The organism is Streptomyces sp. NRRL F-5126 (genome assembly GCF_000721265.1).
Taxonomy (GTDB): domain Bacteria; phylum Actinomycetota; class Actinomycetes; order Streptomycetales; family Streptomycetaceae; genus Streptomyces.
This window is the reverse complement of sequence record NZ_JOFZ01000012.1, coordinates 1-112,816: the sequence shown is the minus strand read 5'-3', so window position 1 is coordinate 112,816 and position 112,816 is coordinate 1. Positions and strand designations below refer to the sequence as shown.

General features: G+C 72.9%; 107 protein-coding genes, 1 pseudogene and 1 riboswitch (1 of these 109 cut by a window edge). Of the genes and pseudogenes, 60 read left to right on the top strand and 48 right to left on the bottom strand.

Features of this window, described 5'->3' with window-relative positions:
- Positions 1-535, top strand: partial view of a glucose-6-phosphate isomerase gene (gene pgi, locus IH48_RS0125355; RefSeq protein ID WP_030909124.1) — the 3' end only. It extends 1,127 nt beyond the left edge of the window; the window shows 535 of its 1,662 coding nt (coding positions 1,128-1,662); its start codon lies off the left edge, out of view; its stop codon occupies positions 533-535.
- 64 nt (positions 536-599) lie between these two features.
- On the opposite strand, the gene IH48_RS0125350 is transcribed toward pgi, so the two are convergent.
- The 3 genes from IH48_RS0125350 to IH48_RS0125335 form a co-directional block, all read right to left on the bottom strand.
- On the bottom strand, positions 600-1,667 hold the full coding sequence (locus IH48_RS0125350) for an amidohydrolase (protein ID WP_030910583.1): 1,068 nt from the start codon (positions 1,665-1,667) through the stop codon (positions 600-602).
- 85 nt (positions 1,668-1,752) lie between these two features.
- Positions 1,753-2,076: a hypothetical protein gene (locus IH48_RS0125345; RefSeq protein ID WP_030909122.1), complete on the bottom strand. Its 324-nt coding sequence runs from the start codon at positions 2,074-2,076 to the stop codon at positions 1,753-1,755.
- Positions 2,077-2,739: 663 nt separating this feature from the next.
- Positions 2,740-3,687 (bottom strand): heme o synthase, encoded by a 948-nt coding sequence (locus IH48_RS0125335; protein WP_030909119.1) that lies wholly within the window; start codon positions 3,685-3,687, stop codon positions 2,740-2,742.
- 315 nt (positions 3,688-4,002) lie between these two features.
- Here IH48_RS0125335 and tkt point away from each other — a divergent pair, with 315 nt between their 5' ends.
- From tkt to pgl, 5 genes are read left to right on the top strand one after another with little or no spacing between them, the layout of a single operon-like run.
- Entirely contained in the window at positions 4,003-6,090 is a 2,088-nt protein-coding gene (gene tkt / locus IH48_RS0125330; protein ID WP_030909116.1) for a transketolase, read from the top strand.
- 33 nt (positions 6,091-6,123) lie between these two features.
- Positions 6,124-7,242, top strand: coding sequence for a transaldolase (gene tal / locus IH48_RS0125325; RefSeq protein WP_030909113.1), 1,119 nt, complete (start codon positions 6,124-6,126; stop codon positions 7,240-7,242).
- A gap of 5 nt (positions 7,243-7,247) precedes the next feature.
- Complete coding sequence (gene zwf, locus IH48_RS0125320) at positions 7,248-8,780, top strand: glucose-6-phosphate dehydrogenase (protein WP_030909111.1); 1,533 nt, start codon at positions 7,248-7,250, stop codon at positions 8,778-8,780.
- Positions 8,777-9,799, top strand: coding sequence for a glucose-6-phosphate dehydrogenase assembly protein OpcA (gene opcA, locus IH48_RS0125315; protein WP_030909109.1), 1,023 nt, complete (start codon positions 8,777-8,779; stop codon positions 9,797-9,799). Before zwf ends, opcA begins: the two co-directional genes overlap by 4 nt.
- Positions 9,796-10,581, top strand: a complete 786-nt coding sequence (pgl, locus tag IH48_RS0125310) for a 6-phosphogluconolactonase (RefSeq protein WP_030909106.1) — start codon at positions 9,796-9,798, stop codon at positions 10,579-10,581. Before opcA ends, pgl begins: the two co-directional genes overlap by 4 nt.
- An 80-nt stretch (positions 10,582-10,661) precedes the next feature.
- Here pgl and IH48_RS0125305 read toward each other — a convergent pair whose 3' ends face one another.
- The 3 genes from IH48_RS0125305 to IH48_RS0125295 form a co-directional block, all read right to left on the bottom strand.
- Positions 10,662-11,669: a COX15/CtaA family protein gene (locus IH48_RS0125305; RefSeq protein ID WP_051840558.1), complete on the bottom strand. Its 1,008-nt coding sequence runs from the start codon at positions 11,667-11,669 to the stop codon at positions 10,662-10,664.
- A gap of 78 nt (positions 11,670-11,747) precedes the next feature.
- On the bottom strand, positions 11,748-12,545 hold the full coding sequence (locus IH48_RS0125300) for an ABC transporter permease (RefSeq protein ID WP_030909100.1): 798 nt from the start codon (positions 12,543-12,545) through the stop codon (positions 11,748-11,750).
- Positions 12,542-13,489, bottom strand: coding sequence for an ABC transporter ATP-binding protein (locus IH48_RS0125295; RefSeq protein ID WP_030909097.1), 948 nt, complete (start codon positions 13,487-13,489; stop codon positions 12,542-12,544). Before IH48_RS0125295 ends, IH48_RS0125300 begins: the two co-directional genes overlap by 4 nt.
- A gap of 143 nt (positions 13,490-13,632) precedes the next feature.
- Here IH48_RS0125295 and IH48_RS0125290 point away from each other — a divergent pair, with 143 nt between their 5' ends.
- The 9 genes from IH48_RS0125290 to IH48_RS0125250 all read left to right on the top strand — a co-directional run bounded on the left by IH48_RS0125290 (position 13,633) and on the right by IH48_RS0125250 (position 21,802).
- Positions 13,633-14,409, top strand: a complete 777-nt coding sequence (locus IH48_RS0125290; protein ID WP_078850019.1) for a helix-turn-helix domain-containing protein — start codon at positions 13,633-13,635, stop codon at positions 14,407-14,409.
- Complete coding sequence (gene sufB, locus IH48_RS0125285) at positions 14,406-15,827, top strand: Fe-S cluster assembly protein SufB (RefSeq protein WP_030909090.1); 1,422 nt, start codon at positions 14,406-14,408, stop codon at positions 15,825-15,827. Before IH48_RS0125290 ends, sufB begins: the two co-directional genes overlap by 4 nt.
- A 61-nt stretch (positions 15,828-15,888) precedes the next feature.
- On the top strand, positions 15,889-17,109 hold the full coding sequence (sufD, locus tag IH48_RS0125280) for a Fe-S cluster assembly protein SufD (RefSeq protein ID WP_030909087.1): 1,221 nt from the start codon (positions 15,889-15,891) through the stop codon (positions 17,107-17,109).
- On the top strand, positions 17,109-17,426 hold the full coding sequence (locus IH48_RS0125275; RefSeq protein ID WP_030909084.1) for a non-heme iron oxygenase ferredoxin subunit: 318 nt from the start codon (positions 17,109-17,111) through the stop codon (positions 17,424-17,426). The genes sufD and IH48_RS0125275 overlap by 1 nt, the downstream gene beginning before the upstream one ends.
- Positions 17,427-17,433: 7 nt before the next feature.
- Positions 17,434-18,198, top strand: coding sequence for a Fe-S cluster assembly ATPase SufC (gene sufC / locus IH48_RS0125270; protein ID WP_030909082.1), 765 nt, complete (start codon positions 17,434-17,436; stop codon positions 18,196-18,198).
- Complete coding sequence (locus IH48_RS0125265; protein WP_030909079.1) at positions 18,195-19,460, top strand: cysteine desulfurase; 1,266 nt, start codon at positions 18,195-18,197, stop codon at positions 19,458-19,460. Before sufC ends, IH48_RS0125265 begins: the two co-directional genes overlap by 4 nt.
- 15 nt (positions 19,461-19,475) lie before the next feature.
- Positions 19,476-19,940, top strand: coding sequence for a Fe-S cluster assembly sulfur transfer protein SufU (gene sufU, locus IH48_RS0125260; protein WP_030909076.1), 465 nt, complete (start codon positions 19,476-19,478; stop codon positions 19,938-19,940).
- Complete coding sequence (locus IH48_RS0125255; protein WP_030909072.1) at positions 19,937-20,272, top strand: metal-sulfur cluster assembly factor; 336 nt, start codon at positions 19,937-19,939, stop codon at positions 20,270-20,272. Before sufU ends, IH48_RS0125255 begins: the two co-directional genes overlap by 4 nt.
- Before the next feature lie 138 nt (positions 20,273-20,410).
- A complete protein-coding gene (locus tag IH48_RS0125250) occupies positions 20,411-21,802 on the top strand; it encodes a uracil-xanthine permease family protein (RefSeq protein WP_030909069.1) in 1,392 nt (463 codons plus the stop codon).
- Positions 21,803-21,835: 33 nt separating this feature from the next.
- On the opposite strand, the gene IH48_RS0125245 is transcribed toward IH48_RS0125250, so the two are convergent.
- A complete protein-coding gene (locus tag IH48_RS0125245) occupies positions 21,836-22,933 on the bottom strand; it encodes a hypothetical protein (RefSeq protein ID WP_030909065.1) in 1,098 nt (365 codons plus the stop codon).
- Between the two features lie 124 nt (positions 22,934-23,057).
- On the opposite strand from IH48_RS0125245, the gene IH48_RS0125240 reads away from it, so the two are divergent.
- From IH48_RS0125240 to dapD, 4 genes are read left to right on the top strand one after another with little or no spacing between them, the layout of a single operon-like run.
- Entirely contained in the window at positions 23,058-23,381 is a 324-nt protein-coding gene (locus IH48_RS0125240) for a DMT family transporter (RefSeq protein ID WP_030909062.1), read from the top strand.
- On the top strand, positions 23,378-23,926 hold the full coding sequence (locus IH48_RS0125235; RefSeq protein ID WP_030909059.1) for a TetR/AcrR family transcriptional regulator: 549 nt from the start codon (positions 23,378-23,380) through the stop codon (positions 23,924-23,926). The genes IH48_RS0125240 and IH48_RS0125235 overlap by 4 nt, the downstream gene beginning before the upstream one ends.
- A 10-nt stretch (positions 23,927-23,936) precedes the next feature.
- Positions 23,937-24,182 carry a hypothetical protein gene (locus IH48_RS33575; protein ID WP_037843234.1) on the top strand — a complete coding sequence of 82 codons (246 nt, stop codon included), beginning with the start codon at positions 23,937-23,939 and terminating at the stop codon, positions 24,180-24,182.
- A 59-nt stretch (positions 24,183-24,241) separates the two neighbouring features.
- Positions 24,242-25,228 (top strand): 2,3,4,5-tetrahydropyridine-2,6-dicarboxylate N-succinyltransferase, encoded by a 987-nt coding sequence (gene dapD / locus IH48_RS0125225; RefSeq protein ID WP_030909056.1) that lies wholly within the window; start codon positions 24,242-24,244, stop codon positions 25,226-25,228.
- Between the two features lie 26 nt (positions 25,229-25,254).
- Here dapD and IH48_RS0125220 read toward each other — a convergent pair whose 3' ends face one another.
- Entirely contained in the window at positions 25,255-27,084 is a 1,830-nt protein-coding gene (locus tag IH48_RS0125220) for an endonuclease/exonuclease/phosphatase family protein (protein ID WP_030909054.1), read from the bottom strand.
- A 213-nt stretch (positions 27,085-27,297) separates the two neighbouring features.
- Between IH48_RS0125220 and IH48_RS0125215 the strand changes: the two genes are divergently transcribed.
- Positions 27,298-28,836 (top strand): hypothetical protein, encoded by a 1,539-nt coding sequence (locus IH48_RS0125215; RefSeq protein WP_420705541.1) that lies wholly within the window; start codon positions 27,298-27,300, stop codon positions 28,834-28,836.
- A gap of 275 nt (positions 28,837-29,111) precedes the next feature.
- Here IH48_RS0125215 and IH48_RS0125210 read toward each other — a convergent pair whose 3' ends face one another.
- On the bottom strand, positions 29,112-30,236 hold the full coding sequence (locus tag IH48_RS0125210) for a hypothetical protein (RefSeq protein WP_030909049.1): 1,125 nt from the start codon (positions 30,234-30,236) through the stop codon (positions 29,112-29,114).
- Positions 30,233-31,192 carry a 5-dehydro-4-deoxyglucarate dehydratase gene (locus IH48_RS0125205; RefSeq protein ID WP_030909046.1) on the bottom strand — a complete coding sequence of 320 codons (960 nt, stop codon included), beginning with the start codon at positions 31,190-31,192 and terminating at the stop codon, positions 30,233-30,235. Before IH48_RS0125205 ends, IH48_RS0125210 begins: the two co-directional genes overlap by 4 nt.
- A gap of 222 nt (positions 31,193-31,414) precedes the next feature.
- Between IH48_RS0125205 and IH48_RS0125200 the strand changes: the two genes are divergently transcribed.
- From IH48_RS0125200 to IH48_RS0125190, 3 genes are read left to right on the top strand one after another with little or no spacing between them, the layout of a single operon-like run.
- Positions 31,415-32,230 (top strand): NAD-dependent epimerase/dehydratase family protein, encoded by an 816-nt coding sequence (locus IH48_RS0125200; RefSeq protein ID WP_030909043.1) that lies wholly within the window; start codon positions 31,415-31,417, stop codon positions 32,228-32,230.
- 35 nt (positions 32,231-32,265) lie between these two features.
- A complete protein-coding gene (locus IH48_RS0125195) occupies positions 32,266-33,594 on the top strand; it encodes a TerD family protein (protein WP_199810000.1) in 1,329 nt (442 codons plus the stop codon).
- Entirely contained in the window at positions 33,591-34,352 is a 762-nt protein-coding gene (locus tag IH48_RS0125190; RefSeq protein WP_030909036.1) for an SDR family NAD(P)-dependent oxidoreductase, read from the top strand. The genes IH48_RS0125195 and IH48_RS0125190 overlap by 4 nt, the downstream gene beginning before the upstream one ends.
- A gap of 72 nt (positions 34,353-34,424) precedes the next feature.
- Here IH48_RS0125190 and IH48_RS0125185 read toward each other — a convergent pair whose 3' ends face one another.
- The 3 genes from IH48_RS0125185 to IH48_RS0125175 form a co-directional block, all read right to left on the bottom strand.
- Complete coding sequence (locus IH48_RS0125185; RefSeq protein WP_078850018.1) at positions 34,425-37,715, bottom strand: discoidin domain-containing protein; 3,291 nt, start codon at positions 37,713-37,715, stop codon at positions 34,425-34,427.
- A gap of 195 nt (positions 37,716-37,910) precedes the next feature.
- Positions 37,911-38,387, bottom strand: a complete 477-nt coding sequence (locus IH48_RS0125180; protein ID WP_030909030.1) for a GNAT family N-acetyltransferase — start codon at positions 38,385-38,387, stop codon at positions 37,911-37,913.
- Positions 38,384-39,163 carry an IclR family transcriptional regulator gene (locus IH48_RS0125175; protein ID WP_030909027.1) on the bottom strand — a complete coding sequence of 260 codons (780 nt, stop codon included), beginning with the start codon at positions 39,161-39,163 and terminating at the stop codon, positions 38,384-38,386. Before IH48_RS0125175 ends, IH48_RS0125180 begins: the two co-directional genes overlap by 4 nt.
- Positions 39,164-39,339: 176 nt before the next feature.
- Between IH48_RS0125175 and IH48_RS0125170 the strand changes: the two genes are divergently transcribed.
- The 4 genes from IH48_RS0125170 (at position 39,340) to IH48_RS0125155 (ending at position 45,503) form a co-directional block, all read left to right on the top strand.
- Positions 39,340-40,872 (top strand): aldehyde dehydrogenase (NADP(+)), encoded by a 1,533-nt coding sequence (locus IH48_RS0125170; RefSeq protein ID WP_030909024.1) that lies wholly within the window; start codon positions 39,340-39,342, stop codon positions 40,870-40,872.
- A 218-nt stretch (positions 40,873-41,090) separates the two neighbouring features.
- The gene (locus tag IH48_RS0125165; RefSeq protein WP_030909021.1) at positions 41,091-41,570 is read left to right on the top strand and encodes a MarR family winged helix-turn-helix transcriptional regulator; all 480 of its coding nucleotides are present in this window, start codon (positions 41,091-41,093) and stop codon (positions 41,568-41,570) included.
- Positions 41,567-44,347 carry an FUSC family protein gene (locus tag IH48_RS0125160; protein ID WP_051840556.1) on the top strand — a complete coding sequence of 927 codons (2,781 nt, stop codon included), beginning with the start codon at positions 41,567-41,569 and terminating at the stop codon, positions 44,345-44,347. The genes IH48_RS0125165 and IH48_RS0125160 overlap by 4 nt, the downstream gene beginning before the upstream one ends.
- 97 nt (positions 44,348-44,444) lie before the next feature.
- Positions 44,445-45,503, top strand: a complete 1,059-nt coding sequence (locus IH48_RS0125155; RefSeq protein WP_030909016.1) for an aminotransferase class V-fold PLP-dependent enzyme — start codon at positions 44,445-44,447, stop codon at positions 45,501-45,503.
- Positions 45,504-45,581: 78 nt separating this feature from the next.
- Here the strand turns inward: IH48_RS0125155 and thpD are convergent, their stop codons facing one another.
- From thpD to IH48_RS0125130, 5 genes are all read right to left on the bottom strand, one after another.
- Positions 45,582-46,481: an ectoine hydroxylase gene (thpD, locus tag IH48_RS0125150; RefSeq protein WP_030909013.1), complete on the bottom strand. Its 900-nt coding sequence runs from the start codon at positions 46,479-46,481 to the stop codon at positions 45,582-45,584.
- 82 nt (positions 46,482-46,563) lie between these two features.
- Positions 46,564-46,959, bottom strand: a complete 396-nt coding sequence (locus tag IH48_RS0125145; protein ID WP_030909010.1) for an ectoine synthase — start codon at positions 46,957-46,959, stop codon at positions 46,564-46,566.
- Between the two features lie 164 nt (positions 46,960-47,123).
- Positions 47,124-48,410: a diaminobutyrate--2-oxoglutarate transaminase gene (gene ectB, locus IH48_RS0125140; RefSeq protein WP_030909007.1), complete on the bottom strand. Its 1,287-nt coding sequence runs from the start codon at positions 48,408-48,410 to the stop codon at positions 47,124-47,126.
- 161 nt (positions 48,411-48,571) lie between these two features.
- Positions 48,572-49,150, bottom strand: coding sequence for a diaminobutyrate acetyltransferase (ectA, locus tag IH48_RS0125135; RefSeq protein ID WP_078850017.1), 579 nt, complete (start codon positions 49,148-49,150; stop codon positions 48,572-48,574).
- A gap of 370 nt (positions 49,151-49,520) precedes the next feature.
- Entirely contained in the window at positions 49,521-50,672 is a 1,152-nt protein-coding gene (locus tag IH48_RS0125130) for a pyridoxal-phosphate-dependent aminotransferase family protein (RefSeq protein WP_051840554.1), read from the bottom strand.
- 105 nt (positions 50,673-50,777) lie between these two features.
- Here IH48_RS0125130 and IH48_RS0125125 point away from each other — a divergent pair, with 105 nt between their 5' ends.
- Positions 50,778-51,878: an amidohydrolase family protein gene (locus IH48_RS0125125; protein WP_030908999.1), complete on the top strand. Its 1,101-nt coding sequence runs from the start codon at positions 50,778-50,780 to the stop codon at positions 51,876-51,878.
- 313 nt (positions 51,879-52,191) lie between these two features.
- Entirely contained in the window at positions 52,192-53,181 is a 990-nt protein-coding gene (locus IH48_RS0125120) for an SCO1860 family LAETG-anchored protein (RefSeq protein ID WP_030908997.1), read from the top strand.
- Between the two features lie 72 nt (positions 53,182-53,253).
- Here the strand turns inward: IH48_RS0125120 and IH48_RS0125115 are convergent, their stop codons facing one another.
- Positions 53,254-54,321 (bottom strand): GlxA family transcriptional regulator, encoded by a 1,068-nt coding sequence (locus tag IH48_RS0125115; protein ID WP_420705539.1) that lies wholly within the window; start codon positions 54,319-54,321, stop codon positions 53,254-53,256.
- Between the two features lie 69 nt (positions 54,322-54,390).
- Between IH48_RS0125115 and IH48_RS0125110 the strand changes: the two genes are divergently transcribed.
- The gene (locus IH48_RS0125110) at positions 54,391-55,344 is read left to right on the top strand and encodes an NADP-dependent oxidoreductase (RefSeq protein WP_030908992.1); all 954 of its coding nucleotides are present in this window, start codon (positions 54,391-54,393) and stop codon (positions 55,342-55,344) included.
- A gap of 344 nt (positions 55,345-55,688) precedes the next feature.
- On the opposite strand, the gene cobC is transcribed toward IH48_RS0125110, so the two are convergent.
- Entirely contained in the window at positions 55,689-57,311 is a 1,623-nt protein-coding gene (gene cobC, locus IH48_RS0125105; RefSeq protein WP_078850016.1) for an Rv2231c family pyridoxal phosphate-dependent protein CobC, read from the bottom strand.
- A 74-nt stretch (positions 57,312-57,385) separates the two neighbouring features.
- Between cobC and IH48_RS0125100 the strand changes: the two genes are divergently transcribed.
- A complete protein-coding gene (locus IH48_RS0125100; RefSeq protein WP_030908986.1) occupies positions 57,386-58,249 on the top strand; it encodes a ZIP family metal transporter in 864 nt (287 codons plus the stop codon).
- 53 nt (positions 58,250-58,302) lie between these two features.
- Here the strand turns inward: IH48_RS0125100 and IH48_RS0125095 are convergent, their stop codons facing one another.
- The 7 genes from IH48_RS0125095 to IH48_RS0125065 form a co-directional block, all read right to left on the bottom strand.
- Positions 58,303-59,700 carry a cobyrinate a,c-diamide synthase gene (locus IH48_RS0125095; RefSeq protein WP_030908983.1) on the bottom strand — a complete coding sequence of 466 codons (1,398 nt, stop codon included), beginning with the start codon at positions 59,698-59,700 and terminating at the stop codon, positions 58,303-58,305.
- Between the two features lie 73 nt (positions 59,701-59,773).
- The gene (cobO, locus tag IH48_RS0125090) at positions 59,774-60,373 is read right to left on the bottom strand and encodes a cob(I)yrinic acid a,c-diamide adenosyltransferase (RefSeq protein ID WP_030908980.1); all 600 of its coding nucleotides are present in this window, start codon (positions 60,371-60,373) and stop codon (positions 59,774-59,776) included.
- Positions 60,373-62,466: a putative cobaltochelatase gene (locus IH48_RS0125085; RefSeq protein WP_051840553.1), complete on the bottom strand. Its 2,094-nt coding sequence runs from the start codon at positions 62,464-62,466 to the stop codon at positions 60,373-60,375. The genes cobO and IH48_RS0125085 overlap by 1 nt, the downstream gene beginning before the upstream one ends.
- A gap of 418 nt (positions 62,467-62,884) precedes the next feature.
- Positions 62,885-64,426: a cobyric acid synthase gene (locus IH48_RS0125080; RefSeq protein ID WP_030908974.1), complete on the bottom strand. Its 1,542-nt coding sequence runs from the start codon at positions 64,424-64,426 to the stop codon at positions 62,885-62,887.
- Positions 64,423-65,421: a cobalamin biosynthesis protein gene (locus tag IH48_RS0125075; protein WP_037843231.1), complete on the bottom strand. Its 999-nt coding sequence runs from the start codon at positions 65,419-65,421 to the stop codon at positions 64,423-64,425. The genes IH48_RS0125080 and IH48_RS0125075 overlap by 4 nt, the downstream gene beginning before the upstream one ends.
- Before the next feature lie 56 nt (positions 65,422-65,477).
- Positions 65,478-65,560, bottom strand: a riboswitch (cobalamin riboswitch).
- Between the two features lie 125 nt (positions 65,561-65,685).
- Positions 65,686-65,883 carry a hypothetical protein gene (locus IH48_RS0125070; protein ID WP_030908967.1) on the bottom strand — a complete coding sequence of 66 codons (198 nt, stop codon included), beginning with the start codon at positions 65,881-65,883 and terminating at the stop codon, positions 65,686-65,688.
- A 112-nt stretch (positions 65,884-65,995) separates the two neighbouring features.
- Complete coding sequence (locus IH48_RS0125065) at positions 65,996-67,204, bottom strand: inorganic phosphate transporter (protein ID WP_078850015.1); 1,209 nt, start codon at positions 67,202-67,204, stop codon at positions 65,996-65,998.
- Between the two features lie 164 nt (positions 67,205-67,368).
- On the opposite strand from IH48_RS0125065, the gene IH48_RS0125060 reads away from it, so the two are divergent.
- The 3 genes from IH48_RS0125060 to IH48_RS0125050 all read left to right on the top strand — a co-directional run bounded on the left by IH48_RS0125060 (position 67,369) and on the right by IH48_RS0125050 (position 70,923).
- Positions 67,369-68,058 carry a class II aldolase/adducin family protein gene (locus IH48_RS0125060; RefSeq protein WP_051840550.1) on the top strand — a complete coding sequence of 230 codons (690 nt, stop codon included), beginning with the start codon at positions 67,369-67,371 and terminating at the stop codon, positions 68,056-68,058.
- A gap of 100 nt (positions 68,059-68,158) precedes the next feature.
- Positions 68,159-69,289, top strand: a complete 1,131-nt coding sequence (locus IH48_RS0125055; RefSeq protein WP_030908958.1) for an alpha/beta hydrolase — start codon at positions 68,159-68,161, stop codon at positions 69,287-69,289.
- 299 nt (positions 69,290-69,588) lie between these two features.
- A complete protein-coding gene (locus IH48_RS0125050; protein WP_030908954.1) occupies positions 69,589-70,923 on the top strand; it encodes a hypothetical protein in 1,335 nt (444 codons plus the stop codon).
- Between the two features lie 38 nt (positions 70,924-70,961).
- Here the strand turns inward: IH48_RS0125050 and IH48_RS0125045 are convergent, their stop codons facing one another.
- The gene (locus IH48_RS0125045; RefSeq protein WP_199810018.1) at positions 70,962-71,390 is read right to left on the bottom strand and encodes a VOC family protein; all 429 of its coding nucleotides are present in this window, start codon (positions 71,388-71,390) and stop codon (positions 70,962-70,964) included.
- A gap of 274 nt (positions 71,391-71,664) precedes the next feature.
- On the opposite strand from IH48_RS0125045, the gene IH48_RS0125040 reads away from it, so the two are divergent.
- The 3 genes from IH48_RS0125040 (at position 71,665) to IH48_RS0125030 (ending at position 74,749) form a co-directional block, all read left to right on the top strand.
- A complete protein-coding gene (locus IH48_RS0125040) occupies positions 71,665-73,263 on the top strand; it encodes an ABC-F family ATP-binding cassette domain-containing protein (protein ID WP_030908948.1) in 1,599 nt (532 codons plus the stop codon).
- A gap of 344 nt (positions 73,264-73,607) precedes the next feature.
- Positions 73,608-73,829, top strand: coding sequence for a helix-turn-helix domain-containing protein (locus IH48_RS0125035; RefSeq protein ID WP_006123601.1), 222 nt, complete (start codon positions 73,608-73,610; stop codon positions 73,827-73,829).
- Positions 73,830-73,942: 113 nt separating this feature from the next.
- Positions 73,943-74,749 (top strand): enoyl-CoA hydratase/isomerase family protein, encoded by an 807-nt coding sequence (locus IH48_RS0125030; protein WP_030908945.1) that lies wholly within the window; start codon positions 73,943-73,945, stop codon positions 74,747-74,749.
- Between the two features lie 283 nt (positions 74,750-75,032).
- Here the strand turns inward: IH48_RS0125030 and IH48_RS0125025 are convergent, their stop codons facing one another.
- The gene (locus IH48_RS0125025) at positions 75,033-75,767 is read right to left on the bottom strand and encodes a hypothetical protein (protein WP_030908943.1); all 735 of its coding nucleotides are present in this window, start codon (positions 75,765-75,767) and stop codon (positions 75,033-75,035) included.
- 94 nt (positions 75,768-75,861) lie between these two features.
- Between IH48_RS0125025 and IH48_RS0125020 the strand changes: the two genes are divergently transcribed.
- The 5 genes from IH48_RS0125020 (at position 75,862) to amaP (ending at position 78,325) form a co-directional block, all read left to right on the top strand.
- Complete coding sequence (locus tag IH48_RS0125020) at positions 75,862-76,383, top strand: Asp23/Gls24 family envelope stress response protein (protein ID WP_051840548.1); 522 nt, start codon at positions 75,862-75,864, stop codon at positions 76,381-76,383.
- Positions 76,384-76,461: 78 nt separating this feature from the next.
- The gene (locus tag IH48_RS0125015) at positions 76,462-76,671 is read left to right on the top strand and encodes a hypothetical protein (protein WP_030908939.1); all 210 of its coding nucleotides are present in this window, start codon (positions 76,462-76,464) and stop codon (positions 76,669-76,671) included.
- Between the two features lie 7 nt (positions 76,672-76,678).
- On the top strand, positions 76,679-77,050 hold the full coding sequence (locus IH48_RS0125010; RefSeq protein WP_037843228.1) for an Asp23/Gls24 family envelope stress response protein: 372 nt from the start codon (positions 76,679-76,681) through the stop codon (positions 77,048-77,050).
- Positions 77,047-77,682 carry a DUF6286 domain-containing protein gene (locus IH48_RS0125005; protein WP_078850013.1) on the top strand — a complete coding sequence of 212 codons (636 nt, stop codon included), beginning with the start codon at positions 77,047-77,049 and terminating at the stop codon, positions 77,680-77,682. The genes IH48_RS0125010 and IH48_RS0125005 overlap by 4 nt, the downstream gene beginning before the upstream one ends.
- A 52-nt stretch (positions 77,683-77,734) precedes the next feature.
- Positions 77,735-78,325, top strand: coding sequence for an alkaline shock response membrane anchor protein AmaP (gene amaP / locus IH48_RS0125000; protein ID WP_030908934.1), 591 nt, complete (start codon positions 77,735-77,737; stop codon positions 78,323-78,325).
- Between the two features lie 311 nt (positions 78,326-78,636).
- Here the strand turns inward: amaP and IH48_RS0124995 are convergent, their stop codons facing one another.
- Positions 78,637-79,392 carry an SDR family oxidoreductase gene (locus tag IH48_RS0124995; RefSeq protein WP_030908932.1) on the bottom strand — a complete coding sequence of 252 codons (756 nt, stop codon included), beginning with the start codon at positions 79,390-79,392 and terminating at the stop codon, positions 78,637-78,639.
- Positions 79,393-79,456: 64 nt separating this feature from the next.
- Entirely contained in the window at positions 79,457-80,551 is a 1,095-nt protein-coding gene (locus IH48_RS0124990; protein ID WP_051840546.1) for a DEDDh family exonuclease, read from the bottom strand.
- Positions 80,552-80,648: 97 nt separating this feature from the next.
- On the opposite strand from IH48_RS0124990, the gene IH48_RS0124985 reads away from it, so the two are divergent.
- The gene (locus IH48_RS0124985; protein WP_030908926.1) at positions 80,649-81,368 is read left to right on the top strand and encodes a VIT1/CCC1 transporter family protein; all 720 of its coding nucleotides are present in this window, start codon (positions 80,649-80,651) and stop codon (positions 81,366-81,368) included.
- A 14-nt stretch (positions 81,369-81,382) separates the two neighbouring features.
- Here IH48_RS0124985 and IH48_RS0124980 read toward each other — a convergent pair whose 3' ends face one another.
- On the bottom strand, positions 81,383-82,153 hold the full coding sequence (locus IH48_RS0124980; protein ID WP_030908923.1) for an SAM-dependent methyltransferase: 771 nt from the start codon (positions 82,151-82,153) through the stop codon (positions 81,383-81,385).
- A 281-nt stretch (positions 82,154-82,434) separates the two neighbouring features.
- Here IH48_RS0124980 and moaA point away from each other — a divergent pair, with 281 nt between their 5' ends.
- Entirely contained in the window at positions 82,435-83,424 is a 990-nt protein-coding gene (gene moaA, locus IH48_RS0124975) for a GTP 3',8-cyclase MoaA (RefSeq protein ID WP_030908920.1), read from the top strand.
- 4 nt (positions 83,425-83,428) lie between these two features.
- On the opposite strand, the gene IH48_RS0124970 is transcribed toward moaA, so the two are convergent.
- Together IH48_RS0124970 and IH48_RS0124965 are read right to left on the bottom strand one after the other, a co-directional pair.
- Positions 83,429-83,665: a hypothetical protein gene (locus IH48_RS0124970; RefSeq protein ID WP_030908916.1), complete on the bottom strand. Its 237-nt coding sequence runs from the start codon at positions 83,663-83,665 to the stop codon at positions 83,429-83,431.
- A gap of 222 nt (positions 83,666-83,887) precedes the next feature.
- Positions 83,888-84,274 (bottom strand): DUF3099 domain-containing protein, encoded by a 387-nt coding sequence (locus IH48_RS0124965; protein WP_037843337.1) that lies wholly within the window; start codon positions 84,272-84,274, stop codon positions 83,888-83,890.
- 214 nt (positions 84,275-84,488) lie between these two features.
- Here IH48_RS0124965 and IH48_RS0124960 point away from each other — a divergent pair, with 214 nt between their 5' ends.
- Complete coding sequence (locus tag IH48_RS0124960) at positions 84,489-84,767, top strand: GlsB/YeaQ/YmgE family stress response membrane protein (protein ID WP_030908910.1); 279 nt, start codon at positions 84,489-84,491, stop codon at positions 84,765-84,767.
- 34 nt (positions 84,768-84,801) lie between these two features.
- On the opposite strand, the gene tyrS is transcribed toward IH48_RS0124960, so the two are convergent.
- The 4 genes from tyrS to IH48_RS0124940 all read right to left on the bottom strand — a co-directional run bounded on the left by tyrS (position 84,802) and on the right by IH48_RS0124940 (position 90,097).
- Positions 84,802-86,067 (bottom strand): tyrosine--tRNA ligase, encoded by a 1,266-nt coding sequence (tyrS, locus tag IH48_RS0124955; protein WP_030908908.1) that lies wholly within the window; start codon positions 86,065-86,067, stop codon positions 84,802-84,804.
- 79 nt (positions 86,068-86,146) lie between these two features.
- A complete protein-coding gene (locus IH48_RS0124950) occupies positions 86,147-87,550 on the bottom strand; it encodes a metallopeptidase TldD-related protein (protein ID WP_030908905.1) in 1,404 nt (467 codons plus the stop codon).
- Positions 87,551-87,641: 91 nt separating this feature from the next.
- Positions 87,642-88,436, bottom strand: a complete 795-nt coding sequence (locus IH48_RS36355; RefSeq protein ID WP_051840542.1) for a hypothetical protein — start codon at positions 88,434-88,436, stop codon at positions 87,642-87,644.
- Between the two features lie 134 nt (positions 88,437-88,570).
- On the bottom strand, positions 88,571-90,097 hold the full coding sequence (locus IH48_RS0124940) for a TldD/PmbA family protein (protein ID WP_030908900.1): 1,527 nt from the start codon (positions 90,095-90,097) through the stop codon (positions 88,571-88,573).
- Between the two features lie 226 nt (positions 90,098-90,323).
- On the opposite strand from IH48_RS0124940, the gene fabG reads away from it, so the two are divergent.
- Both fabG and fabI read left to right on the top strand, forming a co-directional pair.
- Positions 90,324-91,043 (top strand): 3-oxoacyl-[acyl-carrier-protein] reductase, encoded by a 720-nt coding sequence (gene fabG, locus IH48_RS0124935; protein WP_030908897.1) that lies wholly within the window; start codon positions 90,324-90,326, stop codon positions 91,041-91,043.
- A 4-nt stretch (positions 91,044-91,047) separates the two neighbouring features.
- Positions 91,048-91,821, top strand: coding sequence for an enoyl-ACP reductase FabI (gene fabI, locus IH48_RS0124930; protein ID WP_030908894.1), 774 nt, complete (start codon positions 91,048-91,050; stop codon positions 91,819-91,821).
- Between the two features lie 140 nt (positions 91,822-91,961).
- Here fabI and IH48_RS0124925 read toward each other — a convergent pair whose 3' ends face one another.
- Entirely contained in the window at positions 91,962-92,663 is a 702-nt protein-coding gene (locus IH48_RS0124925) for a FadR/GntR family transcriptional regulator (protein ID WP_030908891.1), read from the bottom strand.
- A 90-nt stretch (positions 92,664-92,753) separates the two neighbouring features.
- On the opposite strand from IH48_RS0124925, the gene IH48_RS0124920 reads away from it, so the two are divergent.
- The 4 genes from IH48_RS0124920 to IH48_RS0124905 all read left to right on the top strand — a co-directional run bounded on the left by IH48_RS0124920 (position 92,754) and on the right by IH48_RS0124905 (position 95,206).
- A complete protein-coding gene (locus IH48_RS0124920; RefSeq protein ID WP_234434382.1) occupies positions 92,754-94,082 on the top strand; it encodes a CynX/NimT family MFS transporter in 1,329 nt (442 codons plus the stop codon).
- Positions 94,083-94,086: 4 nt separating this feature from the next.
- Positions 94,087-94,200, top strand: a complete 114-nt coding sequence (locus tag IH48_RS37410) for an SGM_5486 family transporter-associated protein (protein ID WP_267885330.1) — start codon at positions 94,087-94,089, stop codon at positions 94,198-94,200.
- A gap of 173 nt (positions 94,201-94,373) precedes the next feature.
- Positions 94,374-94,610: a hypothetical protein gene (locus IH48_RS0124910; protein WP_420705538.1), complete on the top strand. Its 237-nt coding sequence runs from the start codon at positions 94,374-94,376 to the stop codon at positions 94,608-94,610.
- A gap of 77 nt (positions 94,611-94,687) precedes the next feature.
- Entirely contained in the window at positions 94,688-95,206 is a 519-nt protein-coding gene (locus IH48_RS0124905) for a SixA phosphatase family protein (protein ID WP_030908882.1), read from the top strand.
- A gap of 47 nt (positions 95,207-95,253) precedes the next feature.
- Here the strand turns inward: IH48_RS0124905 and serB are convergent, their stop codons facing one another.
- On the bottom strand, positions 95,254-96,501 hold the full coding sequence (gene serB, locus IH48_RS0124900; RefSeq protein ID WP_030908880.1) for a phosphoserine phosphatase SerB: 1,248 nt from the start codon (positions 96,499-96,501) through the stop codon (positions 95,254-95,256).
- A gap of 156 nt (positions 96,502-96,657) precedes the next feature.
- Between serB and IH48_RS0124895 the strand changes: the two genes are divergently transcribed.
- A complete protein-coding gene (locus IH48_RS0124895; protein ID WP_030908877.1) occupies positions 96,658-99,141 on the top strand; it encodes an FHA domain-containing protein in 2,484 nt (827 codons plus the stop codon).
- Between the two features lie 102 nt (positions 99,142-99,243).
- On the opposite strand, the gene IH48_RS0124890 is transcribed toward IH48_RS0124895, so the two are convergent.
- The 3 genes from IH48_RS0124890 to IH48_RS0124880 form a co-directional block, all read right to left on the bottom strand.
- Positions 99,244-100,038 (bottom strand): transglycosylase SLT domain-containing protein, encoded by a 795-nt coding sequence (locus tag IH48_RS0124890; RefSeq protein ID WP_030908874.1) that lies wholly within the window; start codon positions 100,036-100,038, stop codon positions 99,244-99,246.
- A 323-nt stretch (positions 100,039-100,361) separates the two neighbouring features.
- Positions 100,362-101,429, bottom strand: a complete 1,068-nt coding sequence (locus IH48_RS0124885) for an S-adenosylmethionine:tRNA ribosyltransferase-isomerase (protein ID WP_030908870.1) — start codon at positions 101,427-101,429, stop codon at positions 100,362-100,364.
- A complete protein-coding gene (locus IH48_RS0124880; protein ID WP_030908867.1) occupies positions 101,426-102,121 on the bottom strand; it encodes an SDR family NAD(P)-dependent oxidoreductase in 696 nt (231 codons plus the stop codon). The genes IH48_RS0124885 and IH48_RS0124880 overlap by 4 nt, the downstream gene beginning before the upstream one ends.
- Positions 102,122-102,317: 196 nt before the next feature.
- On the opposite strand from IH48_RS0124880, the gene IH48_RS0124875 reads away from it, so the two are divergent.
- The 3 genes from IH48_RS0124875 (at position 102,318) to IH48_RS0124865 (ending at position 104,504) form a co-directional block, all read left to right on the top strand.
- Complete coding sequence (locus IH48_RS0124875) at positions 102,318-103,484, top strand: GAF domain-containing sensor histidine kinase (protein WP_030908864.1); 1,167 nt, start codon at positions 102,318-102,320, stop codon at positions 103,482-103,484.
- Positions 103,477-104,118 carry a response regulator gene (locus IH48_RS0124870; RefSeq protein WP_030908861.1) on the top strand — a complete coding sequence of 214 codons (642 nt, stop codon included), beginning with the start codon at positions 103,477-103,479 and terminating at the stop codon, positions 104,116-104,118. Before IH48_RS0124875 ends, IH48_RS0124870 begins: the two co-directional genes overlap by 8 nt.
- Positions 104,119-104,237: 119 nt before the next feature.
- Positions 104,238-104,504, top strand: coding sequence for a chaplin (locus tag IH48_RS0124865; protein WP_030908858.1), 267 nt, complete (start codon positions 104,238-104,240; stop codon positions 104,502-104,504).
- A 674-nt stretch (positions 104,505-105,178) separates the two neighbouring features.
- Here IH48_RS0124865 and IH48_RS0124860 read toward each other — a convergent pair.
- Entirely contained in the window at positions 105,179-105,961 is a 783-nt protein-coding gene (locus IH48_RS0124860) for a hypothetical protein (protein ID WP_030908855.1), read from the bottom strand.
- A gap of 126 nt (positions 105,962-106,087) precedes the next feature.
- Here IH48_RS0124860 and IH48_RS0124855 point away from each other — a divergent pair, with 126 nt between their 5' ends.
- The 4 genes from IH48_RS0124855 (at position 106,088) to IH48_RS0124840 (ending at position 109,316) form a co-directional block, all read left to right on the top strand.
- Positions 106,088-106,879, top strand: coding sequence for an ABC transporter ATP-binding protein (locus tag IH48_RS0124855; RefSeq protein WP_030908852.1), 792 nt, complete (start codon positions 106,088-106,090; stop codon positions 106,877-106,879).
- Positions 106,880-106,980: 101 nt separating this feature from the next.
- Positions 106,981-107,409 carry an NfeD family protein gene (locus IH48_RS0124850; RefSeq protein ID WP_030908849.1) on the top strand — a complete coding sequence of 143 codons (429 nt, stop codon included), beginning with the start codon at positions 106,981-106,983 and terminating at the stop codon, positions 107,407-107,409.
- A gap of 107 nt (positions 107,410-107,516) precedes the next feature.
- On the top strand, positions 107,517-108,494 hold the full coding sequence (locus IH48_RS0124845; RefSeq protein ID WP_051840540.1) for an SPFH domain-containing protein: 978 nt from the start codon (positions 107,517-107,519) through the stop codon (positions 108,492-108,494).
- A 51-nt stretch (positions 108,495-108,545) separates the two neighbouring features.
- Entirely contained in the window at positions 108,546-109,316 is a 771-nt protein-coding gene (locus tag IH48_RS0124840) for a sulfite exporter TauE/SafE family protein (RefSeq protein ID WP_030908843.1), read from the top strand.
- A gap of 65 nt (positions 109,317-109,381) precedes the next feature.
- On the opposite strand, the gene IH48_RS0124835 is transcribed toward IH48_RS0124840, so the two are convergent.
- From IH48_RS0124835 to IH48_RS0124825, 3 genes are all read right to left on the bottom strand, one after another.
- A complete protein-coding gene (locus tag IH48_RS0124835) occupies positions 109,382-109,894 on the bottom strand; it encodes an HNH endonuclease (RefSeq protein WP_030908840.1) in 513 nt (170 codons plus the stop codon).
- A gap of 153 nt (positions 109,895-110,047) precedes the next feature.
- Positions 110,048-110,587: a YbhB/YbcL family Raf kinase inhibitor-like protein gene (locus IH48_RS0124830; RefSeq protein WP_030908837.1), complete on the bottom strand. Its 540-nt coding sequence runs from the start codon at positions 110,585-110,587 to the stop codon at positions 110,048-110,050.
- Positions 110,588-110,655: 68 nt separating this feature from the next.
- Positions 110,656-111,441: a sporulation protein gene (locus IH48_RS0124825; RefSeq protein WP_030908834.1), complete on the bottom strand. Its 786-nt coding sequence runs from the start codon at positions 111,439-111,441 to the stop codon at positions 110,656-110,658.
- 136 nt (positions 111,442-111,577) lie between these two features.
- Here IH48_RS0124825 and IH48_RS0124820 point away from each other — a divergent pair, with 136 nt between their 5' ends.
- On the top strand, positions 111,578-112,189 hold the full coding sequence (locus tag IH48_RS0124820; RefSeq protein ID WP_030908830.1) for a DNA-3-methyladenine glycosylase: 612 nt from the start codon (positions 111,578-111,580) through the stop codon (positions 112,187-112,189).
- Here IH48_RS0124820 and IH48_RS37670 read toward each other — a convergent pair.
- Positions 112,117-112,431: pseudogene (locus tag IH48_RS37670) on the bottom strand (hypothetical protein); the annotation flags it as partial. The gene IH48_RS0124820 and the pseudogene IH48_RS37670 sit on opposite strands and share 73 nt — an antisense overlap.
- Between the last annotated feature and the right edge of the window lie 385 nt (positions 112,432-112,816).

Here is a 112,816-nt window from a genome sequence, read left to right as displayed (position 1 = left end):
GTGGCAGACGGGCCCCGTCGTGTGGGGCACGCCGGGCACCAACGGCCAGCACGCGTACTACCAGCTCATCCACCAGGGCACCAAGGTCATCCCCGCGGACTTCATCGGCTTCGCCCGGCCCTCGGGGGAGCTGCCGGCGGGCCTCGCCGCCCAGCACGACCTGCTGATGGCCAACTTCTTCGCGCAGACCCAGGCGCTCGCGTTCGGCAAGACGCCCGATGAGGTCCGTGCGGAGGGCGTGGCCGAGGAGCTCGTCCCGCACAAGACGTTCCGCGGCAACCACCCGACGTCGACGGTGCTCGCCCCGGACCTGACGCCGTCGGTGCTCGGCCAGCTCGTCGCGCTGTACGAGCACAAGGTCTTCGTCCAGGGCGCGGTGTGGAACATCGACTCGTTCGACCAGTGGGGCGTCGAGCTCGGCAAGGTGCTGGCGAAGAGCATCGAGCCCGTGCTGACCGGTGAGAAGCCGGCCGACGGGCTCGACTCGTCCACGGGCGCGCTCGTCGCCGAGTACCGGGAGATGCGCGGCCGTTGAGCCGCTGACCGGGGGGACGGGCACGTGCCCGTCCCGATGGCCCGTCCCCCTCGGTCCCCTCCCGCTACAGCTCGTACACCCGGTGGGCGTTCTCCGACGCGATCAGGGACGCCACCCGCTGGGCGTCAGCAGGCGACCAGGCGCCGTCCGCCACCCAGCCGCCCAGGACGCGCCCCAGCGCCTCCGTGAACACCCGCGCGCCCACCACGTGCAGCTCGGGCAGGCCCCTGGCGCCGCTGGAGAACAGCAGCTTGCCGAACGGCGCGATCTCCAGGACCTCCGCGAGCAGCGCCGCCGCTCGCGCGCCGGTGCGCGCGAGCGCGGGGCCGAGGTCCGCGTACACGTGCGGGAAGGCGGCCGTCAGCCGCGCGGCCTCGCGGTGGCGCGGATAGCTGCCGAGCAGCACCACGTCCACGCCGTGGCCGCAGGTCGCCTCGGCGAACCCCGCCAGGGCGTGCGGGTCCGCCCCCGCCACGTGCAGTTGCAGGGGCCGGCCCGTCGCCACGGCCGTCCACAGCAGGTGCCGCAGCAGCACCGGATCGCAGAGCGGGGCGCCCGCCGCGCGCGCCGTCAGCCACCGCGCGGCCGCCTCGTGCGCCTCGCGGGCGGTCGGTGGCCGCGCCAGGCCGGCGGCGGGCAGCGCGGCGCAGGCGAACGCCACCGCCGAGGGCGCGGCCGCGCCGACCCACTCGGCCAGGTTGGCCAGCAGCGCGCCGGCCGAGCCCGAGGTGTCCGCGACCTGCCGCGCCAGCAGATCGAGCCGCACGATCTCCCGGGCCCGCGCGCCGCCCGCGTACGCCAGCTCCTGGGGGCCCGTCAGGTCGCCCGGCAGGCCCGTGTCGACGAGGTACGTGGTGACGCCCGTGCCACGCAGCAGCAGCCGCGCGGCGGCCGATACGCCGAGCTCGCGCCGGCGCGCGAGATAGCGGGCGGGGGCGCAGTGCGGTTCGAGTCCGAGCAGCGGCGGGCACCAGCGCCGCACCGCGAAGCCCGTCTGCGTGTCGAAGAACGTCGTACCGGGAGCGGGCGGCCCCCCGGCGTCCGTGAGCTGCGCCTCGAAGGTGCCGAGGCCCAGCTCGGCGCGGAGCACGCCGTGGCAGTACTGGTCGACCAGGGACGGTGTTTCGATCATCGGGAATCCCGTCGTGGACGGTGTCGGACGTTCCTCACCGTCCTTAACGGGATTCCCGCGATCCGGTGGCGGGCGGCGGGCTTTCTCAGGCCGCGCCGCGCCCGCCGAGCTGGATGCCGGCCATGCGCTTCCACTCGTACGGCCCAGTCGCCATCTTCGCGGCGAGCTCGCCGTCGAGGGCCTCCTGGAGCTCGAGCCCCGCGCGCTCGGCGGCGCTGCGGGCGATCGCCTCCGTGGGCGCCACCAGGTCGCCCCAGCCGCCGTCCTCGCCGACGAGCACGATGCGCGTGCCCCGCTGCCCGAGGTACGCGAGCTGGCCGCGCGCGCCGCCGTGGCGTGCGCGGAACGCGCCGATCTGCTTGGCCACCCTGGCCGCGGTCCGCGCGGCCTTCGCCTCCCGCCGCCGCACCCGCGCGTCCGCCGCGGCGTCACCGGCCGCGGCCGTGTCGCCCCGCGCGGAGGTGGCCGCCCCCTCCGCCTCGGCGGGCGAAGTGTCGCGCTCGGAGCGCTTGGCGGACCCCGCGGGCCCCTTGGCCTCGTCGCCCGCTGCGGGACCGGCGGACTTGCCGGCCGGGGTGGTCGCGTCGGTGCCGGTGGCCCGGGTGGGCGCGGGCGACTCCTTCGCCGCCTCGGCGGGCGCGGGCGATGCCGCGCGTTCGGCGGACGGGCCGGGCCTGCCGGTTTCCGCCGTGGCGGGCTGCTTGGCCTCGTCCCCCTCCGGGGGCTTGCCCGCCTCGTCGGGCTTGCCGCTGGATGCCACCGCTCCGGCGGCCTCGGCGGGGCGGACGCCTCCGGCCTCCGCGGCGGACTCGGCGTCGTCGGCCTCACCGGGTTCGGTGGGCGCACCGTCCTCGCCGGCGGGCTCCTCGGGCGTGGTGGGTGCGGCGCTCGCCGCCGGTGCGGCGGACTCAGGGTGGTCGTCGCGGCGCTCCGCGCCGCCCTCGCTCTCTGCCATGTCCGCAGGCTACCCATCGGTAGCGCGAACGGCACCGTCGTGGCCGCGTGGCCTTGGCCACGCGATCACCGGGCCCGGGCGCGGCGGCGCGCGCTCTCGCGCGGCCGCCCGGGTCGCTCAGTGCAGGAAGGGGTCCACGGCCACCGCGACGAACAGCAGCGACACGTACGTGATGGACCAGTGGAACAGGCGCATCTCCTTGAGCTTCGCGCCCACGACGCCGGCCTTGGCGCGCGCCTGGAGCTTGTGCGCCTCCGCCAGCCACCACGCACCGGACAGCGCCGCGACGGCCGTGTAGAACCAGCCGGTGTAGCCGAGCGGGGTGAGGGTCAGCGACACCAGCACCATCACCCAGCTGTACACGACGATCTGCTTCGCGACGGCCTTGTTGGTGGCGACGGCGGGCAGCATCGGCACGCCCACGCGCTCGTAGTCGTTCTTCACCTTCATCATCAGCACCCACGTGTGGGGCGGCGTCCAGAAGAAGATGACGAGGAAGAGGACGACGGCGGCCCACGACACCGAGCCGGTGACGCTCGACCATCCGATCAGGACCGGCAGGCAGCCCGCGATACCGCCCCACACGACGTTCTGCGACGTACGCCGCTTGAGGCCCATCGTGTAGACGAGGACGTAGAAGAGCAGGGCCCCCAACGCCATCGCCGCGGACAGCCAGTTGATCAGCAGGCCGAACCAGAGCGTCGACACGACACCGAGCACGACGCCGAACACCAGGGCCTCGCGCGGGGAGACCATCCCCGTCACGATCGGCCGCTGCGACGTCCTGTCCATCATCGCGTCGATGTCGCGGTCGATGTACATGTTGAGCGCGTTGGCGCCGCCCGCTGAGAGGTAACCGCCGATACAGGTGGTGAGGACCAGCCACAGGTCGGGCACGCCCTGGGCCGCCAGGAACATCACCGGAACGGTGGTGATGAGCAGCAACTCGATGATCCGCGGCTTCGTCAGCGCCACGAACGCCTTGACGCGCGCTCCGAACGGCCGGCGGGCCCTCGGGCTCGAAGTCGCGGCAACCCCTGCGGGTCGGGACTCGACGGCCGTCACGTACACCCCTGACAGAGAAATCCCAGCAAGCCCCGGGCCTGGTCGAAGCCCCGGTGAAGACTTGCGCGTACCACGCCACTCTAGACGTTGCCCAGAGGCCGATCTTCGCGGGGGTGTGTCGTGTTCGCACCGGCGCGGCGCCCGTGTCCGGTCCACCGGGAGGCGTACTCCCACGCCAGGCCGCACCCTGGAAATGCGGGGGAATGCCGGGGAGCGCGGCCGCGTGCCCGCAACGGCCGTGACGGTAGGCTCGACATCGATCCGGTGTCCGCGGGACACCGGCCCGCGACATGTGGAGAGGAGCCCTGACTCAGGGTGAGCACCAAGCCGACCACCACAGACTTCGAGTGGACAGAGCTGGACCAGAGGGCGGTCGACACCGCCCGAGTCCTGGCAGCGGATGCCGTGCAGAAGGTCGGCAACGGCCATCCCGGTACGGCGATGAGCCTGGCCCCCGCCGCGTACACCCTCTTCCAGAAGGTGATGCGCCACGACCCCGCCGACGCGGACTGGACCGGCCGCGACCGGTTCGTCCTCTCCGCGGGACACACGTCCCTGACGTTGTACATCCAGCTCTACCTGGCGGGCTTCGGGCTCGAGCTGGCGGACATCGAGGCGCTGCGCACCTGGGGCTCCAAGACCCCTGGGCACCCGGAGTACGGCCACACCGTCGGCGTGGAGACCACGACGGGGCCGCTCGGGCAGGGCGTCGCCAACGCGGTCGGCATGGCGATGGCCTCGCGTTACGAGCGCGGCCTGTTCGACCCGGACGCCGCGCCGGGCCAGTCCCCGTTCGACCACTACGTCTTCGCCATCGCCGGCGACGGCTGCCTCGAAGAGGGCATCTCGGCCGAGGCGTCCTCCCTCGCGGGCCACCAGAAGCTCGGCAACCTCGTGCTGCTGTGGGACGACAACCACATCTCGATCGAGGGCGACACCGAGACGGCGATCAGCGAGGACACGCTGAAGCGGTACGAGGCGTACGGCTGGCACGTCCAGCGCGTGCAGCCGAAGGCCGACGGCGACCTGGACCCGCACGCCCTGTACGCGGCGATCCAGGAGGCCAAGGCCGTCACCGACCGGCCGTCCTTCATCGCCATGCGCTCGATCATCGGCTGGCCGGCGCCGCACGCGCAGAACACCGGCGCGGCGCACGGCTCCGCGCTCGGCGCCGACGAGGTCGCCGCGACGAAGACCGTCCTCGGCTTCGACCCGGAGAAGAACTTCTTCGTCGCGGACGAGGTCGTGGCTCACACGCGCAAGGCGCTCGACCGCGGCCGCGAGGTCAGGGCCGAGTGGGAGAAGTCGTTCGCCGCCTGGCGCACCGCGAGCCCCGAGCACGCCGCCACCTTCGACCGGGTCGCCTCCACGGTGCTTCCCGAGGGCTGGGAGGACGCGCTGCCCGTCTTCGAGACCGGCACGTCCCTCGCGACGCGCGCCGCGTCCGGCAAGGTCCTGCAGGCGCTCGGCCCGATCATCCCCGAGCTGTGGGGCGGCTCCGCGGACCTCGCGGGCTCCAACAACACGACGTTCGACAAGAACTCGTCGTTCCTGCCCGTCGGCAACCCGCTGCCCGGGGCGGACCCGTACGGCCGCACCATCCACTTCGGCATCCGCGAGCACGCGATGGCCGCGACGATGAACGGCATCACCCTGCACGGCAACACCCGTGTCTACGGCGGTACGTTCCTCATCTTCTCCGACTACATGCGCAACGCGGTGCGCCTGTCGGCGCTGATGCACCTCCCGGTCACGTACGTGTGGACGCACGACTCGATCGGCGTCGGCGAGGACGGCCCGACACACCAGCCCGTCGAGCAGCTCGCTTCGCTGCGCGCCATCCCGAACCTCGCCGTGGTGCGGCCCGCCGACCCGAACGAGACCGTCATCGCCTGGCGGGAGATCCTGCGCCGCTACACCAAGGAGTACGGCAAGGGCCACCCGCACGGCCTCGCGCTCACCCGCCAGGGCGTGCCGACGTACGCGCCGAACGAGGACACAGCGCGCGGCGGCTACGTGCTCGCCGACGCCGAGGGCGGCGCCCCGCAGGTCGTCCTCATCGGCACCGGCTCCGAGGTTCAGCTCGCCGTCGAGGCGCGCGAGCGGCTCCAGGCCGAGGGCGTCCCGACGCGTGTCGTCTCGATGCCGTGCGTCGAGTGGTTCGAGGAGCAGGACCAGGGGTACCGGGAGACGGTGCTGCCCCCGTCCGTGAAGGCGCGGGTGGCGGTCGAGGCCGGTGTGGGCCTGACCTGGTACCGGTACGTGGGCGACGCGGGCCGGGTCGTCTCGATCGAGCACTTCGGTGCCTCCGCGGACGGCAAGGTCCTCTTCCGCGAGTTCGGCTTCACCGCCGAGGCGGTCGCTGCCGCGGCGCGGGAATCCCTCGACGCCTCCGCACGCTGACGCCTGTAACGACAAGTAGGAGATGGAACTGACATGACAGACGCACTGAAGCGCCTCTCCGACGAAGGCGTGGCGATCTGGCTCGACGACCTGTCGCGCAAGCGGATCACCTCGGGCAACCTGGCCGAGCTGATCGACGAGCAGCACGTGGTGGGCGTCACGACGAACCCCTCGATCTTCCAGAAGGCGATCTCCCAGGGCGACGGCTACGACGCCCAGCTCACCGAGCTCGCCGCGCGGAAGGTCACCGTCGAGGAAGCCGTCCGCATGATCACGACGGCCGACGTCCGGGACGCCGCCGACATCCTGCGCCCGACCTTCGACGCGACGGACGGCACGGACGGGCGGGTCTCGATCGAGGTGGACCCGCGCCTGGCGCACAACACCACCGCGACGATCGCCGAGGCCAAGCAGCTCGCGTGGCTCGTGGACCGGCCGAACACGCTGATCAAGATCCCGGCGACCGAGGCGGGCCTGCCGGCGATCGCCGAGACGATCGGCCGCGGCATCAGCGTCAACGTGACCCTGATCTTCTCGCTGGAGCGCTACCGCGCGGTGATGGACGCGTACCTGAGCGGCCTGGAGAAGGCGGCCAAGGCCGGCCTCGACCTCTCCAAGATCCACTCGGTGGCGTCCTTCTTCGTCTCGCGCGTCGACACCGAGGTCGACAAGCGCCTCGACGCGCTGGGCACCGACGAGGCCAAGGCCGCACGCGGCAAGGCCGCCGTGGCCAACGCGCGCCTCGCCTACGAGGAGTACGAGAAGGTCGTCGCGAGCGACCGCTGGGCCGCGCTCGAGCGGCAGCACGCGAACAGGCAGCGCCCGCTGTGGGCGTCCACAGGCGTCAAGAACAAGGCGTACAAGGACACCCTGTACGTCGACGATCTGATCGCGCCCAACACCGTCAACACCATGCCGGAGGCGACGCTGTTCGCCGTCCAGGACCACGGTGAGGGCAAGGGCGACGCCGTGCGCGGCACCTACGAGCAGGCACGCGCGGACCTCGCCGTCCTGGAGAAGCTGGGCGTCTCCTACGACGACGTGGTCCAGCTGCTGGAGGACGAGGGCGTCGAGAAGTTCGCGGTTGCCTGGAACGACCTGCTGAAGTCGACCGAGGCGGAGCTGCAGCGCCTCGCCCCCTCGGAGGGCTGATCGCCTTGAGCGCACACCACGGAGCAAACCCGCTCCGTGACGCCGCGGACCGGAGGCTCCCGCGCATCGCGGGGCCTTCGGGCCTGGTCATCTTCGGTGTCACGGGGGACCTGTCCCGCAAGAAGCTCATGCCCGCGGTCTACGACCTCGCCAACCGGGGCCTGCTCCCGCCGGGCTTCTCGCTCGTCGGCTTCGCGCGCCGCGACTGGGAGGACGAGGACTTCGCCCAGGTCGTCCACGACGCCGTGAAGGAGCACTCGCGCACCGCGTTCCGCGAGGAGGTCTGGCAGCAGCTCAGCCAGGGCATGCGGTTCGTGCAGGGGACGTTCGACGACGACCAGGCGTTCGAGACGCTCAAGTCGACCATCCAGGACCTCGACAAGTCGCAGGGCACGGGCGGCAACTTCGCCTTCTACCTGTCGGTGCCGCCGAAGTTCTTCCCCAAGGTCGTGCAGCAGCTCAAGAAGCACGGGCTCGCCGACCAGCGCGAGGGTTCCTGGCGCCGCGCGGTCATCGAGAAGCCCTTCGGCCACGACCTCAAGTCGGCGCAGGAGCTCAACGCCGTCGTCCACGAGGTCTTCCCGCCGCACGAGGTCTTCCGCATCGACCACTACCTCGGCAAGGAGACCGTCCAGAACATCCTGGCGCTCCGTTTCGCCAACACCCTCTTCGAGCCGATCTGGAACAGGTCGTACGTCGACCACGTGCAGATCACCATGGCCGAGGACATCGGCATCGGCGGCCGCGCCGGGTACTACGACGGCATCGGCGCCGCACGCGACGTCATCCAGAACCACCTGCTCCAGCTGCTCGCGCTCACCGCGATGGAGGAGCCTGCCTCCTTCGACGCGGACGCGCTGGTCGCCGAGAAGACCAAGGTGCTCGGCGCCGTACGGCTGCCGAAGGACCTCGCGGCCCACACCGTGCGCGGCCAGTACGCCGCGGGCTGGCAGGGCGGCGAGAAGGCCGTCGGCTACCTCGAAGAGGACGGCATCGACCCCAAGTCGAAGACCGACACCTACGCGGCGCTCAAGCTGGAGATCGAGAACCGCCGCTGGGCGGGCGTCCCCTTCTACCTGCGCACCGGCAAGCGCCTCGGCCGCCGCGTCACCGAGATCGCGGTCGTCTTCCAGCGTGCGCCGCACTCGCCGTTCGACCACACCGCGACCGAGGAGCTCGGGCAGAACGCCCTGGTCATCCGCGTCCAGCCGGACGAGGGCGTGACCATGCGGTTCGGCTCCAAGGTGCCGGGCACCTCCATGGAGGTGCGGGACGTCTCGATGGACTTCCAGTACGGCGAGTCCTTCACCGAGTCGAGCCCGGAGGCCTACGAGCGGCTCATCCTCGACGTGCTGCTCGGCGACGCCAACCTCTTCCCGCGCACGGAGGAGGTCGAGCTGTCCTGGAGGATTCTCGACCCGGTCGAGACCTACTGGGACAAGCACGGCAGGCCCGCCCAGTACGAGTCCGGGACCTGGGGCCCCGCCGAGGCCGACGAAATGCTCGCACGAGACGGACGGAGCTGGCGGCGCCCATGAAGATCGACCTCACGGAAACCACGTCCAGCAAGATCAACAAGGCGCTGGTGCAGGGCCGCAGGGCCATCGGCTCGCCGGCCATCGGCATGGTCCTCACGCTGGTCGTCGTCACCGACGAGGAGAACGCGTACGACGCGCTCAGGGCCGCGAGCGACGCGTCGAGGGAACACCCCTCGCGCCTGCTCGTCGTCGTCAAGCGCCCCTCGCGCTCCCCGCGGGACCGTGCCAACGCGCGCCTCGACGCCGAGGTGCGCGTCGGCGAGGACGCCGGCATCGGCGAGACGGTCGTCCTTCGGCTGTACGGCGAGGTCATCGACCACGCCCAGTCGGTGGTGCTGCCGCTGCTGCTCGCCGACGCGCCGGTCGTCGTGTGGTGGCCGGTGAACGCGCCGGCCAACCCCGCGAAGGACCCGCTCGGCTCCCTCGCGCAGCGCCGCGTCACGGACTCGTACGCCACCGAGGGGCCGGTCGACGAGCTGAGGAAGCGCGCCAGCGTCTACACGCCGGGCGACACCGACCTGGCGTGGAGCCGCATCACCCCGTGGCGCTCGATGCTCGCGGCCGCGCTCGACCAGGTGACCTGCGACGTCACCTCGGTCGAGGTGGAGGGCGAGGAGGAGAACCCCAGCTGCGAGCTGCTGGCGATGTGGCTGGCCGAGCGGCTCGGCGTGCCGGTGCGGCGCGCCGTGTCGAAGGGCCCCGGGCTCACCGCGGTGCGGATGGAGACCACGTGCGGTCCCGTCTCCATCGACCGGGCGAACGGCTCCCTCGCCACGCTCTCCATCGAGGGCCAGCCCGACCGCGCCGTGGCGCTCAACCGCCGCGACACCTCGGAGCTGATCGCGGAGGAGCTGCGCAGGCTCGACCCGGACGAGACGTACGCGGCGACGCTGCGCTTCGGCGTGGACCGGCTGCGCGAGTCGGACGGCGGCGTGGCCGGCGGCACCGAGCAGGCCGAGCCGCCCGCGAAGAAGGCGGCGGCCAAGAAGGCGGCGGCCAAGAAGGCGGCGGCCAAGTGAGCACCGCGCCGCAGCTCGTCGTCCACCGCGACAAGGAGCTGATGGCGAGCGCGGCGGCGGCGCGGCTGATCACGAGGATCGTGGACGCCCAGGCGTCGCGCGGTACCGCCTCGATCGTCCTGACGGGCGGGCGCAACGGCAACGGGCTGCTTGCGGCCCTGGCGTCGTCGCCCGCCCGCGACGCGGTCGACTGGTCACGGCTCGAACTGTGGTGGGGCGACGAGCGGTTCCTGCCCGAGGGGGACCCCGAGCGCAACGTCACCCAGGCACGGCACGCGCTGCTTGACGCCGTGCCGCTCGACCCGCGTCGCGTCCACGCGATGCCGGCCGCGGGCGGCCCGTACGGGAGCGACATCGAGGCGGCCGCGGCCGCCTATGCGGCCGAACTGGCCGCCGCCGCGCGCCCGGAGGACCACGCACAGGTGCCGTCCTTCGACGTCCTGATGCTGGGGGTGGGGCCCGACACGCACGTGGCGTCCCTCTTCCCCGAGCTGCCGGGCGTGCGCGAGACGGAGCGCACGGTCGTGGCGGTGCACGGCGCGCCGAAGCCGCCGCCGCTGCGCGTCTCGTTCACGCTGCCCGCCATCAGGGCCGCCCACGAGGTGTGGCTGCTCGCGGCGGGTGAGGACAAGGCGGAGGCCGCGGAGATCGCACTGTCGGGGGCGGGCGAGATCCAGGCGCCCGCCGCCGGCGCCACGGGCAGGGCACGCACTCTGTGGCTGCTCGACGAGGCGGCGGCCTCGAAGCTCCCCAGGGACCTGTACCCGCCGGCGTCCGCCTGACGGCGCTCCGCGCGGCCGGAACGACGGCGGCCCGGTCCCCACGCAGGGGGGCCGGGCCGCCGTCGCGTGCTGCCGGCGGTTCAGACCGTCGCGGCGAGCGGGGGCTCCGACTGGGCGGGGAGCGCGGGCGTGTCGCGGGGGCGTTCACGCAGGCTGAGCGTGACGCGCAGGACGCCGACCCACACCGCGCAGATGCCCAGCATGTGCACGGCCACCAGCAGCTCCGGCACGCCCGTGACCGACTGGACGACGCCCACCACGCCCTGCGCGAGCAGGACGAACAGGAAGTTGCGGGCGAGCACGCGCGTGTCGTGCGGGGCGTCGACGACGTGCAGGCCGATCCACAGGGCTGCGGACATCGCGACGACGAGGCAGGCGAGGCCGCCGTGCACGTACACCGTGTCGATCCAGTCGAACGGCATGCGCGGCACGTCGCTGCTGTCGCCGGCGTGGATGCCCGAGCCGGTCGCGCCGGTGCCCGCCGCGATCAGCACGGCCGTGGTGACGACCGTCCACGCGGCCAGACGGCGCAGCGGCAGGGGCGCGCGCGGCCTGGCGGGAAGGTCGCCCTCACGAAAGCGCAGCCAGGTCAGCGTGGTGACGGTCACGAAGACCATGGCGAGCATCAGGTGCCCGGCCACCGTCCACGGGTTCAGCTTCACCAGCACGGTGATGCCGCCGAGCACCGCGTTCGCCACGACCAGCCAGAACTGCGACCAGGCCAGCCGGGTGACGCTCCTCCTGCGCGGCTTCGCGCAGCGGGCCACGACGATGGCCCAGCCGACCACGACGCACAGCAGGTCCGTCAGCATGCGGTTGCTGAACTCGATCGCCCCGTGCAGGCCGAGCGTGGGCGTCGCGGTGAGGCTCGCGTCGGAGCACTTGGGCCAGGTCGGGCAGCCGAGGCCCGAGCTGGTGAGCCGTACGGCACCGCCGGTGACGACGATGATCGCGCTCATCATGACCGCCGCCAGCAGCGAGTAGCGGACCAGGCGGTCCTGCGGCGTCCAGTGCGCGGCCAGGTAGGCCAGGGGGTTGCGGGCCGCTTCGGCCACGTCCGCCCGGGAGACGTTCGGCATGAAAGACATCGTATGCGGCCGCTTGTGCGGGTTTTCACGAGGGGGTGCGCGCCACCGCGGACGTCCGCGCGGGGCGGTGCGAAAGGTCTACTCCCAGCGGAAGAACGCGCCCGCCGCGCCCAGGCCGAGCACCGTCCACACGCCGAGGATGCCGACGTCGCCCCAGGGCATCGACGCGCCGTGCTGGAGCACGTCGCGCAGCCCGTCGGAGAGCGCGGAGATCGGCAGCAGCTGCAGCACCTCGCGCGCCCCGTCGGGGAACTTGCCGAGCGGCACGACCACCCCGCCGGCCACCAGCAGCAGGATGAACACGAGGTTCGCCGCCGCGAGCGTGACCTCCGCCTTGAGCGTGCCCGCCATCAGCAGGCCGAGCCCGGAGAAGGCCGCCGTGCCGAGGACGAGCAGCAGGATCACCGCGCCCGCGCCGCCGTGCGGCGACCAGCCCAGCAGCAGCGCGATCACGGCCAGCAGGGCGACCTGGAGGACCTCCGTGACTAGTACGCACAGCGTCTTGGCCGTCATCAGCCCCCACCGGGGCAGCGGAGACGCGCCGAGCCGCTTGAGCACGCCGTAGCGCCGGTCGAAGCCCGTCGCGATGGCCTGCCCCGTGAAGGCGGTGGACATCACCGCGAGGGCGAGGATGCCGGGCGCGAGGAAGTCGACGGAGCTGCCGCTGCCGGTGTCGACGATGTCGACCGTCGAGAACAGCACGAGCAGCAGTGAGGGGATGATCGCGGTGAGCAGCAGCTGCTCGCCGTTGCGCAGCAGCAGCTTCGTCTCGAACGCGGTCTGCGCCGCGATCATCCGGGTCAGCGGCGCCGCGCCCGGGGCGGGTGCGTACGTGCCCGTGCCGACGGTGCTCGCGGTGTCGGCCGTGGTGCTCATCGGCGCAGCTCCTTGCCGGTCAGTTCCAGGAAGACGTCCTCCAGCGTGTGCCGCTCGACGGAGATGCCGTCGGGCATCACGCCGTGCTGCGCGCACCAGGAGGTCACGGTGGCCAGCAGCTGCGGATCGACGGTGCCCGTGATGCGATACGAGCCCGACGTCACCTCGTCGGCCGACGAGCCGTCGGGCAGCGCCTTGAGCAGCGAGCCGACGTCGAGGCCCGGCCGCCCGGTGAAGCGCAGCGTGTTCTCGGCGCCGCCCCTGCACAGCTCCTCCGGGTCGCCCTGGGCGACGACGCGCCCGGCGTCCACGATGACCACGTCGTCGCTGAGGCTCTCGGCCTCGTCCATGAAGTGCGTTGTCAGGACGGTGGAGACGCCGTCGGCGCGCAGCTCGCGCACCAGGTCCCAGGTCGCGCGGCGCGCCTGCGGGTCGAGGCCCGCGGTCGGCTCGTCGAGGAAGACGAGCTCGGGGCGGCCGACGACGGCGAGCGCGAGGGCGAGGCGCTGGCGCTGGCCGCCGGACAGCCGCCGGTAGCTCGTGCGGCCGCACGAGCCGAGCCCGAGGCGCTCGATCAGGGCGTCCACGTCGAGCGGGTTCGCGTGCAGCTTCGCCATGTGCCGCAGCATCTCCTCGGCGCGCGCGCCGGAGTACACGCCACCCGACTGGAGCATCACGCCGATCCTGGGCCGCAGCCGGGCCGCGTCCGCCACCGGATCGAGGCCGAGCACGCGTACGGTGCCCGCGTCGGGCCTTCGGTAGCCCTCGCAGGTCTCGACGGTGGTCGTCTTGCCCGCGCCGTTCGGCCCGAGCACCGCGGTCACGGTGCCCGCGCGCACCAGCAGGTCCAGGCCGTCCACGGCGGTCTTGTCCCCGTAGCGCTTGACCAGGCCCTCGATCGACACGACGGGTTCGGGCCCGCCGGCCGGACAGTCGCTGTGCATGCCCGAAGTGTAGGCAGCGCGGCGGCGGCACCCGACCACGGGTCCGCACCCCTGTCGTTAGGTGACCCTAAGTGACGCAGTCCACCGGTGATCGTGGCGGAACGTGGTTGTCACTGCCGAGGGAATTACGCAACAATGTCATTGTGAAAAAAGTCGGCGAGGCTCGGGAGGAGGCCCTCATGGGAATCCCGCAGGACGACCCCGCGACCGGTGAGCACTCCACGCGAGGCCGGGTCGCGCGCTCCATCCTGGACCACGGCCCCTCGACGGTGGCCGAGCTCGCGGACCGCCTCGGCCTGACGGCCGCCGCCGTGCGCCGCCACCTGGACGCCCTGGTGGCCGACGCCGTCGTGGAGCCCCGCGACAAGCGGGTCTACGGCTCGCGCGGGCGCGGCAGGCCGGCGAAGGTCTTCGCGCTCACCGACTGCGGCAGGGACGCCTTCGACCAGTCCTACGACAAGCTCGCGGCCGACGCCCTGCACTGGATCGCCTCCGCCGCGGGCGGCGGCGAGCGCGGCGAGGCGGCGGTCGCCGCCTTCGCCCGCGCCAGGGCGGCTGCCCAGACCGACCCCTACCGCGCGCCCGTCGGCGAGGCGGACCCGGAGGGCCGCGCGGCGGCGCTCGCCGACGCGCTCAGCGCGGACGGCTACGCGGCGGCCGCGCGCTCCGCGCCCGGCGGTGCGGGCGAGCAGCTGTGCCAGCACCACTGCCCGGTCGCCCACGTCGCCGAGCAGTTCCCGCAGCTGTGCGAGGCGGAGACGGAGGCCTTCTCCCATCTCCTGGGTACTCACGTACAGCGGCTCGCGACCATCGCGCACGGCGACGGCGTGTGCACGACCTTCATCCCGCGGACGCCGCACGGCGCCGCCCCGCAGACCACCCCCACCACCCAAAGCACAGCCGGGAGGAACCCCGCATGACGCTCCCCACGGAGACCGCCCACCCCGAACTGGAGGGCCTGGGCACGTACGAGTTCGGCTGGGCCGACTCCGACGCCGCCGGCGCCGCCGCCAAGCGCGGCCTCTCCGAAGAGGTCGTCCGCGACATCTCGGCGAAGAAGAACGAGCCCGAGTGGATGCTGAAGCTGCGCCTCAAGGGCCTCAAGCTCTTCGGCAAGAAGCCCATGCCCAACTGGGGCTCGGACCTCTCCGGCATCGACTTCGACAACATCAAGTACTTCGTGCGCTCCACGGAGAAGCAGGCGGAGTCCTGGGAGGAACTGCCCGAGGACATCAAGAACACCTACGACAGGCTCGGCATCCCCGAGGCGGAGAAGCAGCGCCTCGTCGCCGGTGTCGCCGCGCAGTACGAGTCCGAGGTCGTCTACCACCAGATCCGCGAGGACCTGGAGTCGCAGGGCGTCATCTTCCAGGACACCGACACGGCGCTCAAGGAGCACCCGGAGCTGTTCAAGGAGTACTTCGGCACGGTCATCCCGGTCGGCGACAACAAGTTCGCGTCGCTGAACACGGCCGTGTGGTCCGGCGGCTCGTTCATCTACGTGCCGAAGGGTGTGCACGTCGACATCCCGCTGCAGGCCTACTTCCGCATCAACACGGAGAACATGGGCCAGTTCGAGCGGACGCTGATCATCGTCGACGAGGACGCCTACGTCCACTACGTCGAGGGCTGCACCGCGCCGATCTACTCGTCCGACTCGCTGCACAGCGCCGTCGTCGAGATCATCGTCAAGAAGGGCGGCCGCTGCCGCTACACGACGATCCAGAACTGGTCGAGCAACGTCTACAACCTGGTCACCAAGCGCGCCGTGGCCTACGAGGGCGCGACGATGGAGTGGGTCGACGGCAACATCGGCTCCAAGGTCACCATGAAGTACCCGGCCGTCTACCTGATGGGCGAGCACGCCAAGGGCGAGACGCTCTCCATCGCGTTCGCGGGCGAGGGCCAGCACCAGGACGCCGGCGCGAAGATGGTGCACATGGCGCCGAACACGTCGTCCAACATCGTCTCCAAGTCGGTGGCGCGCGGCGGTGGCCGCACGTCCTACCGCGGCCTGATCGAGATCGGCGAGGGCGCCGAGGGCTCCAAGTCCAACGTCCTGTGCGACGCGCTGCTCGTCGACACCGTCTCCCGCTCCGACACGTACCCCTACGTGGACGTCCGCGAGGACGACGTGTCCATGGGCCACGAGGCGACCGTCTCCAAGGTCTCCGAGGACCAGCTCTTCTACCTGATGAGCCGCGGCCTGTCCGAGTTCGAGGCGATGGCGATGATCGTGCGCGGCTTCGTCGAGCCCATCGCCAAGGAGCTGCCGATGGAGTACGCGCTGGAACTCAACCGGCTGATCGAGCTCCAGATGGAGGGCGCGGTCGGCTGACGCCGCGAGCCCCCGCCCCACCCCGACAGCACCCGAAGACAGAGAGAACACGACGACAGCCATGGCCGAGGCCCGAAACGCCCCCGAGGATGCCGTAAAGGCACCGACCCAGGGGGGAACCACGCCCGCTGGTTCCACCACAACCGGCGCCATCGCGGTGGCCGCGGAATCCACCGTGGCCACCCGCATGAGCGCGCCGCCCTCCTACGACGTCGGCGACTTCCCCGTGCCGCACGGCCGTGAGGAGGAATGGCGGTTCACGCCGCTCGAACGCCTGCGCGGCCTCCACGACGGCACCGCCGTCGCCGACGGCGGCATCCGCGTCGACGTGGTGGCGCCCGACGGTGTCACGCAGGAGACGGTGGGCCGCGACGACCCGCGCGTCGGCAAGGCAGGCGTGCCGGCCGACCGGGTCGCCGCGCAGGCCTACTCGTCCTTCGAGAAGGCCTCCGTGGTCAGCGTCCCCAAGGAGACCGTGCTCACGGAGCCGGTCAGGGTCGCCGTGCACGGCCAGGGCGGCACCGCCTTCGCCCACCTGGTGGTCGAGCTCGGCGCCTTCGCGGAGGCCGTCGTCGTGCTCGACCACACCGGGGACGCGGTCGTCGCGGCCAACGTCGACTTCCTCGTCGGCGACGGCGCCAAGCTGACCGTCGTCTCCGTGCAGGACTGGGACGACAAGGCCGTCCACGTCGCCCAGCACAACGCGCGCCTGGGCAGGGACGCCTCCTTCAAGTCCGTCGTCGTCACCTTCGGCGGCGACGTCGTCCGGCTGCACCCGCGCGTCGAGTACGCGGGCCCCGGCGGCGAGGCCGAGCTGTTCGGCCTGTACTTCACCGACCAGGGACAGCACCAGGAGCACCGGCTCTTCGTCGACCACACGGCGCCGCACTGCAAGTCCGACGTGGCCTACAAGGGCGCCCTGCAGGGCGACGCGGCGCACGCGGTGTGGATCGGCGACGTGCTCATCAGGGCCGTGGCCGAGGGCACGGACACCTACGAGATGAACCGCAACCTCGTCCTCACGGACGGCGCGCGGGTCGACTCGGTGCCGAATCTGGAGATCGAGACCGGCGAGATCGCGGGCGCGGGACACGCGTCGGCCACCGGCCGCTTCGACGACGAGCAGCTGTTCTACCTGATGGCGCGCGGCATCCCGGAGAGCGAGGCGCGCCGCCTCGTGGTCCGCGGGTTCTTCGCCGAGCTCGTCCAGAAGATCGGCCTGCCCGACGTCGAGGAGCGCCTGCTCGCCAAGATCGAGACAGAGCTGGAGGCCACCGTCTGATGGCCTTCGTCCGCGTCTGCGCGCTGAGCGACCTCGAAGAGGACACGCCCAAGCTCGTCGAGGTCGACGGCACCCCCGTCTCCGTCGTCCGCACCGGGGGCGAGGTGTTCGCGATCAACGACATCTGCTCGCACGCCAACGTCTCGCTCTCGGAGGGCGAGGTCGAGGACTGCCAGATCGAGTGCTGGCTGCACGGCTCCAGCTTCGACCTGCGCACCGGCAAGCCGTCGGGGCTGCCCGCGACCCGCCCCGTCCCCGTATACCCCGTACAGATCCAAGGGGACGATGTGCTCGTCTCCGTCACCCAGGAGTCCTGAGTCACCCATGGCAACGCTCGAAATCAACGACCTGCACGTCACCGTCGATGCGGAAAACGGCCCCCGCGAGATCCTCAAGGGCGTCGACCTGACCGTCAAGCAGGGCGAGACGCACGCCATCATGGGCCCCAACGGCTCCGGCAAGTCGACCCTCGCCTACTCCCTCGCGGGCCACCCCAAGTACACGATCACCGGCGGCACCGTGACGCTCGACGGCGAGGACGTCCTCGCGATGACCGTCGACGAGCGCGCCCGGGCCGGCGTCTTCCTCGCCATGCAGTACCCGGTCGAGGTGCCCGGCGTCTCCGTCTCCAACTTCCTGCGCACGTCCGCCACCGCGATCCGCGGCGAGGCCCCCAAGCTGCGGACCTGGGTGAAGGAGGTCAAGGAGACGATGGAGAACCTCCAGATCGACCCGGCCTTCGCCGAGCGCAACGTGAACGAGGGCTTCTCCGGCGGCGAGAAGAAGCGCCACGAGATCCTCCAGCTTGAACTGCTCAAGCCGCGCATCGCGATCCTCGACGAGACCGACTCCGGGCTCGACGTCGACGCCCTGCGCATCGTCTCCGAGGGCGTCAACCGCGTCCGCGAGACCGGGTCGGTCGGCACGCTGCTGATCACCCACTACACGCGGATCCTCCGCTACATCAAGCCCGACTTCGTCCACGTGTTCGCGCAGGGCCGCATCGCCGAGTCCGGCGGCGCCGAGCTCGCCGACAAGCTGGAGAACGAGGGCTACGAGGCATACGTGAAGGGAGGCGCGACGGCGTGACACAGACGCGGGAAGCGCACGGCCTGCTGGACACGGAGGCGATCCGGAAGGACTTCCCTGTCCTCGACCGGCTGGTCCACGACGACCGCAAACTCGTCTACCTCGACAACGCGGCCACGTCGCAGACGCCGCGGCAGGTGCTCGACACGATCACCGAGTACTACGAGCGGCACAACGCCAACGTGCACCGCGGCGTGCACGTGCTGGCCGAGGAGGCCACGGCGCTGTACGAGGGCGCGCGCGACAAGATCGCGTCGTTCATCAACGCGCCGAGCCGCAACGAGGTGATCTTCACGAAGAACGCCTCGGAGTCGCTCAACCTGGTCGCCAACATGCTGGGCTGGGCGGACGAGCCCTACCGCGTCGACAGCGACACCGAGATCGTCATCACGGAGATGGAGCACCACTCCAACATCGTCCCGTGGCAGCTGCTCGCGCAGCGCACGGGCGCGAAGCTGAAGTGGTTCGGCCTCACCGACGAGGGCCGCCTCGACCTGTCGAACATCGAGGAGGTCATCACCGAGAAGACGAAGATCGTCTCCTTCGTGCTGATCTCCAACATCCTCGGCACGCACAACCCCGTCGAGGAGATCGTCCGCAGGGCGCAGGAGGTCGGCGCGCTCGTCATGATCGACGCCTCGCAGGCCGCCCCGCACATGCCGCTCGACGTGCAGGCGCTCCAGGCCGACTTCGTGGCCTTCACGGGGCACAAGATGCTCGGGCCCACCGGCATCGGCGTCCTGTGGGGCAGGCAGGAGCTGCTTGAGGACCTGCCGCCGTTCCTCGGCGGCGGCGAGATGATCGAGACCGTGTCGATGAACTCGTCCACGTACGCGCCCGCGCCGCACAAGTTCGAGGCCGGCACGCCGCCGATCTCTCAGGCCGTGGGACTCGGCGCGGCGGTGGACTACCTCTCGGCCATCGGCATGGACAAGGTGCTCGCGCACGAGAAGGCGATCACCTCGTACGCGGTCGAGCGGCTGCTCCAGGTGCCCGACCTGCGCATCATCGGCCCCGCCACGGCCGAGGAGCGCGGCGCCGCGATCTCCTTCACGCTCGGCGACATCCACCCGCACGACGTGGGCCAGGTGCTGGACGAGCAGGGCATCGCCGTCCGCGTCGGCCACCACTGCGCGCGGCCGGTCTGCCTGAGGTACGGAATTCCCGCGACCACCAGGGCGTCGTTCTATCTGTACTCCACCCCGGCCGAGGTGGACGCCTTGGTCGACGGCCTGGAGCACGTCCGTGACTTCTTCGGATAGGGGACAGGGCCGACCGTGAAACTGGATTCCATGTACCAGGACGTCATCCTGGACCACTACAAGCACCCGCACGGGCGCGGTCTTCGGGACGGCGACGCCGAGGTGCATCACGTCAACCCGACGTGCGGTGACGAGATCACGCTGCGCGTGCGCTACGAGGGTTCGCGCATCGCGGACGTCAGCTACGAGGGGCAGGGCTGTTCCATCAGCCAGGCCAGTGCCTCGGTGCTCAACGACCTGCTGGTCGGCAAGGACCTCGCCGAGGCGCAGAAGATCCAGGGCACGTTCCTCGAACTGATGCAGTCGAAGGGCCAGCTCGAGCCGGACGACGCGATGGAGGAGGTGCTGGAGGACGCGGTCGCGTTCGCCGGCGTCTCGAAGTACCCCGCCCGCGTCAAGTGCGCCCTGCTGAGCTGGATGGCGTGGAAGGACGCGACGGCCCAGGCCCTGGGCGAGAGCCCGCGGAAGGAGACGGCATGAGCGAGAACGAGACCCTGATGAAGCCGGCCTCGGAGGACGAGGTCCGCGAGGCGCTGTACGACGTCGTCGACCCGGAGCTCGGCATCGACGTCGTCAACCTCGGCCTGATCTACGGGATGCACATCGACGACGACAATGTCGTCACCCTGGACATGACGCTGACGTCGGCGGCCTGCCCGCTGACCGATGTGATCGAGGACCAGGCGAAGGCCGCCACCGACGGCATCGTCAATGAGCTCAGGATCAACTGGGTCTGGATGCCGCCGTGGGGTCCCGAGAAGATCACCGACGACGGCCGCGAGCAGCTGCGCGCGCTGGGCTTCAACGTCTGACGCCCTGAGCCGGACCGGGGCGCCCGAGAGGCCCCGGAACAGGTGTGGTTCCCTGTTCCGGGGCCTTTGCCGTGCACCCGCAGGCGCGAGCGGCGCGGCCACCGTGCGGGTCGGGTCGGTGAGAAACGGGAGAGCGGCATGGCGGGCTTCGGGTGGAAGCTGCACGGCGACGGCAAACACCTCGGTCCTGGAGACCTCGTCAGGCCGGGGGAGCGGCTGACCTGGGGACGCACCATCGGCCTCGGCGCACAGCACGTCGTCTCCATGATCGGCGCGTGTTTCGTCGCGCCCGTCTTGATGGGGCTCGACCCCAGCCTGGCGCTGATGGCGTCCGGCGTCGCGACCGCGCTGTTCCTCCTCGCCACCCGCGGGCGCGTGCCCAGCTATCTCGGCTCGTCGCTGTCCTTCGTGGGCGTGTCCGCCGTCATCGCGGGCCAGGGCGGCGACAGCGGGACGCTGACCGGCGCGATGCTGGTGGTCGGCGCCTGCCTCGCCGGGTGCGGCGTGGTCGTGCAGGTGCTGGGGGCGCGCGTCATCCACGCCGTCCTGCCGCCTGCCGTGACCGGCGCCGTGGTGATGCTGATCGGCTTCAACCTCGCCCCCGTCACGGCTTCCACCTACTGGCCGCAGGACCAGTGGACGGCTCTGGCCACCATGGTCTTCACCGGTCTCGCGCTGGTGGTGCTGCGCGGCTTCTGGTCACGCATCGCCATCTTCCTCGGTCTCGTCTTCGGCTACCTGCTGTCCTGGGTGCTCGACCGCACCGCCGGGCGTATCCATTCGCCCGACGGCTCGGGCAAGACCGTCGACCACTGGCGCGTCGACTTCTCCGGCGTGGCCCACGCCGACTGGATCGGCCTCCCGCACGTCCACGCGCCGCACTTCACGGGCGCGGCCGTGCTGGTGGCGCTGCCGGTGCTGGTGGCCCTCATCGCGGAGAACACCGGGCACGTCAAGGCCGTCGGCGAGATGACCGGCGACTCGCTCGACGACGTGATGGGCACGGCGATCGTCGCCGACGGCGCCGCCACCGCCCTGTCGACCGCGTTCGGCGGCCCCGCCACCACCACCTACGCGGAGAACATCGGAGTGATGGCCGCGACGCGCGTCTACTCGACGGCCGCGTACTGGGCGGCGGCCTGCTTCGCCCTGCTGTTCGGCCTGTGCCCCAAGTTCGGCGCCGTGGTCACCGCCATCCCCGGCGGCGTGCTCGGTGGGATCACCGTCATCCTCTACGGCATGATCGGGCTACTCGGCGCGCAGATCTGGATCCGCAACAAGGTCGACTTCTCCCAGCCGCTCAACCTGGTGCCCGCCGCGGCCGGTGTGATCATCGGCGTCGGCGGCATCTCGCTGAAGATCACGGACAACTTCGTCCTCAGCGGTATCTCCCTCGGCACGCTCGTCGTGCTCACCGCCTACCACGCGCTGCGCTGGCTCTCGAAGACCGCGGGCACACCGCAGCCGCCGCTGCTCGACGGCGGGACCGCCGACTACGACGAGCACACGGCCGACGGCCCCGGGCGCTAGCGGCGGCCCGCACACGCGGACGGGCGGGGCCGCTCACACGGAGCGGATCAGCACCTCGGCCAGGTTCTCCGTGCGCATCCGCCGGTCCACGTACACCACCGCGAGCACCAGCTGCGGGTAGAGCATGATGACGCACTCGACCAGGATCAGCGCCACGGACACGGGTATGAGCACGATCGGCAGTACGACGGCCGCGCCGCTCCCGTCGGACGCCGCGAACGCGCCCGCGGCGCCGACGATGCCGAGCACTTCGAGGACCACGTTGACGAACCCCGCCGCGAACCCGGCCACGCACGCCGCGACGAGCATCGCGCCCAGCGTGCGCCACCAGGCGCCGCCGACCAGCGCCCATGAGCGGCGCAGCGCCGCGCGCGTACCGCACGACTCGACGACCGCCACCGTCGGGGCGAGGACGATGCGCAGGCCGGGCCAGAGCATGAGGGCCGAGCCGGCGAGCAGGACCAGGTAGCAGATCAGGATGGGCGCCGGGTCGGGGCGTATGTGCGAGGTGAACGCCCCGTTCGCGAGCCCGACCGCCGTGGACAGCGCGACCGGTACGAGGCCGAGCAGCCAGCTCACGGCGCTGGCGCCGAGCGCCGGGCCCAGGCGGCGCAGCGACCTGCCGAGCACGGCGCGGTATGTGGTCGCGCGGCCGAGCGCCCCGTCCTGCACCGTCACCGCGCAGGCGGCCAGCACCACGGTCTGTGCGATCACCAGCGCCATGAGGCCCAGGATGCCGAGGACGACGGCCCAGGTCACCACGGCGTGCACGTCGCTCGCTGCCGCCGGGGCACCGTCCAGTGACGTCAGCGTCTTCACGTGGCCGTGCACGGCCGCGTAGCCGATGGCGACCGCGGCCGCCCCGGCCGCCATCAGGGCGCCGTACGCCGTGACCACCACTGCGGTGAGCGGCCGCCAGTACCGCGTGAACGTCCTGAACCCGCCGCCGAGCAGCTGCCCGAAGTCGAGCGGCGCCAGCGGTATCGTCCCGGGCCGCGGCGGCGGTGGCGTCCACCCGCCGTGGCCGTACCCGCCCCAGCCGCCAGGGCCCCACGCACCCGTGCCCCAGCCCCCCTGGCCGGGCGCCGAGCCCCAGCCGCCGTGCCCGCCAGGACCGCCCTCGTGCGCCATCACGCCCCCCGATGCCCAGGCCCCCGGTGCCGGGAACCGGGAACAACCTAGCGGCAGCCTCTGACAACGCGTCGGCCCAGGGGCCAGTGTACGGTCGTACACTGCGCTGTGTACGCTCGTACGCATGGGATACCTGCTGCTCTCAGGGGCGATCGCGGCCGAGATCGGTGCCACCACCGCGATGAAGTACAGCGAGGGCTTCACCCGGCTGTGGCCCTCGCTCATCACCCTGTGCGGCTACGTCGTCTCGTACGCGCTGCTGTCACAGACCCTCAAGACGCTGACCGTGGGCACCGCCTACGCGATCTGGGCCGGGGCGGGTACGGCCGTCATCGCCGTGATCGGCATGGCGTTCCTGCACGAGTCCGCGAGCCCCGTGCGGCTCCTGGGCATCGCCCTGGTTATCGTCGGGGTCGTGGTACTCAACCTCGGCGGGACCCATACGTGACGCGCCGCTACGACCCCGACCGCAGGCAGCGGATCATCGACGCCGCCATCCGCGTCGTGGGACGCAGCGGCATCGCCGGGCTCAGCCACCGCACGGTCGCCGCCGAGGCCGATGTGCCGCTCGGCTCCACCACGTACCACTTCGTCTCGCTCGACGAGCTGCTGACCGCGGCGCTGCGCCAGGCCAACGAGGGGTTCGCCGCCCTGATCAGGGACGGCGGCACGCTCGCCGACCCGGCGTCCGACGTGGCGGACGAGCTCGCGCGGCTCACCGGCGTGTGGCTCGCGGGGGAGCGCACCGGCGTCGAGCTGGAGTACGAGCTCTACCTCGCGGCCCTGCGGCGGCCCGCGCTGCGGCCCGTCGCCGCCGAGTGGACCGACGCCGTCTGCGACATCCTGTCCGCGCACACCGACCCCACCACGGCACGCGCGCTCGTCGCGCTGCTCGACGGCATCTGCCTCCAGGTCCTGCTGACCGGTGCCGACTACGACGAGCAGTACGCACGCGAGATGCTCGCACGCGTGATGCGGCGGCCCGGCGGGTAGGTTGGGGCCCGTGAACACGCCCGTGCCGCCCACCCCCGAGCCGCCGCACGATCCCGGGTCGGCCGCCCGGAGCGGCCCCGAGATCACCTACGGAGAGTGCCGCCAGTGCGGCACTCTCATCGCCGGCCTCGACGGCCGCTACAGCTGCGGCGTGTGCGGCTGGGTCAACCCGCACTCCGAGGGCCATCGGCCCCTCCCGCGCGCCGAGGACGACCGGCACCGCATCGCGGGCCGCAACGCCAACAGGCTGGGCTGACGAGAGCCGACCGGCAGGCCGGTTCGCCCCGGACGAGCGCGTGCCGCTAGGTTTCCGGTATGACCGACACGACTTCCCGCCCCCTCGGCGCGGCCGCCGCCGGCCTCGCGACCGTGGCCGCCGACGGCACCGTACTCGACACCTGGTTCCCCGCCCCCGAGCTCGTGGCGGAGCCGGGCCCCGCGGGCACCGAGCGGCTCACCGCCGAGCGTGCCGCCGAGCTGCTTGGCGAGGCCGCCACGCGGGCCACGGGCGCCGACCCGCGCCGCGGCGTCGAGGTCGTCGCCGTCCGCACGGTCATCGCCTCGCTGGACGAGAAGCCGATCGACGCGCACGACGTCTACCTGCGCCTGCACCTGCTGAGCCACCGGCTGGTGCGTCCGCACGGCCAGAGCCTCGACGGCATCTTCGGCCTGCTCGCCAACGTCGCCTGGACCTCGCTCGGCCCGGTCGCGGTGCCCGACCTGGAGGCCGTGCGGCTGCGCGCACGCGCCGACGGCCTGCACCTCCAGGTCACGTCCGTCGACAAGTTCCCGCGCATGACGGACTACGTGGCGCCCAAGGGCGTCAGGGTCGGGGACGCCGACCGGGTCAGGCTCGGCGCGCACCTCGCCGAGGGCACCACCGTCATGCACGAGGGCTTCGTCAACTACAACGCGGGCACGCTCGGCACGTCCATGGTCGAGGGCCGCATCTCGCAGGGCGTCGTGCTCGGCGACGGCTCCGACATCGGCGGCGGCGCCTCCACGATGGGCACGCTCTCCGGCGGCGGCACGGAGCGCATCGTGATCGGCGAGCGGTGCCTGATCGGCGCCGAGGCCGGCATCGGCATCGCGCTCGGCGACGAGTGCGTGGTCGAGGCGGGCCTCTACGTCACCGCGGGCACGCGCGTGACGATGCCCGACGGGCAGGTCGTCAAGGCGCGCGAGCTGTCGGGGGCGAGCAACATCCTCTTCCGCCGCAACTCGGAGACCGGCCGGGTCGAGGCCCGTCCCAACAACGCGGTGTGGGACGGCCTCAACGACGTCCTGCACGCGCACAACTGACCGTCGGCGGCACGGCGCCCGGGTGCTCAGGGGCGGAAGCGCAGCACCTGCGGGTCGTGGTCGCTGTCCTGCTGGGCGAACTCCGCGTTGATGTGCACGCTGTCGTACTGGAAGTCCTTGATCGACGGTGTCGTCAGGATGTGGTCGAGCGTCTGCGTGTTGCCCTGGTAGACGTACGAGTAGCGCTCGGGCACCGGCAGCGAGTCGATGTCGTCGTTCAGCACGCCGCCCTTGCGCAGGGCCGCGAGCGCCGGCGAGAACTGGAAGTCGTTGAGGTCGCCGAGCACCACGACCTCCGCGTCCTTCCTGACCTTCCTGATGTCCTTGACGAACGAGTTGACGGCCTGCGCCTGCGCCAGCCGCTGGACCTCGGAGGAGCGTGTCGGCGGCTGGTGCTGCGAGGTCAGCGACTCGTCGCCGCCCTTCGAGTCGAAGTGGTCGGAGACGAGGAAGACCGTCCTGCCCCGGAAGGTGAACTCGCCGGCGAGCGGCTTGCGGCTGTCGTTCCACGCCGGGTTCGCCGGGTCGATACGGCCGGGCGAGAGGGTGAGGCCGGGCTTGCCGTGCGTGGCGACGACCTGTGTGGGCGTCGTCGCGTCCGCCGTGCCGCGGTCCACGAACGACACCCGGTCGGGGTTGTAGAGGAAGACGTTGCGGATGTTGCCGCCGGGCTGGCCGCCGTCCTTGTCGTTCTGCGGGTCGACCGAGCGCCACGCGTAGGTGGGGCCGCCGGCCGCGGCGATCGCGTCGACGAACTCGCGCACGGTCTGTGTCGCGGAGACGGTTCCGTCGTCCTTCGCGCCGTCGTTGTCCTGGATCTCCTCCAGGGAGAGGATGTCGGGCGACGACAGGTTCTGCACAACGGCGGACGCCAGGGAGTCGAACTTCGACTGCGGGTCCGTCGGCGCCAGGTTCTCCACGTTGTAGGTGGCGACGGCGAGTTGGCCCGGCTTCTGCTTCGCCGTCACCTCGCGCTTCAGGCCCTTGTCCACGACGGTGCCGAGGCGGCCCGCGACGATCGTGTAGCCGCCGTACTGGTTGAAGTCCAGCGGGCCGCGCGTGGTGCCCCTGAGGCGGTCGCCCACGTTGGCCGCGGGGAAGGGGCTGTCCGCCGTGGACGCCTGCTGCTGGATCTGCACGCGGCCGGTGTTCTGCTCGTCGTACGAGCCGTAGACGGTGCCGCCGCGCCTGTTCGCGTCCTCCGACGGCTTGACCGTCACCCACAGCTCCCCGTAGGGGTCCGTGGCGCCCACGACGCGCGTGTTCGTGACGCTGACGTTCATGCCCTCGAGCGACTCGTAGTAGTCGAGCGCGTAGGTCCTCGGCCTGAGCCTGAGCCCGTTGATCGAGTCGCCGGTGCCGGCCACCCCGTGCGGGGCGTACGCCGCGGGCACCGAGCGCGCGGTGATCCGCACGGGGGCGGGCAGCGGGTTGCCCGACGAGACGACCGTGACCTGCGGCGAGCCGAGCTCCGTCACCGACTGCTCGCCCGAGGCCGCGCCGCCGGGCACGTACTCGTCCACCGTGCCCGACACCTTGACGCTGTCGCCGACCGCGACCTTCGGGGCGGAGCCCGTGAAGACGAACAGGCCCTCGCTGGTCGCCGGGTCGGCGTCCGGGTGCGGGTCCTGGAACCAGAACCCCTTCGAGCCGCCGTACGCCCTGACCCCGGTGACGACGCCGGGCACGTCCGCGACCGGCGTGCCCACGAGCGGGGATATGCGGGTGGTGCCCTGGATGCCGTGGATGCGGACACCCGCGGCGGACGCCGGGCCGGCGGCCACGACGAGGCCGCCGGCGAGGGCGAGCGAGACGAGGGCCGAAACGGCGGCCGTTCTCGGCAGGGAAGAAGACATCACTGACTCCGAGGCGTGGGAGACGGGCGAAAGGGGGAGGGCAGGGACTTCTACGCGCGTCAATCTCCTTGCTGGGTGGGGAACATGTCAAGGGTGCGTGCGTGTACGGGGGGCGTCGGACGCGTGAAGGCGCCCACGGGGGAGGTGTGCCGCGGCCACCCCCGGGCGCGGCTACGCTGAGCCCAGCCCGTTCATGGAGGAGTGAGCCGTCAGATGTCCGTGCACGCAGACCGCTTGACCCTGCCGCCGGTGCGGCTGCCATCGGAGGCGGAGCTCGCGCGCGAGGCGCTGGCCGCGCCGCTCCTCGCCCACGCGGTACGCCTCGCCCGCTGGGCGGGGCCGAAGACGCTGGTCGACGCCGACGGCGAACTGGTCGCCGAGCAGTTGCCGGCCGCCGCGGAGGAGCTCGGCCTCGGCGACGCCGGAGGCACCTGGGCCGAGGGCGACGGCGAGGCCCTCGCGGGCGAGGCGTGGCGCATCGCCGTCGACACGGGCCTCGTCGAGGTGAACGTGGGCGAGGACGGTCGGGCGGCGGACGGCGGCGACGGCGCGGACGATGCGGATGACGCGGCCGACGGCGGCGCGGTGGCGGCCACGGTCTCGGCGGGCGCGGCGCTGAAGGCCGTGGCGTCGGGCAGCCCGAAGGACGTGCTGGCGCTCTGGCTCGACGCGCTCGACGCCGTCTTCGCCGACGCGACCGCGCCGGTGCTCGAAGACCTGACGTCCGCCGTGGGCGACGACGGTGAGATCGACTTCGACGCGCTCGACTGGGACCCGGAGGCGGAGGCCGAGTTCCTCGAAGGCGTGCTCGGGAACCTCTACCAGCTGACGGTCCGCGACGAGAGCACGAGCGGCGACGCGTCGGCGCCCGTTCCGCTGCCCGCGCTCGCCGCGTCGATGATCGTGCCCGAGGACATGGACGAGCCGACGGACGACGTGCTGGAGCAGGTCTCCGACGCGATGATCCGGCTCGACGACCAGTTCCGTGTCCTCGAACCGGTCGGCCTCGTCGCGTACACGCCGGTGGACGAGGCGCTCATGGCGGATGTCGACGACCCGGGCGAGATGCCGCTGAGCGAGGAGGACGTCGCGCGCTACGGCCTCGTCACGCTGACCCCGCTCGGCCTGTACGGCATCAGGACGCGGATGCTGGCCGCGGGCGTCGACGCGCCGCTCGTCGGCGATCTCGCGGAGCGGGACGCGCGTGGGCTGCTTGACGGGATCGCGCACTTCCCCGAGCGCGCCGGGCGCGAGGAGACGGAGCGCTGGCTCGCCGGGCGAGAGCCCGCCACGGCCGCGTCCGAACTGCTCGACGCCGCGCGCGGCACGGACCCGGAGGCGCCGCTGCGCCGCCTCAACTGCCAGCAGGCGCTGGCGCTGGTCGGCGCCCCGGCCGAGCCGTCGGTGCGTGCGGTGCTCGACGACCGCGAGCTCGGCGGCCTCGCCCGGGTCTGGCTCGCGGAACTCGGCACGGGCGCACCGGTGCCGCCGCCGTCGGCGGACATGGTCTTCTGGCTGACGGTCGACACGATCGCGGCCCAACTCGACGCGGAGGGCGAGCCGGACGAGCTCCAGGAGCTCGTCGAGGGCCTGGTCGGCAGGCACGCGGGCTTCTTCGAGGAGGCGTGGCGGGTCGACCACCCGGCGACGGCGGACGTCCTTGAGGCGGTCGGCAGGCTGCACCCGGACCGGGCGCTGGCGAAGGAAGCCAGGAAGGCCGCGTTCCGCGCGAGGTCACGCCACATGGGCTGACGCCCTCGCCCGCCCCGGCGGGCCTGCGTCCGCCCCTGGTGTGCCCCACCCGCAACCGGTGCGGACCGGCCGCGGTCCTGCCCGCCCAGCCTCCGCTTCCGGCGCCCGCCCCGCCGGTGGGCCTGGTCCCGGGCGAACCGGGCCGCCCGTCGCCCGCCGGGTCCCGCCCGCGCGGGCCTGCCGTACCCGCGGGGTGCCGGTGCGGCGGCCGCCTGGCCAGGGCCGTCGGCCGGGGGCGTGTGGCTCGGGGCGCCCTCGGCGGCAGCCCAACGGCGTCAGCGCAGCGCCCGGAGCGCCTCCCTCACCTGGGCCAGGTCGCCGTCCGACGCGAGGCCGCCGTGGTAGAGGCGCAGTTCAGTGGCGCCAAGATCCCGGGCGCGTGCCGCGTCCGCCGCCAGCGTGTCCGGGGAGCCGCCCATGCCGCCGACCACCGGGAAGTTGGCGGCCACCACCCCGGCGCCCGCGCGGGCGAACGGTTCGAGCATTCTCTCGGGGCCGCCCGCGCAGGGCACGACGACGCCGTCCGCGACCTTCGCGATGTGCGCGGGGTCCACGCCCGTGTTCGCGCCGGTGCGGTGCGGTTGCGGGTCCGCGTGCAGCAGGATCCTGAAGCCGGGGGGCGCCGCCGCGCGCACCGCGCCCACCACGCGCTCCTGGAAGGCGCGCGCCACCTTCCCGCGCCACCGCATCGTGCGGCGCGCCACGTCGGCGGCCGCGCCCGCGGGTGCGAGGTTCTCCAGCGCCGCCCTGACCTCCTCGGGCGCCACGTCGGCCCCGCCTCGTGCGTAGCCCTCGCGGCAGACCGTGCAGAAGCACACCGACATCAGGTACTGCTCGGCGTCGCCCGAGGCGAACGACGCGATCTTGTCGTGCGCGTGCAGGTGCGCGAGGCCGTACCAGCCGCAGGACTCCAGCTCCGTGCCGCCGGCGCCAGGGCGTACCGCAGCCTCCACCGCCAGGTCGGCCAGGTACTCGGCGACCTCGGGGCGCGCGATGCACGGAGCCCACGGGTAGCGGTCGCCGTACGCGTTGACCACCGAGGTCTGAGGGTGCTCGGCGCCCAGCCGGGAGTCGTGCGCGAGCACCACCCAGCTGTGCACGTCGAGCCCCGCGCCCGCCAGCGCGTCCGCGGCCTCGCCGAACGCGTCGCCCGGCGCCCACGCGCCCGCGGGGTGCGGCCGCAGCGCCCGGCCCGCCCAGCGCTCGGCCGACGGCGGGTACAGCACCGCCGCGTGCTGCGCCGTGACGATGCGGTGGCCGGGGTGACGTGGCGTCACGGCGCGCGTCGAGTGGTACGCGGACGCCAGCGTCACCTGCCGCACACCGAGGTCCGCGACGCGCGCGGCAGCCGCCTCGTCCCCCACCACGTCCCACGGGTAGAGGAACGCCGACGCCCTCACGCGTCGCCGCCGGCGGCCCCGGCGAGCAGCGCGTGGCCGCGCTCCACGATCTCGGTGAGCTCCTTGAGGTGGGCGGGCCTGGGCTCGGTCAGCGGCGCGCGTACCTCACCGACGTCCAGGCCGCGCATCCGCACGCCCGCCTTCACCAGCGACACCGCGTAGCCGCGCCCCTTGGCGCGCAGCTCGACCAGCGGCCGGTAGAAGCCGTCGATGAGCCGGTTCACGGTCGCGTCGTCGCCCGTGTTCAGCGCGCGGTGGTACGCGACGGCGATCTCGGGTGCGAAGCAGAACACGGCCGACGAGTAGAGCGAGATGCCGATGCCCCGGTAGGCGAGGCCCGTCAGCTCGGCCGTGGGCAGGCCGTTGAAGTAGAGGAAGCCGCCGCCGGGCTCCGCCTCGCGTACCGCGCTGACGATCCGCTGCATCAGGTCCAGGTCGCCGACGCCGTCCTTGAGCCCGACGATGCCCTCCGTGCGGGCCAGCCTCACGACCGTCTCGGGTGTGAAGACCGCGTTCTCCCGCTGGTAGACGATCACCGGGAGCGGGGTGGCGGCCGCGAGCGCCGCGTAGTGGCGCAGCAACCCCTCCTGGTCGGCCACGACCAGGTAGGGCGGCATGGCGAGCAGTCCGTCCGCGCCGGCGTCGAGGGCGAGGCGCGCGTACTGGATGGCGAGCGCGGTGCCGTAGCCCGCGCCCGCCACGACGGGCACGCGGCCCGCGGCCGCCTCGACCGCGGCGGCCACGTAGACGCCGAACTCCTCGGGCGTCAGGGCGTGGAACTCGCCCGTGCCGCAGCAGGCGAACACCGCGGCCGCGCCGGCCTCGACGCCGGCGGCGACGTGGCGGCGGTAGGCGGTCAGGTCGGGCGCGCCGTCGGGACCGTACGCGGTGACGGGGAAGAACAGCGGCCCTTCCCCGCGAGTGAGGCGATCGGTGAGCGGGGCGGCTGAGGTCACGTGTGCTCCCTGACTGCTGTGCACGTTTCTGATTGTTGTCTACATTCCTGAACGCTGCCACGTTAGTGGCCGCTTTCGGCCCGGGTCAAGCGCCGAACCGGGCAACTCCGCCCTTTCCGGGGCCCGAGCCGCCTACTTGACGCCCTCGCGCGCGCATCCTTAGGTTGAGCGAGCCCTGAAGATCATGCATATGAACGACGTCTACGGAGCTGAGTGATCGCCATGCCCGCACCTCGTACCGTCCTGCTCACCGGCGCGGCCGGCGGCGTCGGCACCCTGATGCGCGGGCTGCTGCCCGCGTACGGGTACGAACTCCGCCTCCTCGACGCCGTACCCGTCGAGGGCGCACCGGACGCGATCACCGCGGACCTCGCCGACAGGGACGCGCTGGACGAGGCCGTGCGAGGCGTCGACGCCGTGCTGCACCTCGCGGGCATCTCACTCGAATCCACCTTCGAGCGGATCCTGCGCTCCAACATCGAGGGAACGTACAACCTCTACGAGGCGGCGCGTGCGGCGGGGGTCGGACGGATCGTGTTCGCGTCGAGCAACCACGCCGTCGGCTGCACGCCGACGCCGGGCGCGGGCGAACCGCCGGTACCCGTCACCACCCCGCACCGCCCCGACAGCTTCTACGGCCTTTCGAAGTGCCTCGGCGAGGACCTGGCGCAGCTCTACTGGGACAAGCACGGCATGGAGACGGTGTCCGTGCGCATCGGTTCCTGCTTCCCCGAGCCCACCACCGTGCGGATGCTCTCCCTGTGGATGAGCCCGGCGGACGGCGCGCGCCTGTTCCACGCCGCGCTCACCGCCGAGGGCGTCGGCCACACCGTCGTCTACGGGTCGTCCGCCAACACCCGCCAGTGGTGGGACCTCTCCACCGCGCGGGCCCTCGGCTACGACCCGCAGGACGACTCGGAGCCGTACGCGGCGAAGCTGATCGCCGAGCAGGGCGAGCCCGACCCCGCCGAGCAGGACCACGCGCGCATCGGCGGCCACTGGATGTCGAACCCGCCGCTGTGGCCCACCGACCGGTGAGGAACGGCACAGGGACGTCGCTCGTTACGCCTGGCATGACTGCTATGACCCCGGGCTCGAACCTCCCGCTGCCCAGCGCGAACGTGACGGTGGACGTCGCCGCGCCCGTACGCCTCGACGTGTCGGCGCTGCTGCTCACGGCCGCGGGCAAGGTCCGCTCCGACGACGACTTCATCTTCTACAACCAGCCGTCGGGCCCCGGGGTCACCTATCGCTCCGGCGGTGGATCGGCACCCGACGCGATCGCGGTCGACACGGCGGCGGTCCCCGCCGGCATCGAGAAGATCGTCGTGACCGCCAGCCCGGACGCGGCGGGCGCGACCTTCCGCGGCACGGAGCCGACGGCGACCGTGCGCGGCGGCGACGGCGCCGTCGCCGCGACGTTCACGCCGTCGGGGCTCGGCGCGGAGACGGCGCTCGTGGTCGTCGAGATCTACCGGCGCGGCGGCGGTTGGAAGGTGCGCGCGGTCGGGCAGGGGTACGCGAATGGGCTCGCGGGCATCGCCACGGACTTCGGCGTCTCGGTGGACGAACCGGCGGACGCCCCTGCCGCGCCGGCGCCCGCCCAGGCGCGGCCGCCCGCCCCGGCCCCGGCCCCGTCCGCGCCCCAGGCGCCGCCGTCCGCGCCCTCGCCCTCCTCCTGGCCGACCGCGGCCCCGGCCGCCGCCACGCCGCCGTCCCCGCCGACGCCTTCGTACGCGCCGGGCGGACCGCCGGCCGGGCAGACCCCGCCGGCGCCGCCCGCTCCCGCTCCCGCAGCGCCGGCCGCAGCGCCGGCCGCCGGAGGGAAGATCAACCTCGACAAGGGGCGCGTCAGCCTGCGGAAGAACCAGACGGTCTCGCTGGTCAAGGGCGGCCGCCCGCTCCTGTCGCGCGTGCGCATGGGCCTCGGCTGGGAGCCCGCGTTCCGCGGCAAGGACATCGACCTGGACGCGTCGGTCATCGCCTACGGCCCGGACCGCAGGCACCTGGACAGCTGCTACTTCGGCAAGCTGACCATCCTCGACGGCGCCGTCAAGCACTCGGGCGACAACCTCACGGGCGAGGGCGCGGGCGACGACGAGGCCATCGTCGTCGACCTCGGCAGGCTGCCGGCCGAGGCGACGGGCCTCGTCTTCACCGTCAACTCCTTCTCGGGCCAGAAGTTCACCGAGGTGGCCAAGGCGTACTGCCGCCTGCTCGACGCCGAGACCGACGAGGAACTGGTCCGCTTCGACCTCACGAACGCCGAGCCCCAGACAGGCGTCATGATGGCCAAGTTGATCAGGCAGTTCTCGGGGGAGTGGGAGATGACGGCGATGGGTGACTTCGTGAAGTCGCGTACGGTGCGCGGCATGGTCAAGCCGGCCGCGCAGGCGCTGTGACGGCCGCGGGCCGCGGCGTCCTCGTCACGGGCGCCTCGCGCGGCCTCGGCAGGGCGCTCGCGACGGCGTTCGCGGCCAACGGCGACCGGGTGGCCGTGCACTACGGCAGCCGCGAGGAGGACGCGCGCGAGACGCTGCGCTCGCTGCCGGGCGGCGGCCATGTGCTGGTCGGGGGCGACGTGTCGGACCCGGCGGGCGCGGCGCGCGTCGCGGATGCGGCGGACGAGGGCCTCGGCGGGGTGGACGTCCTCGTCAACAACGCGGCCGTCAACGACGCGCACCCGCCGCTCGCCACGCCGTACGAGGAGTTCGCTGAGTTGTGGCAGCGCCACGTCGCGGTGAACCTGACCGCGCCAGCGCTGCTCGCGCACCGCGTGGCCGGGCGGATGGTGGAGCGCGCGGTGGGCGGCCGGATCGTCAACGTCGGCTCGCGCGGCGCTTTTCGCGGCGAGCCCGACTACCCGGCGTACGGCGCCTCGAAGGCGGGGCTGCACGCGCTCGGCCAGTCCCTCGCGGTGGCACTGGCGCCGCACGGCATCGCCGTGGCGTCGGTGGCGCCCGGCTTCATCGGGACGGAGCGGGTCGCGCACCGGCTGTCGGGCGCGGAGGGCGAGGCGATCCGGGCCCAGTCCCCGTTCGGCAGGGTCGCGACGCCCGACGAGATCGCGGCGGCGGTGCTGTGGCTGGCATCGGAGGCGGCGCAGTGGGCGTCGGGCACGGTGCTCGACATGAACGGGGCCTCGTACTTGAGGACGTGAGCGCCTGAGCGCCGGGCGTGCCCCGGCCCCGGAGGGTGGTCCTCCGGGGCCGGGGCCTTGCACGGTGCACCGTCAGGTGACCGTCCACACGAAGGCCGCCGTGGCCCGTGCGCCGGCCGGGATGGTGGCAGTGACCGTCACGGTGTACGTGCCCTTCCGCGTGGCCCTGCCCTTGATCACCCCGTCCTTCGTCAGGCGCAGCCCCTCCGGCAGGCCGGCCGCCGTGTACGAGGCGGCCGCGGCCGACGCCTGCACGGGCAGGGACACCGAGGCGTGCGCCGGACTGCTCATGCCGTGCGGGGCGGCGAGCGTGAGCTCGCCCGACGTGCCACCGACCGCGGACGGCGCCGCCTCGGCCGCCCTCGCCACCGACCCGGCCGGGACGTCGAGCGTGCCCGACAGCGGCAGGTTCCGCGACGAGTCGCCGACCCGGACGGCGAACGTCCCCGCCGGGGTCGTCCAGCCGTTCGACGACGTCGACCAGTACGCGAGGTCGTGCGGCGTCAGCGGGAACGACACCGTCGCGCTCGCGCCCGGCTGGAGGTCCACCCGCTGGAAGCCCTTGAGCTGCTTCGCGGGCTCGCCCGCCGCGGGGGAGCCGAGGTAGAGCTGCGCCACCTCGGAGCCCGCGCGCGTCCCGGTGTTCGTCACCGTCGCGGTGACCGTGCGGTCGCCCGCGCCGTCCGGGGCGCCGATCCGGAGTCCGGAGAAGCCGAACGACGTGTACGACAGGCCGTAGCCGAACGGGAAGAGCGGGGCGATGCCCTTGTCGTCGTACCAGCGGTACCCGACGTCGAGCCCCTCCGAGTACTGCACGTCCGTGCCGTCTCCCGGCCACTGCGCCGTCGTGTGCGCGGGTACGTCCGCGAGGCTCTTGGGGAACGTCACCGGCAGCTTGCCGGAGAAGTCGTCGTCCCCGTACAGCAGCCGGGCGATCGCGGTGCCGACCTCCTGGCCCGCGTACCAGTTCTCCACCACGGCCTTGACCTGGCCGAGCCAGGGCATCGTCACCGCGGACCCGGTGTTGAGCACCACGACGGTGTCCGGGTTGGCCGCGGCGACCTGCGAGATCAGCGAGTTCTGGTCGCCGGGCAGGTCGATGCCGGTCAGATCGGTGCCCTCCTGCTCGCCGTAGCTCGCGAACACGATCGCCACGTCCGACGACCTGGCGAGCGCGACCGCCGCCCCGATGTCCGTGGCGTCGTCGTACCGCACGTCCACACCGCTGCCCGCGCGCGCCGTGATCCCGTCGAGCGGTGAGACGGTGCCCGAACTGGTGGCGGTCGCGCTGCCGCCGCCCACGCTCCGCACGCCCGCGCCGCCGTCGGCGCCGAGGACCGCGATGGACTTGGTGGCGGACGTCAGCGGCAGCACGCCCCCGTCGTCCTTCAGCAGGACGGAGCCCTGCTCGGCCACCTGCCGTGCGACGTCCTGGTGGGCGGCGGTGGTGACGGTGGCGGTCGGTGAGCCGGTGTTCTTCTTGTCGAAGAGGCCGAACGCGAACATCTGCGTCAGCACCCGGCTCACCATCGTGTCCAGCGTCGACTGGCTGACCTGCCCGTCCGCCACCGCCTGCGCCAGGAAATCGGCGTAGAAGTAGCCGCCGGGCATCTCCACCGTCATGCCGTTGTCGGCGGCCTTCACGGTGGAGTGCGCACCGCCCCAGTCGCTGGTGACGAAGCCGTCGAAGCCCGCCTCCTGGTAGAGCGCGGTGTTCAGCAGCGCGCCGCTGTCGCAGTCGTAGTCGCCGTTGACGGTCGCGTACCCGCACATCACGGACGCCGCGGCGCCCTGGCCCACCACGGACTGGAAGCCGGGCAGGTAGACCTCGTTGAGGGTCCTGGGGTCGACGATGGCGTTGTCGGCAGGGCCGTTGCGGTTGGTCTCCTGGTTGTAGACCGCGACGTGCTTGGGCTCCGCCATCACGCCCTGGCTCTGCAGGCCCCGCACGTTGGCGGTCGCCATCGACGCCGTGAGGTACGGGTCCTCGCTGTAGGTCTCGAACGCGCGGCCCCAGCGGGGGTCGCGGTCGATGTTCAGCGTCGGGCCGAGCGCCACGCCCACGCCCTTGCCCGCGAACTCGGCGCCCGCGACGGCCCCGTACTGCTGTACGAGCAACGGGTTCCAGGTCGCGGCGGAGGAGACGGCCGACGGCAGTTGCGTCACGCCGCCCATGCCGTCGCCGACCCCGCTGGGACCGTCCTGGAAGCCGACGTCGGGTATGCACAGGGACGGGATGCCCGAGAGGTTGCCGATGTACGGGGACGCGTTGCCGTTGCCGTGCAGCAGCGAGATCTTCTGCGCCTGCGTCATCTCGGCGAGCACCTGGCCGACGCGGGTGGCGACCGGCGCGGTGGAACCCACCCACGGGCAGTCGCCGTTGCCGCCGGACGGCGGCGGGGTTCCCCCGGGGGTCAGCACGCTGAACTCCCACAGCGAGTAGCCGTACGCGGTGGCGCGCTGTGTCCCGTACATGCGCACGTAGCGGGCGCTGGTGGGGGAGAAGCTGATGTTCTCCGTACCTCCCTTGCCCGACGTCGTGGAGTAGACACTGGCCCAGTCGGTGCCGTTCGCCGAGACCTGGATCCGGTACGCGGTCGCGTAAGCGGTCTCCCAGGTGAGCTGGGCGCCGCAGACGGTGGTGGCGGCGCCCAGGTCGACCTGGATCCACTGCGGGTCGCTCGCCGCGCTCGACCAGCGCGTACCGGCGTTGCCGTCGAAGGCGGCGGCGGCCGTGAAGCTCGCGTCCTGCACGGACGAGGCCGTGGCCGGCTTGCCGAGCGCGGCGGTCGCGGTGCCGCAGGGCTCGTCGCCGGTGCCGCCGTCGCTGGAGCCTCCGTACACCTGGAACTCCCAGAGGGAGTAGCCGTAGGCGGTGCCGCGCTGCGTCCCGTACATCCGCACGTACCGGCCGGAGCCGGAGACGGGGAGCGTCTGGTTGCCGCCGGTGCCCGTGGTGGTCGAGTAGACGGTGGTCCAGTGGGAGTCGTCGGTCGAGGTCTGGATCTGGAAGGCCTTCGCGTACGCGGTCTCCCAGTCCAGCGTGACCTGCGACAGTGCCTGGTCCGAGCCGAGGTCGACCTCGAGCCACTGCGGGTCGCTGCCGGGGGCGCTCGACCATCGGGTGCCCGGGTCGCCGTCGACGGCGGAGGATGCGGGGAAGACGGAGTTCTCGGTGGAGGAGGCCGTGGCGGTCCTGCCCTGCGACAGCAGGACGGGCCCCGCGGCACGGGAGCTCGCCGCGCCGGCGCCGAGCAGAGTGCTGGTGGCGAGCACGAGGAAGCCGACGAGGAGGGCCAGGCGCGACCGGCGCTGCCGGGTGCCTCGGCGGGATCTCGGCGGACGGGACACGACAAGGGGCATGGGGGTGCCTCTCACTCGGAGAGCGCTCTCAGGATGAGCCGATGATGTGCCGTTGCCCGGTCCGCGTCAAGAAGGTGAACGAATATCGGGACGAGGGGAGTTGGGGGGATCAAGAAGTGAAGGGTGAAAGTGCGCGCACGTGGCGAGGGCGGTGGCGGCCCGGCGCGGGCACTCGCGCCCGGTCGCGCCCGGGGCTCAGCGCAGGGTGAGGTGCAGCTCGCGGACCGGGCCGCGCCGCGCGTTGGCGTACCCCATGGCCTCGCCCGTCGGCTCGAAGCCGCACGCGCGCAGGACGCGCAGCGAGCCTTCGTTGTCCGCCGCCGCGTGCGCGTACAGGGGGCGCTCGTCCGGCACGAGCGCCAGGAGCGAGCGCAGGGCGCGCGTCGCGACGCCGCGCCCCCACAGCGCGCGGTCGATCCAGTACGTGACCTCGCGCTCGCCCGGCTCCCCGTAGAGACCGGTCATCCCGCCGACGGCGCCGTCCACGAGGACGGTCCGCAGGACGTTCGTGCCGCCGGGCGCACGGATCCGGCTCCAGTGGGCGTCGAAGTGCGCCCGGTCGTCCGGGTCCTCGTGCGTGAACGCCGCCATCCTGACGGCCCGCGGGTCGCGCATCATCGCGAAGAACAGCGGGAGGTCCTCGTCCAGGACCTCGCGCAGGGTGACGTTCACAGGTGCCTCGTCGCCAGCGTCAGCCGGTCGCGCGCGTCGAACAGGGCGTCCCTGATCGACTGTTCGTGCGCGGGCGTGAGCCGGGCCACCGGCACCGAGCAGCTCACCGCGTCGCGCGCCGGCGTGCGGTAGGGGATGGCGATACCGAAGCAGCGCAGGCCGAGGGTGTTCTCCTCGCGGTCGACCGCGTACCCGCGCTCCCGCACCGACTTCAGCTCCTCGATGAGATCCTCACGGTCGGTGATGGTGTGCTCCGTCAGCGCGGGCAGCGTCTCCGGCAGCATCTTGCGCACCTGCTCGTCGCTGTACGTGGACAGCAGCGCCTTGCCCAGGGACGTCGAGTGCGCGGGCAGCCTGCGGCCGACGCGGGTGAACGGCCGAAGGTAGTGCTGCGACTGGCGGGTGGCCAGGTAGACGACGTTCGTGCCGTCGAGGCGCGCGAGGTGGATCGTCTCCGCCGTGTCGTCGGAGAGCCGGTCGAGCGCGGGGCGCGCGGCGGCGACGACCTCGTCGCCGTCGATGTACGAGGTGCCCACCAACAGGGCGCGCACGCCGATGCCGTAGCGTGTTCCCGTCGCGTCCGTCTCCACCCAGCCGAGCTCGACCAGCGTGCGCAGCAGCATGTAGAGGCTGGACTTGGGGTAGCCGACGGCTTCCTGGACGGCGGCGAGCGAATGCATGCCGGGGCGGCCCGCGAAGTACTCGAGCAGCTCCACCGTCCGTACCGCGGACTTGACCTGGGCCCCGCCCGCTCCACCCGTCTCGACACTCGGCATAACGTCTCGCCCGCCCCTTCTCCTGACCGTTCGCGACGGCCTTGACCACACAGAACGCCGGAAATAGAGTCCCAGAAGATTCACTATCGGGAACCGTGTTCAGAATACCGAACGAACACTACCGAATTCAGCCTTGGAACGGCCCGCAGGCCCAGGCCCTTGGGAAGGAAGCCGCGGTGGCAGCAGCACCAGTCTGGAGTGTCGACCCCCGCACGGGGAAGCAGCGCGAGCACGTCGCTGACGAGGCGACGGCCGAGGAGGTCGACCTCGCGGTCCGCAGAGCGCACGCGGCCCGCGCGTCGCTCGCCGACCGAGCCACACGCGCGGCACTGCTGCGCACCGCGGCCGACCTGCTCGACGAGGCCGGTGAACACGTGATCGAGGCCGCGGACGCCGAGACCGCGCTCGGCCCCGCCCGGCTGACCGGCGAACTCGCGCGCACCTCCGCGCAGTTCAGGGCGTTCGCGGAGGCGGTGGACGACGGCTGGTTCCTCGACGTGCGCATCGACCACGCGGACGCGACGCGCACCCCGCCCTGGCCCGACCTGCGCCGCTACAAGGTGCCGCTCGGCGTCGTCGCCGTCTACGCGGCCAGCAACTTCCCCCTCGCTTTCTCCGTCCCCGGCGGCGACACGGCGAGCGCGCTCGCGGCGGGCTGCCCGGTGATCGTCAAGGCGCACCCCGACCACCCCGCCACGTCCGAGCTGTGCGCGTCGGTGATCCGCAGGGCGGCGGCGCAGGTCGGCCTCCCCGAGGACGTGCTGATCCTGGTGCACGGCTTCGAGGCCGGCGTCGCGCTCGTGAAGCACCCGCTCGTCGCCGCGGCCGGGTTCACCGGGTCGGTACGCGGCGGCCGCGCGCTGTACGACGCGGCCGCGGCCCGGCCCGAGCCGATCCCCTTCCACGGCGAGCTCGGCTCGCTCAACCCGGTCGTGATCACCGAGGCGGCAGCGGCCGAGCGCGCGGACGAGATCGGCGCGGGGCTCGCCGCCTCGATGTCCTCGGGCGTCGGCCAGTTCTGCACCAAGCCGGGCTTCGTGCTCGCGCCCGAGGGCGAGGCGGGCGACCGGCTGCTGACGTCCCTGACGGCCGCCGTGAGCGAGACCGAGCACGGCGTGATGCTCGACCACCGGATGCGGGACGCCTTCATCGCGGGCATCGAGCGGCGGGCCCGGCTCGACGGCGTCGACGCGCCCGTCACCCCCGGCGCGGGCAGCGAGCACACCGTCAGCGCGGGCTTCCTCACCGTCGCGGCCTCCAGGCTCGCGGCCGGCGGCGACCACGACCTGCTGCTCGAGGAGTGCTTCGGACCTGTCACCGTGGTCGCGCGCTACACCTCGGCCGACGAGGTCGGCGCGGTCCTGTCGCGGCTGCCCGGCAACCTGACGGCGACGCTCCACCTGTCGCGGGGCGAGGGCGACGGCGGTGAGCCGGGCGCCGCGGAGCTGCTGGCCTCGCTGACCCCGCTCGCCGGACGCGTCCTCGTGAACGGCTGGCCCACCGGCGTCGCGGTCGCCGACGCGCAGCAGCACGGCGGCCCCTACCCGGCCACGACGTCGACGTCCACCTCCGTGGGCGCGACCGCCGTCGAGCGCTGGCTGCGCCCGGTCTCGTACCAGTCGACGCCGTCGGCGCTGCTGCCGCCCGAACTGCGCGACGAGAACGCGCTCGGGCTGCCGCGCCGGGTGGACGGTGCGCTGGAGAAGTGAGCGCGGCGGCGTACGGCGGGTGATTTCCCTCACCCGCCGCACGCCCCCGGCGTACGCCCGGTCACCGGGCGGGAGGCGCTTGGGGCAAGGCGAGCCAGGGAATGCATCACTCACGCGCCCGGCGTACGGCACCGGGCCAGAAAGTACTTGACCGCCCCTTGACCCCTCAGTGTCCGCGACGGTAATGGGGATCCATCTCCGTCTTATATAATTGCTATATGCATTCATCACCGGTCCCCGACGAGCAGCGCGTACTCGACGCCGCTCGCGGGTTGCTCCGGGACATCGGCCGGCTGTCGTACGACCTGTACCGGGCCGGTGACTTCGGCCTCTCCCGCAGCCACACCGCCGTCCTCGACGCCCTGGAGACGCGCAGCCGGCGCGTCACGGAGCTCGCGGCCTTCACCGGACTCACCCAGCCCCGCGTCACCGTCGTCCTGCAAGAGCTGGCCGAGGGCGGGCTCGCCGAGCGAGTGCGGTGCGCCACCGACCGCCGCGCGGTCGACGCGTCCATCACGCCGGCCGGCCGCCGGTACCTCGAAGACGCCCGGCGCCGCATGGCCGCCGCGATCCACGCCGGCCTCACCTCGCCCGCGGCGCCCGCAGAGGACCCCGAGCGGACCGTCGCGGCCGCACGCGACGCCGTCCGCACCCTCCTCGATGCCCTGCACGCCCCCACCGAAGCGGAGGTCAGTTGACCGCCCCCGTCCCCACGACGACCGCCGCGGACGCGGCGCGGACCACCGGCACCACCGATCACCACCACTCCTCCCACACGCTCCCCGTGGCCCCCCGCCGCGTCGGCGGCCCACGCCACTGGTGGGACTGGGTACTCGCCGCGGACCCCGGGCTCGGGCAACTCCAGGCCGGCTGGCGCTCCGCCATATCCATGGTCACCGCGCTCGCCGTCGGCTACGGCATGGCCGTCGCGCTCGGCATGCCCGCCATACTCGGCATGATGGTCGGCGGCATGATGGGCCTGATGAGCGCCTTCGCGGTCGCCGAGAACACGGCCCCGCGCCTCGCCCGCGCCATCCTCTGGATGCCGTTCCCCTTCTCCGCCGTCCTGCCGCTGAGCGCCACGCTGCGCGACGACAGGCCGCTCGAACTCGGCGTCATGGGCTTCGGCCTCGCCCTCACGTTCTTCCTCGCCCGCTTCGGCACGCTGTACCTGCTGACGGGCATGATGCTGTTCAACTCGTTCCTGGTCGGCATGATGGCCGGCATCCCGCTGAACATGTGCTTCAAGGCGTTCCTCGTCGCACTCGCCGCCTGTGCGGGCGTACTCGCCGCACGGCTGCTGCTGTGCTACCCGATGCCGCGCGAGGACCTGCTGCGCACCCAGCGTGCCTTTGTCGTGGAAGCACGCCGGGTGGCGGACGCGGCTGTCGAGGCGCTCGACCCCGACGCGGCCCACGACACCGCAGTCAAGCGGATGCGGCGCAGCCTGCGCCGCCTCAACATGACCACCGTCATCATCGACGGGCGGCTCGCGCAGCCAGAGGTCGCCGCCGACCCGGAGACCGCCGAGTCCCTGCACCGCCACCTCTTCGACGCGGAACTCGCGCTCCAGGGCATCGGCCAGGCAGTCCAGCAGCTCACGCGCCTGCGGATGACGCCCGCGCTGCGCGAGACCGTGGTCATCGGCCTCGTCATCGCGCGCGGCACGCCGCTCGGCCGCGCCGGCGCGCTGCGCCCCGCCGCCCAGCTCATCCAGCAGGAGGCCGCGGCGGTACTCGCCGCGAGCCCCGCGCCGACCACGGACGAGGCCGAGGCCGCGGCGCTCGCCGACCGGGTGGGCGGCCTCCTCGACTCGCTCGCGGAGTCGCTCGCCCGGTGGCTCGCCCTCGGCTGGGACGCGCCGTCGGCCGGTGCCCGGGTGCCCTTCAAGCCCACCGTCGCGCTGGAGCAGAACCGTCCGGCGGGCACGGGCGCGGTGGCGCGCCGGCTGTCTGCCGCCCAGAACGTCAAGGGCTGGCGGCGTGCCGTCCCCTACCTGCGGCTCCCGCTGCACGCGGGCGTGGCCGTCGCGATCGTCTGCCCGATCGCGGACGCCATCGACCCGAGCCGGTTCTACTGGGGTCCGATCGGCGTCATGATCACGCTGTTCGGCACGAACACCACGCACGACCGCGTCAGGAAGTTCGGCCACCGCATGGCCGGCACGGCCGTCGGCGCCGTCGTCGGCATCGTCCTGCTGCACCTGATCGGACCCGGCCACACCTACGCCACCCTCGCGGTCATCGTCGCCGGCCTGTCGATCGGCGCCTGGGGCATGCAGCGCGCCTACGCGATCTGGGTCGTGGGCCTCGTCACCGCGCTCGTCCAGCTGTACGGGCTGACCACGCCGTACAGCGGCATGGACCACCTGCTCTTCGAGCGCCTGATCGACAACGGCATCGGGGTCGCCGTCGCCACCCTCTGCGCCGCGCTGATCTTCCCCGTGTCCGGCGGCCGGCTCGTCCGCGAGGCCGAGCGCGGCTACGCGGCGGCGATCGAGCAGCTGATCTCCCAGGTCGCGGAGCGCTGGAAGGACCCCGGGGCGCCGGTCAGGCTGCGCGGCGCCGCGCGCGGGGTGGACGCGGCGATGTTCCAGATCCAGGGCGTCGCACGGCCCCTGGTCAAGATGCCGGTCGGCGTGCGGGGACCCGCGGGCGAGGGCCGCCTCGCCCTGCTCACCAACGCCACCGCGCACGCACGCGCGCTCGCCGCCTCCGCCGACGTGGACATCGACCTGCCGCCCCGGCTCACCGCCAGGATGGAGCAGATCACGCGGCTGTTCACCGAGTCGCTCGGCGCGCTCGACCGGCGCCTGGCCGCCGGGACCACCGGGGCCGGGGACGGGTCCGCGGAATGGGTCAGGATCGGACCGCTGGTCTGCGACCTGGAGGGAGCGCTCACCGCGCCGTCCGGGCCGCGCGCCGACCGGCTGCACGCGGCGCTGCGCGAACTGGCCGCGCTGGACGAGGCCATGGCCGGGTACGCGGAGGCGCGCGGCCTGCGGGTCACGACGACGACGGCGTACGGCCGGGGGGCCGTGCAGGCGCCCGCACCCATCAGGCACACGACGCCGTCCTGGGCGAAGGACACCGCTGACGACGACGCACACGGCACGCGCCCGCACGGCAAGGGCCGGCACGCGGCGGCGCAGCACGGTGCCGCCGCCCGGCGCGCGCCGCAGGCGCCGGACGCGTACCCCGCCTCGGGCGCGGTGGCCGTCACGGGAAGCCTGCGCTGCGCCGACCATCCGGCAGGGTGCGACGCGTGGATCACGGTGGTCAACGACCGCGGCAAGCGCCGCGCCGGGGTGCGCGCGGTCGGCGGCAGGTACCGCGTCGCGGGGCTGGAGCCCGGCCGCTACACGCTCATCGCCTCGGGCGCGGCGCACCCGCCGCGCGCCGAGTACCTGTCGGTGCAGCAGCAGGACGGCGAACTGCGCCACGACATCCAGCTGGACGCGGCACGGCACGCCTGACGCGCCGTACGCCGCCCCCCGTATAAGTCGCGCTTATCGATCAGACGCGACCCGTGGTGATTGACGCGGGTTGCCGGTTGATCCAGGCTGGCTGCCCATGGACACCTCGAACCGCCTCGGCGGCACCGAATTCGCTCCGGACACCGCGTACCTGAACACGTCGAACTGCGGCCTGCTGCCGCGCGGCGCGGTGGCCGCCGTGCAGGAGCTCGCCGCGGCCAACGCGACGGGCCGCGGCGGCCGCGGCGCGGGCAGCTTCGAGTCGGTGGACGCGGCGCGTGCCTCGTTCGGGCGGCTCGTGGGCGTGCCCGCCGAGCGTGTCGCGGTGGGCAGCGCCGTCTGCGTGCATGTGGCCGTGGTCGCGGCCTCCGTCCCCTCGGACGGCGAAGTCCTCGTGCCCGAGGGGGACTTCAGCTCACTCCTGACGCCGTTCTCGGTGCGCGGCCTGACCATCAGGCAGGTGCCGCTCGAACGGCTCGCCGCGGCGGTCGACGCGCGCACCGCGCTCGTCGCGCTGTCCGCCGTCCAGTCCGCCGACGGCCGGATCGCGGACCTGCCCGCGGTACGGGAGGCCGCCGCGGCCCACGGTGCGCGCACGCTCCTCGACGCCACGCAGGCTGCGGGGTGGCTGCCGCTTTCGGCGGGGGAGTGGGACTACACCGTCACCGGCGGCTTCAAGTTCCTGTGCAGCCCGCGCGGCACCTCGTTCCTCACGGTCACGGAGCGCGCCCAGGAGACCCTGGCGCCGCTGCACGCGGGGTGGCTCGCCGGCGCCGACCCGTGGCGCAGCACCTACGGCCCTGTCACCGAACTCGCGCCGGACGCACGCCGGTTCGACGAGCCCGCCGCCTTCCTCGCGTACCACGGCGCCGAGCGCTCGCTGGCGCTGCTCGAAGAGGTCGGCGTCGACGCCGTGCACGCCCACGCCACGGCGCTCTCGAAGCGGTTCCGCGCCGGCCTGGCCGAAGCGGGGCACGACGTCGTCGCCGCGGCGGACTCGGCCGTGGTGGGCGTGCCGGGACTCGGCGGCCGGCAGGACGCCCTGCGCGCGGCGGGCGTGGACGCGTCGGTGCGCGCGGGCAACCTCAGGCTGTCGTTCCACCTGTACAACACGGACGCGGACGTGGACAGGGCGCTTGAGGCGCTCGCCGGCTGACCCGGCCCGATCCCCTCTGGACACGGGTGTGGGGACGGAGGCAGGCCTCCGTCCCCACACCCGTTCACCTGGGCAGCGTCACCGTACCGGGGTGAAGTCCCGCGCTCCGATGAAGTCGGGGCGCCGGATCGGGGCCGCGTACGGCTCGACCGCGGCGTTCTCCACGCTGTTGAACACGACGAACACGTTGCTGCGCGCGTAGGGCGTGATGTTGTCGCCCGAGCCGTGCATGCAGTTGCAGTCGAACCAGGTCGCCGAGCCGGCCTTGCCCGTGAACAGCTTGATGCCGTGCGCGTCCGCCATCCGCGTCAGCGCCTCGTCCGACGGCGTGCCCGCGTCCTGCATCTGCAGCGACTTCTTGTAGTTGTCCTCGGGCGTCTCACCGGCGCACCCGAGGAACGACTTGTGCGAGCCGGGCATGATCATCAGCCCGCCGTTGGTGTCGAAGTTCTCCGTCAGCGCGATCGACACCGACACGGCGCGCATGTTCGGCATGCCGTCCTCGGCGTGCCAGGTCTCGAAGTCCGAGTGCCAGTAGAACCCGGAGGCGCCGAACCCCGGCTTGAGGTTGATGCGCGACTGGTGCACGTACACGTCCGAGCCCAGTATCTGCCGGGCGATGCCGACGACGCGCTCGTCCCGTACGAGGGAGGCGAAGACCTCGCTGATCTTGTGGATCTCGAAGACCGAGCGGATCTCCTGCGAGCGCGGCTCCACGATGGAGCGCTCGTCGGCGCGGATGGCCGGATCCGTGGTCAGCCGGTCGGCCTCGGCACGGAACCGTGCCACCTCGTCGGGGCCGACCAGCTGGTCGATGGCGAGGAACCCGTCGCGCTCGAAGGCGCCGAGCCCGGCGGGCTCGATCGGGCCCGGGGCGTCCGGCACGGACCACACGACCGGGTCCTGGCGCGGGGTGGTCACCTCGGTGGCGCCACGCGTCGGGTAGAGGTCCTTGGGGCGGGCTGGGGCGGTGGTCATGGTCTTCCTTCCCCGGTATTCCGTGGAATCCCGGACTTCCTCGTTGCTTTCAAGCGATCCTTCGGGTGTGCCGGGACTGTGCTCAGTCCTCGGTCAGCAGGGGGTACGCACCGTTCTCGTCGTGCTCCTCGCGGCCCGTCACCGGCGGGTTGAAGACGCAGATGACGCGGAAGTCCGACTTGGGGCGCACGGTGTGGTGCTCGTGGCCGTTGAGCAGGTACATCGTGCCGGGCGTGATGTCGTACACCTGCCCGGTCTCGTCGTCGGTGACCTGGGCCTCGCCCTCGACGCACAGCACCGCCTCGATGTGGTTGGCGTACCACATCGACGTCTCGGTGCCCGCGTACATGATGGTCTCGTGCAGGGAGAAGCCGACCTTCTCCTTGGCCAGGACGATCCGGGTGCTCTCCCACGTGCCGGACTCGGCCTTGATGTGGCGGTCGGTGCCCTTGAACTCCTGGAAAGAACGGACGATCACGGTGTGCTCTTGCCTTTCTCTTCATACGAACGTATGACGCCGGGGGGCCGGGACGCAGCCCCCGGGCGCCCCCTGGACGGCGCCAGGGTGTGTGACGGCCGGGGGACCCGGTGGGATGGCTCCCGCGGGTCCGCACGGCCGGGCACGGCTGGTTGCGCGGGCGTTCAGACCCCGGCCGGTACGCACGCGGTGTCACGCACGGCGCGGTCCAGCGTCCGCAGTCCCTCGTCGAGCTCCTCCGGCGTGGTGGTCAGGGCGGGGAGCAGCTTGACGACCTCGCTCTCCGGGCCCGAGGTCTCCAGCAGCAGCCCGAGCTCGAAGGCGCGCCTGCACACGGCGGTGGCCCTGGGCTTGTCGTGGAACTCGATGCCCCAGACCAGGCCGCGGCCGCGGAACTCGGCGCCGCCGCCCGCGCTCTCCGAGCAGATCCCCACCAGGGCCTGCTCGACCTGCTCGCCGCGGGCGAGCGTCTGCTTCTCCATCTGGCCGTCGGCCCAGTACGTGTTCAGCGCGGCGGCGGCCGTGACGAAGGCCGGGTTGTTGCCGCGGAACGTGCCGTTGTGCTCGCCCGGCTCCCAGACGTCCAGCTCGGGGCGGAACAGGCACAGCGACATCGGCAGCCCGTAGCCGCTGATGGACTTCGACACCGTGACGATGTCGGGCACGATCCCGGCCTCCTCGAAGGAGAAGAACGGGCCGGTGCGGCCGCACCCCATCTGGATGTCGTCCACGATCAGCAGCATGTCGTGGCGGTGGCACAGGTCGGACAGCGCGCGCAGCCACTCGGGGCGCGCCACGTTGATGCCGCCCTCGCCCTGGATGGTCTCCACGATCACGGCGGCGGGCTTGTTCAGGCCGGAGCCGCGGTCCTCGAGGAGCCGCTCGAACCAGAGGAAGTCCGGCACCTTGTCGTCGAAGTAGTGGTCGAACGGCATCGGCGTGCCGTGGACCAGCGGGATGCCGGCGCCCGCGCGCTTGAAGGCGTTGCCGGTGACCGCGAGGGAGCCGAGCGACATGCCGTGGAAGGCGTTGGTGAACGAGACCACGGACTCGCGGTTCTTCACCTTGCGCGCCAGCTTCAGCGCGGACTCCACGGCGTTGGTGCCCGTCGGACCCGGGAACATGACCTTGTAGGGCAGGTCGCGCGGGCGCAGGATCACGTTCTGGAAGGACTCGAGGAACGCGCGTTTCGCGGACGTGGCCATGTCGAGGCCGTGCGTGATGCCGTCCCGCTCGATGTAGTCGATCAGCGCGCGTTTCAGCACCGGGTTGTTGTGGCCGTAGTTGAGTGAGCCGGCTCCGGCGAAGAAGTCGAGGTACGTGTGGCCGTCCTCGTCGGTGATGTGGCTGCCCTGCGCGCGGTCGAAGACGGCGGGCCAGCCGCGGCAGTAGCTGCGCACCTCGGACTCGGTGGTCTCGAAGACGCTCAGGGCGGGCGGGGTGATGGTCACAGCGGTCTCCTGCGGTGCGGAGGAACGGAGGTTGTCCGGGACGAGTGGGAGGTCGGCGGGGCGAGCGGCCCGATGGGGCGCTTCGGCCCCGGTGCCGCACGCAGCGCGGCGCCTGCGCCGTGGTCGGGCCGTGCGCCGTGGCGGTGCGGGTCGTGCGGGGCTCAGCCGGAGGTCAGCGGCGTGATGCGGTAGAGGACCTCGGGGGCGTGTGCGGTGTCCCCGTCCTCCGGGAAGAGGCCGCCGGCGAAGAGGACCTCGCGGTCCAGTGCCGCGCCGCGGCGCGCCGCGTAGGCGGTGAACATGCGGTCCGAGGGAACGTTGTCAGGGGTCACGGTGGTCTCGAGGGCGGTGACGCCGAGTTCGCCGGTCACCCGCGCGGTCAGCTCGTCGAGGAGGGCGCCGGCGATCCCCTTGCCGCGGTGGGCGTCGTCGACGGCCACCTGCCAGACGACGAGCACGTCCGGGCGCTGCGGCCTGACGTAGCCGGTCACGAAGCCCATCGGCTCGCCGGCGGTGTCCCTCGCGACGACGGACGTGGCGGCGAAGTCGCGGCACCACAGCAGGTAGCTGTACGAGGAGTTGAGGTCCAGTACCTCGGAGTCACGGGCGATGCGCCAGATCGCGGCTCCGTCCTCCACTCGTGGAGTGTCGATCACGAATGATCCCTGGGATGGTGCTCCCGGGGACGCTGAGGTGAATTCGCCACTGGCGCCTGCAAGGTCTGCTTGTGCGGCGGTCATACGGATTGAATTTACCGAGCAAATTCAAAAGATGCATCCGGGAAAGGGGTTGGGAGAAACGGGGTCTTGTGTTATCACGCGGGCGCGACCTCGAACACCGAGAGCGGCGCTTGGTAGGGATTTGTCCCGGAACTATGGGACAAATCCCCGCTCGCTGTGGACTCGGTCACAAGTGGATGACGGCCGGAAACATGTCCGAATCACGCTGAACATCCTGTCGAAATCTTGGCGTTTAACCCCAGGAAAACCGGGCAGAAGCAAGACGGGAAGCTGCGTGTAAAAGAGATGCAATTCTTATTCTCAACTTAACGTATTCCTGGTCCCGCGCGGTAGTAATTCCGCGCGGGAACCACAGGAACATCATGAGTGGTCACAAAGCGTCAGACCACGCGCCGGTCGCGGCGCGCACGGCGGCCTCCGTGTCGGCGGGGCGCGGGGCGTCGCCCGCGCGCGTCCCCGCGAGCGCGTCGCCCAGGGCGCGAAGCGAGCCCGTCACCGCCTCAAAGGTGGCGTTCGCGCCGTAGTGGTTGACCCGGACCATCTCCGCGGCCAGCGCTCCGCCGCCCGCGGCGATCGGCAGCGACGCGTCCGCTGTCAAGGCCTTCGCCACCAGCGCCGACGCGTCGACCCCCGCGGGCGTGCGCAGCGTCGTCGCGACCGGCGCCGCCGCCGACGGCTCACGCACGTACGGGGCGAAACCGCCGCCGAGGGACACCACGCCGGCGCGCGTCGCCGCCGCCGCGGCCCGGTGCCGCGCCTGGACGGCCGCGAGGCCCGTCTCCTCGATCCGCGCGAGACAGGCGTCGAGCGCTGCCATCTCCAGCTGGGCGGGGGCGTGCGGAAGCGTGCGCCTGCCCGCGTCGATCCACCGCTCCTTCCAGTCGAGCAGCGACAGGTACGAGCGGCGCGGCGCGCGCGGATTGCTCTCGAGCCGCTCCCACGCGCGTCCGCTCACGGCCACCGCCGAGACGCCCGCGGGCCCGCCCATTGCCTTCTGCGCGCCGATCACGCAGAGGTCGACGCCCCACTCGTCCGTCAGCAGCGGCTCGGCGGCCACCGACGCCACCGCGTCCAGCATCAGCAGCGCGCCGTGCGCCCGCACGACCTCGCCGATCTCCGCGACGGGGTTGGTGTTGCCGGTCGCGGCCTCCGCGTGCACCAGGGAGACGAAGCCGGTCTCGGGGTGCGCCGCGAGCGCCGCTTCGACCTGCTCGGCACCGGCCGCGCCGGAGAACGGCACCTCCAGGTCGTGCACGCTCGCGCCGCACTCGCGCAGCCAGTTGCCGAACGTCTGCCCGTAGGGCCCGGTCACCACGTTCAGCGCGGTGGAACCGGGCCGCGCCGCGCCCTTCACACACCCTTCGAGCGGCAGCAGGGCCTCGCCCTGCATGATCACCACGTCGTTCTCCGTGCCGAGCAGCGCGGCCACCCGGCGCTCGACGGCGGCGAAGCCGTCGGCGGTGGGCGGCGCGAGGTCGAGAAGGGCGCTGCGCGGGGGAGCGGTGGGCGCGGGCTGTGTCACGTCCGGTCTTCTTCCGTGGTTCGTCGGCGGGGCGTGCGGGCGGCCTGTTCCGCACCGCCCCGATCTGCTCGAACGAGGGTACCCACGGTCTCGTACAGTGCAGGCATGAGCGATGGGACGGCAGCACCGGCGCTGCACGTGCGGGGCAGGGTCCTACTCGGCCCCGACGAGGTCGTGGACGAACTGTGGGTGGTCGGCGGCCGGGTGACGTACGAACGCCCCGCGCACACGGACGACATGCGCACGGTGACGGGCTGGGCGCTGCCGGGCCTCGTCGACGCGCACTGCCACGTCGGCCTCGACACGCACGGCCCGGTCGACGAGGCCACCAGCGAGAAGCAGGCGCTCGGCGACCGCGACGCGGGCGCCCTGCTGCTGCGCGACGCCGGCTCGCCTTCCGACACCCGCTGGATCGACGACCGCGACGACCTGCCGAAGATCATCAGGGCGGGCCGGCACATCGCGCGCACCCGCCGCTACATCCGCAACTTCGCGCACGAGATCGAGCCGGACGACCTCGTCGCGTACGTCGCGCGTGAGGCGCGGCGCGGCGACGGCTGGGTCAAGCTCGTCGGCGACTGGATCGACCGCGAGGAGGGCGACCTCACGGCCTGCTGGCCGCGCGGCGCGGTGGCGGCGGCGATCGCCGAGGCGCACCGGCTCGGCGCCCGTGTCACCGCCCACTGCTTCGCCGAGGTCGCGCTGCGCGACCTGGTGGAGGCGGGGATCGACTGCATCGAGCACGCCACGGGGCTGACCGAGGACACCATCCCGCTCTTCGCGGAGCGCGGCATCGCGATCGTGCCGACACTCGTGAACATCGCGACGTTCCCGCAGCTCGCGGCCGGGGGAGCGGCCAAGTTCCCGCGCTGGTCCGCCCACATGGAGCGGCTGCACGAGCGCCGCTACGACACCGTGCGCGCCGCCTGGGACGCGGGTGTGCCCGTCTACGTCGGCACGGACGCGGGCGGATCCCTGGCGCACGGCCTGGTGGGCGCGGAGGTCGCGGAGCTGGTGAAGGCCGGCATCCCGCCGGTCGACGCGCTGTCCGCGACGGCCTGGGCCGCGAGGCGCTGGCTCGGCCGCCCCGTGCTCGAAGAGGGCGCACCCGCCGACCTGGTGGTGTACGAGGAGGACCCGCGAGCGGACGTGCGCGTGCTCACGGCGCCGCGGCGGGTGGTACTGAACGGCCGCGTCGTCGGCTGACCGCGCCGCTCGTCGGGCCGCGTGGTTGACAGACCGTGACGAACGGGCTGTCCCGTTCGTTGGACATTGCACCACCGGTTGCGAAGTCGACGTATCGACTGCCCGGCAAGCGCCTCACGGGAGTGACACCAGCGAACTCCCGTGCCCAATAAATCGAATACCGACTCGGAAACCCCCCTTTCGAGTGAACTAGCCCTGCGTTTCCGCACGTTCACTCACAGTGCGTAAAGATGACCGGTGTCTCAGTCGCCGCCGCGCCCTGTCCCCAGCCGGCCGGCCGGCGACGCCATGTCTCAGTGGGGGTTCCACGATCTTGAACAGCGACACCTTTCGCCGCACATCCGCACGCCGCCTCGCCGCCGCGACGGCGGCGGCCGCGCTAGCGGCGGGCCCCGTACTCCTGGCGGCACCCGCACAGGCCACGGGCGTCGAGGAGCACGGGGGCGGCGCGGCGCACGCCGCCGTGCTGAAGGCGGGCCTGGACGTCTCGCTCCTCGACAAGACGGTCGACGTCCCGGTGAACACCTCGCTCAACGAGGTGCGTGCGCCGCAGAGCGCGGACAAGAAGGCGCTCAGCCTGACGGTCGACGGAGTGAACAAGGGCAGGCCGTTCAGCATGGTCAGCGCCGATGTCGCCGACGCCAAGGCGACCGTGGCGGGGGGAAAGGCCGAGGGCTACGTCAACATCGTGAACGCGAAGGTCCACGTGCCGGGCCTGCGCGGGCTCTCGCTCATCGCGCTGCGGCAGGTCACCGCGAAGGCCACCTGCGAGGCGGGCAAGCACCCCGTCGCGAGCGCGAACCTGCTGGGCGACGTGACCGTGCTCGGCAAGACCGTCTCGCTGTCGACCGGCGGCCCGACAAAGGTGAGCGTGCCGGACGTCGGCGACGTGAGCCTTGAACTCTCGCAGACGCACACCACCTCGCGCACGGCGGCGGCGACGGCGCTTGCCCTCGACGTCTCCGTCAACCCGCTGAAGCTGAACGTGGCGGACGTGAAGGGGTCGGTGAAGCTCGCGACGGCGGACTGCACCGCGCCGAAGCCCTCGGGCGGGCACCACGGTGGCGGCACGCCGTCGAAACCCACCGCGCCGGCGAGCGGTGAGCCGTCCGGGGCGGCGCCCTCCGCGCCCGACGTGCGGGCCCAGAGCGCGACGGAGCCGAAGCCCGCGAAGTCGTCCGCCCAGGACCTGGCGGAGACGGGCAGCAGCTCGACGACGCCGTACATCGCGGGCGGCGCGGCGATCCTCCTGCTCGCGGGCGCGGGCGCCGTCGTCCTGGCGAAGAGGCGCGCGTCGCACTGACGACACCGTCACCCGCCGGCGGCCCCGGCCCGGGGCCGCCGGCGCGGCGAGACCGTCACCGGGTGGGCCTCCTCACCGGGCCTCCGGGGCGCCGGGCCCGTCCCGGCCCGAGGCACGGAACGTGCGCCGGTACGTGGACGGGACGACCCCGGCCTCCGCCGCGAGGTGCCGCCGCAGCGACGTGGCGGTGGCGAAGCCGACCTCGTGGGCGACCCGTTCCACCGGCAGGTCGCTGGACTCCAGCAAGTGCCGCGCCCGCCGCAGCCGCTGCTGGGTGAGCCATCGGCCGGGACTCAGCCCCGTCTCCTCACGGAAGCGCCGGGCGAAGGTGCGGGTGCTCATCGCCGCGTGCGCGGCCAGCTCGTCCAGCGACAGCGGCAGTTCTAGCCGCCGCAGCGCCCAGTCGCGGGTCGGCCCCGTGCCGACCGTGCTCGCGGGCGGCAGCGGCCGCTCGATGTACTGCGCCTGCCCGCCGTCCCGGTACGGAGGCACGACGCACAGACGGGCCACCTGGTTGGCCACCTCGCTGCCGTGGTCCCGGCGCACCAGGTGCAGGCAGACGTCGACCCCGCTCGCCGCCCCGGCCGAGGTCAGCACGTCGCCGTGGTCGACGAACAGCACATCCGGATCGACCTCGACCCGGGGGAACAGCTCCCTGAAACGGCCGGCGAGCGCCCAGTGGGTGGTGGCCCTGCGCCCGTCCAGCAGCCCGGCGCCGGCCAGCAGGAACGCGCCGGTGCAGATGGACACCAGCCGCGCGCCTGGCCGTACGCGCGACAGGGCGGCGAGCGCCCGCGGGTCGGGAACGCCGGCGGAGTCCCACGGGACCGCGTACGGCGGGATGACCACCGTGTCCGCGTGGGCCAGCGCCTCGGGGCCGTGCCCGGGGGTGACGGCCAGGTCCGAGTCGGTGCGCACGGGGCGTCCGTCCGCGCTGGCCGACACCACCTCGTAGCGGCCGCCGGCGGACCCCAGCACGCGGTGCGGGATGCCGAGTTCGAACGGGTACACGCCGTCGAGCGCGAGGACGACGACCTTGTGCGCGCCGGGACGCGGAGCCGGGCTCATCCGGCACCCCGGCTCCGCGGCGGGGCCGGCGCGGGTGGCGAGGTCGGCGCGGCCGGCCTGAACGGTGGTCATGGCAGGAATGTATCGGATGATGACCTCCTTGCCATCGACCCGGCCGGGGTCATGGGCAAGGATCGGTGCATGACTTCGAACGGCACACCCGTGATGCTCGCCCTGCACCAGACGGCCCTCGGCGGTCCCGAGGTGCTGCGTCCGACCGAACTGCCACGGCCGGAGCCGGGACCGGGGGAGATCCTGGTCGCCGTGCACGCGGCCGGGCTCAACCCGACCGACTTCAAGCACCGCGCCGTGCGCGTCTTCCTGCCGCCACCGCCGTTGACCCTGGGCTGGGACGTCTCGGGCACCGTGGTGGAGACCGGTTTCGGCGTCACCCTCTTCCGGCCCGGCGACGAGGTGTTCGGCATGCTGCCCTACCCGCACGGGGCCGGCTCGCACGCCGAGTACGTGACCGGCCCGGCCCGCGCCTTCGCCGCGAAGCCCGCCGGGGTCAGCCATGTCCAGGCGGCCGCCCTGCCGCTGGCCGCGCTCACCGCATGGCAGGCCCTCGTCGACACCGCGGACCTACGGGCCGGGCAGCGGGTGCTGATCCACGCCGCCGCGGGCGGTGTGGGCCATCTCGCCGTGCAGCTCGCCAAGGAGCGCGGCGCGCACGTCACCGGTACGGCGTCCGCGCCCAAGCACGACTTCCTGCGCGAACTCGGCGCGGACGCCTGCGTCGACTACCGCTCGGAGGACTTCACCGCGGCCGCTGAGCCGTACGACGTCGTCCTCGACACCCTCGGCGGACAGACGGCCACGCGTTCCGTGAGCGCCCTGCGCCCGGGTGGCGTCCTCGTCTCCCTGCTGCCGGGCGCCGAGGACACCGCGGCCGCGGCGGAGAAGGCGGGGGTGCGCGCCGCCGTCATGCTCGTGGAGCACGACCAGTCCGGAATGCGCGCCATCGCCGAACGCGCCGCCGACGGCAGGCTGCGCGCCCACGTCTCCGGCACCTTCCCCCTCGCCGAGGGCGCCACGGCACACGCCCAGGCGGAGACGGGCCGCACCACGGGCAAGCTCGTCATCACCGTGCGCTGACGGCCCGCTCGCCGTGCCCGTGGCTCGCGGCAACACGGGACCGGCGGTCGCGTCGAGGCAGCCCGGGCCGGGTGCCATGCGGGCCGGGGCGTGCGCACGGCGAGCCCGCGCCCGCGTGAGCCGGCGCCTGCGGTGGCGTGGGCTCTACGGCCGCCGGAGTGCGGCGGGCCCGGAGCGCCGCGGGTCGGCGGGCCGCCCAGCGCGCGCGGCAGACTCGCCGAGTCCGTCCGGGCGCCGGGGCGCGTCCAGCCGCTGCGGGACGACGAAGGCGCCGCGGGGCCGGCGGGGTGCCCCCGTCCGTCCTCGGCCGGGGGCACCCCGAGTCCGGGCGCCGCGCGCGGCGCCTACGCCGCGGTGGCCGTCACCGCCAGGTCCAGCGCCTGGAGGAAACGATTCGTCGTCGCGCGGTCCCTGACCGCGAGCCGCAGCCACTCGCCGTCGAGCCCGGGAAACGTGTCCCCGCGGCGCACCGCGAACCCGTACGTGCGCAGCCTGGCCCGCACCGCGCACGCCCGTGCCGTGCGCACCAGGACGAACGGGCCCTCCGCCGCCCGCACGACCTCGACCTCGTCGAACTCCGCGAGCCCCGCCAGCAGGTGGGCGCGGTGCGCGCACATCGAGCGCGCGGCCGCGTCCGCCTCCGCGAGCGCGGCGGGCGCCATGCACGCCTCCGCCGCCGCGAGCGCGGGCGTCGACACCGGCCACAGCGGCTGCGCCCGCTCCAGCGCGGCTATCACCCGCGGCTCGCCGAGCGCGTAGCCGACGCGCAGCCCCGCGAGCCCCCACGTCTTCGTCAGGCTCCGCAGCACCACCAGCCCCGGCACGTCCACGTCACCCGCGAGCGCCTCGGGCTCGCCCGGCACCGCGTCCATGAACGCCTCGTCCACCACGAGCACCCGGCCAGGGCGTGCCAGCGCGGCCAGCGTCTCCGCCGGGTGCAGCACGGACGTCGGGTTCGTCGGGTTGCCGACCACCACGAGATCGGCGTCGTCGGGCACCGCGTCCGGGTCGAGGCGGAAGCCGTCCTCCGGGCGCAGCAGCACCCGCCGCACCTCGTGCCCGGCGTCCCGCAGCGCCGCCTCGGGCTCCGTGAACTGCGGATGCACCACCACCGGGCGCCGCACCGGCAGCGCGCGCGCCAGCAGGACGAACGCCTCGGCGGCGCCCGCGGTCAGCAGCACGCGCTCCACCGGCACGCCGTGGCGTGCCGCCACCGCCGCGCGCGCCCTGCGCCCGTCCGGATAGGCCGCGAGGCCCGTCAGGGACGCGGCGATGCGGTCCCGCAGCCAGGCGGGCGGCGTGCCGCCGCGCACGTTCACCGCGAGATCGACGAGGCCGTCCGCGAGGTCGAGGACCTCGGCGTCGCCGTGGTGGCGCAGATCGTGCGCGTCGACTGCCTGCTCGGCCGTGCGTCTCACGGCGCTCCCTCCGTACGTGCCCTGTGGGGAGGGCGCGTCAGCATCCGGTCCAGCCTGTCCGTGCTGTCTACCTCCCGCACGCACGTTCTGTCCACGGTGCGCACGCGAACAGTCACCGGACGTGCCGTCAGCCGAGGAACGCGCGACCGCACACGCGACCGCACACGTCGCCGTCCCGGCGGCCGCCCTGCGCTTGCCGACCAGCAGCACACCGCCGCCCGCCAGCGCCGCCGCCTCCGCCACCGAGCCCGTGCCCACGGCGGCCCGCACCGCCTCGGACCCGTGGGGCACCTCGACCGCGGCGAGCGCCTCCGCCGCGTACCCGCGCAGCGGCACGCCGAGCCGCGCCGCGGCCGCCACGAGCCCCGGCTCGTCCGTGCGCGCGTCGAGCGTCGCCAGCCGCGCCACGCGGGCGGGGCGCAGCCCCCCGTCGAGCAGGGCGTCCGCGACCAGCGCGATCACCTCGTCCGCCGTGACGCCGCGCCGCGCGCCGACCCCGACCGTCAGATCGGGGGGCCCGAAAGGTCCACCAAACGTGAGGTTGGTCACGACTGGCCTCCATACGGGCCCCTGGAGGGCTCCGGATGTGCGCGGGGCGGCAGTGATCGGCTATGCAGGGGCTCATGGCGGTGTTCGTCGCGCTCGGCGCGTTCCTGATGACGCTGTTCGGCGGCTGGACGGCGCAACGCGTCACCGACCGCCGCCACCTCGTGCTCGGCCTCGCGGGCGGGCTGATGCTCGGCGTCGTCGGGCTCGACCTGCTGCCCGAGGCGATCTCCGCCGCGAGCCGCGAGGTTCTGGGCGTCCCGCAGGCGCTGCTGCTGTTCGTCGGCGGCTTCCTCGTCGCCCATCTGGTCGAGCGCCTCCTCGCGACCCGGCAGACCGCGCACGGCGGCGAGGACGTGGAGCCGCCGCCGGCCGCCGGGACCGCGCCTGAGGCGGCCGCCGCGCACGCCGGCGCCTCCGGGAACGCCGGGGCACACACTCAGACGGCGCACGAGCACGGGCACGCTCATGCGCCCGCGCGCGGCCCGGGCGGCACCGCGCGCGAACCGCGCTTCGGCCTCACCGCGGCCGCCGCGATGGTCGGCCACAGCCTGATGGACGGCGTCGCGCTCGGCGCCGCCTTCCAGGTGGGCGGGGCGATAGGCACGGCGGTCGCCCTCGCGGTGATCGCCCACGACTTCGCCGACGGCTTCAACACGTACACGATCACCAGCCTGTACGGGAACGCCCGCCGCAAAGCGCTCGCCATGCTCTTCGCGGACGCCGTCGCCCCGATGGTGGGCGCCGCGACGACCCTGTTCTTCACGCTCCCCGAGGAACTGCTCGGCAGCTACCTCGGGTTCTTCGGCGGCGCTCTGCTCTACCTCGCCGCCGCCGAGATCCTCCCCGAGGCCCACCACGAGCACCCCGCACGCTCCACGCTGCTGTGCACGGTGCTCGGAGTCGCGTTCATCTGGCTGGTGGTGGGCGTGGCGGGCTGACCGCACGCCCCGGCGCGCGGCACCCGAGCCGGCCGCGCGGGCGCACCACCCGTTCACGCGCGCGCCGCCCGCGCCACGAAGCGGCGCGCCGCGTCCGGCGTGGCCGCCCAGTGCGTGTGCAGGTAGCTGGCGTGCACCCCGCGCCGCACGAAACCCTCCGTGCGGCGCTCGGGCCGCACGAAACCCCACGCCGGATACGTGCCCGCGCGCGGTTCCAGCACCGTGCGGTGGAACTCGTGCCCGCGCGCCCGCGCCCCCGCCTCGGCGATCGCGCTGTCGCCGACGGCGACGGCCTCCCGGTAGCCGAGCGTCAGCCGGTCCGTCATGCGCGCGTCCGCGTCCAGCACCCCGCACATCGGCCGGCCGTCCAGCGACCGCGCGAGGTACAGCAGCCCGGCGCACTCGGCCGCCACCGGCGCACCCGAGTGCGCCAGCGCGGCCACCGCCCTGCGCAGCTCGTCGTTGGCCGACAGCTCAGGCGCGTACACCTCGGGGAACCCGCCGCCCACCACAAGACCGGCGGTGCCTGGCGGCAGCCCGTCGTCACGCAGCGGGTCGAAGGACACGACCTCGGCGCCCGCCGCCGCCAGCAGCTCCGTCTGCTCCGCGTACGAGAACGTGAACGCCGAACCGCCCGCGACGGCGACGACCGGCCGCCCCGCCGTCGCCGGCTCGCCGCCCACCGCGGGTCCGCCGCCCACCGCCGCCACCGGGTCCCACGCCGCCGCGTCCAGCGGCGGCGCCGAGCGCGCGAGCGCCAGCAGCCCGTCGAGGTCGCACCCCGCCCTTACGTGCTCGGCGAGCGCGCGGGTCGCGGCGAGCGCGTCCGTGTGCCGCTCGGCCACGGGGACGAGCCCCAGATGGCGCGACGGCGCGCTCACCCCGTCGGACCTGCGCAGTGCCCCGAGCACCGGCACACCGCACTCCTCCAGGGCCTCGCGCAGCAGCTCCTCGTGGCGGTCCGAACCGACCTTGTTCAGGATCACGCCGCCGATCCGCACGTCCGGGTCGAACGACAGGAACCCGTGCACGAGCGCGGCGACCGACCGCGACTGCGAGGACGCGTCCACCACCAGGACGACCGGCGCGCGCAGCACCTTCGCCACCTGCGCCGTCGACGCCAGCTCGCCCTGGCCGGCCGCGCCGTCGTACAGCCCCATGACACCCTCGACCACGGCCAGGTCGCACCCCTCGGCGCCGTGCGCGAACAGCGGCGCCATCAGCTCGGGGCCGCACATGTACGCGTCCAGGTTGCGGCCGGGCCGCCGCACGGGGCCGCCGCCCGAGACGGCCAGGGTGTGGTACCCGGAGTCGATGTAGTCGGGCCCGACCTTGTGCGGCGAGACGGCCAGACCGCGCTGCGAGAACGCGGCCATCAGGCCCGTCGCCACGGTGGTCTTGCCGCTGCCCGACGAGGGCGCCGCGACGACCAGCCTGGGAACGGCGGTCACGGCGCTGCCACCGCCTCCGGCCGCGCCCCGTCCGCCGCGGCGCGCCGGTGCGGCCTCGCGGTGGCTCCCCGGGTCACCATTCGATGCCCCGCTGGCCCTTCTGACCCGCGTCCATCGGGTGCTTCACCTTCGTCATCTCCGTCACCAGGTCCGCGAAGTCCAGCAGTTCCCGCGGCGCGTTCCTGCCCGTGATCACCACGTGCTGGGTGCCCGGCCTCTCCCGCAGGACCTCGATCACCTCGGCCGTGTCCACCCAACCCCAGTGCAGCGGGTACGCGAACTCGTCAAGCACGTACAGCCGGTGCGTCTCGGCCGCGAGGTCGCGCTTGACCTGCTCCCAGCCCTCCCTCGCCGCCTCCTCGTTGGACAGCTGGCTGTCGCGCTGCACCCAGGACCAGCCCTCGCCCATCTTGTGCCAGGCCACGGTCCCGCCCTCGCCGCTCGCGCCGAGCGTCCTGAGCGCCTTCTCCTCGCCGACGCGCCACTTCGCCGACTTCACGAACTGGAACACCCCGACCGGCCATCCCTGCGTCCACGCCCGGAGCGCCAGACCGAACGCGGCGGTCGACTTGCCCTTGCCGGGGCCCGTGTGCACGAGGACCAGCGGCCGGTTGCGGCGCTGGCGCGTGGTGAGCCCGTCGTCGGGGACGGATTCCGGCTTTCCCTGCGGCATCAGGCGGCCCTCCGAGCTTGTCCTGTGATGCGGTCATGTGCGGTGCGCTCCCCGCCATGTGCGGTGCGCCCGCCGCGCACGTCCTTGACGAGCCCGGCGATCGAGTCGGCACGCAGCTCGTCGAGCGTCACCGCGGTGGCGCCGAGCGCGGTCGCGAGCGAGGCGGCGAGTCCCAGCCGCACCGGCCCCGACTCGCAGTCCACGACGACGGACGCCACGCCCTGTGCCGCGTGCAGCCGCGCCGCGCGAGCCGCCTGCCCGACCGCGTCGCCGCCGCCGGCGGCCGTCGCCCTGCCGTCCGTGACGACGACGAGCAGCGCACGCCGTGCGGGGTCGCGCAGCCGCTCGACGCGCAGCACGTCGTGCGCCTTGAGCAGCCCCGCCGCCAGCGGCGTGCGGCCCCCGGTGGGCAGGGAGTCGAGCCGGGCGGCCGCCGCGTCGACGGACGAGGTGGGCGGCAGCGCGAGCGACGCGTCGCGCCCCCGGAAGGTGATGAGGCCGACCTTGTCGCGCCGCTGGTACGCGTCGAGCAGCAACGACAGCACGGCGCCCTTCACGGCCCCCATCCGCCTGCGGGCCGCCATCGAGCCCGACGCGTCCACCACGAACAGCACGAGATTGCCCTCGCGGCCCTCGCGCGTCGCCTGCCGTAGGTCGTCGGCGCGCACCACGAGGCCGCGCCCCGCGCGCCCGCGCGCCCGCTGGTGGGGGGCGGCCGCCCGGACGGTGGCCGCCAGGTGCAGCTTGGTCAGCGCCCCGCGTGGGCGCCTGGACCCCGTGGTCCTGCCGTGTTCCGTGCGCGCCCGCGACCTGCGCCCCGCCGCTCCCTCGCCGAGCCCGGGAACGGTGAGGACCTTCGCGCGAAACGGCTCCCAGGCCCTGGCCGCGGGCCGCTCGGGGGCCTGCGGTGAGCCCTGCGCGGGGACGCCGCCCTCGGACGGCCCGGAATCGCCCGCGCCGCCGGACGCCTGGCCGCCCGGGTCCTGGGGCCCCTGGTCGTCCGGGCCGCGGCCGCCAGGCCCGCCGGAACCGGGGTCGGGGTCGTCGTCGGGGCCCTCGCCGCCCTCCCCGGCGTCCGGTTCGGCCGCGGGGCCGGCCAGGGTCTCGTCGAGCTTGTCCTCGTCGAGCCCCGGCGCGTCGAACGGGTTGCGGCGCCTGCGGTGCGGGAGGGCGAGCAGCGCGGCCTGCCGCACGTCGTCCGCGGTCACGGCGGTGCGCCCAGCCCACGCGGCGAGCGCCGTCGCGGTGCGCGCCATGACGATGTCGGCCCGCATGCCGTCCACCTCGAAAGCCGCGCAGGTGGCCGCGATCCGGTGCAGGACACCGTCGTCGAGAGTGACCTCGGGCAGCAGCGCGCGGGCCGCGGCGATGCGTTCCCGCAGGGCGCCCTCCTGCTCCTCCCAGCGCGCGGCGAACGCCTCGGGGTCGTCGTCGTACGCCAGGCGGCGACGCACCACCTCGACGCGGCTGCCGGGCTCGCGCGAGGCGGCGACCTCCACCGTCAGGCCGAACCGGTCGAGCAACTGCGGGCGCAGCTCCCCCTCTTCCGGGTTCATGGTGCCGACGAGCAGGAACCGTGACGCGTGCCGCACCGACACGCCCTCCCGCTCGACGTACGAGGCGCCCATGGCGGCCGCGTCGAGCAGCAGGTCCACCAGGTGGTCGTGGAGGAGGTTGACCTCGTCGACGTAGAGCACACCGCGGTGCGCCTCGGCGAGCAGCCCGGGCTCGAAGGCCTTCACACCCTCCGCGAGCGCGCGCTCGATGTCGAGCGCGCCGACGAGCCGGTCCTCGGAGGCGCCGACCGGCAGCTCCACCATGCGCGAGGGCCGGTGCACGGTGGGCTCGTTGCCGTGCGGCCCGTCGGGGCACAGCGGGTCGGGCGCTGCCGGGTCGCAGGAGAACCTGCACCCGGCGACGACACCGACCTGCGGCAGCAGCGCCGAAAGAGCCCGCACGGCGGTCGACTTGGCGGTGCCTTTCTCACCGCGCACGAGCACCCCGCCGACGGCGGGGCTGACGGCGTTCAGCAGCAGGGCGAGCCGGAGATCGTCCATGCCGACGACGGCGGTGAAGGGATACGGGGTGGTCATGAATCTCCTTGACGACGTGAGCCGTTCGGGACGTGCGCGTGGACGGGTGGGCCGGCGGCCGCGGCCGGGCGCACGCGCCGCGGCGCCTCCTCGTGCCGGGGGCGAGCCGCGTGACGCCCCGCCGACCGCAGCCGAAGGCCGCGTGGCGGCGCGGCACACGCAAGACCCGCCCACCCGGTGCGAATTCGGGCGCGGGCCGGAGGGCCGCAAGCCCCTGCACGGCTGCGAGCCGAGGCGGTGCCGCAGGCGCACGCGCCGCCGGGCGGGGCGCCGTCCATGTGCGCCGCGTCCGCGTTCCCGGACGTGGGTGCGGTCGGGGTCCGCGTGGCGGCGGCGCCGCGTACGTGGGGCGAGCGGCGGGACGGGTCGCCGGCATGGCCACGGGCCACCGCGCCTCCCGGCGCGAGCGCGGCGGCGCTCACGGCGCTCCCGGCGGGACGAACGGGAGTCCTGGCGGCGGGCCCGTCTCGATCAGCCGCAGCAGCGCCGCCGTGTCCGCGTGCTCCTCCACCAGGTCGGCGAGCCGGTCGAGTTGGGCCTCGCGCACCGCGCCGAACTCGGTGCCGGGCGCCACCACGAAGCGGCGGCCGCTCTCGCGGGCCACCTCCGTCAGGTACGCGCGCCTGAACGCGTCGTTCTCCAGCACCCCGTGCCAGTGCGTGCCACGGACCGCGCCGACCACGCAGCCGTCCGGGTCCTGACCGGCAGTGCCGGTGTACGTGACGAACGGCTCGCCGCCCTCCACCGACGCGACCCCGTGGTGGATCTCGTACCCTTCGACGCGCTCGCCCAGCGCCGTCCCCACCGGCCGCGCCAGCGTCTTCTCCGCGGCGAAGCGCACCCGGACGGGCAGCAGGCCGAGGCCGGGCACCGTCCCGGCCCGCGACTCGACGTCGTCCTCGATACACCCGCCCAGCACCTGGTAGCCGCCGCAGATGCCGAGCACCGGCAGCCGGCTCGCCGCCCGCCGTGCCAGTTCGGACCCGAAGCCGCGCTCCCGCAGCCAGGCCAGCGCGCGAACCGTCCCCCTGGTGCCCGGCACCACCAGGAGGTCCGCGTCGACGGCGTCGTCCGCGCGGTCCACGAACCTGACCCGCACGCCCGGTTCGGCCGACAGCGCGTCCACGTCCGTGAAGTTCGACATCAGCGGCACCGCGCACACCGCGACACGCAGCACCTCGTCGCCCACCGGCGGCAGCACGGGCCGCGCGGCGCGCGCGCCGAGGCCGCCGTCCTCCTCGTCGATGCCGAGGCCGTCGCGCCACGGCAGCACCCCGTACGTCTCACGCCCCGTCAGCCCGCGCAGCATGTCGAGACCCGGCGTCAGCAGGGACACGTCGCCCCTGAACTTGTTCACCAGGTACCCGGCGACCAGCTCCTGATCCTCCCGGGAAAGCAGCGCCGTCGTGCCGAAGAACGACGCGAAGACGCCGCCGCGGTCGATGTCGCCGACCACCACCACCGGCAGCCGGGCGGCCCGCGCGACCCCCATGTTGACGATGTCCGTGCGGCGCAGGTTGATCTCAGCCGGGCTGCCGGCCCCCTCGCAGATCACCGCGTCGTACCGGGAGCGCAGCTCGTCCAGGCAGTCGAGCACCGTGCCGAGCAGCGTCTCCTGGCGGCCGCCGTGGTAGCCGCGCGCGCTCAGCTCGCCCACGGGAGTGCCCATCAGCACCACCTGGCTGCGGCTGTCGCCACCCGGCTTCAGCAGCACGGGGTTCATCAGCGCGGTCGGCTCGATCCCGGCCGCGCTCGCCTGCATGGCCTGCGCCCGGCCGATCTCCGCGCCCTCGCGCGTCACGAACGAGTTCAGCGACATGTTCTGGCCCTTGAACGGCGCCACCTTCATGCCCTGGCGCACCAGCCAGCGCAGAATGCCCGCGGTGACCACGCTCTTGCCCGCGTCCGACGTCGTCCCCGCCACCAGCAGGCCGCCGCCCCGCGCCCGTCCGCCGCTCACCGCCGTGCCTCCCCGCCCCGCGGACCGCCCGCGGATCCCCGTATGGCTCCCCACGCGGACCGCCCCGCCACACACGCGGCGAGCGCGAGCCACGTCACTCGCCGCGACAGCCGCACCGCGCGCGAGATGTCCGCGACCTCCACCTCGGGCAGGCCACCGCCGAGCACCGGCCGATTCTCCACTCGCCCGCCGTACGCCAGCGTCCCGCCGAGCCGCACGCCGAGCGCCCCGGCGAACGACGCCTCCACGGGACCCGCGTTGGGGCTCGGGTGGCGGTGCGCGTCGGCGCGTACGACGTCCAGGGCCCTGCGCGGCGCGCCGCCGGCGAGGACGGCGAGCGCGGCCGTCAGCCGTGCGCCCGGCCACCCGGCCACGTCGTCGAGGCGTGCGGCGGCCCAGCCGAACCGCAGGTGGCGCGGCGAGCGGTGGCCCACCATCGCGTCCAGCGTGTTCACGGCGCGGAAACCGGCGAGCCCCGGCACGCCCGCCACCGCGCCCCACACCAGCGCGCCGACCACCGCGTCCGACGTGTTCTCCGCGACCGACTCCACTACCGCGCGGGCCAGTTGCCGTGCGTCGAGACCCTCCGGGTCGCGTCCGCACAGGTGCGGCAGGCGCGCCCGGGCCGCGCCGATGTCGCCCGCCGCGAGCGATGCCCCGACGAGCGAGGCCTCGCGCGCCAGGGACGTGCCGCCCACCACGGCCCACACGGAGGCGGCGGTCAGCAGGACGGACGCGCCGTCGCGGCCCCGCACCGCGCGGGCCGCCAGCGCCGCGCAGCCGACGGCCCCGCCCGCGCAGGCGGCGGCGTACAGGGCGCCACGCGCCCGGTCGTCACGCCACAGGAGGCGTTCCAGGGCGCCGGCGGCACGCCCGAAGGCGGCGACGGGGTGGCCGCGGCGCGGATCGCCGAACACGGCGTCGGCGAGAAGGCCGAGCCCGGCGGCGGCGCCGTACACGGAGGTCGCCTTGACGGCTGCGCCGCGGGCAGGCATGGGGCAGTGTCCTCACTCAGGGTCCGCGCCCCGGCTCGACGTGAACACGGCTGCGAGAGTTCCTGGCTCCCGGGGCGCCCGGGTGGGCGCGCACCGGTGACAGTGGCGGGACCGCGCCGGATTCGCACCGGCTTCCTCTGCTGCTGCCGCGGTAATGGCCTCGGCAGTCCACCACGCCCCACAACGCCCGTCAACTCCCCTTTGACCTGCGGTGGGGGACTGTGCGAATGGCCACACGGGGCCCGGACGCGGATCGGGCGGCGGTCAGGCGACGATCAGGTAGATCCCGTAGCCGACGGCCGCGGCGCACAGGGCGAAACAGGCGTACGACGCCGAACTGACGAGCGCGGAGCCCTGCTTGGCGAGGCCGACGGTGCCGAGGGCGAACAGGCCGACGAGGCCGACGGTGGCCAGGAGGCTGACGCCGAAGACGGCGCCGACGGAGGCCCAGTCGATGTTCATGCGCGAGTGTCCTTGCTCGTGCCGCTACGTGCTCCGCGGCTGTGGCTGATGTGGTCGCTGTGGCCGTCGTGGTGCGTGTGGCTGCCGTGGCGCGTGCGGGCGCCTGCCGCCGTCACGCCGCGGCCGAACGCTGCGCGGTGGCGGCCGCAGGGGGCGGCCCCGGGATGGTCGCGGCGAGGTCGCCCGCCTGCTCCTGGCCGGTCAGCGCGGTGGGGCGGGCCGCCGGGCCCGCGACGCTCTGCGCGGTGACCGGCCGGCGGCGCGCCGCCAGCCAGATCGCGCCCGACGCCGCCACCAGCACGGCGCCGACCGCCACGACACCCCACGTGCCGCGGCCGGCGACGAACTCGGCGCCCGCCGAGACAAGGGCCGCGGCCGGCAGCGTCAGGCACCAGGCGACGGCCATGCGCGTCGCGGTCGACCACCGCACCGAGCCGCCCCTGCGGCCGAGGCCTGCGCCCATCACCGCGCCCGAGCAGACCTGGGTGGTGGAGAGCGAGAACCCGAGGTGCGAGGAGGCGAGGATGGAGATCGCCGCGCTCGTCTGCGCCGCGAAGCCCTGCTGCGGACGCAGGTCGGTGAGACCCGTGCCCATCGTCTTGATGATGCGCCACCCGCCGATGTACGTGCCGAGCGCGATCGCGAGGCCCGAGCAGACGATGACCCACACGGGCGGGTTCGAACCGGGCGCGAGCACGCCGCCGGTGACCAGCGCCAGGGTGATCACGCCCATCGTCTTCTGGGCGTCGTTGGTGCCGTGCGCGAGGGAGACCAGCGCGGCGGAGGCGATCTGCCCCGCGCGGTAGCCCTTCGCGGTGGCCTCGTCGTCCGCGTGCCGGCCGAGGCGGAAGGTGATGCGCGCGGCGATCAGCGCCGCGAGCCCCGCCACCAGCGGCGCGGCGACCGCGGGCAGCAGGACCTTCGTCACGACGGTCCCGCCGTGGACGGCAGAGACCCCCGCGGACATGACGGCGGCGCCGATCAGGCCGCCGAACAGGGCGTGGGACGAGCTGGACGGCAGCCCGAGCAGCCAGGTGGCCAGATTCCAGAGGATCGCGCCGACCAGCGCCGCGAAGATGACCCGCGTATCGATGCCGTGCTCGTCGATGATCCCGCCGGAGATCGTCTTGGCGACCTCCACGGACAGGAAGGCACCGACGAGGTTCAGCGCGGCGGACATCGCCACCGCGATCTTCGGGTTGAGCGCACCGGTCGAGATGGTCGTCGCCATCGCGTTGGCGGTGTCGTGGAAGCCGTTCGTGAAATCGAACACGAGGGCTGTCGCGATCACGACCGCGAGCAGCAGCGTCACATGCTCCATGGACCCAGGCAATCGTTCGACGTGGTGTGGGCAGGATGAACGTACGGAGCGAGAGTGAACGCAAGGTGAACTGGGCCGGTATTCGCGGTGCCGCTCCGCGCGCCGTGTACGCGCCTTCCGGCCGCAGCCCGCCCTCCGCCCCGCGCCCTGGCACGATCTCCCCCATGACAGACATGGCAGACCCGCTCAGGGACGTGCTGGCCGAGCCGTGGCGCGACCTCGTCGCGACCGCGCGCAGGACCGCCGCCGAAGGACTCGTCGTGGGCACGTCGGGCAACGTGTCCGTCCGCGTGGACGACCTCGTACTCGTCACGCCGAGCGGGGTCCCCTACGACCGCCTCACCCCCGACGACGCCCTCGCCGTGCGCCTCGACGGCCGGCGCGTGCTCGGCACGTTCGAGCCCACCAGCGAACTTCCCATGCACCTCGCCGTCTACCGCACCAGCGCCGCGCGGGCCGTCGTCCACACGCACGCCGTCCACGCCACCGCCGTCTCCACCCTCGTGTCCGAGCTGCCGCTCGTGCACTACATGACCGCGGCGCTCGGCGGGCCGGTCCGCGTCGCCCCCTACGAGACGTACGGCACCGACGCGCTCGCCGAGCGGATGGTCGAGGCACTCGAAGGGCGCAGCGGCTGCCTGCTGCGCAACCACGGTGCCGTCACTCATGGCGCCACCCTTGACCAGGCGTACGACCGGATGGCGCAACTGGAGTGGATGTGCAGGGTGTGGCTCACCGCGGCCTCCGTCCCCGGCCACACGCCCTCGCTGCTGTCCGAGGACGAGATCGCCGAGGTCGGGCGGAAGCTGGCCGGGTACGGGCAGCGCCCCGCCGACGAGGAGCCGGGCGGCTGAACGACTGAGCTGCCGGACGCCCCCCGGGGGGATCCGCCGCCCGGCCCGCCGCCGGCGACGCCCACTGGCGCGGGCGGCCCGGGCTGCGGACACTTGTCAGGTGCGCCCCGCTACAGCGACGGCAGCTGCCGTCACCACAGTGATCGGAGTCGGCGCGGCCGCGGCACTGGCCGCCGGCCGCTACGCGAGCGACGCGGCCCTCAAGGCGCGTCCACGAAAACCCCTGCCGACCGACGCGAAGCTCACCGTCCACGCGGCGGGGAAGGACCGCGTCACCCTGACCCGGGGCCTCGCGTCGCTGCGGCCCGGCACCTACGGGCTCCAGGGGCCGGGCGTGCACGCGGCCTTCGGGCCCGTGCTCGAAGGCGCCGACCGCAGCGCCGACACCGTCGTGCGCCGCCTCGAACGCGTCAGCCTGGGCAGGCTCACGCCAGGCACCCGCGTGCGGCTCACCCCGGAGGTGTACGCGGGCGACCCGGCGAGCGCCCTCGGCCTCGACCACCGCGAGGTGCGCGTACCCGGAGAACTGGGCGACGCGCCTGCCTGGTTCGTGCCCGGGGCCCGCGACACATGGGCCATCTGCGTGCACGGCCTCGGCACCACGAGGAACCAGGCGATGAACGTCATGCCGTTCCTCACGCAGCGGCGCTTCCCCGTCCTCGCGCTCTCCTACCGCGGCGACGCGGGCGCGCCCCGCCCCCGGGAGGGCCTCGGCCACCTCGGCGAGAGCGAGTGGCGCGACCTCGACGAGGCCATCGGGTTCGCGCTGCGCTCGGGCGCGCGGCGCGTCATCCTCCACGGCTGGTCGACCGGCGCGACCATGGCCCTGCGCTGCGTGTCGGGCTCCTCGCGCAAACACAAGATCAGCGGGCTCATCCTCGACTCGCCCGTGCTGGACTGGCGGGCCACCCTCAGGGCGCTCGCCTCGGCACACCGCACGCCCGCGCCCGTCGTGCCCCTCGCCGTACGCGCCGCCCAGGGCAGGACGGGGCTCGACGGCGAGCGCACGCCCGGCACGCTCTTCCCCCGCGACCTCCAGGTGCCGACCCTCATCGTCCACGGGCCCGGCGACAGGATCGCGCCATGGGACGCCTCCCGGGCCGCCGCCCGGGCACGGCCGGACATCGTCAGCCTGCACACCGTTCCGGATGCGCCCCACGCGGCCATGTGGAACGCCGGACCCGACGCGTACGAGGAGGCCCTGCGCCGCTTCATCACCCCCCTGATGTGAGCCGCTGTGGGCCGTGCGGGACCTCGCGCACCCGCATGAGCCGTGCTCACGCCGCCCCTCACGCCCTCGCACCGTCCTCGTCGCACCGCGGCCCCCGAGGCGGAGCACTCCGGGCAAAGCCGCGCGAGACACCCCGGCACATCCGGCCACCGGCCCGGACGACACGTTCCGTTTGGGCTTTCCGGCGGTCAACGGGGAGACTGCCATCCGTGACGTCCCGAAAGCCTGATGAGCAATTGGCGCGCAACTCCAGACTCCGACTCGTACCGTCGCAGCCGCTGGCCTCCGCACGACGGGCCGTGACGACCGGACGAAACCGCCAGGCACCGCGGCCCCCCGAGGGCACGCCGCCCCAGGCCGAGCTGGCCCGCCAGGCGAGGGCCGTGCTCGCGGAGGCCGTGCGGATCGCCCGCTGGGCGGCCGCCGACCGTGACCCGGGAGCCGGGCCTCTCGGCCCGCGGGCGCTCGAACGCGCCGTCGCCGCACTGGAGCTGACAGCCGCGCAGGCCCGCACCGCATGGGACCGCGCCAAACTCTCCGGGCTCGTCGAACTCCACGACGGCGTCGTGCGCCCCGGCTGGCGGCTGCACGCCTGGGACAGCGACGACAGCGCCGTACTGCGCGGCTGGGTCGCCCTCTTCGACGCATGGTCGCTCATCCACCCGGCACCCCGCGGCGTCGCCGCCGGCACCGTCTCCGAGGTCATCGAGTCGGTACCCCAGGTGCTCTCCCTCCTCCAGCTCTCGGCCGGCCCCGTCACCGAGCCCGCCCTGCTCGACCTGCTGCGCCAGCGTGTCGCCGAGCTCCACGAGGAGCGCTGCGAGGTCACCTACGACCCCGCGGCGCCCGGCGACCCCGACGCCGTCGCCGTCAAACCGCCCGCGGACACCGGGCGAACCGTCGTGCCCGCCGCCTCCCTCGCCCCGCTGCTGCGCTGGGCCCTGGAGGGGCTCGCGGCGGTCGGCGCGCTCACCCTCGGCCGCGAGCAGGCCACGCTCACCCCGCTCGGCAACTGGGCCGTCTGGGTCAAGCTCGAGCAGATCTGCGTCGCCGCCCAGAGCCCGGCGGGCAACATCGAGCAGTCCGCGCAGGACATGCTGCACGGCTGCGCGCGGCTGACGCCTGGGCCCGCGCGCGCCGAGTACCGGGCCTGGCTCGCCGCCCGCACCGTATCCAGCGCGGTCGCCGAACTCCTCGCCGTCGCCCGGGGCGAGGACGCCCTGCTGCGCGGTCTCGCCTTCGAGGCGCTGCGCGTCGTCGGTGCACCCGCCGAGCCCGTCGTGCGCTCTGCCGTCGACCACCCCCAGCTGCGGCCCTACGCCCTCATCTGGCTCGCCGAGTACGAGGGCGCGGACCCCGAGGACGCCCACGACGTGCTCACGCGCGAGGAGTCCACCTGGCTGTGGATCGACACCGCGGCCGCCGTCGCCGACCACGGGGACGGCGAACTCCTCGTGCGCCACCTCGACTCGGCCGTGCAGGGCAACGTGCCCGCCCTCATCGAGGAGGTGCGCGCCGTCGGCCACCCAAGGACCGTGCAGGTGCTCGTCGCGCTGGCCGCCGCCCACCCGGACCCCGCCCTCGCCAAGGCCGTACGGCGCGCCGCCTTCCAGGTCCACACCGGCGGGGCCTGAGGCGGCCGGCGTTCAGGGCGCCGGATCCGCGCGCCGGCTCACCCCGCACCGCCCAGCGCGGGGGCGTACGTGCCGAAGCTCCACACGTTGCCCTCGGCATCCCGGGCCATGTAGTCCCGCGACCCGTAGTCCTGGTCCGTCGGCTCCATGAGGATCTCCACGCCCGCGGCCGCCGCCCGCGCGTAGTGCGCGTCGAGCGCGGCGGGCCCGCCGTCCACCACGACGTAGCAGCTCGACGGCCCAGCGTCCGCCATCACCGAGGCGAACGCGCCCGCCCGGCCCTTCGAGCCGAGCATCACGACCCCCGGGCCGAACGCCAGCTCCGCGTGCAGGACCTTGCCGTCCTCGCCCTCGTACGCCGCGATCTCGGTGAAGCCGAAGGCCTCCTTCAAGGTCCTGATCGCCGACTTCGCGTCGTCGTACAGCAGTGTGGGACAGATGCCCGGACCATCCGCCATGCCGCTCACCCCTATCTCTTCGGCCATCTCTTCGGCCGACTCGTTTGTGATCTGCGTCTCAGTCTGGCACCGGCCACTGACAACGGCCCGCCCCACGCCTCTCACCAGCACTGATGAGTGGCGCGCCGTCGCCGCACACCTCGCGCCAGGGCCGCGGAATTGCGGTACATGGGTGCCGCCACCGGCCGCTAGAATGGCGGCATGGCATTTCTCCTTGTGCATTAGCGGCGTCGAAGTCCCTCCGCCTGCCCTTCCGCCGTCCTTCCCGCCCTGGAGTCTTACCGTGATCACCGCAACCGGTGTAGAGCTGCGCGCCGGAGCCCGCATCCTCGTCGAGTCCGCCACCTTCCGCATCGCCAAGGGCGACCGCATTGGCCTCGTCGGCCGCAACGGCGCGGGCAAGACCACCCTCACGAAGTGCCTCGCGGGCGAGGGGCAGCCCGCCTCGGGCTCCATCACCAGCAGCGGCGAGGTCGGCTACCTGCCGCAGGACCCGCGCACCGGCGACCTCGACGTGCTCGCACGCGACCGCGTCCTGTCCGCGCGCGGCCTCGACACCGTCCTGAAGAAGATGCGCGAGAACGAGCAGCGGATGGCGAACGGCCAGGGCGCCACCCGCGAGAAGGCGATGAAGAAGTACGAGCGCCTGGAGACGGAGTTCCTGACCAAGGGCGGGTACGCCGCCGAGGCCGAGGCCGCCACCATCGCCGCCGCGCTCGGCCTGCCCGACCGGGTGCTCGGCCAGCCGCTGCACACCCTGTCCGGCGGTCAGCGCCGCCGCGTCGAGCTCGCCCGCATCCTGTTCTCCGACGCGGACACCCTGCTGCTCGACGAGCCGACGAACCACCTCGACGCCGACTCGATCGTGTGGCTGCGCGACTACCTCAAGACATACCGCGGCGGCTTCGTCGTGATCTCCCACGACGAAGAACTGGTCGAGACGGTCGTCAACAAGGTGTTCTACCTGGACGCCAACCGCTCCAGGATCGACATCTACAACATGGGCTGGAAGCTGTACCAGCAGCAGCGCGAGGCCGACGAGAGGCGCCGCCACCGCGAGCGCGCCAACGCCGAGAAGAAGGCCGCCGCGCTCAACGCGCAGGCCGACAAGATGCGCGCCAAGGCCACCAAGACGGTCGCCGCCCAGAACATGGCACGCCGCGCCGAGCGCCTGCTCTCCGGCCTTGAGGAGGTGCGCCAGGCCGACAAGGTCGCCAAGCTGCGCTTCCCGGATCCCGCGCCCTGCGGCAAGACGCCACTGACGGCGGAGGCCCTGTCCAAGTCGTACGGCTCGCTGGAGATCTTCACCGACGTCGACCTCGCCGTCGACAAGGGGTCGCGCGTCGTCATCCTCGGCCTCAACGGCGCGGGCAAGACCACGCTGCTGCGGCTCCTCGCGGGTGTCGAGAAGCCCGACACCGGGGCCGTCACACCGGGCCACGGCCTCAAGCTCGGCTACTACGCGCAGGAGCACGAGACCCTCGACCCGAACCGCACGGTCCTGGAGAACATGCGCTCCTCCGCGCCCGACCTCGACCTCGTCGACGTCCGCAAGACGCTGGGGTCCTTCCTGTTCTCGGGCGACGACGTCGACAAGCCGGCCGGGGTGCTCTCCGGCGGTGAGAAGACGCGCCTGGCGCTCGCGACGCTCGTCGTGTCGTCCGCCAACGTGCTGCTGCTCGACGAGCCCACCAACAACCTCGATCCGGCCAGCCGCGAGGAGATCCTCGGGGCGCTGCGCACGTACAAGGGCGCCGTCATCCTCGTCACCCACGACGAGGGTGCCGTCGACGCGCTGGAGCCCGAGCGGATCATCATGCTGCCCGACGGCGTAGAGGACTTGTGGGGAGCCGACTACAAGGACCTGGTGGCCCTCGCCTGACGGCGGCGCCCCTCCCGGGGGAGCCGCGGGATGGATCATCCGGCTCAGCGGTGATCCATCATCTGGGTGAGTCCGTCTACTACCCCGGCGTGGCTACGTGCCTGGGGCACGTATCTCGCCCGACATCCGGGACACCTCCACTCCACCCGTCGCTGACCAGGCATTTCGGGTCGGGTTATGGCGAACGCCGACCTCGATCAACTCTGGAACAGCCAATTCCGCTCGTGCTGGAATGTTGAAGTACGACAAAGTCCGTGGAGTGGACCTTGCCGAATGGGTGGCCAGGAACGCCGCTAGGGGTGATCATGAGAAGTCCAGAGCGCACTTCCCATGAGGAGGCACGGGTGGCCGAGACTCTGAAGAAGGGCAGCCGGGTGACCGGCGCCGCGCGCGACAAGCTCGCGGCAGACCTCAAGAAGAAATACGACTCCGGTGCGAGCATCCGGGCGCTGGCCGAGGAGACCGGCCGCTCCTACGGGTTCGTCCACCGGATGCTGAGCGAGTCCGGAGTGACCCTGCGGGGCCGCGGCGGAGCCACGCGCGGCAAGAAGGCCGCTTCGGCCTGACCACCCCGGTCCGGCCGGTGACCCCTGGGCGGTCGTGCGATCGCCCCGGTGGTTACTGTGCAGTCACTTAGCAGTGCTCGACGCTGTGCCGACTGCACGGACCGGAGGCCCGCATGACCGCATCGGAATCGCTCGATCCCGTTCCCGTAATCGACAAGGACGGCGTACAGCTCACCGTCGAGGAAGCCGTCGCCACGGTGACGCTGACCCTTCCGGCGAAGCGCAACGCACAGTCTCCCGCCCTCTGGCGGGCGTTGGCGGAGGCCGGGGCGTCACTGCCGGGCAGCGTCCGGGTGGTCGTGGTGCGCGGTGAGGGCATCTCCTTCTCCGCGGGGCTCGACCGCCAGGCGTTCACGCCTGAAGGGTTCGAGGGCGAGCCCTCCTTTCCCGACCTGGCACGCCTCGGTGACGCCGATCTGGACGCCACGATCGCCGGCTACCAGTCGGCTTTCACCTGGCTGCGCCAGAACGACATCCTGTCGGTCGCCGCGGTCCAGGGCCATGCGATCGGTGCGGGCTTCCAGCTCGCCCTCGCCTGCGACCTGCGGGTCGCCGCCGACGACGCGCAGTTCGCCATGCGCGAGACCAGCCTGGGCATCGTCCCCGACCTCGCGGGCACCCACCCCCTCGTGAACCTCGTGGGCTACGCGCGCGCGCTCGAAATCTGCGTGACCGGCCGCTTCGTCCATGCCGACGAGGCCGAACGCATCGGCCTCGCCAACCTCACGGTGGCACCCGCGGAACTGGACGCGGCGGTGGCCGACCTGACGTCCGCGCTGCTGTCCGCCCCGCGCGAGGCGGTCATCGAGACGAAGGCGCTGCTGAGGGGGGCGTCGACGCGTACGTACGCGGACCAGCGCGCCGCCGAACGGGCGGCCCAGGCGAGGCGCCTGCGCGACCTGGCGGGCCTCGGCGACTGACACCATCCGCGCGGCGGCGCGGCCTGGCCGGCGCGGACGACACAGGCGGGGAGGCCCGGCGCGGCGCGGAGGCTGCCGACGGCGCGGGAGGCGGACGGCCGCACAAGGCGCGTGCCGCCCCGTCGAGGAAACCAGCAGCAGCCTCCCGTGCCCCGGCAACGCGCACGCGGCTCGCGGTTGCCCGCGGCAGGGCGGGCGTCCGGTGGGGAGCCCACCTCCTGCGGCGACGGGCCATGCGGCGGTCCGACGTGGAGCGCCGAGTCGCGGACGCCCGCCGCGCGGCTCATTCCGCCGCGTCCACCCGCACCCCCACGCCCGTGACGACCACGGCCACCGAAAGCGCCTCGGGCCTCACGCGCGCCAGCGCCCCCCGCACGTGCCTGGCGACGTCGAGCGGCCTGTGTCCCTGGGCCGTCGCCAGCTCCACCCTCAGGTGCCCGTCGGAGTCCGTGACCCCGCCGCCCAGCGCCCTCGTCAACCCGGCGACCCCGTCCACGTCCGTCACCCCGGGTACGTCGTTCGGGTCAAGAGGGCTCCAGCTTCCGGCTGTCTGCCGCTGAGCGGGCCGCGCGGCCCGCTCAGCGTCGTCGTCCCGCAGCCCCGTCACCCGCAGGTCGACCCGCACCACCTGCAGCCCCAGCTCGCGCGCGTGCGCGAACAGCGCCGCGCGCAGCCGCTCCGCCACCGCGGGCAGCGGTTCGTCCCTGCCCGGCTCGAAGTCCGCGTCGATCCTCAGCGGACCGGGCGGCAGCGCGCTCGGCGGCGCGGGCGCGGGCGGTGCCGCCCCGGTCGGGGGCTGCGCCCCGGCGGTGTCCGCGAGGCCGACGCGGATCCGTCCGAGGCCGGCCTCCGCCCACACCGCCGACCGCAGCGCCCCCACGGCCGCGCTCTCCGCGAGCCATGCGCTGTCCTCGGCCGCGCCGAGCGGAAGCAGCCTGCCGAGCCCGAGCCGCCGCCTGACCCCCGCCTGCCACCCCTCGGTGCCGCTCGTGCCGCTCGTGCCGTGCGCAGTCGTCATCGGCCCAGCCTGCCGCATACGCCGCGCGCCGTGCGGAAAGCACACCTACCGTGAGGGCGAGAGTGTGAAATCGCCCGGGAAGGGACGAATCGTTATGCCTGACAACACTCCACGTGACCAGTTCGGCTCGACCGGCGCCGGCGCCGGCGCCTCCGGCTCAGCGCCGTCGTCCTCGCAGCAGTCCGGGTCGTCAGGGGCATCCGGAAAGCGCGGGCCTGGCGACCCCGCCTCCCGAGGCCGTACAAGCATCGCCGACGGCGTGGTCGAGAAGATCGCCGGGCTCGCGGCGCGCGACGTCGTCGGCGTGCATGCCATGGGCAGCGGGGCGTCGCGAGCGTTCGGCGCCATGCGCGAGCGCGTGCCGGGCGGCGGCAGCAAGTCGGTCACCAGGGGGGTCAAGGCGGAGGTCGGCGAGGTGCAGACCGCGCTCGACCTGGAGATCGTCGTCGACTACGGCGTACCGATCGCCGACGTCGCACGCGACGTACGGGAGAACGTCGTGAACGCGGTCGAGCGGATGACAGGACTCGAGGTCGTCGAGGTCAACATCGCCGTCAGCGACGTGAAGCTGCCGGACGAGGACGACGACGAGGACCAGGACTCGCGGCTGCAGTAGCGAGCGGCCCGTGAACACCCACAGCGACAGCAACCCGGTGGCCGTCAGGCCGCACGGGGCCAGGGAGCGGAGTACGTGATGAGCATGGCGGTGGCGGGCCTCGCGGCGGGCATGGCACTGGGGTTCGCCGGGTATTTCGGCGGCTTCGGCGCGTTCGTGGTGGTGGCCGTGCTCGGCGCGATCGGCTTTCTCGCCGGCCGGTTCGCCGACGGCGATCTGGAGCCCGGCGACTTCTTCCGCAGCCGTCAGGGCCGCGGCAGCAGCGACCGCGACGACCTGCGGCGGTGACGGCGCGGTGACGACGGTCCACACGACGCCGGCGCCCCTCGACGTCCCGCCGGCGGAGCGCGGCTCGGTCACGATCGCGGACCGGGTCGTCGCGAAGATCGCGGCGCAGGCGGCGCGCGAGGCGCTCTTCCACGGAGTGCCCGAGGGCGGCGACGCACCGCATGCGGTGGTCACCGTGCACAAGAACAACGCGCGCGTGCGCGTCGGTGTCGAACTCGACTACCCGTCCGACATCGGGGCGCAGTGCGGCGCGGTCCGCCGCAGCGTCTCGGAACGCGTGAACCGTCTGGCGGGGATGCGGGTCCCCGAGGTGGAGGTCCGGGTCGAGCGGCTGCACTCGCCGCACTCACGCACCACGGCGGGCGGGGGGCCGCGATGAGCGGGGAGCGCCCCACGGAGACGTTGCCGGTCGTGCGTGGCATCCACCAGGAGGACGGCGGCGCGCACCAGGGCGTCCACGAGCACCGCGGGGCGGGCCGGTTCTGGTCGTCCCGCCGCGTCCCGGCGGCGATCGTCGCCGCGGTGGTGCTCGGCGCGTCGGGCCTGCTCCTGTACGACGTGGTCTCGGTGCGTGCGGGCGGCCCGGCGATGTACTGGCGCCGGTGGTTGGCACACGCCCTGGCCGGGGAGCATCTCGACGCGATCTGGGTCATGGCGGGCTCCGCCGCGGCGATCGCCGTGGGCCTGTGGCTGATCTGGCTGGCCGCCACGCCCGGCTTGCGCGGGGTGCTGCCGATGCGGCGCCATGTCCCCGGCGTGCGCGCCGGCCTCGACAGGGACGCGGCCGCGCTGGTGCTGCGTGACAGGGCCATGGAGGTGTCCGGCGTGCAGTCCGTTCGGGTGCGGATGAAGCGTCACAAGGTCAAGGCACGTGCGCGGTCGCACTTCCGCCCGCTGGACGACGTGCGCTCCGACCTGGAGGCGGCGCTCGCCGAAGGTGTCGGCGACCTCGGCGTGGCCAAGGCCCCCTCGGTCGCCGTCCGGGTACGCAGGCCGGCGAAGAAGGACTGACGGGCGTGGGCGACGAAGGACTGGTGGGCGACGAAGGGATGGGTGACGGCGCATGTTCCGGCTGCTGCGGCTCGTGAACCGGCTGCTGCTCGGCCTGGCGGGTCTCGTGCTGCTCTGCGCGGGCGTCGTGGTGCTGGCAGTGGGCACGGAGCTGTCCGTGCCGTCCTGGTGGCCCTACAGCGGCCCGCACGACGTCCTGCTCAGCCGCGCGGACCGCTACCGCTGGCGCGGCGAGGGCTGGTGGTGGCCCGTGGTGATCGCGGTCCTCGCGGTCCTCGTCGTCCTCGCACTGTGGTGGCTGCTGGCCCAGCTGCGCCGGGCCCGGCTGTCCGAGGTGCTGGTGGACAGCGGCGACGGGGAGGGCGCCCGGGTACGCGGGCGCGCGCTGGAGGAGATGCTGGAGCGTGAGACCGAGGCGGACGACGGCGTGGCACGCGCGCGTGCCCGGCTGACCGGACGCAGGCGGCGGGCGCCCGCCGTGCGGATGCGGGTGCTGCTCGAACCGTACGCCGCGCCCGAGCGGACGATCGCGCGGGTGGCGGACGACGCGCTCGCGCACGCGCGCGATTCGGCGGGTCTCGACGCGCTGCCCGCCGAGATCCGCCTACGCGCGGCGCGGCACGGCGCGGAACGCGTCCGCTGACCCGTCCGCTGACGCGCCGTGCGTCCGGGCGGGTCCCTGTCAGGCGTCAGAGCCATCTGCGCGCCGCCGCCACGCCGTGCACGGCGTGGCCCTTGCGAACCGCCGGTCCTCGCAGGCCCGGACGCGACCACAGGCCGGTAGCCCGGTCGCTGCGGCCCTCGACGGGCCGAAGGCACGCGGCGTCCGAGGGCGGTAACCGCCGCATCGGCCCCGAACCTCGGCCGCTTGCGGGACCTCCGCCCCTTCGCGGCGGACCGGCGGCCCGGCGGCGGCCGGTGCGCCGCTTCGGCGCCGCGACGCGCGACGGGTCGTCAGAAGCCCCGCCGGGCGCCGCCGTCCACCGGGACCATCACGCCCGTCAGGTACGACGCGGCGGGCGACAGCAGGAACGCCGCCACGCGGCCGAACTCCTCCGGCGTCCCGTACCGGCCCAGCGGGATGCGCGACGCCTGCGCCGCGCGCGTCGCCTCCGCGTCGCCACTCAGCGCGTCGAGCTCGCGCACCCGGTCGGTGTCGATCCGCGAGGGCAGCAGACCCACCACCCGGATCCCGCGCGGCCCGATCTCGTTCGCCAGCGACTTGGCGAAGCCCGCGAGCCCCGGCCTGAGTCCGTTGGAGATCGTGAGGCCCGGGACGGGTTCGTGGACGGAGCTCGACAGGACGAAGCCGATCACGCCGCCCTCGCCGAGCTCCTCCGCCGCGGTGCGCGCCATGCGCACCGCCCCGAGGAAGACCGACTCGAACGACGCCTGCCACTGCTCGTCGGTGTTGTCCACGGCCGAACCGGGCGGCGGACCGCCCACACTGATGAGCACCCCGTCGAACCCGCCGAGCCGCTCCTTCGCCGCGTGCACCAGCCGCTGGGCCGTCGCGGGATCGGCGTTGTCCGCCGCCACACCCAGCGCCCCCGAGCCCAGCTCCGCCGCGGCCTCCGCGACGCCCTTGCCGTCCCGGCCGGAGACGACCACCTTCGCGCCGTCGTCAGCGAGCGCCTGCGCCGCGGCCCTGCCGAGCCCTCGCGTGCCGCCCGTGACGACGTACACGCGGTCCTTCAGTCCCAGATCCATGCCGACATCGTTACCACGCGCGCGGGCGGACCGTGACGGCGAGCCCCCGCCCAACCGCCCCGGCTCAGCCCTCCCAGAGCGTCATCTCCCGCGGCGCCGCCTCGGCGGCAGGGCCAGGCGCGGGCCGCGGCACGGCGGCGACCGGCCGCGGCGGCTCCGGCTCGGGCCCCGGAGCCGGTTCGACGGACTGCAGCAACTGGCAGAACGCGGCCTCGTCCACCACGGGCGTCCCGTGCGCAGCGGCCTTGACTACCTTCGACGTGGCCGACCCCGGGTCGTTGGTCACCAGCAGGCTCGTGAGCCGGGAGACGCTCGACGCCACGTGCAGCCCCGCCTCCACGGCCCGGTCCTCAAGCAACTCCCGGTCGACGGACGTGTCGCCGGAGAACGCCACGCGCATGCCCTGCGCCAGCGCCCCGCCCGGCTCGTACCGCCCGGGGTTGGGGAAGGGGCACGGCGGACGCTTGCGCGAGGGCCGCCAACTGCCGGGCCCGTACGCGTGCCCCGCGGCCTGGCCCGCGGGGCGGTAGCCGACGCGCGGACGTGACGGGCCCTGCGCCCACTCCGTCAGCGGGCGGCACTCGAGCAGCGGCAGGCGCACCCCGCCGCGCGCCGCCGCGTGCAGGCTCGGCCGGAACGCCTCGGCCAGCACGCGCGCGTCGTCGAGCGCGTGGTGCGCGTGGCGCTGGACGACGCCGAAGTGCGCCGCCAGCGACTCCAGTTTGTGGTTGGGCAGCGGGAGGCCCAGCTCCTTGGAGAGCGCGATGGTGCACAGCCGCTGCCGGGTGGGCGCGGTGAGCTCGGCGCGCGCGTACTCCCTGGCGATCATCGACCAGTCGAAGACCGCGTTGTGCGCGACGAGCACGCGCCCCTCGAGCCGGGCGGCGAACTCCCCGGCCACGTCGCGGAAGAGCGGCGCCGACTCCAGCACATCACTCGTCAGGCCGTGTATCCAGACGGGTCCGGGATCGCGCTCCGGGTTGACGAGCGTGTACCAGTGGTCCTCCACCTCGCCCAGCGCGTCGAGGCGGTAGACAGCGGCGGAGATGATCCGGTCGTCGCGTGCGAGGCCGGTGGTCTCCACGTCGACGACCGCGTAACCCCGGGGGTACGCGGCCGGCCATGGCGCTGCTGTCGTGCGGTCGTCGAGCATGGTCACAGAGGATACGGGCCCGGACTGACAGCCCGGAGGCCGCCCGCCGGGCGCACCGCGCCCGGTGCGCCGCGCCGGGCCCGCCGGATGAGACGCTCCCGCAGTGACGAACACGAACGCGGCTCACGACGAGCCGCACGGTGCAGGGTTGAGCTCGCGGCTCAACTGGTTGCGGGCCGCGGTGCTCGGCGCCAACGACGGCATCGTCTCGACGGCCGGGCTCGTGGTGGGTGTCGCCGGCGCGACCCCGCAGCGCGCGGCGCTGCTGACGGCGGGCCTCGCGGGACTGCTCGCCGGGTCCATGTCGATGGCGGCGGGGGAGTACGTGTCGGTCTCCACGCAGCGCGACTCGCAGAAGGCCGCACTCGCGGTGGAACGCCGAGAACTGCGTGAGCAGCCCGAGGAGGAACTCGCCGAGCTCGCGGGGCTGCTGAGGGAGCGCGGGCTCTCGGACGACGTGGCACGCGAGGCGGCCGAGCAGCTCACCAGGCGCGACGCGCTCAGGGCGCACGCGAGCGAGGAACTCGGCATCGACCCCGACGGGCTCACCGACCCCTGGCACGCGGCCGGCGCCAGCTTTCTGGCCTTCACCGCGGGCGCGCTGCTGCCGCTGCTCGCGGTCGTGCTGCCACCGCAGGGGTGGCGGCTCACCGTGACGGTGCTTTCGGTGCTCGCCACGCTGGCGCTGACGGGCTGGGGTAGCGCGCGCCTCGGCGCCGCACCGGTCGGCAGGGCCCTGGTGCGCAACGTGGGCGGGGGCGCGGTCGCCATGGCCGTCACGTACGCGGCGGGCTCGCTGCTGGGCGCCGCGGGCGTGGGGTGAGCGGCGCACGCCGTTCAGGGCTTGCGGGCGACACCCACATAGACGGCGCTCGGCTCCGGCGCGTCCGCGTCGTCCTGGTGCCACTCCGGCGCCGTCACCACGCCGGGCGCCACGAGGTCGAGCCCGTCGAAGAACCGCGCCACCTCCTCGCGCGTGCGGGACTGCGAGGAGATGCGGCTCGCGTACGTACTGGCCAATTCGGACGTCGAATCGGGGAAGCGCTCCAGGCTCGCGTGGGACAGGATCAGCCTGCTGCCGGACGGCAGAGCCGCCACGAGCGTCCTGACGATGCCGTACGGGTCCTCCGCGTCGACGACGAAGTGCAGCAGCGCGATGAGCGAGAGGGCGACGGGCTGCTCGAAGTCGAGGAACGAACGGGCGTGGTCGAGGATCCCGTCCGGCTCGCGCACGTCGGCCTGGATGTAGTCCGTCGCGCCCTCAGGCGCGCTCACGAGCAGCGCCTCGGCGTGCCTGAGGACGATCGGGTCGTAGTCGGCGTAGACGACGCGTGCCTTCGGGGCGACGCGCTGTGCGATCTGGTGCAGGTTGGGCTCCGTCGGTATCCCGGTACCGATGTCGAGGAACTGCCGGATCCCCGCCCGCGCGGCCTGGGCGACGGCGCGCCGCATGAAGGCCCTGTTCTGTTGGGCGCCGGTGCGCAGGAACGCGGGAAGCCGTTCGCCGAGCTCCTGGTCCACCGGGTAGTGGTCCTTGCCGCCCAGCATGTAGTCGTACACGCGTGCGGGATGGGGCCTGCTGGTGTCGATCCTGGTCTGGGGCGGCATGCTCGCATCTCCGGGGGCGGCGGCGGTCGCTGACGGTCGTGCCGGACGCAGTGTGTCACACCAAGTGCCCCACGGGCAGGGAGCGTTGCCCACGCGTCCGTGCAGCGGCGCCGGCTCCCCGCATGCTCGCCATCCGTCCTGTTCGCGGGGGGCGCCCCGCGCCGCGTCGTAGGGTCCTACGACGCGGCGGAGGATCCCGTCATACCAATCGGCCCCCATCCGCTGTCGGCACTCTGACGTAGGCTCGAAGGGCCGGAACAGCGATATTGGGAGGCCCCACTGTGCTCGTCGACACGTATGGGCGGGTCGCGACCGACCTGCGGGTCTCGCTCACGGACCGGTGCAACCTGCGGTGCACCTACTGCATGCCGGAGGAAGGCCTGCAGTGGCTGGCCAAGCCCGACCTGCTCACCGACGACGAGATCGTGCGCCTCGTCGACGTCGCGGTGTCGCGTCTGGGGATCAGGGAGGTCCGCTTCACGGGCGGTGAGCCCCTTCTCAGGCCGGGTCTCGTCGCCATCGTGGAGCGCTGCGCCGCACTCGCCGCGCGGCCCAGGATGTCGCTGACGACCAACGGCATCGGGCTCAAGCGCACGGCCCACGCGCTCAAGGCGGCAGGCCTCGACCGGGTCAATGTCTCGCTCGACACGCTGCGGCCCGACGTCTTCAAGACCCTCACCCGCCGCGACCGGCACGCGGACGTCGTCGCGGGCCTCGAAGCGGCCCATGACGCCGGCCTCACACCCGTCAAGATCAACACGGTGCTGATGCCGGGACTCAACGACGACGAGGCGCCCGACCTGCTCGCCTGGGCGGTCGAGCGCGGCTACGAGCTGCGCTTCATCGAGCAGATGCCGCTCGACGCGCAGCACGGCTGGAAGCGCGAAGGCATGATCACCGCGGGTGACATCCTCACCTCGCTCCGTACCCGCTTCACCCTGACGCCCGAGGACGAGAGCGTGCGCGGCGCCGCGCCCGCGGAGCGCTGGATCGTGGACGGCGGTCCGCACCGCGTCGGCGTCATCGGGTCCGTCACCCGCCCGTTCTGCGCGGCCTGCGACCGTACCCGCCTCACGGCCGACGGCCAGATCCGCACGTGCCTGTTCGCCACCGAGGAGACCGACCTGCGCGCCGCGCTGCGCTCCGGGGCCGGCGACGAGGAGATCGCGAGGATCTGGAAGCTCGCCATGTGGGGCAAGAAGGCGGGCTCGGGCCTCGACGACCCGTCGTTCCTCCAGCCGTCCCGGCCGATGTCCGCGATCGGCGGCTGACGGGTCAGGAATCGCTTCCCCGCTGCCGCGCCTCCCACTCCGCCGTCGTCACCACGTCCTTGAGGAAGCCCCGCACGCCGAGGAACGACGACAGGTGCTCCCGGTGCCCGTCGCACGCGAGCCACGTCTTGCGCCGCTCCGGCGTGTGCAGCTTCGGGTTGTTCCAGGCGAGGACCCAGACGGCGGAAGCCGTGCAGCCCTTCGCCGAACAGACGAGTGCGGGAAGGTCTTCGGAAGTCACTCCGCCAGCGTAGCGACGCCCGTTCCGGGCCGGACCTGCGGGGAAAGACAAACGACGCCGAGCAGCCACGGGGGGAGCTGCCCGGCGTCGGTCCGTCGCTCCGACGGGGGATGCGGAGCGCCTTCCAAGTATGTCACGCGGTGTTGCCCGCCCGGAGCCGAACCCCACGATTGGTGCGAGTACTTGCCGGGGCCGCCGCGCCCGGGCACCCCCGCGGCGTGGTCACCGGCGTGCGGCGGCCCGATCATCCGGTGCCTCGGCATCCCCGGCGGGACGGTCGCCCTCTCCCGTTGACGGTGCAGGCGTCGTCGAGCCGTCGGTGATCATCGGGGGTGTCGGTGCCGACACGAACGTCGACGGCAGCCTCGTGGCGTTCTCCCGGCCCCCGTTCGCGATCACCACGGCCACGTAGGGCAGCAGCAGTCCCACGACCAGCGTGACGAACGCGATCGGCCGCTCCACGTTCCACAGGACCACCGTGAGGATCACCGCGACCGTGCGGATGCTCATCGAGATGACATACCGCCGCTGCCTGGCCCTGACGTCCTCCTGGAGGCCCGCACGGGCACCGGTGATCCGGAAAACCCCGTTGCCGTCGCGCTTCCGCATCACTGTCATCACCCGATTCATGGTCGGACCTGCCCCGGTCCTGACACCTTCACGGTACGCCGTGATCTCCCGGTCATCGACGGGGGAGTCCCCATTCAGCGTGGAATTTCCGGCGCGCGCGACCACGTACGGCCCGCCCGGCATGCGGGGCACCTACGGCCGCAGCACACTGGCTCTGCGATGCGCGGCCCCCGCGCCGCGCGAGGAGGCGTCCATGCACTGGTTGTGGGTCATCGTCGTGGGTCTGGTGCTCGGCCTGATCGCCAAGGCGATCATCCCGGGCAAGCAGCGCATCCCGCTGTGGCTCACGGTCGTCTTCGGCATCCTGGGCAGCATCCTCGGCAACGCCGCCGCGGGCTGGCTCGGCGTCGCCGACACCCGGGGGGTGGACTGGACGCGCCACGCGCTGCAACTGGCCGGTGCCGTCCTGATCGTCTTCGTGGGGGACATGCTCTGGGCGTCCGTACGGGGCAGGCGGCGCGAGCGGGTCTGACCGCCCGCGCCCGCCCGCGGGTGCCCGGGGGCCGTCAGGCGCCGGTGACCTCGACAGCGGCCAGGTTCCTCTTGCCCCTGCGCAGCACCAGCCACCGTCCGTGCAGCAGGTCGCCGGCGTCCAGGGCCGCGTCGGCGTCGGCGGCCTTCGCGTTGTTCACGTAGGCGCCGCCCTCCTTGACCGTCCGGCGTGCGGCCGACTTGCTCGGCGCGAGACCCGTCTCGGTGAGCAGGTCCGCGATCGTCGCCGAGCGCGTGACCCGCGCGGACGGCAGCTCGGCGAGCGCGGCCCGCAGCGTCGCCTCGTCGAGTCCCGCCAGGTCGCCCTGGCCGAACAGGGCCTTCGACGCGGCGATCGCGGCGGCGCACTGGCCGGCGCCGTGCACCAGCGTCGTGAGCTCCTCGGCGAGCGCGCGCTGCGCCGCGCGCGCCTGCGGACGCTCGCGCGTCTGCTCCTCCAGCTCTTCCAGCTCCTCGCGCGACCTGAAGCTGAAGATCCGCGCGAACCGGGAGACGTCCCGGTCGTCCGTGTTGAGCAAGAACTGGTAGAAGGCGTACGGCGAGTACATCTCCGGGTCGAGCCAGATGGCGCCGCCCTCGGTCTTGCCGAACTTCGTGCCGTCCGCCTTGGTCAGCAGCGGCGTCGCCAGGGCGTGCACGGACTCGCCCTCGACGCGGTGGATCAGGTCGACCCCGGCCGTGAGATTCCCCCACTGGTCGCTGCCGCCGGTCTGCATGGTGCAGCCGTGCTGCTGGTACAGCCTCAGGAAGTCCATGCCCTGGAGGATCTGGTAGCTGAACTCCGTGTAGCTGATGCCCTGGTCGGAGTTGAGGCGGCGGGAGACCGCCTCCTTGGAGATCATCTTGTTGACCCGGAAGTGCTTGCCGACGTCCCGCAGGAACTCGATCGCGGACAGCCCGGACGTCCAGTCGAGGTTGTTCACCACGATCGCCGCGTTCGGCCCCTCGAACGCGAAGTACGGCTGGAGCTGCCGCCTGAACCGGTCGACCCAGTCGGCGACGACCTCGGGAGCGTTCAGCGTGCGCTCCGACGTCGGCTTCGGGTCGCCGATCAGCCCCGTCGCGCCGCCCACCAGCGCCAGCGGGCGATGACCAGCCTGCTGGAGGCGGCGGACCGTGAGGATCTGCACGAGGTTGCCGATGTGCATGCTCGGCGCGGTCGGGTCGAAGCCGCAATAGACCGTGACGGGACCGTCCGCGAACGCCTTGCGCAGTGCGTCCTCGTCAGTGGACACGGCGAGGAGGCCGCGCCACTGCAGGTCGTCGACGATGTCCGTCACGGTGCTCATGTCTCCTCTTGAAGGGGATCAAAGCCCCCGGAGAGGTCCGGAGGCTCGTATCCGATTCTAGACGGCCGTCTCACACGCCCTTGCTGACCGAGCTCATGTTGAAGTCGGGCACGCGCAGCGGCGGCATCGCGGCCCGGGTGAACCAGTCGCCCCACTCGCGCGGCAGCGTCCGCTCCGTACGCCCGGCCTCCGTGACGCGGGACAGCAGGCCGACCGGCGACTCGTTGAAGCGGAAGTTGTTGACCTCGCCGACGACCTCGCCGCCCTCCACGAGGTAGACGCCGTCCCTCGTCAGCCCGGTGAGCAGCAGCGTCGCCGGGTCGACCTCGCGGATGTACCACATCGACGTGAGCAGCAGCCCGCGCTCCGTGCCCGCCACCATCTCGTCGAGGGAGCGCTCACCCACGCCCTCGCCGAGGCCGTCGAGCACGAGGTTTCCGATGGGCGGCGCCACCGGCAGGCCCGTCAGACCGGCGCTGTGGCGCGTGGTGACCAGCCGGTCGAGGCGGCCCTCCCTGATCCAGTTCGTGGCCGTCAGCGGCAGGCCGTTGTCGAAGACCGACAGGTCGTCGCCCGACGCGTGGGCCACGACGAACGGCGCGCACTCCAGGCCGGGCTCGTCGGGGTCGCTGCGCAGCGAGAGCGGCAGGCCGGTCAGCCGCTCGCCGACGCGCGTGCCGCCGCCGGGCCTGGAGAAGACCGTGCGGCCCTCCGCCGCGTTACGCGCCGCGGACGACCACAGCTGGTAGATCAGCAGGTCGGCCACGGCGGTCGGCGGCAGCAGCGTCTCGTACCTGCCCGCCGGCAGCTCCACCTTGCGTTTCGCCCAGGCGAGGCGGCGCGCCAGCTCCTCGTCGACGGCGAGCGGGTCGATGTCCGCGAAGTCCCGGGTCGGGTGGCCGGCCCAGGCGGACCTGGTGCCGCCGTGGGACTTGGCGTTCATCTCGAGCGTGCCGCTCGGCTGGTCGTGGCGCAGCCGCACGCCCGTGGAGGTGCCGAGGTAGGTCGACGTGAGCTCGTGGTTCGCGAAGCCGTACAGCTCGCGGCCCTGCTCGCGGGCGCGGGCGAAGGACTCTCCGAGGCGCGGCGCGAAGGCGTCGAAGACGGCGGACGTGGTCAGGACCGGGGCGCCCGTGAAGTCGTCGGACGCCTCGTCCCCGTCGATCAGGGGACGCGCGTCGTCGGCGGGCGCCGCGGTGCGGGCCGCGGCCTCGGCGGCCCGCACGAGCGGTTCCAGGTCATCGGCGGTGACGGCGGAGCGCGAGACGACGCCCGACGCGGCGCCCCGCGCGCCGTCGACCGTGGCGACGACCGTCAGGGACCTGCCGCGGGTGACCCCGTTGGTGGTGAGCGCGTTGCCAGCCCAGCGGAGGTTGGCCGAGGAGTGCTCCTCGGCGATCACGACGCAGCCGTCGGACGTGGCCAGGGCGAGGGCGCGTTCCACGATCTCGTGCGGTTTGCTGACAGCGCTCATCGCCCGGCCTCCTGCGTCGTGTGCGGACTGTGGACTCTACGTGGCGCGGCGGCGCCACCGGGAGGCCGCCGGACCGGAATCCGGACCGGAATCACGAATAGGCGGGGAACGCCGTGGTGTTGGCGAACGTCGCATAGCCCTCCGCGTAGTGCCTGCGGTGCCTGCCCGGCTGGTTGTCCTCCGCCGCGTGGCTGTGGCTGTCGTGGACGACCTCCGGCTCCATGCCGAGCCTGCCCTCCTCGGCGAGCGTCTGGGTGCGCAGGAGCAGCGACCTCAGGTCGAGGCCGAGTTCGGCGGCGACGGTGTGCAGGTCCAGGTTGGATCTCCAGCTCCACACCAGGACGGAGTCCATGCTCGGCGACCACGACACGGTGTTCTCCGAGTCGAACTCGTGGGCGCCCTGCGCCGTTTGTGACGCGGGAGTCGGAAGCAGCGTCTCCCTGCGCTGGTGCGGCAGGGGGGAGGGCGACTGTGCCTCCGGCTCCAGGGCAGGATCCTGGGGCTGCTGTGCCGTAGCGCCCTGGCCAAGGGCGAGCGCCAGCGGCGAGGTCGTCTCCTGCGGCTGCTGCGGCGCCGTGGCGGCGGGCACTTCGGCGCCGTCCCGGTTCGCCGGCTGCGGCGGGCGCGCGAGCAGTTCCTGGGCCACGTCACGCGCGTCCGTCTTGCCGACCGTCCGGCGTGCGAGGCGCACCTCGCGCTCGCCGAGGCCCATCAGGTGCGCGACCGTCCCGTCGTCGCCGACGGTGATGGCGAAGGCGGCGAGCGTCCGGCTGCGCTCGACCTGCCGCTCGTCCAGGACGGCCTGCGCCTGGCGTACTTGTTCGTCGCAGGCGCAGAACGCCTCGGCGAGCACGGCGTTGCGGTCCCAGTAATCGCGTGGCTCCATAAGGGCACTAACGGGGCCAAGTCGCCCTCAGTGACCCGTGTGCCGAAATGCAACTCGAAGAGACCAATAGTGCACATCTCCGATGATAGGGAACGAGCGGTGCGCCGGGGGTGATGCGCCGACGGGGGCTGCCGTCACGGACGCCCGCCCTCCTCGGCCGTGTTGAGGATGTTCACGTTCCTGAACAGGGCGGAGGGGCAGCCGTGCGAGACGGAGGCGACCTGGCCCGGCTGGGCCTTCCCGCAGTTGAAGGCGCCACCCAGCACGTACGTGCGAGGCCCGCCGACCGCCTCCATGGAGCCCCAGAAGTCGGTCGTCGTGGCCTGGTAGGCGACGTCGCGCAGCTGGGCCGCGAGCCTGCCGTGCTCGATGCGGTAGAAGCGCTGCCCGGTGAACTGGAAGTTGTAGCGCTGCATGTCGATCGACCAGGACCGGTCGCCCACCACGTAGATGCCGTCCTCCACGCCGGCGATCAGGTCCTGCGTCGACACGTCGGCGGCGTCAGGGCGCAGCGAGACGTTCGCCATGCGCTGCACCGGGACGTGGCCGGGGGAGTCGGCGTACGCACAGCCGTTGGACCGCTCGAAGCCCGTCAGACGGGCGATCCTGCGGTCCAGCTGGTAGCCGACGAGCGTGCCGTCCCTGACGAGGTCCCACGACTGCGCCTCGACGCCCTCGTCGTCGTACCCGATCGTGGCCAGGCCGTGCTCCGCCGTCCTGTCGCCCGTCACCTGCATCACCGGCGAGCCGTACGCCAGCGAGCCCAGCCGGTCGAACGTCGCGAACGACGTGCCCGCGTACGCCGCCTCGTAGCCGAGCGCGCGGTCGAGTTCCGTGGCGTGGCCGACCGACTCGTGGATTGTCAGCCACAGGTTGGACGGGTCGACCACCAGGTCGTAGCGGCCGGCCCGGACGCTCGGCGCCCGCATCTTCTCCGCGAGCAGCCCGGGGATGCGCTCCAGCTCGCCCTCCCAGTCCCAGCCGGTGCCCCGCAGGTACTCCCAGCCGCGCCCCGCCGGAGGCGCGAGCGTGCGCATCGAGTCGAACCCGCCGCTCTCGGCGTCCACGGCCACGGCCGTGAGCACCGGGTGCAGCCGGACGCGCTGCTGGGTCGTGACCGTGCCCGCCGTGTCCGCGTAGAACTTGTTCTCGTGGACCGTCATCAGCGACGCGTCCACATGTGCGACGCCGTCCGCGCGCAGCAGCCGGGCCGACCACTCCGCGAGCAGCCCGCTCTTCTCCTCGGCGGGCACCTCGAAGGGATCGATCTCGTACGACGAGACCCATGTGCGCTCGGCGTGCACCGGCTCGTCCGCGAGCTCGACCCGCTCGTCGGAACCGGCGGCCGCGATGACACGCGCGGACAGCCTCGCCATGGACACCGCCTGCGATGCCACGCGCGCCGCCGCGTCCGCCGACAGGTCGACGCCCGAGGCGAACCCCCAGGCCCCGCCGTGCACCACCCGCACCGCGTACCCCAGGTCGGTCGTGTCGGACGAGCCCGACGGTCTCGCGTCCCGCAGCCGCCAGGACGCGTACCGCACGCGCTCGAAGCGGAAATCGGCGTGTTCGGCCCCGAGCGAGCGCGCCCGGGCGAGCGCTGCGTCCGCCAGCGAACGCAGCGGCAGTTCAAGGAACGACTGGTCTACCTCATGGCGCACAGCGGCCACTCCCCGGTTCCGGCACGGCATCGTGTATGCGGCAGTCAACATCGTGCATCCGGCAGTGAACCACGAGCCACCGACAGCGCGCCCGTGGCCGAACGGGCGGGAACTGTAGGTTTCCGACAGAGAGGGTCTCCCGGCCCTGTCGGGGGGCGATCCCCGGTCGCGGCCCGCCAACCGATAGATTTCCCGGGTATCCGCACCGCTAGTGAAAGGTGGACCGTTGAGCCGCTCGGTTCTCGTCACCGGAGGAAACCGAGGCATCGGGGCTGCCATCGCGCGCGCCTTTGCCGCCGGTGGCGACAAGGTCGCCATCACGTGCCGTTCGGGCGAGCCGCCCGAGGAGCTCACCTCGCTGGGCGTGCTGCCCGTGCGCTGCGACATCACGGACGCGGAGCAGGTGGAGCAGGCCTACAAGGAGATCGAGGAGAAGCACGGCCCCGTCGAGGTGCTGGTGGCCAACGCCGGCATCACCAAGGACCAGCTCCTGATGCGGATGTCCGAGGAGGACTTCACGTCCGTGCTCGACACCAACCTCACCGGCGCCTTCCGCGTGGTCAAGCGCGCCAACCGCGGCATGCTGCGTGCCAAGAGGGGCCGCGTCGTGCTGATCTCGTCCGTCGTCGGCCTGATGGGCAACCCGGGCCAGGCCAACTACGCCGCGTCCAAGGCCGGCCTCGTGGGCTTCGCGCGCTCCCTCTCGCGGGAGCTCGGCTCCCGCAACATCACCTTCAACGTCGTGGCGCCCGGGTTCGTGGAATCCGACATGACCGCCGTGCTCGGCGACGAGCAGCGCGAGTCCGTACTCGGGCAGGTGCCGCTGAAGCGCTTCGGACGCGCCGAGGAGATCGCCGCCACCGTGCGCTTCCTCGCGTCCGACGACGCCTCGTACATCACTGGAGCCGTCATCCCCGTTGACGGCGGATTGGGCATGGGTCACTGATCACATGAGTGGAATCCTCGCCGGCAAGCGCATCCTCGTGACCGGTGTCCTCACCGAGGCGTCCATCGCCTTCCAGGCCGCCAAGATCGCCCAGGAGGAGGGGGCTGAGGTCATCCTCACCGGCTTCGGCCGCCTCTCCCTCGTCGAGCGCATCTCCCGCCGGCTGCCCAAGCCCGCGCCCGTCATCGAGCTGGACGTCACCAACCAGGAGCACCTGGACGGCCTGGAGGCCAGGGTGCGCGAGCACCTCGGTGAGGACGCGAGCCTCGACGGTGTCGTGCACTCGATCGCGTTCGGCCCGCAGGGTGTCTTCAACTTCCTGGAGGCCGGGTGGGACGACGTCGCCACGGCCGTGCACGTCTCCGCGTACTCGCTGAAGTCCCTGACCATGGCCTGCCTGCCGCTCATGGAGCGCCGCGGCGGCTCGGTCGTCGGCCTCACCTTCGACGCCCAGGTCGCGTGGCCCAAGTACGACTGGATGGGCGTCGCCAAGGCCGCGCTCGAGTCGACGAGCCGCTACGTCGCCCGTGACCTCGGCGCGAAGAACATCCGGTGCAACCTGATCTCCGCGGGCCCCCTCGGCTCCATGGCGGCCAAGTCCATCCCGGGCTTCAGCGAGCTGGCGGACGTCTGGAACGACCGCGCCCCCATCGGCTGGGAGCTGAGCGACCCGGAGCCCGCGGGCCGCGGCATCGTCGCGCTGCTCTCGGACTTCTTCCCCCGCACGACGGGCGAGATCGTGCACGTCGACGGCGGCGTGCACATGATGGGCGCCTGACCGCACCGGCGACTCGCGAAAGCCCGGCACCTCCCCGCGCACCTGCCCCCGGCGGATCCTTCCGCCAGGGGGCGGGCAGGAGGCGGCCGGGCTTCGTGACGCCGCCGCGCCGGTACGCGGACCGGCGCCCGCATCCGTGGTCAGCCACGAGCCGGCGCGTGCTCCGGCAGCGCGTACTGGGGCAGGCAGTTGAGCGCGTAGGCCGCCGCCTCGGCGGCTGCCGCCTCCGCGTCCCGCGCCCGCAGCGCGTCCACCAGCGGGGTGTGGTCCATCAGCTCCCGCTGGGCGAGCGGCCCTGTGACGTGGTCGCGCAGCGCCTGGCGCAGGAGGTCCCCGAGGTCGGCGTAGAGCGCCGTGAGCACGTCGTTGTGGGCCGCGGACACCACTGCGAGGTGCAGCGCCGTGTCGGCGGCGACGAACGCCTCCTTGTCCCGCGCGTCCCACGCGCTCTCGCGCCGACCGAGCAGCGCGTCGAGCTGGCGCAGGTCGCGTTCCGTGCGGCGCTGCGCCGCGAACCTCGCAGCCGACGACTCCAGGGTGGCGCGCGCCTCCGCCACGTGGTGCGGATCGGTCCCCGCGAATCTGCGGTGCATCACACCGGCGAGCTCGCTCGTCGCGGCGACATACGTGCCGGAGCCCTGCCTGATCGCCAGCAGCCCGGTGTGCGCGAGCGCGCGGACGGCCTCCCTGACGGTGTTGCGTGCGACGCCGAACTGCTCGGCCAGCTCCGGCTCCGTGGGGATGCGGGAGCCGACCGGCCACTCGCCCGAGGTGATCTGCCCGCGAAGCTGGGAGATCACCTGGTCGGAGAGCGCGGAACGCCGGGGGGCGGAGAGCGGCATGGGTCCTCGTCTCATACGCGAAACGGACAACAGCGATAACACGGACAACCGTATGGACAACCAATCATCCCATGATTCTATGATGGTGTCATGTCTGACGACGCACATGCCATGACACGCGGCACCGAAACCACGGAAGCGCTCGATCCGGCCCCGGTGCCTGCCGCCGGTGGCCCGGGGGACCATCAGGCGGCGCGACGCGCAGCGTGGGTGGCGCCGTTCGTGGCGGTCAGCATGTTCCTCGCGGCCCTCAACCTGCGCCCCGCGATCGGCAGCCTCGGTGCGCTGCTCGAAGAGGTGCGCGACGGGCTCCACATGAGCGGCAGCGTCGCGGGCGTCCTGACCTCCGTGCCCCCGCTGTGCTTCGCCGTCTTCGGCTTCGCCGCTCCCCGGCTCGCCCGGCGCTACGGACCGGGCGCGATCGTCTGCGCGGGCCTCGCAGCCGTCACCGCCGGGCTGCTGATCAGGCCGTTCGTGCCGAGCACGGTGCCGTTCCTGCTGGCGAGCGCCCTCGCGCTGGCCGGCATAGCCGTGAGCAACGTGCTGATGCCGGTGATCGTCAAGCGGTACTTCCCCGACCGCGTCGGCACCATGACGGGTCTCTACTCGATGGCCCTCTCGCTCGGCACCGCGGGCTCGGCCGCCGCCGCTGTGCCGCTGGCCCACGCACTGGGCGGCTGGCGCAGCGGTCTCGCGGCGTGGGGCGTGCTGGCGGCGGTCGCGCTGGTGCCCTGGCTGGTGCTGGTGCGGGACCGCAGCGGGTACGGGGAAAAGGCGGCCGGCAAGGAGGCGGGCGGCGCGTCCGCCGGGCCGGCGCGCGACGTCCTGCCGAGCCTGCTGCGCAGCCGCACCGCCTGGTCGCTCGCGGTCTTCTTCGGTCTCCAGGCCACCGGGGCGTACATCACCATGGGCTGGATGTCCCAGCGCTTCAGGGACGCGGGCGTGTCCGCGGGCACCGCGGGCGTGCTGCTCGCTGTGATCATGGTGATGGGCGTGCCGCTGGCGTTCGTCATACCCGGCCTGGCCACCCGCCTCAGCCACCAGGGGCCCATCGTCGTCGTGCTGTGCGTCTGCGGCCTGGTCGCCATCGGCGGGCTGTACGCGGCTCCTGTGGGCGGGGCCTGGGTGTGGGCCGTGCTGCTCGGGGTGTCCAACTGCTCGTTCCCCCTGGCGCTCACCATGATCGGCATGCGGTCGAGCAGCGGTCAGGGCGTCGTGCGGCTGTCGGCGTTCGCGCAGTGCACCGGCTACCTGATCTCGATCCCAGGACCGCTGCTCGTCGGCGTCCTGTACCAGCACAGCGGCGGCTGGACCTGGCCTCTCGCGCTGATGGGTGGGCTGCTGGTGCCGCAGATGGTGGTGGGCTGGTTCGCGGGACGGGACCGGACGATCGAGCGCGAGGCCGGAGTGGGAGACTGATTCCATGCCCGTACTTGACCCCTCCCCCCAGCACAGTCAGCGCAAGCTCCTCTCCGTCTTCGGAGCCATCTTCGGCATCCTGGTGATCATCGGCATCGTCGCGTCGTTCGCCTCCTGACCTCCTGACCTCCTGACCGCCTGACCGCCTGGCCTTCCGACCTCCCGCCGGATCGCCCGATTGCCGGCTTCCGATGGTGGTGCTGGCCCCCCTGTCCCCTAGGGGGCAAGGGTCAGGGTCGAGTGGGTGGATCACCGGATAGGAACGGCGGCCCGCGGTCCGTAGGTTCTTTCGTGACGGGATTCGTCGCGGAACGGACGACCACGGAGGCGGTCATGTCGGCGTACTGCCGAGTACCTCAGAGCACGGACAGGCGGGGAGCGCGGCTGCCGTGGTGGGCCGTGGTGCTCCCTTCGGTCGCCTTCTTCGCCCTGCTCATGGTGGCGGTCAACCCTTCGCAGGCACACGCGGCGGGCGGGGGCGACGTGCTCGCGCGCCTGGTGTGGCAAATACGGATGCTGCTCCCGTAGGGCGTGCGATGCCCGGGCCCTGGCCGGGACATCAACTCCCTGCGCCAGGGTGCGCGTTTCGTGGGAAGCTGGACTGCATGAGCGCCGACACACCCCGCAGGATCGTCCTACTCCGGCATGCGAAGGCCGATTGGCCGCAGGTGTCCGACCACGAGCGGCCGCTGGCCGAGCGAGGCCGCTTGGAGGCTGCCACGTCCGGGCGCCGGCTCTCCGACACGGGCATCGGCTTCGACCTCGCCCTCTGCTCCACCGCGACGCGCACCCGGGAGACCTGGAAGCTCGCCGTGCACGAGCTGCCGCACCGCCCGAAGACGGTGTACGAGGAGAGGCTGTACGAGGCGTCGCTCGGCGATCTGCTCGCGCTGGTGAACGAGACCCAGGACGAGGTCGCGGACCTGCTCCTGATCGGCCACAACCCCGGCATGCACGCGCTGGCGGACGTGCTGGCGGCGAGCGCGGAAGGGGACGCGCTGGCGCGCATGACGCAGGGCGGATTCCCCACGGCGGCGTTCGCGGTGGTCGGGTTCGAAGGCAGCTGGAAGTCCGTGGAACACGGGGTGGGACGCCTGCTGGACTACTGGGCGCCGCACGACTGACACGGCGGGTGGCGCACCCGCGGGTCCGGCGGGGGCGCCACCCTCGTTCACAGGCCGTCGTCGGACTCGTCCGCGGATTCGACCTCCTCGCGGCTGATCCCCAGCAGGTACAGCACCGTGTCGAGGAACGGCACGTTGACGGCGGCGTGCGCCGCCGCCCGTACCAGCGGCTTCGCGTTGAAGGCCACGCCGAGGCCGGCGGCGTTCAGCATGTCGAGATCGTTGGCACCGTCACCGATCGCAACTGTCTGCGCCAGCGGCACACCGGCCTGCTCGGCGAACGTCCGCAGCAGGCGCGCCTTGCCGGCACGGTCCACGACCTCCCCGACCACGCGCCCGGTGAGCACGCCGTTCTCGATCTCCAGCGTGTTCGCCGCGGCGAAGTCGAGACAGAGCTCTTCCCGCAGCGCGTCCGTGATCTGCGTGAAGCCGCCCGACACCACGCCCACCTGGTAGCCGAGCCGTTTGAGGGTGCGGATGAGGGTGCGCGCGCCCGGGGTGAGGCGCACGTCGGCCCGCACCTTGTCCACGACGGACACGTCGAGTCCGGCGAGCAGCGCGACCCGCTCGTGCAGGGACTCCTCGAAATCGAGCTCGCCCCGCATGGCCCTCTCGGTGACCGCGGCGACCTCGGCCTCGCACCCCGCGTGCGCGGCGAACAGCTCGATCACCTCGTCCTGGATCAGTGTGGAGTCCACGTCCATCACCACCAGTCGCCGGGCCCGTCGCTGGAGCCCCGCGGACACCACCGCCACGTCCACACCGATGTCGGCCGCAGTGGTGGCGAGCGCGGTGCGCAGCGGATCCGTCGCCACGCCCGACACCGCGAACTCCACGGCCGTCACGGGGAGCTTGGCCAGCCGGAAGATGCGGTCGATGTTGCCGCCGGTCCCGGTGATGCTGGCCGCTATGGCCGCCGTGGACTGGGCCGTCAGCGGGTTGCCGAGCACCGTGACGTGGGAACGCCCGCTGCCGCGCGGCCTGTTGTCGCCCGTGCCGGAGAGGATCTCGGCCTCCAGCCGCAGGGACTCGGCCCAGCTGTGGACCGTCGCGCGCAGCGCGCCCTCGCTCGTGCCCACCTGCGCCGGCGCGGTGATCAGCGCGCACAGCACGATGCGGCCGCGGGTGACGACCTGCTCGATGTCGATCACGTCGACCGCGTAGGCGGCCAGTGTGTCGAAGAGTCCCGCGGTGATGCCGGGACGGTCCTTCCCGAAGATCTTGACGAGAAGTGTGCGGACGCCGTCGGCCGACTCGCTGGTCGGCGGGGGCTGCGTGGGCTCCGGTGCGCTCATGGTGCGTCCACCGTATCGGGCGGTGGGCTGGGCCGGGACGGGCGTTCCGCCCACCGGACGCACCCGGCTTTCCGATATGGGCCGCGGCCTGAAATAGTTCGCCCCGATGTTCACTGTCCCCGGCTCCCGCGAGCCGGGGTACCTCGGGGGAACCACATGGGGCATGGAGTGCCTGAACTCGTACTGGAATTGAACGGAAGGTCCTGGACGCTGGACCCGTCCAGGTCGTACACGCTCGGCCGGGATCCGGCGAGCGACCTCGTGGTCGACGACGCGAGGGTCTCCTGGCGGCACGCCACCGTCGCCCGGGACGGCCGCGGTTGGGCGATCGAGGACCACGGCAGCACCAACGGGACGTACGCGGAGGGCAGGCGCGTCCAGCGGATGGAAGTCGGCCCCGGCAGCGCACTGCGCCTCGGCAATGCCACCGACGGGCCGCTGCTGACCCTGACCGCCGCCGCGCGGCCGGTCGCGACGGCGTCCGCGGCACAGGCGTCCGCGTACCCTTCGCCCGCCGCACAGGCGCCGGCGTACCAGGCGCCCGTCGCACAGCGGCAGATGCCCGTGCAGCAGCCTCCGCAGGGCGGGGGGCCTGTGCCCCGGCAGCAGGACGGGCAGCCTGCGCCCGGCGACCGCAATCCCACCACCTTCCACCAGGTGGCGCTCGGCCGGGTGATGCGCATCGGCCGTGCCCTGGAGAACGAGCTCGTCGTCTCCGACCTCCAGGTCTCCCGGCTGCACGCGGAATTCACCGCCACGCCCGACGGCCGGTTCGAGATCCACGACCTCGGCTCGCACAACGGCACGTACGTCAACGGCGAGCGGATCCCGAAGTCCGGCACCGTCTCGATCGGCCAGGGCGATGTCGTCGGCGTCGGCCACTCGGCGTTCCGGCTCGTCGGCGACCGTCTGGAGGAGTTCGTCGACACCGGTGAGGTGTCGTTCTCCGCGCGTCACCTGACGGTGACCGTGGACGGCGGGAAGCAGATCCTCAAGGACGTCTCCTTCGGCGTGCCGGAGAAGTCGCTCGTCGGCGTCATCGGCCCTTCGGGCTCCGGCAAGTCGACGCTGCTGAAGGCCCTGACCGGCTACCGTCCTGCCGACCAGGGCGATGTCCTGTACGACAACAGGAACCTCTACAAGCAGTTCGCCGAGTTGCGCCGGCGCATCGGGCTCGTCCCGCAGGAAGACATCCTGCACAAGGAGCTGTCCGTCAAGAGGGCCCTCAAGTACGCGGCCAAGCTGCGCTTCCCCGGCGACACCGCGGAGGCCGAGCGCGCGGCCCGCATCGACGAGGTGCTGCGGGAGCTCAAGCTCGACATCCACAAGGACAAGAAGGTCAGCTCGCTCTCGGGCGGCCAGCGCAAGCGCGTCTCCGTCGCCCTCGAACTGCTGACCAAGCCGTCGCTGATCTTCCTCGACGAGCCGACGTCGGGGCTCGACCCGGGCATGGACCGCGACGTGATGCAGCTGCTGCGCGGGCTCGCCGACGACGGCCGTACGGTCCTCGTGGTGACCCACTCGGTGGCGGAGCTGGCGATCTGCGACAAGCTGCTGGTGATGGCTCCCGGCGGCGCCGTCGCCTACTTCGGGCCGCCCGGGGAGGCGCTCAACTTCTTCGGCTACACCACGTGGGCCGACGTGTTCTCCGCGTTCGAGAACTACCGGGACTACGACTGGGCGGGCCGGTGGCGCGGGTCGCAGCACTACCAGCTCTACGCGGCCGACCTCGACGCGGTGGCCCCGCAGGACGCGAGCATGGTGTCGGTGCGGCAAGCCAGGCCGCCGAAGCCGCAGACCTGGGGCGCGCAGCTGATGACCCTGATGCGCCGGTACCTGTCGGTGATCGCCTCCGACCGCGGGTTCATGGCGCTGATGGTGGTGCTGCCGGCCGTGCTCGGCATCGTGAGCCTCGTCATCCCGGCCGACTTCGGCCTCGGCGCACCCGACAGCCACCACGCGTTCAACAGCGACGCGGGCACGATCACGTTGATCCTCGCCGTCGGCATGTGCTTCTCGGGCGCGGCCAACTCCGTGCGTGAGCTGATCAAGGAACGGGTCATCTACGAGCGCGAGCGCGCCACCGGCCTGTCCCGATCCGCCTACCTGATGTCCAAGGTGATCGTCCTCGGGCTGATCACCGCGGTCCAGGGCGGCATCATCTGCGGCATCGGCTTCTCCACCCGTCCGATGCCGACACAGGGGCTGATCATGCCGCCGGCCGTGGAGATCTGCCTCGCGATCATCTCGCTCGGCCTGACCTCGATGATGGTGGGCCTCGTCATCTCCTCGCTGGTGAAGACGGCGGAGAAGACCATGCCGCTGCTGGTGATGTTCGCCATCGTGCAGGTGGTCTTCACCGGCATCCTCTTCCGCGTGTACGGGACACTCGGCCTGGAGGAGTTCGCCTGGCTGATGCCTGCGCGCTGGGGTGTCGCGGCCGCGGGCACGACGCTCGACCTGTCGCACCTGATGCCGCCCTTCGGCAAGGACAACCCGACGGACCTGGACCCCCTGTGGGCCCACACGGCCTCCCAGTGGGCGACCGACGTCGGCGTGCAGCTGCTGCTTGCCGCGGTCTGCGTCTTCGTCGTCGCGCGGCTGCTGCGACGGCACGAGCCCGAGGTCATGCGCAAGTAGCCGGGAGCGGCCGAGCGCCGGAGGCCGGCCCCCCTCGCGGGGGGCCGGCCTCCGGCGTACCGGTGTGTCCGTCCGGGCGCGGGCGGCGCCCGTGCTCACGGCTCAGTAGGCGCTGTCGACGTTGTCCATCGAGCCGTACTTGTCCGCGGCGTAGTTGCACGCGGCCACGATGTTGGAGACCGGGTTGTAGATGTTATCGGGCGTTCCGGCGACGTGGTAGGTCTTGAACGTCGGCGGGATGACCTGGAGCAGGCCCTTGGACGGGATCCCCTTCTGGGCGTTGATGTCCCAGAGGTTGATCGCCTTCGGGTTGCCGGAGGACTCGCGCATCACGTTGCGGTAGATGCCGTTGTACGAGCCCGGGATGTGGTGCTTCTTCATGATGGCCAGGGACTCGTGGATCCAGCCGTTCAGGTTGTTGGCGTAGACGGGCTTGCGCGCGGCCGACCTGCCGGCGGCGGCCTTGGCCTCGTGCGCCTTGGCGGCCTTCGCGGCCGCGGCCTTCTTCGCGGCGGCCTTCGCTTCCTTGGCTGCCTTGGCCTTGGCGGCTGCCTTGGCCTTGGCCTCGGCGGCGGCGTGCGCCTTGGCGGCCTTCTCGTCCTTGGCCTTGTTGGCGGCCTTCGTGAAGGCCGCGGCCTGCGCCTTGGCGGCGCTCTGAGCGGTTATCTGCTGCTTGGCGATGCTCGCGTGCAGGGCCGTTGCCTGCTCGCTTCCGGTCCACGCGGCCGGGGCGGAGGCCACGGTGGAGTGGGCCGGAGACGCAGCAGCTGCCGAGTCGTTCCCGGGGACCACGGCCAGCGCCAGTGAACCGGCGCCGATCGCGCCCATGGTGGCGACGATGGTGGCCTTGCGGGAGAGGTTGAGACGACGGAAGGCAGGGGTGCGTGACGCGGACATAGAGACGTACCTCTTCGGTGTCGGGGAGTCGCGGAGGCCGGGCGGCCAGCTGCCTGCTCGGCGGCGACGTCGGCAATTGTTAGCGGCCGCAAAATGCTGTGGCAAAGGTGTGACCTACGACCCCCGATAGGAGTGAGGAACGCGTAAAGGGGCGCCCGAATCGCGCCCCTTCACCCACTTGACCTCTATTTATGTTGTGTCGATTTGTCGACTAATCCCCTTCGTAAGTGATCTGCGCCCTATGCCCGGCCTCACACGCGGACCCCCGCCGTCTCACGATGTGTTGCTGCCGCAACGCATGGCGTGAGCGAAATGTCCGTTGCTCAATCCCGCAGCAGCAGGTGCAGGTCCCCGAACTCGTGCCACAGGTACCGGTGCTCCAGCGCCTCGTCGTAGCCGCGGGTCAGCGCCGCCCGCCCGGCGATCGCCTCCAGCATCAGCAGGTGCGAGGCCTGCGGCTCGTGCAGGCCGGTCAGCAGGCCGTCCACCACCCGCACCCCGCGCCGCGCCGTCACCACCAGGTCCGTCCAGCCGGCCGCCGCCCGCACCGCGCCACTCTCGTCCGCCGCCGACTCCAGCGCCCTGACCGCCGTGGTCCCGACGGCCACCACCGCGCCCCCGCCCGCCCGCGCCGCGTTCACCAGCCGCGCCGTCGTCCCCGGCACCGCGAAGCGCTCCGGGTACGGCGGCTCGTGCGACTCCGCCGACGCCACGCCCGTGTGCAGCGTGAGCGGCGCGAACTGCACCCCGCGCCGCACCAGCGCCGCCACCGTGCCCGCCGTGAAGGGGCGGCTCGCGCTCGGCATCTCCGCGGAGCCCGCCCCGTCGGGCTCCGGCACGCCGAACACCGTCTGGTAGGCGGCGAGCGGCTGGTCGCGCTCCGTGTACCCGTACCGGATCGGCCGCCCGTACCCGCGCAGCAGCCCCGGCACGTCCCGCGCCCCGCCCGGCCACACACTCGCCCACCACAGGCGGGCGCCCGCGGGGTCGAGCGGCTCCTCGACGCGCAGCCGCGCCCCGCCGGGCAGCCGTACGACCGTCCCGGCAGGCCCGCCGGGACGCGGCCCTGTCACTCCGCCGGCGGCCGGGGCACGCAGCTCGACCGCCCAGCGCCCGTCGTCGCCGCGCGTCGAGAAGTGCACGACGACCGGCTCGCCGCCCGCCTCGTCCCCCAGACGGCCGTCGACGGCGGCCGCGAGCGTCGTCGACGTGTTGACGACGAGGACGTCACCGGCGCGCAGCAGCACGGGCAGGTCCGCGAACACGTGGTGCGAGACGTCCGTGCCCCGGGACACCAGCAGCCGCACGTCGTCCCTGCCGCGCCCGCGCTGCTCCGCCGGCACCCGCGCGGACAGCTCGTCCGGCACCCGCAGTGCCTCCAGCACGCTCATCGCGCCGCCACCAGGGCCGAGGCCGTGTAGCGGCCGCTCGCGGGGCGCCGTTCCACCAGCGCGAGGAACGCCGGCACCACCGTGGCCGGGTCGGGGCGCGGGTCCGTGTCGTCCGGCACCGCCGCCGCGTACAGGTCCGTGTCCATGTCGCCCGGATCCACCGACCAGACCCTGAGGTCCGGCTCCTCGACCGCGAGCACCGCCGACATGTGGTCGAGCGCGGCCTTGGACGCCCCGTAGCCGCCCCACGTCCCGTACGCCTCGGCCGCCGCGTCCGAGCTGACGGCGATCACCGCGCCCTCGCGGCTCGCCCGCAGCAGCGGCAGCGCCTCCTGCACCAGGCCGAGCGGCGCCACGACGTTCGTCTCCAGCGCCGACCTGAACCCGTCGAGCGGCAGCCTCGCCAGCTCCACCAGCGGCTGCGCTCCCAGTGCGCTCGCGTTGTGCACCAGCAGGTCGAGCCCGCCGAGACGCGACGCCGCCGCCACCAGCGCCCGCCGGTGCGCCGTGTCGGCCACGTCCCCGGTGACCGCCGTCACCCGCGCCCCGCGGGCACGGGCGGCCTCGGCCGACTCCTGAAGCACGGGCGCGGTACGCGCCCCCAGCACGAGGTCCCAGCCGCGCCCGGCCAGACCGGCCGCGAGCGCGCGCCCGAGCCCCTTGGAACCCCCTGTGATCACCGCGACGGGCATGACGTCCACTCCCTGATGGTCGTTCGCGGGGCCACCGCGGCCCGCGCCGATGCCGTCACCGTAAGAAGGGACGGACGTCCCGCACCTCGGTCCGCGGGTCCCGGACCCCGAGGCATTTCGGCCTAGGCCGCAGGGCCCGGCACGCTGGGCCCGGCGCCCGATACGGAAGGCCGTGCGCCGCCGGTACGGTGTGGACATGACTCCCAGCACGGGATCCGCGGGCTCGGGCCTTGCCGCCGTCAGCACCGCGCTCCTCGCCATGAGCAGGCACCTGGAGGTGCGCGACGTCCTCAAGACGATCGTGGCCTCCGCCCGCGAGCTGCTCGACGCGCAGTACGCGGCGCTCGGAGTCCCCGACGACCACGGCGGCTTCGCACAGTTCGTCGTCGACGGGGTGAGCGAGGAGCAGTGGAAGGCCATCGGCCCCCTGCCGAGGCAGCACGGCATCCTCGCGGCGATGCTCCACGACGAGAAGGTGGAGCGCCTCGCCGACGTGCGCGAGGACCCGCGCTTCGGCGGCTGGCCGCGCACCCACCCCGACATGTCCGACTTCCTCGGCCTGCCCGTCAAGGACGGCGACGAGACGCTCGGCGCGCTCTTCCTCGCCAACAAGCGCTGCCCGCACCGCACGGCGAACGGCGAGAAGGTCTGCGGCTTCACCGCCGAGGACGAGGAGCTGCTGTCGATCCTCGCCCAGCACGCCGCGATCGCCCTGACCAACGCACGCCTCTACGAGCGCAGCCGGGAACTCACCATCACCGAGGAGCGCTCCCGCCTCGCGCACGAGCTGCACGACGCGGTCAGCCAGAAGCTCTTCTCGCTGCGGCTCACCGCACAGGCCGCGGCCAAGCTCGTCGACCGCGATCCGGCACGCGCCAAGGGCGAGCTGCAGCAGGTGGCCGCGCTCGCGGCGGAGGCGGCCGACGAGCTCGGCGCCGCCGTGGTGGAGCTGCGTCCTGCCGCGCTTGCCGAGGACGGCCTGCTCAACACGTTGCGCACGCAGGCCAAGGTGCTCGACCGCGCGCACGCCGCACACGTCACCTTCCACTCACAGGACGTGAAGGCGATGCCCGCCGCGCAGGAGGAGGCGCTGCTGCGGGTCGCCCAGGAGGCCCTGCACAACGCGCTGCGCCACTCCGGCGCCCGAACCGTGGACGTCGCACTCGACAGGAACGGGCCCGGCGCCGTCCTGCGCGTCGTGGACGACGGCAAGGGGTTCGAGCCGCGCGCCGTGCGAAGGGAAGGACGCCACCTCGGCCTCGTGTCCATGCGCGACCGGGCGAGCGGCGTCGGCGGCAGGCTCACCGTCACATCGGCGCCCGGAGAGGGCACCACGATCACCATGGAGGTGCCCGGTGGCTGACCCGATCCGCGTGCTGCTCGTCGACGATCACCAGGTCGTACGGCGCGGACTGCGCACGTTCCTGGAGATCCAGGACGACATCGAGGTCGTCGGCGAGGCGGGCGACGGCGCGGAGGGCGTCGCACGCACGGAGGAGCTGCGGCCCGACGTGGTGCTGATGGACATCAAGATGCCGGGCACCGACGGCATCGACGCGCTGCGGAAGCTGGGCGGGCTCGCGAACCCGGCGAAGGTGCTGATCGTGACGAGCTTCACCGAGCAGCGCACCGTCGTGCCCGCGCTGCGCGCGGGGGCCGCGGGCTACGTGTACAAGGACATCGACCCGGAGGCGCTGGCCGACGCGATCCGCTCGGTGCACGCGGGCCACGTGCTGCTGCAGCCCGAGGTCGCCCAGGCGCTGCTCGCGCAGGAGGACCAGGGGAGCGGCCAGGGGAGGGGAACCTCCCTGACGGAACGCGAGCGCGAGGTGCTCGCGCTGATCGCCGACGGCCGCTCCAACAGGGAGATCGCACGGGCCCTGGTGCTGTCGGAGAAGACCGTCAAGACCCACGTCTCGAACATCCTGATGAAGCTGGACCTCGCGGACCGCACGCAGGCAGCGCTGTGGGCGGTCCGGCACGACGTCACCCGCTGATCCGAGATTCATACCGTCGGGTGTATGTCACCCACTCGGCGTATCCGTATGACCGGCCCGGCGTTCTCCTTGCGTGCCACGGCGCAGCGCCGCGGCTTCGTACGAGGAGGAATCCCGAGATGCAGAACCTGAAGAGGGCCGCCGCGCTCACCATGATCGCCGGCTCCATCGTGGCGGCGGGCGCGGGCGCCGCGAGCGCGTGCGAGACGGGGGCCCACGCGCCCGCGCACGCCCAGGCTGCCGGCCAGGCCGTCCACTCGCCGGGCGTCGGCTCGGGCAACGTCGTCCAGGTGCCGGTGGACATCCCGGTCAACGTGGTCGGCAACACCGTCAACGTGATCGGCCTGCTGAACCCGGCCTTCGGCAACCACGGCGTCAACTTCTGACGCACCCGCGCCCCCGCGCACCGGACCCTCGTCCGCGCCCCCGGGCAGCCCGGCATCCGCCGCGGCCCCGGGGGCGCGGCCGCGCCGCGCGCCGCCGACCACCACGTCGACCCGCCGAAGCGTTCCTCGGCAGCGTCGAACGATCCCGCCGACTGATCCGGGCCGGGCCGGGCCGGACAGCGGCAGCCGGTCGCCGCCTCATCCGCGACGCCGCCGGACAGGACGCCGACCTGGCCGCCGGCCTCGGGGTCGCATGCCCGCGTGCCTGGGTGTGCCGGGTTCGACGTGGCCGGTGAGTGTGTCCGCCCCGCCGAAGCGATCCGCCGCGGCGCCGAACGGCGTCGTCGCCGCCGTCCCGTCCGCGATGCCACCGGCAGGACGGCGGCCTGGCCGCGGGCCTCCATGGTCGAGTCGGCGACCTCCCGTACGCTCGGCCCCGCCCGAGCAGCGCCCCGCAGGCCGGGCGCGCAAGGCCCGACCCCCGCGGTCACACAACCGGGCGCCGGGGCCCGACGAGGCCGGCCACTGTGTCCACCGCCGAAGCGATTCTCCGCGGTGCCGCCGGCGGGCCGGCGCGCAAGGCCCGCACCGCGGGCACGCCGGGCGCCCGGACCCGTCCGGCATGTCGAGGCCGGCCCGCCGCGGCGCGGCACCGCGCCGCAGCGGACCGCCGCTCAGCGGCGCTCCCGGTCCTCCACGTACGCGTTGTACGAGGCCACCTGCGCCCGCCGCGCCACCCGCTCCACCGGCCGCAGCGCCGAGACCCGTGCCGCCATCGCCGACGCGCTCACCGCGGCGCCGTCACCGCTCTCGTACGCCAGCGACACCATCAGACCCACCCGCCGCGCAAGCTCCAGCACCCGCGCCGCCCGCGCCGGATACCCCGGGGCCAGCAGCGACGCGTCGTGCGACGCCCGCGCCCGGTACGCGTCCAGCGCCGCCTGCGCCGCGGGCCCCGACGCCGCCACGTCGAGCCGCGACAGCACCTCCGTCGCGTCCCGCAGCGCCTCGGCGAGCTCACGCTCCGCCTCACCCAGCGACGGCACGTCCGCCGGCACGCCCTCCCGCACCGGCAGGCAGTGCCAGACGACCTCCACATGCATGTCGCCCTCGGGCCCCGCCGACGTGACATCCGGCACCAGGCCGTACGGGGCGCCCACGGCGACCACCGCCTCCTCGGCCTCCAGAGCACGCTCGTTGAACTCGGGCGGCCCGCTCAGCCCCAGCGGATGACCTGGAGCGGGCAGCGCCACCCGGTAGCCGCTCACCCCGAGCGCCCGCAGCCTGCCAAGCGCCAGAGTCAGCCCGACCTGGCCGGATTCGCCCGGCAGCCCCGCCACCCTGTGCACCGCGTCGCCGCCCACGACGGCAAGAGCGGCATCGTCCGGCGACACGAGCCCGGCCAACAGGGCGTTCCCCCACGAGGCCAGCCGTCCTGAGCGTGGTTGCGAGTGCATGCGCCCAGCCTAGGCAACGGACCTCACAGCCGGATCACCTGCCCGGTGGCGTAGGTTTTCCCTGGAGCCGCGCCCGCAGGCGCGCCCTGGGGCCCACGACGAATGCAATGGGGAGACAACGCACTCATGAGCGATGTACTGGAGCTGGTGGACGTGTCCGTGGTCCGCGACGGACGCGCTCTGCTGGACGAGGTCTCCTGGTCGATCAAGGAGGGCGAGCGCTGGGTCATCCTCGGCCCCAACGGCGCCGGCAAGACCACCCTCCTCAACGTCGCCTCCAGCTACCTCTTCCCGACCCGCGGCACCGTGAGCATCCTCGGCGACCGGCTCGGCAAGGTCGACGTGTTCGACCTGCGCCCCCGCATCGGCGTGGCGGGCGTCGCCATGTCGGAGAAGCTCCCCAAGCGCCAGACCGTTCTCCAGACCGTGCTGACCGCCGCCTACGGCATGACGGCAACGTGGAACGAGGACTACGAGGAGGTCGACAAGGACCGCGCGCTCGCCTTCCTCGACCGGCTCGGCATGACCGAATACACCGACCGCAGGTTCGGCACGCTCTCCGAGGGCGAGCGCAAGCGCACCCTCATCGCCAGGGCCATGATGACCGACCCCGAACTGCTGCTCCTCGACGAGCCCGCCGCCGGACTCGACCTCGGCGGACGCGAGGACCTGGTGCGCAGGCTCGGCCGCCTCGCCCGCGACCCCCTCGCCCCCTCCATGATCATGGTGACGCACCACGTCGAGGAGATCGCACCCGGCTTCACCCACGTCCTCATGATCCGCCAGGGCAAGGTACTCGCCGCCGGGCCCATGGAGACCGAGCTGACCTCCCGCAACCTGTCCCTCTGCTTCGGGCTCCCGCTCGTCGTGGAACGCAACGGCCAGCGCTGGACCGCGACCGGACTGCCCCTCAAGTAACCCCGCGGCCCCGGCCGCCGAGGCCCGCGCCGGCTGATCCGACGTCAACAGACCTGAAGTTCCCCTGTCCCCACACGTCGGCGCCGACCTACCATGAACGCGTGGATATCGACGCGTGGGTGTGGTGGCTGGTAGCGGCGGTCGGGCTCGGCATACCGCTCGTGATCACCGCCATGCCCGAGTTCGGAATGCTGTCCGCGGGCGCGGTGGCGGGCGCCGTCGTGGCGGCCCTCGGCGGCGGGATCGTCGCGCAGGTCGTCGTCTTCGCCGCCGTCTCCGTCGCGCTCATCGCCGTCGTACGGCCCCTCGCCAACCGCCACAGCAGACAGCGGCCCGAAGCACGCACCGGCGTCGACGCCCTGAAAGGACGCCAGGCCGTCGTCCTCCAACGCGTCGACCGCGGCGGCGGCCGCATCAAGCTCGCCGGCGAGACCTGGTCCGCGCGCCCCTACGACAAGACCCAGACGTACGAGCCGGGGCAGGAGGTCGACGTGGTCGAGATCGACGGCGCCACCGCCGTCGTCATGTGACGGCCCGGCACCACCGGGCCAACCCGCGCGAACTCCCCCCGGGCGCACTCCCCGTCTGGGAAACTCGATCATCGGACCATCCGTCGGCGAAGGGCCTGAGGAACACGATGTCAGCCATCATCATCGTCCTGATCATCCTGGTGGTGCTCGTCTTCATCGCCCTGATCAAGACGATCCAGGTCATCCCCCAGGCCAGCGCGGCCATCGTCGAACGGTTCGGCCGCTACACCCGCACCCTCAACGCGGGACTCAACATCGTCGTCCCGTTCATCGACTCGATCCGCAACCGCATCGACCTGCGCGAACAGGTCGTCCCCTTCCCGCCGCAGCCCGTCATCACCCAGGACAACCTCGTCGTCAACATCGACACCGTCATCTACTACCAGGTGACCGACGCGCGCGCCGCCACGTACGAAGTCGCCAGCTACATCCAGGCGATCGAGCAGCTCACCGTCACCACCCTGCGCAACATCATCGGCGGCATGGACCTCGAACGCACCCTCACCTCACGCGAGGAGATCAACGCAGCGCTCCGCGGCGTCCTCGACGAGGCCACCGGCAAGTGGGGCATCCGCGTCAACCGCGTCGAGCTCAAGGCCATCGAACCGCCCACCTCCATCCAGGACTCGATGGAGAAGCAGATGCGCGCCGACCGCGACAAGCGCGCCGCGATCCTCACCGCCGAAGGCATCAGGCAGTCACAGATCCTCACCGCCGAGGGCGAGAAGCAGTCCGCCATCCTCCGCGCCGAGGGCGAGGCCAGGGCGGCAGCACTGCGCGCCGAGGGCGAGGCACAGGCCATCCGCACCGTCTTCGAATCCATCCACGCGGGCGACCCCGACCAGAAGCTCCTCTCCTACCAGTACCTCCAGATGCTCCCCAAGATCGCCGAAGGCGACGCCAACAAGCTCTGGATCGTGCCCAGCGAGATCGGCGACGCCCTCAAGGGCCTCAGCGGCGCCTTCGGCAACCTCGGCGGCGGCGTCCCCGGCTTCAACAACGGCGACAAGAACGCCGGCCAGGGCCAGGGACACGTACCCGGCCAGGGCACCAGCCCCGACCAGGAAGGCAAAGCGCTCGGCTGACAGCCACCCCGCGTGCGACCGCCCGCGGGATGTCAGGCACGATCAGACGCCATGAGCATCTGGGAGATGGCGGCCGTCCTCTTCGCAGGCGTCTGGGCCGGCGCCATCAACACCGTCGTCGGCTCCGGAACCCTCGTCACGTTCCCCGTCCTGCTCGCCACCGGCGTACCCCCGGTCACCGCCACCGTCTCCAACGCCCTCGGCCTCGTGCCCGGCACCCTCAGCGGCGCCCTCGGCTACCGCGCCGAACTGGCAGGCCAGCGCCGCCGCGTGCTGCGCCTCTGCGCCGTCGCCCTCATCGGCGGCCTCGCCGGCGCGATCCTGCTGCTCGTCCTGCCACCCACCGCCTTCGAGACGGTCGTACCCGTCCTCGTCGGCCTCGCCCTCGTCCTCGTCGTACTCCAGCCCCGCATCGCCGAGCTCGTCAGACGCCAAAGAGCACGGCGAGGCACCGAGGCGGCGGGCCGCGAGGCAGGACCCGCCCTCATCACCGGCATCCTGCTCGCCAGCGTCTACGGCGGCTACTTCACCGCCGCTCAAGGCATCATGTACCTGTCCCTGATGGGCATGCTGCTCGACGACACCATGCAGCGGCTCAACGCCGTCAAGACAGTGATCTCCACGGTCGTGAACTCCGTGGCGGCCGCCTTCTTCCTCTTCGCCGCGCACTTCGACTGGACAGCCGTCGCACTCATCGCCGCGGGCTCCACCATCGGCGGCCAACTCGGTGCGAAAATCGGCCGCCGCCTCCCGCCGACAGCCCTCCGGGCCGTCATCCTCGTGGTCGGCGTGGCCGCCATCGTGCAACTCCTGCTGCGCTGAGAGAGCGGAAGGTCCCGGGGGGTGGCGACGCCTCCGAGACGATGCCCCCGGGACGACGCCCGGACCTACGCGGCCGTCACACCCGCCGCCAGCCACTCCGGCAGCTCGGAACGCTCACCGGACCGCAGCGACAACAGCATCGCGTCCGCGGGCGACGGCGTGAACGGCGCCCGCAGCAGCGGCATCGCCGCTTGCTCAGGCGTACGGTCCGCCTTGCGGTGGTTGCACTCCGCACAAGACGCCACGGTGTTCAGCCAGCTGTCCGCGCCCCCGCGCGACCTCGGCGTCACGTGGTCCACCGTCGACGCGCGCCTGCCGCAGTACGCGCACCGGTGCCCGTCCCGCACCAGCACACCCCGGCGCGACCACGGCGCCTGTCTTCGAAACGGCACCCTGACATACCGGCACAGCCTGATCACCCTCGGCACCGGAAGCTCCAACGCCGCCGCGCGCACACGAAGCAGCGGATGCGACTGCTCCACCACGGCCTTGTCCTGCAGCACCAGCACCACCGCGCGGTGCAGCGTCACCGTCGAAAGGGGCTCGAAGCTCGCATTGAGCACCAGCGTCTCCCGCATCCCGCCCACCTCCCGTGTCGCCGGCCCAGCCATCCGAGGCGGGCCCTTCGGCTCGGATCAACTCTGGCCGGGCACGCCGAGGTGGACAACACAATAAAAATGCCCTGCCCCGATCTCCGATAGACCAGGGCAGGGCAAACAACGGGCAAACGGTCAGCTCTCCGCGGGAGCCCCGTACTCGCCGATCAGATGACCACGACCCAGCGTGTGGAACCGCAGATTGAACCCGACGAACGCGGGCGACGCGTCACTGTCAGGACCCAGCTTCTCCGTGTCCACCGCGTACACCGTGAACACGTACCGGTGCGCCGGATCACCGGGCGGCGGCGCCGCACCGCCGAAGTCCCGCGTCCCGTAGTCATTGCGCGCCTGGACGGCGCCCGCGGGCAGGCCCTCGAACGAACCGCTGCCCGCGCCCGGCGGGAGCTCCGTCACGGAGGCGGGGATGTCGAACACCACCCAGTGCCAGAAACCGCTGCCGGTGGGGGCGTCCGGATCGAAGCACGTCACGGCGAAACTCTTCGTTTCAGCCGGGAAACCCTCCCACCGCAGCCCGGGCGACGTGTTGCCCGCCGCGTAGACCTGGGCGTCCTTCAGGACCGCGCCGGGAGCGACGTGGTCACTCGCCACGCTGAACGACGGCACCTCCGGATGGAAATCGTGAGGAAGCGGCGCCCTCTGCCCTTCAGCCACGTTGCGAACCTCCGAATAGCACGTTGACCGGTCACGGCCCTGGGTACGCCCCGAGCCTAGACCCGCCGTCACAGCCAGTTGCGCCGGCCGCCGACCTCGGCGAGCCACCCGTGCAAGTACGCCGCCCAGTCCGTGGAAGCGAACGAGTCGAGACCCACCGTGAAGGAGCGGTACGTGTCATGGCCCTCGCTGAACAGACCGTCCTTCTTGTCCATCTCCATCACGACGTCCATCTCCCGGTCGTCGGCGACGAACGTCAGCTCCACCTCGTTGAGGCCCCGGTACTGCGACGGCGAGTGGAACTCGATCTCCTGGTAGAACGGCAGCCGCTGACGGGTCCCCCTGATGTGACCGCGCTCCATGTCCGCCGCCTTGAACCGGAACCCCAGCTGGATGAACGCGTCCAGGATCGCCCGCTGCGCGGGCAGCGGGTGAACGTGGATCGGGTCCAGATCCCCCGAGTCCAGCGCACGCGCGATCTCCAGCCCGGTCACCACCCCGATGTGCATGCCCCGCAGGTCCTGACCGTCGATCGTCGAGACCGGCGTCTCCCACGGGATCTCGAGGCCGAACGGCACGGTGTGCACGGCCCCGGCCTGCACCTCGAAGGCGCCGCCGATGCGCTCCGTCGTGAAGTCGATGTTCTGCTTGAACTCCTGGTCGTCGTGGCCCTCCACCTCGACCCGCGCCCGCAGTCCGACCGTGAGGCCCTGGATCTCCTGGCTGACGGAACCACCTTGTACGCGCACCTCGCCCTGGACCACACCCCCGGGCACGACGTTCGACTCGAGGAGTTCCGTCTCCACCGAAGCCCCGCCGGCACCCATGCTGGCGAGCAGCCTCTTGAAGCCCATCTCCACTCCCTACTGCTTGTGTTGCCGAAACGGCCGTACGCCCCCTACATACGCGCGAGCCACCGGACCGGTTCCTGACCGCCCTGGACGACCGAGCGCGAACCGCTTCGAACCGCGTCAGGCGGCGGCTGTCAGTATGAACTTCGTGGATCTCGCTCACCCCGCCGAAGAAATCGCCCGCAAGCTGCTCGGCTCCGTCCTCACGCACGAGACCCCCGAGGGAACCGTGCGTATCGCCATCACGGAAACCGAGGCATACTCCGGTGCCGCCGACCCCGCCTCCCACGCCTACCGTGGCAGGACAGCCCGCAACGCCGTCATGTTCGGACCCGCAGGCCATCTCTACGTCTACCGGTCCCACGGCCTCCACTGGTGCGCCAACATCGTCACCGGAACGGACGGCATCGCCTCGGCAGTCCTCATGCGGGCGGGCCGGGTCGTCGAAGGGGAAGACCTGGCACGCCGGAGGCGGGGAGCGAAGGTGGAGAGCCCACGTCTCGCACGCGGGCCGGGCAACTTCTGCCAGGCCCTCGGCATCACGGCGGAGCACAACGGAACGAACTTGCTGGCAGGTGCGTCAGTCGTGCTGTCGGAGGGCAGTCCGGTGCCCGCCGAGCTCGTCCGGGTCGGCCCCCGGGTGGGCGTGAGCAAGGCCCACGACTGGGAGCACCGCTTCTACCTGGCCGACGATCCGACGGTCTCCGCGTACCGGCTCAGCCCGAGGGGCAAGCCTTCCGAGGGAAGCTGAGCCGCCGTGCGTCCGGAGTGTGATGAGTCTCCGGCCCTCGGTCGCGCTCCTGCACGGCCAGCAGGCCGCTGCGCTTGAGCAGCGGTATGACCTGGTCCTCCACTGCCGGGGCGAGCTGGGCATCCCGCTCGCCGCAGCCGCGCGGCAAGAGCCTCGATCTCCGCCAGAAGCCGGGGTTCGACCGGACGGACCCGGAGCTCCTCCCCGAGTTCCCGCACCAGCGCCTCGACCGCGGTTTCACCCGGCTCAGGCTTCGCCCGGCATGCGGATCAGTGTTCCAGGCAGGCAGGTCTGCCACGGCGCCCGCGCCGCGCAAGAGGCGGTCTTGACGAGACTTGACCCAGCGGGTCCCAGTGCGTAATGTAGTCTGAGCCGCTGAAACGGGGCAGCTGCCGTTCGGCAGACCCGGGAGCGGCCATCCACTACCTACGATCGATCCCCACAACGGGTGCGAATTTCGGCATGCCGGAAATTGCGAACGGATGACTCGATTATGAGTCGGCGAGGGAATCGGCTAAAGTAGTGAACACACCGAAGGGAAAGCGCCCGGAGGGAGCCTGGAAGGGTTTCCGAAGGAAGCGTCCGTTCCTTGAGAACTCAACAGCGTGCTAAAAGTCAACGCCAGAT

What these genes read in the sequence shown, in the direction of transcription:
- IH48_RS0125350 (WP_030910583.1), bottom strand. Translation starts at nt 1,667, where the DNA reads ATGATCGAAACACCGTCCCTGGTCGACCAGTACTGCCACGGCGTGCTC.
- tal (WP_030909113.1), top strand. Translation starts at nt 6,124, where the DNA reads ATGACAGACGCACTGAAGCGCCTCTCCGACGAAGGCGTGGCGATCTGG.
- opcA (WP_030909109.1), top strand. Translation starts at nt 8,777, where the DNA reads ATGAAGATCGACCTCACGGAAACCACGTCCAGCAAGATCAACAAGGCG.
- IH48_RS0125305 (WP_051840558.1), bottom strand. Translation starts at nt 11,669, where the DNA reads ATGTCTTTCATGCCGAACGTCTCCCGGGCGGACGTGGCCGAAGCGGCC.
- IH48_RS0125300 (WP_030909100.1), bottom strand. Translation starts at nt 12,545, where the DNA reads ATGAGCACCACGGCCGACACCGCGAGCACCGTCGGCACGGGCACGTAC.
- IH48_RS0125295 (WP_030909097.1), bottom strand. Translation starts at nt 13,489, where the DNA reads ATGCACAGCGACTGTCCGGCCGGCGGGCCCGAACCCGTCGTGTCGATC.
- sufB (WP_030909090.1), top strand. Translation starts at nt 14,406, where the DNA reads ATGACGCTCCCCACGGAGACCGCCCACCCCGAACTGGAGGGCCTGGGC.
- sufD (WP_030909087.1), top strand. Translation starts at nt 15,889, where the DNA reads ATGGCCGAGGCCCGAAACGCCCCCGAGGATGCCGTAAAGGCACCGACC.
- IH48_RS0125275 (WP_030909084.1), top strand. Translation starts at nt 17,109, where the DNA reads ATGGCCTTCGTCCGCGTCTGCGCGCTGAGCGACCTCGAAGAGGACACG.
- sufC (WP_030909082.1), top strand. Translation starts at nt 17,434, where the DNA reads ATGGCAACGCTCGAAATCAACGACCTGCACGTCACCGTCGATGCGGAA.
- IH48_RS0125255 (WP_030909072.1), top strand. Translation starts at nt 19,937, where the DNA reads ATGAGCGAGAACGAGACCCTGATGAAGCCGGCCTCGGAGGACGAGGTC.
- IH48_RS0125250 (WP_030909069.1), top strand. Translation starts at nt 20,411, where the DNA reads ATGGCGGGCTTCGGGTGGAAGCTGCACGGCGACGGCAAACACCTCGGT.
- IH48_RS0125245 (WP_030909065.1), bottom strand. Translation starts at nt 22,933, where the DNA reads ATGGCGCACGAGGGCGGTCCTGGCGGGCACGGCGGCTGGGGCTCGGCG.
- IH48_RS0125240 (WP_030909062.1), top strand. Translation starts at nt 23,058, where the DNA reads ATGGGATACCTGCTGCTCTCAGGGGCGATCGCGGCCGAGATCGGTGCC.
- dapD (WP_030909056.1), top strand. Translation starts at nt 24,242, where the DNA reads ATGACCGACACGACTTCCCGCCCCCTCGGCGCGGCCGCCGCCGGCCTC.
- IH48_RS0125220 (WP_030909054.1), bottom strand. Translation starts at nt 27,084, where the DNA reads ATGTCTTCTTCCCTGCCGAGAACGGCCGCCGTTTCGGCCCTCGTCTCG.
- IH48_RS0125215 (WP_420705541.1), top strand. Translation starts at nt 27,298, where the DNA reads ATGTCCGTGCACGCAGACCGCTTGACCCTGCCGCCGGTGCGGCTGCCA.
- IH48_RS0125200 (WP_030909043.1), top strand. Translation starts at nt 31,415, where the DNA reads ATGCCCGCACCTCGTACCGTCCTGCTCACCGGCGCGGCCGGCGGCGTC.
- IH48_RS0125195 (WP_199810000.1), top strand. Translation starts at nt 32,266, where the DNA reads ATGACTGCTATGACCCCGGGCTCGAACCTCCCGCTGCCCAGCGCGAAC.
- IH48_RS0125185 (WP_078850018.1), bottom strand. Translation starts at nt 37,715, where the DNA reads ATGCCCCTTGTCGTGTCCCGTCCGCCGAGATCCCGCCGAGGCACCCGG.
- IH48_RS0125175 (WP_030909027.1), bottom strand. Translation starts at nt 39,163, where the DNA reads ATGCCGAGTGTCGAGACGGGTGGAGCGGGCGGGGCCCAGGTCAAGTCC.
- IH48_RS0125165 (WP_030909021.1), top strand. Translation starts at nt 41,091, where the DNA reads ATGCATTCATCACCGGTCCCCGACGAGCAGCGCGTACTCGACGCCGCT.
- IH48_RS0125155 (WP_030909016.1), top strand. Translation starts at nt 44,445, where the DNA reads ATGGACACCTCGAACCGCCTCGGCGGCACCGAATTCGCTCCGGACACC.
- thpD (WP_030909013.1), bottom strand. Translation starts at nt 46,481, where the DNA reads ATGACCACCGCCCCAGCCCGCCCCAAGGACCTCTACCCGACGCGTGGC.
- ectA (WP_078850017.1), bottom strand. Translation starts at nt 49,150, where the DNA reads ATGACCGCCGCACAAGCAGACCTTGCAGGCGCCAGTGGCGAATTCACC.
- IH48_RS0125125 (WP_030908999.1), top strand. Translation starts at nt 50,778, where the DNA reads ATGAGCGATGGGACGGCAGCACCGGCGCTGCACGTGCGGGGCAGGGTC.
- IH48_RS0125115 (WP_420705539.1), bottom strand. Translation starts at nt 54,321, where the DNA reads ATGACCACCGTTCAGGCCGGCCGCGCCGACCTCGCCACCCGCGCCGGC.
- IH48_RS0125110 (WP_030908992.1), top strand. Translation starts at nt 54,391, where the DNA reads ATGACTTCGAACGGCACACCCGTGATGCTCGCCCTGCACCAGACGGCC.
- IH48_RS0125100 (WP_030908986.1), top strand. Translation starts at nt 57,386, where the DNA reads ATGGCGGTGTTCGTCGCGCTCGGCGCGTTCCTGATGACGCTGTTCGGC.
- cobO (WP_030908980.1), bottom strand. Translation starts at nt 60,373, where the DNA reads ATGCCGCAGGGAAAGCCGGAATCCGTCCCCGACGACGGGCTCACCACG.
- IH48_RS0125085 (WP_051840553.1), bottom strand. Translation starts at nt 62,466, where the DNA reads ATGACCACCCCGTATCCCTTCACCGCCGTCGTCGGCATGGACGATCTC.
- IH48_RS0125075 (WP_037843231.1), bottom strand. Translation starts at nt 65,421, where the DNA reads ATGCCTGCCCGCGGCGCAGCCGTCAAGGCGACCTCCGTGTACGGCGCC.
- IH48_RS0125070 (WP_030908967.1), bottom strand. Translation starts at nt 65,883, where the DNA reads ATGAACATCGACTGGGCCTCCGTCGGCGCCGTCTTCGGCGTCAGCCTC.
- IH48_RS0125065 (WP_078850015.1), bottom strand. Translation starts at nt 67,204, where the DNA reads ATGGAGCATGTGACGCTGCTGCTCGCGGTCGTGATCGCGACAGCCCTC.
- IH48_RS0125060 (WP_051840550.1), top strand. Translation starts at nt 67,369, where the DNA reads ATGACAGACATGGCAGACCCGCTCAGGGACGTGCTGGCCGAGCCGTGG.
- IH48_RS0125030 (WP_030908945.1), top strand. Translation starts at nt 73,943, where the DNA reads ATGACCGCATCGGAATCGCTCGATCCCGTTCCCGTAATCGACAAGGAC.
- IH48_RS0125025 (WP_030908943.1), bottom strand. Translation starts at nt 75,767, where the DNA reads ATGACGACTGCGCACGGCACGAGCGGCACGAGCGGCACCGAGGGGTGG.
- IH48_RS0125020 (WP_051840548.1), top strand. Translation starts at nt 75,862, where the DNA reads ATGCCTGACAACACTCCACGTGACCAGTTCGGCTCGACCGGCGCCGGC.
- IH48_RS0125015 (WP_030908939.1), top strand. Translation starts at nt 76,462, where the DNA reads ATGAGCATGGCGGTGGCGGGCCTCGCGGCGGGCATGGCACTGGGGTTC.
- IH48_RS0125005 (WP_078850013.1), top strand. Translation starts at nt 77,047, where the DNA reads ATGAGCGGGGAGCGCCCCACGGAGACGTTGCCGGTCGTGCGTGGCATC.
- amaP (WP_030908934.1), top strand. Translation starts at nt 77,735, where the DNA reads ATGTTCCGGCTGCTGCGGCTCGTGAACCGGCTGCTGCTCGGCCTGGCG.
- IH48_RS0124995 (WP_030908932.1), bottom strand. Translation starts at nt 79,392, where the DNA reads ATGGATCTGGGACTGAAGGACCGCGTGTACGTCGTCACGGGCGGCACG.
- IH48_RS0124980 (WP_030908923.1), bottom strand. Translation starts at nt 82,153, where the DNA reads ATGCCGCCCCAGACCAGGATCGACACCAGCAGGCCCCATCCCGCACGC.
- IH48_RS0124965 (WP_037843337.1), bottom strand. Translation starts at nt 84,274, where the DNA reads ATGCGGAAGCGCGACGGCAACGGGGTTTTCCGGATCACCGGTGCCCGT.
- IH48_RS0124960 (WP_030908910.1), top strand. Translation starts at nt 84,489, where the DNA reads ATGCACTGGTTGTGGGTCATCGTCGTGGGTCTGGTGCTCGGCCTGATC.
- IH48_RS0124950 (WP_030908905.1), bottom strand. Translation starts at nt 87,550, where the DNA reads ATGAGCGCTGTCAGCAAACCGCACGAGATCGTGGAACGCGCCCTCGCC.
- IH48_RS36355 (WP_051840542.1), bottom strand. Translation starts at nt 88,436, where the DNA reads ATGGAGCCACGCGATTACTGGGACCGCAACGCCGTGCTCGCCGAGGCG.
- fabI (WP_030908894.1), top strand. Translation starts at nt 91,048, where the DNA reads ATGAGTGGAATCCTCGCCGGCAAGCGCATCCTCGTGACCGGTGTCCTC.
- IH48_RS0124925 (WP_030908891.1), bottom strand. Translation starts at nt 92,663, where the DNA reads ATGCCGCTCTCCGCCCCCCGGCGTTCCGCGCTCTCCGACCAGGTGATC.
- IH48_RS0124920 (WP_234434382.1), top strand. Translation starts at nt 92,754, where the DNA reads ATGTCTGACGACGCACATGCCATGACACGCGGCACCGAAACCACGGAA.
- IH48_RS37410 (WP_267885330.1), top strand. Translation starts at nt 94,087, where the DNA reads ATGCCCGTACTTGACCCCTCCCCCCAGCACAGTCAGCGCAAGCTCCTC.
- IH48_RS0124905 (WP_030908882.1), top strand. Translation starts at nt 94,688, where the DNA reads ATGAGCGCCGACACACCCCGCAGGATCGTCCTACTCCGGCATGCGAAG.
- serB (WP_030908880.1), bottom strand. Translation starts at nt 96,501, where the DNA reads ATGAGCGCACCGGAGCCCACGCAGCCCCCGCCGACCAGCGAGTCGGCC.
- IH48_RS0124895 (WP_030908877.1), top strand. Translation starts at nt 96,658, where the DNA reads ATGGGGCATGGAGTGCCTGAACTCGTACTGGAATTGAACGGAAGGTCC.
- IH48_RS0124890 (WP_030908874.1), bottom strand. Translation starts at nt 100,038, where the DNA reads ATGTCCGCGTCACGCACCCCTGCCTTCCGTCGTCTCAACCTCTCCCGC.
- IH48_RS0124885 (WP_030908870.1), bottom strand. Translation starts at nt 101,429, where the DNA reads ATGAGCGTGCTGGAGGCACTGCGGGTGCCGGACGAGCTGTCCGCGCGG.
- IH48_RS0124880 (WP_030908867.1), bottom strand. Translation starts at nt 102,121, where the DNA reads ATGCCCGTCGCGGTGATCACAGGGGGTTCCAAGGGGCTCGGGCGCGCG.
- IH48_RS0124875 (WP_030908864.1), top strand. Translation starts at nt 102,318, where the DNA reads ATGACTCCCAGCACGGGATCCGCGGGCTCGGGCCTTGCCGCCGTCAGC.
- IH48_RS0124865 (WP_030908858.1), top strand. Translation starts at nt 104,238, where the DNA reads ATGCAGAACCTGAAGAGGGCCGCCGCGCTCACCATGATCGCCGGCTCC.
- IH48_RS0124860 (WP_030908855.1), bottom strand. Translation starts at nt 105,961, where the DNA reads ATGCACTCGCAACCACGCTCAGGACGGCTGGCCTCGTGGGGGAACGCC.
- IH48_RS0124855 (WP_030908852.1), top strand. Translation starts at nt 106,088, where the DNA reads ATGAGCGATGTACTGGAGCTGGTGGACGTGTCCGTGGTCCGCGACGGA.
- IH48_RS0124845 (WP_051840540.1), top strand. Translation starts at nt 107,517, where the DNA reads ATGTCAGCCATCATCATCGTCCTGATCATCCTGGTGGTGCTCGTCTTC.
- IH48_RS0124840 (WP_030908843.1), top strand. Translation starts at nt 108,546, where the DNA reads ATGAGCATCTGGGAGATGGCGGCCGTCCTCTTCGCAGGCGTCTGGGCC.
- IH48_RS0124835 (WP_030908840.1), bottom strand. Translation starts at nt 109,894, where the DNA reads ATGCGGGAGACGCTGGTGCTCAATGCGAGCTTCGAGCCCCTTTCGACG.
- IH48_RS0124825 (WP_030908834.1), bottom strand. Translation starts at nt 111,441, where the DNA reads ATGGGCTTCAAGAGGCTGCTCGCCAGCATGGGTGCCGGCGGGGCTTCG.
- IH48_RS0124820 (WP_030908830.1), top strand. Translation starts at nt 111,578, where the DNA reads ATGAACTTCGTGGATCTCGCTCACCCCGCCGAAGAAATCGCCCGCAAG.